This window comes from Brevundimonas sp. NPDC007368, from assembly GCF_042869015.1.
Classification (GTDB): Bacteria; Pseudomonadota; Alphaproteobacteria; order Caulobacterales; family Caulobacteraceae; genus Brevundimonas.
On record NZ_JBIAFA010000001.1, the window covers coordinates 503,403 to 612,926 of the forward strand.

Annotated in this window: 109 protein-coding genes, 2 pseudogenes and 1 riboswitch (2 of these 112 running past the window's edge); of the genes and pseudogenes, 46 read left to right on the forward strand and 65 right to left on the reverse strand. The window is 66.7% G+C overall.

What is annotated here, in order from left to right; genetic code table 11:
• Positions 1–400: the end of a YmdB family metallophosphoesterase gene (locus tag ACFYLW_RS02505; RefSeq protein ID WP_390182708.1), read on the forward strand. Its footprint begins 425 nt before the window's first position; 400 of the gene's 825 nt are visible here — the last part of the coding sequence; the start codon falls outside the window, past its left edge; the stop codon is at positions 398–400.
• Positions 401–565: 165 nt separating this feature from the next.
• Here the strand turns inward: ACFYLW_RS02505 and ACFYLW_RS02510 are convergent, their stop codons facing one another.
• From ACFYLW_RS02510 to ACFYLW_RS02520, 3 genes are read right to left on the reverse strand one after another with little or no spacing between them, the layout of a single operon-like run.
• A complete protein-coding gene (locus ACFYLW_RS02510; protein ID WP_390182709.1) occupies positions 566–916 on the reverse strand; it encodes an indole-3-glycerol-phosphate synthase in 351 nt (116 codons plus the stop codon).
• Positions 916–3,126, reverse strand: coding sequence for a phosphoribosylformylglycinamidine synthase subunit PurL (gene purL, locus ACFYLW_RS02515; RefSeq protein ID WP_390182710.1), 2,211 nt, complete (start codon positions 3,124–3,126; stop codon positions 916–918). The genes ACFYLW_RS02510 and purL overlap by 1 nt, the downstream gene beginning before the upstream one ends.
• Positions 3,127–3,172: 46 nt before the next feature.
• Positions 3,173–3,970, reverse strand: coding sequence for a hypothetical protein (locus ACFYLW_RS02520; protein WP_390182711.1), 798 nt, complete (start codon positions 3,968–3,970; stop codon positions 3,173–3,175).
• A 116-nt stretch (positions 3,971–4,086) separates the two neighbouring features.
• Between ACFYLW_RS02520 and ACFYLW_RS02525 the strand changes: the two genes are divergently transcribed.
• Positions 4,087–4,371: a hypothetical protein gene (locus ACFYLW_RS02525; RefSeq protein WP_292084102.1), complete on the forward strand. Its 285-nt coding sequence runs from the start codon at positions 4,087–4,089 to the stop codon at positions 4,369–4,371.
• Between the two features lie 5 nt (positions 4,372–4,376).
• Here ACFYLW_RS02525 and purQ read toward each other — a convergent pair whose 3' ends face one another.
• From purQ to ACFYLW_RS02545, 4 genes are all read right to left on the reverse strand, one after another.
• On the reverse strand, positions 4,377–5,039 hold the full coding sequence (gene purQ, locus ACFYLW_RS02530) for a phosphoribosylformylglycinamidine synthase subunit PurQ (RefSeq protein WP_292084100.1): 663 nt from the start codon (positions 5,037–5,039) through the stop codon (positions 4,377–4,379).
• 46 nt (positions 5,040–5,085) lie between these two features.
• The gene (locus ACFYLW_RS02535; protein ID WP_313101857.1) at positions 5,086–6,318 is read right to left on the reverse strand and encodes an MFS transporter; all 1,233 of its coding nucleotides are present in this window, start codon (positions 6,316–6,318) and stop codon (positions 5,086–5,088) included.
• Between the two features lie 109 nt (positions 6,319–6,427).
• Entirely contained in the window at positions 6,428–6,853 is a 426-nt protein-coding gene (locus ACFYLW_RS02540) for a hypothetical protein (RefSeq protein ID WP_313101858.1), read from the reverse strand.
• The gene (locus tag ACFYLW_RS02545; protein WP_390182712.1) at positions 6,850–7,335 is read right to left on the reverse strand and encodes a YbhB/YbcL family Raf kinase inhibitor-like protein; all 486 of its coding nucleotides are present in this window, start codon (positions 7,333–7,335) and stop codon (positions 6,850–6,852) included. Before ACFYLW_RS02545 ends, ACFYLW_RS02540 begins: the two co-directional genes overlap by 4 nt.
• 116 nt (positions 7,336–7,451) lie before the next feature.
• On the opposite strand from ACFYLW_RS02545, the gene ACFYLW_RS02550 reads away from it, so the two are divergent.
• Entirely contained in the window at positions 7,452–8,621 is a 1,170-nt protein-coding gene (locus tag ACFYLW_RS02550; protein ID WP_390182713.1) for a class I SAM-dependent methyltransferase, read from the forward strand.
• Positions 8,622–8,675: 54 nt separating this feature from the next.
• Here the strand turns inward: ACFYLW_RS02550 and purS are convergent, their stop codons facing one another.
• Both purS and purC read right to left on the reverse strand, forming a co-directional pair.
• Positions 8,676–8,915, reverse strand: coding sequence for a phosphoribosylformylglycinamidine synthase subunit PurS (gene purS, locus ACFYLW_RS02555; RefSeq protein WP_390182714.1), 240 nt, complete (start codon positions 8,913–8,915; stop codon positions 8,676–8,678).
• Positions 8,915–9,673 carry a phosphoribosylaminoimidazolesuccinocarboxamide synthase gene (gene purC, locus ACFYLW_RS02560; protein WP_138140995.1) on the reverse strand — a complete coding sequence of 253 codons (759 nt, stop codon included), beginning with the start codon at positions 9,671–9,673 and terminating at the stop codon, positions 8,915–8,917. The genes purS and purC overlap by 1 nt, the downstream gene beginning before the upstream one ends.
• A 262-nt stretch (positions 9,674–9,935) precedes the next feature.
• Between purC and ACFYLW_RS02565 the strand changes: the two genes are divergently transcribed.
• Positions 9,936–10,259, forward strand: coding sequence for a DUF1476 domain-containing protein (locus tag ACFYLW_RS02565; RefSeq protein ID WP_292084091.1), 324 nt, complete (start codon positions 9,936–9,938; stop codon positions 10,257–10,259).
• A 72-nt stretch (positions 10,260–10,331) separates the two neighbouring features.
• On the opposite strand, the gene ACFYLW_RS02570 is transcribed toward ACFYLW_RS02565, so the two are convergent.
• From ACFYLW_RS02570 to ACFYLW_RS02615, 10 genes are all read right to left on the reverse strand, one after another.
• Complete coding sequence (locus ACFYLW_RS02570; RefSeq protein ID WP_292084090.1) at positions 10,332–10,964, reverse strand: fasciclin domain-containing protein; 633 nt, start codon at positions 10,962–10,964, stop codon at positions 10,332–10,334.
• 124 nt (positions 10,965–11,088) lie between these two features.
• Positions 11,089–11,928, reverse strand: a complete 840-nt coding sequence (gene purU / locus ACFYLW_RS02575) for a formyltetrahydrofolate deformylase (protein WP_292084089.1) — start codon at positions 11,926–11,928, stop codon at positions 11,089–11,091.
• Between the two features lie 12 nt (positions 11,929–11,940).
• Positions 11,941–12,456: a DNA-deoxyinosine glycosylase gene (locus tag ACFYLW_RS02580; protein WP_292084088.1), complete on the reverse strand. Its 516-nt coding sequence runs from the start codon at positions 12,454–12,456 to the stop codon at positions 11,941–11,943.
• On the reverse strand, positions 12,443–13,177 hold the full coding sequence (locus ACFYLW_RS02585) for a 2OG-Fe(II) oxygenase family protein (RefSeq protein ID WP_390182715.1): 735 nt from the start codon (positions 13,175–13,177) through the stop codon (positions 12,443–12,445). The genes ACFYLW_RS02580 and ACFYLW_RS02585 overlap by 14 nt, the downstream gene beginning before the upstream one ends.
• Positions 13,177–14,478, reverse strand: a complete 1,302-nt coding sequence (gene purB, locus ACFYLW_RS02590; RefSeq protein WP_390182716.1) for an adenylosuccinate lyase — start codon at positions 14,476–14,478, stop codon at positions 13,177–13,179. Before purB ends, ACFYLW_RS02585 begins: the two co-directional genes overlap by 1 nt.
• Before the next feature lie 183 nt (positions 14,479–14,661).
• Positions 14,662–16,731 carry a glycine--tRNA ligase subunit beta gene (gene glyS, locus ACFYLW_RS02595; protein WP_390182717.1) on the reverse strand — a complete coding sequence of 690 codons (2,070 nt, stop codon included), beginning with the start codon at positions 16,729–16,731 and terminating at the stop codon, positions 14,662–14,664.
• 153 nt (positions 16,732–16,884) lie between these two features.
• Entirely contained in the window at positions 16,885–17,772 is an 888-nt protein-coding gene (locus tag ACFYLW_RS02600) for a glycine--tRNA ligase subunit alpha (RefSeq protein WP_390182718.1), read from the reverse strand.
• 61 nt (positions 17,773–17,833) lie between these two features.
• A complete protein-coding gene (locus ACFYLW_RS02605) occupies positions 17,834–18,706 on the reverse strand; it encodes a 4-(cytidine 5'-diphospho)-2-C-methyl-D-erythritol kinase (RefSeq protein WP_390182719.1) in 873 nt (290 codons plus the stop codon).
• Between the two features lie 4 nt (positions 18,707–18,710).
• Positions 18,711–20,564: a tetratricopeptide repeat protein gene (locus ACFYLW_RS02610; RefSeq protein ID WP_390182720.1), complete on the reverse strand. Its 1,854-nt coding sequence runs from the start codon at positions 20,562–20,564 to the stop codon at positions 18,711–18,713.
• 55 nt (positions 20,565–20,619) lie between these two features.
• Entirely contained in the window at positions 20,620–22,269 is a 1,650-nt protein-coding gene (locus tag ACFYLW_RS02615; protein ID WP_390182871.1) for an electron transfer flavoprotein-ubiquinone oxidoreductase, read from the reverse strand.
• Positions 22,270–22,460: 191 nt separating this feature from the next.
• Here ACFYLW_RS02615 and ACFYLW_RS02620 point away from each other — a divergent pair, with 191 nt between their 5' ends.
• A complete protein-coding gene (locus tag ACFYLW_RS02620; protein WP_390182721.1) occupies positions 22,461–23,273 on the forward strand; it encodes a uracil-DNA glycosylase family protein in 813 nt (270 codons plus the stop codon).
• Between the two features lie 94 nt (positions 23,274–23,367).
• Positions 23,368–25,074, forward strand: coding sequence for a lytic transglycosylase domain-containing protein (locus tag ACFYLW_RS02625; protein ID WP_390182723.1), 1,707 nt, complete (start codon positions 23,368–23,370; stop codon positions 25,072–25,074).
• 256 nt (positions 25,075–25,330) lie between these two features.
• On the opposite strand, the gene ACFYLW_RS02630 is transcribed toward ACFYLW_RS02625, so the two are convergent.
• The 5 genes from ACFYLW_RS02630 to ACFYLW_RS02650 form a co-directional block, all read right to left on the reverse strand.
• On the reverse strand, positions 25,331–25,987 hold the full coding sequence (locus ACFYLW_RS02630) for a glutathione S-transferase family protein (RefSeq protein ID WP_390182724.1): 657 nt from the start codon (positions 25,985–25,987) through the stop codon (positions 25,331–25,333).
• 43 nt (positions 25,988–26,030) lie between these two features.
• On the reverse strand, positions 26,031–26,351 hold the full coding sequence (locus ACFYLW_RS02635) for a DMT family transporter (RefSeq protein WP_390182725.1): 321 nt from the start codon (positions 26,349–26,351) through the stop codon (positions 26,031–26,033).
• Positions 26,352–26,496: 145 nt separating this feature from the next.
• Positions 26,497–27,414: an alpha/beta hydrolase gene (locus ACFYLW_RS02640; protein WP_390182726.1), complete on the reverse strand. Its 918-nt coding sequence runs from the start codon at positions 27,412–27,414 to the stop codon at positions 26,497–26,499.
• Between the two features lie 28 nt (positions 27,415–27,442).
• The gene (locus ACFYLW_RS02645; protein WP_390182727.1) at positions 27,443–28,117 is read right to left on the reverse strand and encodes an SdpI family protein; all 675 of its coding nucleotides are present in this window, start codon (positions 28,115–28,117) and stop codon (positions 27,443–27,445) included.
• Positions 28,117–28,404, reverse strand: a complete 288-nt coding sequence (locus ACFYLW_RS02650) for a metalloregulator ArsR/SmtB family transcription factor (protein ID WP_292084075.1) — start codon at positions 28,402–28,404, stop codon at positions 28,117–28,119. The genes ACFYLW_RS02645 and ACFYLW_RS02650 overlap by 1 nt, the downstream gene beginning before the upstream one ends.
• Positions 28,405–28,523: 119 nt before the next feature.
• Between ACFYLW_RS02650 and ACFYLW_RS02655 the strand changes: the two genes are divergently transcribed.
• Positions 28,524–29,282, forward strand: coding sequence for a 3-oxoacyl-ACP reductase (locus ACFYLW_RS02655; protein ID WP_390182729.1), 759 nt, complete (start codon positions 28,524–28,526; stop codon positions 29,280–29,282).
• Between the two features lie 579 nt (positions 29,283–29,861).
• A complete protein-coding gene (locus ACFYLW_RS02660; RefSeq protein ID WP_292084073.1) occupies positions 29,862–30,245 on the forward strand; it encodes a hypothetical protein in 384 nt (127 codons plus the stop codon).
• A gap of 691 nt (positions 30,246–30,936) precedes the next feature.
• Here ACFYLW_RS02660 and ACFYLW_RS02665 read toward each other — a convergent pair.
• Positions 30,937–31,395: a hypothetical protein gene (locus ACFYLW_RS02665; protein WP_292084072.1), complete on the reverse strand. Its 459-nt coding sequence runs from the start codon at positions 31,393–31,395 to the stop codon at positions 30,937–30,939.
• Positions 31,396–32,033: 638 nt separating this feature from the next.
• Between ACFYLW_RS02665 and ACFYLW_RS02670 the strand changes: the two genes are divergently transcribed.
• Positions 32,034–32,495, forward strand: a complete 462-nt coding sequence (locus ACFYLW_RS02670) for a hypothetical protein (RefSeq protein ID WP_292084071.1) — start codon at positions 32,034–32,036, stop codon at positions 32,493–32,495.
• A gap of 558 nt (positions 32,496–33,053) precedes the next feature.
• Here ACFYLW_RS02670 and ACFYLW_RS02675 read toward each other — a convergent pair.
• On the reverse strand, positions 33,054–33,446 hold the full coding sequence (locus tag ACFYLW_RS02675) for a response regulator (RefSeq protein WP_292084070.1): 393 nt from the start codon (positions 33,444–33,446) through the stop codon (positions 33,054–33,056).
• Positions 33,447–33,485: 39 nt separating this feature from the next.
• On the opposite strand from ACFYLW_RS02675, the gene ACFYLW_RS02680 reads away from it, so the two are divergent.
• The 3 genes from ACFYLW_RS02680 to ACFYLW_RS02690 are packed head-to-tail and all read left to right on the forward strand — an operon-like array spanning position 33,486 to position 36,630.
• Positions 33,486–35,969 carry a CHASE3 domain-containing protein gene (locus ACFYLW_RS02680; RefSeq protein ID WP_390182730.1) on the forward strand — a complete coding sequence of 828 codons (2,484 nt, stop codon included), beginning with the start codon at positions 33,486–33,488 and terminating at the stop codon, positions 35,967–35,969.
• Positions 35,966–36,349, forward strand: coding sequence for a response regulator (locus tag ACFYLW_RS02685; protein ID WP_390182731.1), 384 nt, complete (start codon positions 35,966–35,968; stop codon positions 36,347–36,349). The genes ACFYLW_RS02680 and ACFYLW_RS02685 overlap by 4 nt, the downstream gene beginning before the upstream one ends.
• Positions 36,346–36,630, forward strand: coding sequence for an Hpt domain-containing protein (locus ACFYLW_RS02690; protein ID WP_390182732.1), 285 nt, complete (start codon positions 36,346–36,348; stop codon positions 36,628–36,630). The genes ACFYLW_RS02685 and ACFYLW_RS02690 overlap by 4 nt, the downstream gene beginning before the upstream one ends.
• On the opposite strand, the gene ACFYLW_RS02695 is transcribed toward ACFYLW_RS02690, so the two are convergent.
• The 5 genes from ACFYLW_RS02695 to ACFYLW_RS02715 all read right to left on the reverse strand — a co-directional run bounded on the left by ACFYLW_RS02695 (position 36,614) and on the right by ACFYLW_RS02715 (position 41,340).
• Positions 36,614–38,038 carry a glycosyltransferase family 2 protein gene (locus ACFYLW_RS02695; RefSeq protein ID WP_390182733.1) on the reverse strand — a complete coding sequence of 475 codons (1,425 nt, stop codon included), beginning with the start codon at positions 38,036–38,038 and terminating at the stop codon, positions 36,614–36,616. The two genes, ACFYLW_RS02690 and ACFYLW_RS02695, sit on opposite strands and share 17 nt — an antisense overlap.
• On the reverse strand, positions 38,035–39,033 hold the full coding sequence (locus ACFYLW_RS02700) for a HEAT repeat domain-containing protein (protein WP_390182734.1): 999 nt from the start codon (positions 39,031–39,033) through the stop codon (positions 38,035–38,037). Before ACFYLW_RS02700 ends, ACFYLW_RS02695 begins: the two co-directional genes overlap by 4 nt.
• A 59-nt stretch (positions 39,034–39,092) precedes the next feature.
• Positions 39,093–40,154 (reverse strand): YaiO family outer membrane beta-barrel protein, encoded by a 1,062-nt coding sequence (locus ACFYLW_RS02705; RefSeq protein WP_390182735.1) that lies wholly within the window; start codon positions 40,152–40,154, stop codon positions 39,093–39,095.
• Positions 40,129–40,536, reverse strand: a complete 408-nt coding sequence (locus tag ACFYLW_RS02710) for a PleD family two-component system response regulator (RefSeq protein WP_292084061.1) — start codon at positions 40,534–40,536, stop codon at positions 40,129–40,131. The genes ACFYLW_RS02705 and ACFYLW_RS02710 overlap by 26 nt, the downstream gene beginning before the upstream one ends.
• Before the next feature lie 351 nt (positions 40,537–40,887).
• Positions 40,888–41,340 carry a PA2169 family four-helix-bundle protein gene (locus tag ACFYLW_RS02715; RefSeq protein WP_390182736.1) on the reverse strand — a complete coding sequence of 151 codons (453 nt, stop codon included), beginning with the start codon at positions 41,338–41,340 and terminating at the stop codon, positions 40,888–40,890.
• A 323-nt stretch (positions 41,341–41,663) separates the two neighbouring features.
• Here ACFYLW_RS02715 and ACFYLW_RS02720 point away from each other — a divergent pair, with 323 nt between their 5' ends.
• Entirely contained in the window at positions 41,664–43,253 is a 1,590-nt protein-coding gene (locus tag ACFYLW_RS02720; RefSeq protein ID WP_390182872.1) for a sensor histidine kinase, read from the forward strand.
• Positions 43,254–43,533: 280 nt separating this feature from the next.
• Here the strand turns inward: ACFYLW_RS02720 and ACFYLW_RS02725 are convergent, their stop codons facing one another.
• Positions 43,534–43,746 (reverse strand): hypothetical protein, encoded by a 213-nt coding sequence (locus ACFYLW_RS02725; RefSeq protein ID WP_292084059.1) that lies wholly within the window; start codon positions 43,744–43,746, stop codon positions 43,534–43,536.
• 249 nt (positions 43,747–43,995) lie between these two features.
• Here ACFYLW_RS02725 and ACFYLW_RS02730 point away from each other — a divergent pair, with 249 nt between their 5' ends.
• The gene (locus tag ACFYLW_RS02730; RefSeq protein WP_390182737.1) at positions 43,996–45,225 is read left to right on the forward strand and encodes an MFS transporter; all 1,230 of its coding nucleotides are present in this window, start codon (positions 43,996–43,998) and stop codon (positions 45,223–45,225) included.
• A 163-nt stretch (positions 45,226–45,388) separates the two neighbouring features.
• On the opposite strand, the gene ACFYLW_RS02735 is transcribed toward ACFYLW_RS02730, so the two are convergent.
• The 5 genes from ACFYLW_RS02735 to ACFYLW_RS02755 all read right to left on the reverse strand — a co-directional run bounded on the left by ACFYLW_RS02735 (position 45,389) and on the right by ACFYLW_RS02755 (position 47,876).
• A complete protein-coding gene (locus ACFYLW_RS02735) occupies positions 45,389–45,871 on the reverse strand; it encodes a hypothetical protein (RefSeq protein WP_313412973.1) in 483 nt (160 codons plus the stop codon).
• A gap of 332 nt (positions 45,872–46,203) precedes the next feature.
• A complete protein-coding gene (locus ACFYLW_RS02740; protein WP_292084056.1) occupies positions 46,204–46,422 on the reverse strand; it encodes a hypothetical protein in 219 nt (72 codons plus the stop codon).
• Between the two features lie 424 nt (positions 46,423–46,846).
• Complete coding sequence (locus ACFYLW_RS02745; protein ID WP_292084055.1) at positions 46,847–47,110, reverse strand: hypothetical protein; 264 nt, start codon at positions 47,108–47,110, stop codon at positions 46,847–46,849.
• Positions 47,111–47,310: 200 nt separating this feature from the next.
• Positions 47,311–47,511 (reverse strand): hypothetical protein, encoded by a 201-nt coding sequence (locus ACFYLW_RS02750; protein ID WP_292084053.1) that lies wholly within the window; start codon positions 47,509–47,511, stop codon positions 47,311–47,313.
• 188 nt (positions 47,512–47,699) lie between these two features.
• On the reverse strand, positions 47,700–47,876 hold the full coding sequence (locus ACFYLW_RS02755) for a DUF1328 domain-containing protein (RefSeq protein WP_292084051.1): 177 nt from the start codon (positions 47,874–47,876) through the stop codon (positions 47,700–47,702).
• 284 nt (positions 47,877–48,160) lie between these two features.
• On the opposite strand from ACFYLW_RS02755, the gene ACFYLW_RS02760 reads away from it, so the two are divergent.
• From ACFYLW_RS02760 to ACFYLW_RS02770, 3 genes are all read left to right on the forward strand, one after another.
• Positions 48,161–49,543 carry a recombinase family protein gene (locus tag ACFYLW_RS02760; RefSeq protein WP_390182738.1) on the forward strand — a complete coding sequence of 461 codons (1,383 nt, stop codon included), beginning with the start codon at positions 48,161–48,163 and terminating at the stop codon, positions 49,541–49,543.
• Positions 49,544–49,566: 23 nt separating this feature from the next.
• The gene (locus ACFYLW_RS02765) at positions 49,567–50,982 is read left to right on the forward strand and encodes a recombinase family protein (RefSeq protein WP_390182739.1); all 1,416 of its coding nucleotides are present in this window, start codon (positions 49,567–49,569) and stop codon (positions 50,980–50,982) included.
• 508 nt (positions 50,983–51,490) lie between these two features.
• Entirely contained in the window at positions 51,491–53,590 is a 2,100-nt protein-coding gene (locus ACFYLW_RS02770; protein ID WP_390182740.1) for a ParB N-terminal domain-containing protein, read from the forward strand.
• A 192-nt stretch (positions 53,591–53,782) separates the two neighbouring features.
• On the opposite strand, the gene ACFYLW_RS02775 is transcribed toward ACFYLW_RS02770, so the two are convergent.
• The 3 genes from ACFYLW_RS02775 to ACFYLW_RS02785 form a co-directional block, all read right to left on the reverse strand.
• Positions 53,783–54,067 (reverse strand): hypothetical protein, encoded by a 285-nt coding sequence (locus tag ACFYLW_RS02775; protein ID WP_292084047.1) that lies wholly within the window; start codon positions 54,065–54,067, stop codon positions 53,783–53,785.
• Between the two features lie 740 nt (positions 54,068–54,807).
• The gene (locus ACFYLW_RS02780) at positions 54,808–55,197 is read right to left on the reverse strand and encodes a hypothetical protein (RefSeq protein ID WP_390182741.1); all 390 of its coding nucleotides are present in this window, start codon (positions 55,195–55,197) and stop codon (positions 54,808–54,810) included.
• The gene (locus ACFYLW_RS02785) at positions 55,194–58,439 is read right to left on the reverse strand and encodes an error-prone DNA polymerase (protein WP_390182742.1); all 3,246 of its coding nucleotides are present in this window, start codon (positions 58,437–58,439) and stop codon (positions 55,194–55,196) included. The genes ACFYLW_RS02780 and ACFYLW_RS02785 overlap by 4 nt, the downstream gene beginning before the upstream one ends.
• A 104-nt stretch (positions 58,440–58,543) precedes the next feature.
• Between ACFYLW_RS02785 and xth the strand changes: the two genes are divergently transcribed.
• Positions 58,544–59,344 carry an exodeoxyribonuclease III gene (gene xth / locus ACFYLW_RS02790; protein WP_390182743.1) on the forward strand — a complete coding sequence of 267 codons (801 nt, stop codon included), beginning with the start codon at positions 58,544–58,546 and terminating at the stop codon, positions 59,342–59,344.
• Between the two features lie 48 nt (positions 59,345–59,392).
• The gene (locus ACFYLW_RS02795) at positions 59,393–59,869 is read left to right on the forward strand and encodes a DUF3833 family protein (RefSeq protein WP_292084042.1); all 477 of its coding nucleotides are present in this window, start codon (positions 59,393–59,395) and stop codon (positions 59,867–59,869) included.
• Positions 59,870–59,874: 5 nt separating this feature from the next.
• Here ACFYLW_RS02795 and ACFYLW_RS02800 read toward each other — a convergent pair whose 3' ends face one another.
• Both ACFYLW_RS02800 and ACFYLW_RS02805 read right to left on the reverse strand, forming a co-directional pair.
• The gene (locus ACFYLW_RS02800; protein WP_292084041.1) at positions 59,875–61,395 is read right to left on the reverse strand and encodes a DNA polymerase Y family protein; all 1,521 of its coding nucleotides are present in this window, start codon (positions 61,393–61,395) and stop codon (positions 59,875–59,877) included.
• On the reverse strand, positions 61,310–62,068 hold the full coding sequence (locus ACFYLW_RS02805) for an ImuA family protein (RefSeq protein WP_390182744.1): 759 nt from the start codon (positions 62,066–62,068) through the stop codon (positions 61,310–61,312). The genes ACFYLW_RS02800 and ACFYLW_RS02805 overlap by 86 nt, the downstream gene beginning before the upstream one ends.
• A gap of 195 nt (positions 62,069–62,263) precedes the next feature.
• Between ACFYLW_RS02805 and ACFYLW_RS02810 the strand changes: the two genes are divergently transcribed.
• The 11 genes and pseudogenes from ACFYLW_RS02810 to ACFYLW_RS02860 all read left to right on the forward strand — a co-directional run bounded on the left by ACFYLW_RS02810 (position 62,264) and on the right by ACFYLW_RS02860 (position 70,811).
• Positions 62,264–62,827, forward strand: a complete 564-nt coding sequence (locus ACFYLW_RS02810) for an SOS response-associated peptidase (protein WP_292084039.1) — start codon at positions 62,264–62,266, stop codon at positions 62,825–62,827.
• Between the two features lie 43 nt (positions 62,828–62,870).
• Complete coding sequence (locus ACFYLW_RS02815) at positions 62,871–63,143, forward strand: hypothetical protein (protein WP_292084038.1); 273 nt, start codon at positions 62,871–62,873, stop codon at positions 63,141–63,143.
• 694 nt (positions 63,144–63,837) lie between these two features.
• Positions 63,838–64,134, forward strand: coding sequence for a DUF736 domain-containing protein (locus tag ACFYLW_RS02820; RefSeq protein WP_390182745.1), 297 nt, complete (start codon positions 63,838–63,840; stop codon positions 64,132–64,134).
• Positions 64,135–64,198: 64 nt separating this feature from the next.
• On the forward strand, positions 64,199–65,080 hold the full coding sequence (locus ACFYLW_RS02825) for an ArdC family protein (RefSeq protein WP_390182746.1): 882 nt from the start codon (positions 64,199–64,201) through the stop codon (positions 65,078–65,080).
• 136 nt (positions 65,081–65,216) lie between these two features.
• Complete coding sequence (locus ACFYLW_RS02830; protein ID WP_390182747.1) at positions 65,217–65,480, forward strand: helix-turn-helix transcriptional regulator; 264 nt, start codon at positions 65,217–65,219, stop codon at positions 65,478–65,480.
• Complete coding sequence (locus ACFYLW_RS02835) at positions 65,477–66,031, forward strand: DUF2840 domain-containing protein (protein ID WP_390182748.1); 555 nt, start codon at positions 65,477–65,479, stop codon at positions 66,029–66,031. The genes ACFYLW_RS02830 and ACFYLW_RS02835 overlap by 4 nt, the downstream gene beginning before the upstream one ends.
• Complete coding sequence (locus ACFYLW_RS02840; RefSeq protein WP_390182749.1) at positions 66,028–66,540, forward strand: S26 family signal peptidase; 513 nt, start codon at positions 66,028–66,030, stop codon at positions 66,538–66,540. The genes ACFYLW_RS02835 and ACFYLW_RS02840 overlap by 4 nt, the downstream gene beginning before the upstream one ends.
• The gene (locus tag ACFYLW_RS02845; protein WP_390182750.1) at positions 66,537–67,223 is read left to right on the forward strand and encodes a lytic transglycosylase domain-containing protein; all 687 of its coding nucleotides are present in this window, start codon (positions 66,537–66,539) and stop codon (positions 67,221–67,223) included. Before ACFYLW_RS02840 ends, ACFYLW_RS02845 begins: the two co-directional genes overlap by 4 nt.
• Positions 67,224–67,404: 181 nt before the next feature.
• Complete coding sequence (locus ACFYLW_RS02850; RefSeq protein ID WP_390182751.1) at positions 67,405–69,114, forward strand: DUF3363 domain-containing protein; 1,710 nt, start codon at positions 67,405–67,407, stop codon at positions 69,112–69,114.
• A 38-nt stretch (positions 69,115–69,152) separates the two neighbouring features.
• Positions 69,153–69,923, forward strand: a pseudogene (locus ACFYLW_RS02855) (type IV secretory system conjugative DNA transfer family protein); the annotation flags it as partial.
• Positions 69,924–70,376: 453 nt separating this feature from the next.
• The gene (locus ACFYLW_RS02860) at positions 70,377–70,811 is read left to right on the forward strand and encodes a hypothetical protein (RefSeq protein ID WP_390182752.1); all 435 of its coding nucleotides are present in this window, start codon (positions 70,377–70,379) and stop codon (positions 70,809–70,811) included.
• A 60-nt stretch (positions 70,812–70,871) separates the two neighbouring features.
• On the opposite strand, the gene mnhG is transcribed toward ACFYLW_RS02860, so the two are convergent.
• From mnhG to ACFYLW_RS02910, 10 genes and pseudogenes are all read right to left on the reverse strand, one after another.
• Positions 70,872–71,210: a monovalent cation/H(+) antiporter subunit G gene (mnhG, locus tag ACFYLW_RS02865; RefSeq protein WP_292084027.1), complete on the reverse strand. Its 339-nt coding sequence runs from the start codon at positions 71,208–71,210 to the stop codon at positions 70,872–70,874.
• A complete protein-coding gene (locus tag ACFYLW_RS02870; protein WP_390182753.1) occupies positions 71,207–71,491 on the reverse strand; it encodes a K+/H+ antiporter subunit F in 285 nt (94 codons plus the stop codon). The genes mnhG and ACFYLW_RS02870 overlap by 4 nt, the downstream gene beginning before the upstream one ends.
• The gene (locus tag ACFYLW_RS02875) at positions 71,488–71,979 is read right to left on the reverse strand and encodes a Na+/H+ antiporter subunit E (protein WP_292084025.1); all 492 of its coding nucleotides are present in this window, start codon (positions 71,977–71,979) and stop codon (positions 71,488–71,490) included. The genes ACFYLW_RS02870 and ACFYLW_RS02875 overlap by 4 nt, the downstream gene beginning before the upstream one ends.
• Positions 71,976–73,571, reverse strand: coding sequence for a monovalent cation/H+ antiporter subunit D (locus tag ACFYLW_RS02880; protein WP_390182755.1), 1,596 nt, complete (start codon positions 73,569–73,571; stop codon positions 71,976–71,978). Before ACFYLW_RS02880 ends, ACFYLW_RS02875 begins: the two co-directional genes overlap by 4 nt.
• Positions 73,568–73,912 (reverse strand): Na+/H+ antiporter subunit C, encoded by a 345-nt coding sequence (locus ACFYLW_RS02885; protein ID WP_292084023.1) that lies wholly within the window; start codon positions 73,910–73,912, stop codon positions 73,568–73,570. The genes ACFYLW_RS02880 and ACFYLW_RS02885 overlap by 4 nt, the downstream gene beginning before the upstream one ends.
• Positions 73,912–76,827 carry a monovalent cation/H+ antiporter subunit A gene (locus ACFYLW_RS02890; protein WP_390182756.1) on the reverse strand — a complete coding sequence of 972 codons (2,916 nt, stop codon included), beginning with the start codon at positions 76,825–76,827 and terminating at the stop codon, positions 73,912–73,914. Before ACFYLW_RS02890 ends, ACFYLW_RS02885 begins: the two co-directional genes overlap by 1 nt.
• A gap of 259 nt (positions 76,828–77,086) precedes the next feature.
• Positions 77,087–77,353: a hypothetical protein gene (locus ACFYLW_RS02895; RefSeq protein WP_292084021.1), complete on the reverse strand. Its 267-nt coding sequence runs from the start codon at positions 77,351–77,353 to the stop codon at positions 77,087–77,089.
• Between the two features lie 24 nt (positions 77,354–77,377).
• The gene (locus ACFYLW_RS02900) at positions 77,378–78,286 is read right to left on the reverse strand and encodes an FAD-binding oxidoreductase (protein WP_390182757.1); all 909 of its coding nucleotides are present in this window, start codon (positions 78,284–78,286) and stop codon (positions 77,378–77,380) included.
• Between the two features lie 49 nt (positions 78,287–78,335).
• Positions 78,336–78,584 (reverse strand): annotated as a pseudogene (locus ACFYLW_RS02905) (nitric oxide dioxygenase); the annotation flags it as partial.
• A gap of 163 nt (positions 78,585–78,747) precedes the next feature.
• Positions 78,748–79,437: an alternative oxidase gene (locus ACFYLW_RS02910; protein WP_313472115.1), complete on the reverse strand. Its 690-nt coding sequence runs from the start codon at positions 79,435–79,437 to the stop codon at positions 78,748–78,750.
• Between the two features lie 160 nt (positions 79,438–79,597).
• Between ACFYLW_RS02910 and ACFYLW_RS02915 the strand changes: the two genes are divergently transcribed.
• Both ACFYLW_RS02915 and fixJ read left to right on the forward strand, forming a co-directional pair.
• A complete protein-coding gene (locus ACFYLW_RS02915) occupies positions 79,598–81,052 on the forward strand; it encodes a PAS domain S-box protein (RefSeq protein WP_390182758.1) in 1,455 nt (484 codons plus the stop codon).
• Positions 81,053–81,066: 14 nt separating this feature from the next.
• The gene (gene fixJ / locus ACFYLW_RS02920; RefSeq protein WP_390182759.1) at positions 81,067–81,654 is read left to right on the forward strand and encodes a response regulator FixJ; all 588 of its coding nucleotides are present in this window, start codon (positions 81,067–81,069) and stop codon (positions 81,652–81,654) included.
• A gap of 152 nt (positions 81,655–81,806) precedes the next feature.
• Here the strand turns inward: fixJ and ACFYLW_RS02925 are convergent, their stop codons facing one another.
• From ACFYLW_RS02925 to ACFYLW_RS02950, 6 genes are all read right to left on the reverse strand, one after another.
• A complete protein-coding gene (locus ACFYLW_RS02925; protein ID WP_390182760.1) occupies positions 81,807–82,718 on the reverse strand; it encodes a SulP family inorganic anion transporter in 912 nt (303 codons plus the stop codon).
• A gap of 16 nt (positions 82,719–82,734) precedes the next feature.
• Positions 82,735–84,588, reverse strand: a complete 1,854-nt coding sequence (gene ligD / locus ACFYLW_RS02930) for a DNA ligase D (RefSeq protein WP_292084015.1) — start codon at positions 84,586–84,588, stop codon at positions 82,735–82,737.
• 176 nt (positions 84,589–84,764) lie between these two features.
• On the reverse strand, positions 84,765–85,319 hold the full coding sequence (locus ACFYLW_RS02935) for a DUF488 family protein (protein ID WP_292084014.1): 555 nt from the start codon (positions 85,317–85,319) through the stop codon (positions 84,765–84,767).
• Positions 85,316–85,537: a DUF2945 domain-containing protein gene (locus ACFYLW_RS02940; RefSeq protein ID WP_292084013.1), complete on the reverse strand. Its 222-nt coding sequence runs from the start codon at positions 85,535–85,537 to the stop codon at positions 85,316–85,318. The genes ACFYLW_RS02935 and ACFYLW_RS02940 overlap by 4 nt, the downstream gene beginning before the upstream one ends.
• Before the next feature lie 207 nt (positions 85,538–85,744).
• Positions 85,745–86,215 carry a GNAT family N-acetyltransferase gene (locus tag ACFYLW_RS02945; protein ID WP_390182761.1) on the reverse strand — a complete coding sequence of 157 codons (471 nt, stop codon included), beginning with the start codon at positions 86,213–86,215 and terminating at the stop codon, positions 85,745–85,747.
• Between the two features lie 74 nt (positions 86,216–86,289).
• Positions 86,290–87,351 carry a site-specific integrase gene (locus tag ACFYLW_RS02950; RefSeq protein WP_390182762.1) on the reverse strand — a complete coding sequence of 354 codons (1,062 nt, stop codon included), beginning with the start codon at positions 87,349–87,351 and terminating at the stop codon, positions 86,290–86,292.
• A 112-nt stretch (positions 87,352–87,463) separates the two neighbouring features.
• Here ACFYLW_RS02950 and dusA point away from each other — a divergent pair, with 112 nt between their 5' ends.
• From dusA to ACFYLW_RS02965, 3 genes are all read left to right on the forward strand, one after another.
• Positions 87,464–88,489 carry a tRNA dihydrouridine(20/20a) synthase DusA gene (dusA, locus tag ACFYLW_RS02955; protein WP_390182763.1) on the forward strand — a complete coding sequence of 342 codons (1,026 nt, stop codon included), beginning with the start codon at positions 87,464–87,466 and terminating at the stop codon, positions 88,487–88,489.
• A gap of 48 nt (positions 88,490–88,537) precedes the next feature.
• Positions 88,538–89,362: a sulfite exporter TauE/SafE family protein gene (locus ACFYLW_RS02960; RefSeq protein ID WP_390182764.1), complete on the forward strand. Its 825-nt coding sequence runs from the start codon at positions 88,538–88,540 to the stop codon at positions 89,360–89,362.
• A 105-nt stretch (positions 89,363–89,467) separates the two neighbouring features.
• Entirely contained in the window at positions 89,468–91,288 is a 1,821-nt protein-coding gene (locus ACFYLW_RS02965) for a methyl-accepting chemotaxis protein (protein WP_390182765.1), read from the forward strand.
• A 60-nt stretch (positions 91,289–91,348) separates the two neighbouring features.
• Here the strand turns inward: ACFYLW_RS02965 and metB are convergent, their stop codons facing one another.
• Both metB and ACFYLW_RS02975 read right to left on the reverse strand, forming a co-directional pair.
• On the reverse strand, positions 91,349–92,530 hold the full coding sequence (metB, locus tag ACFYLW_RS02970; RefSeq protein ID WP_390182767.1) for a cystathionine gamma-synthase: 1,182 nt from the start codon (positions 92,528–92,530) through the stop codon (positions 91,349–91,351).
• Positions 92,527–93,594: a homoserine O-succinyltransferase gene (locus ACFYLW_RS02975; RefSeq protein ID WP_390182768.1), complete on the reverse strand. Its 1,068-nt coding sequence runs from the start codon at positions 93,592–93,594 to the stop codon at positions 92,527–92,529. The genes metB and ACFYLW_RS02975 overlap by 4 nt, the downstream gene beginning before the upstream one ends.
• 80 nt (positions 93,595–93,674) lie before the next feature.
• Positions 93,675–93,798, reverse strand: a riboswitch (SAM riboswitch).
• A 436-nt stretch (positions 93,799–94,234) separates the two neighbouring features.
• Between ACFYLW_RS02975 and ACFYLW_RS02980 the strand changes: the two genes are divergently transcribed.
• Positions 94,235–95,968 carry a Gfo/Idh/MocA family oxidoreductase gene (locus tag ACFYLW_RS02980; RefSeq protein WP_390182769.1) on the forward strand — a complete coding sequence of 578 codons (1,734 nt, stop codon included), beginning with the start codon at positions 94,235–94,237 and terminating at the stop codon, positions 95,966–95,968.
• 2 nt (positions 95,969–95,970) lie between these two features.
• Positions 95,971–96,933 (forward strand): homoserine kinase, encoded by a 963-nt coding sequence (locus tag ACFYLW_RS02985; RefSeq protein ID WP_390182771.1) that lies wholly within the window; start codon positions 95,971–95,973, stop codon positions 96,931–96,933.
• An 8-nt stretch (positions 96,934–96,941) separates the two neighbouring features.
• Here the strand turns inward: ACFYLW_RS02985 and ACFYLW_RS02990 are convergent, their stop codons facing one another.
• Complete coding sequence (locus tag ACFYLW_RS02990) at positions 96,942–98,225, reverse strand: hypothetical protein (protein ID WP_390182772.1); 1,284 nt, start codon at positions 98,223–98,225, stop codon at positions 96,942–96,944.
• 169 nt (positions 98,226–98,394) lie between these two features.
• On the opposite strand from ACFYLW_RS02990, the gene ACFYLW_RS02995 reads away from it, so the two are divergent.
• Positions 98,395–99,336, forward strand: a complete 942-nt coding sequence (locus ACFYLW_RS02995) for a DUF5996 family protein (protein ID WP_390182773.1) — start codon at positions 98,395–98,397, stop codon at positions 99,334–99,336.
• Positions 99,337–99,339: 3 nt separating this feature from the next.
• On the opposite strand, the gene thrC is transcribed toward ACFYLW_RS02995, so the two are convergent.
• Positions 99,340–100,728 carry a threonine synthase gene (gene thrC / locus ACFYLW_RS03000; protein WP_390182775.1) on the reverse strand — a complete coding sequence of 463 codons (1,389 nt, stop codon included), beginning with the start codon at positions 100,726–100,728 and terminating at the stop codon, positions 99,340–99,342.
• A gap of 154 nt (positions 100,729–100,882) precedes the next feature.
• Between thrC and ACFYLW_RS03005 the strand changes: the two genes are divergently transcribed.
• Complete coding sequence (locus ACFYLW_RS03005) at positions 100,883–101,827, forward strand: aspartyl protease family protein (RefSeq protein ID WP_390182777.1); 945 nt, start codon at positions 100,883–100,885, stop codon at positions 101,825–101,827.
• Positions 101,828–101,831: 4 nt separating this feature from the next.
• On the opposite strand, the gene ACFYLW_RS03010 is transcribed toward ACFYLW_RS03005, so the two are convergent.
• The 3 genes from ACFYLW_RS03010 to ACFYLW_RS03020 form a co-directional block, all read right to left on the reverse strand.
• Complete coding sequence (locus tag ACFYLW_RS03010; protein ID WP_390182778.1) at positions 101,832–102,683, reverse strand: neutral zinc metallopeptidase; 852 nt, start codon at positions 102,681–102,683, stop codon at positions 101,832–101,834.
• A gap of 82 nt (positions 102,684–102,765) precedes the next feature.
• A complete protein-coding gene (locus ACFYLW_RS03015; protein ID WP_390182779.1) occupies positions 102,766–103,155 on the reverse strand; it encodes a hypothetical protein in 390 nt (129 codons plus the stop codon).
• Positions 103,156–103,198: 43 nt separating this feature from the next.
• Positions 103,199–103,552 (reverse strand): HesB/IscA family protein, encoded by a 354-nt coding sequence (locus ACFYLW_RS03020; protein ID WP_390182873.1) that lies wholly within the window; start codon positions 103,550–103,552, stop codon positions 103,199–103,201.
• A gap of 103 nt (positions 103,553–103,655) precedes the next feature.
• On the opposite strand from ACFYLW_RS03020, the gene ACFYLW_RS03025 reads away from it, so the two are divergent.
• The 7 genes from ACFYLW_RS03025 to ACFYLW_RS03055 form a co-directional block, all read left to right on the forward strand.
• Positions 103,656–104,843 (forward strand): deoxyguanosinetriphosphate triphosphohydrolase, encoded by a 1,188-nt coding sequence (locus ACFYLW_RS03025; RefSeq protein WP_390182780.1) that lies wholly within the window; start codon positions 103,656–103,658, stop codon positions 104,841–104,843.
• Positions 104,844–104,922: 79 nt separating this feature from the next.
• Entirely contained in the window at positions 104,923–105,723 is an 801-nt protein-coding gene (locus tag ACFYLW_RS03030) for an SPOR domain-containing protein (RefSeq protein ID WP_390182781.1), read from the forward strand.
• A 10-nt stretch (positions 105,724–105,733) separates the two neighbouring features.
• Entirely contained in the window at positions 105,734–106,783 is a 1,050-nt protein-coding gene (nagZ, locus tag ACFYLW_RS03035) for a beta-N-acetylhexosaminidase (RefSeq protein ID WP_390182782.1), read from the forward strand.
• 4 nt (positions 106,784–106,787) lie between these two features.
• Positions 106,788–107,615 (forward strand): ScpA family protein, encoded by an 828-nt coding sequence (locus tag ACFYLW_RS03040; RefSeq protein ID WP_292084261.1) that lies wholly within the window; start codon positions 106,788–106,790, stop codon positions 107,613–107,615.
• 147 nt (positions 107,616–107,762) lie between these two features.
• Positions 107,763–108,431, forward strand: coding sequence for an SMC-Scp complex subunit ScpB (scpB, locus tag ACFYLW_RS03045; RefSeq protein WP_390182783.1), 669 nt, complete (start codon positions 107,763–107,765; stop codon positions 108,429–108,431).
• Positions 108,432–108,640: 209 nt separating this feature from the next.
• Positions 108,641–108,973, forward strand: coding sequence for an AtpZ/AtpI family protein (locus ACFYLW_RS03050; RefSeq protein WP_390182784.1), 333 nt, complete (start codon positions 108,641–108,643; stop codon positions 108,971–108,973).
• A gap of 15 nt (positions 108,974–108,988) precedes the next feature.
• On the forward strand, positions 108,989–109,524 hold the 5' portion of the coding sequence (locus ACFYLW_RS03055) for a F0F1 ATP synthase subunit A (protein ID WP_292083989.1). It continues 250 nt past the right edge of the window; only the first 536 of its 786 coding nucleotides appear in the window; the start codon lies at positions 108,989–108,991; its stop codon lies off the right edge, out of view.

Below are 109,524 nucleotides of genomic sequence, written 5' to 3' on the forward strand. Positions count from 1 at the left end.
GCTGGGCGTCGTCGCCGACGCCGTCATCGTCGACATGCACGCCGAGGCCACCAGCGAGAAGATGGGCATGGGCCACTTCTGCGACGGCCGCGCCAGTCTGGTGGTCGGCACCCACACCCATGTCCCGACCGCCGACGCGCAGATCCTGCCCCACGGTACGGCCTATCAAACCGATGCGGGCGGCTGCTGCGACTACGACTCCGTCATCGGCAACGACAAGGAAGAGCCGCTGCGCCGCTTCACCACGCGACTGTCCGGCGGGCGCTATGTCCCCGCCAGCGGCCCGGCCACCATCTGCGGCGTCTTCGTCGAGACCGACGACTGCACGGGTCTGGCCAAGCGGGTCGAAGCCATCCGCGTCGGCGGGCGGTTGAGCCAAGCCATTCCGCAGGTCGATTAAGCGCAGCCTAAGCTTTAATCACCGCTCATCCCCGCGGAGGCGGGGACCCAGTGCTTTGACTACGGGCAGGCGTGTAGTGGCAAGGCGTGGTTCAGCCGTCGCATCTGAGGCTCTCACTGGGTCCCCGCCTCCGCGGGGATGAGCGGGTGAAGGGCCCGTTTTCGATTAGTTTGAACGCGCTTCCAACGCCCGCAATCGGCTTTCCTCGGCCTTGAGGTCGCCGGTCAGTTGGGCCTTAAGCGCCGGGTCAGTGGTCGTGGCCAGCAGGGCGCGGGTGTCCTCGACGGCCTGACGCCGTGAAGCGATCAGGCGCGAGAGTTCATCGCCCTCGGCGGGCGCAACCGCGGCCCGCTTGGCCGCCGCAGCCTGTTCTTCCTCGGTGGTCTTCAGCGCGGCGGCTTGCCGGGCGGCGGCCGCGTCGCGCAGGGCGTGCTGGACCGGGTCGCCGCCCTCGAAGTCGCAGGCGGTCAGCAGGGCCGCGCTGGCGATCAGGAGAGCGACGGCGCGAGCGCGCATCAGCCCTCGATCCAGTTCGGCATCCAGCCTTCGTGGATTTCGCGCAGGTGGGCGACGGGGATGCGGTAGAGCTCGCCCTTCGGACCCGAGGAGGCGAAGTCCGCGCCCTTGGCGACGCCGACGACCGAGGCGTGCAGGCCAGCTTCCTGAGCCTTGGCGATCAGGGCCTCGGCGTCCGAGACGGCGACCAGATAACGGGCCTGGTCCTCGCCGAACAGGAAGCCGTGGGCATGGGCGGCGCTGGAGGCGTTCAGCTCGATGCCGACGTCAGACGCCAGGGCCAGGTCGGCGGCGGCGCCGACCAGACCGCCGTCCGACAGGTCGTGAACGACCGTCAGCTCGCCCGTTTCGATCAGGCCGCGCACGAAGTCGCCGGTCTTGCGTTCCAGCTTCAGGTCCACCGGCGGCGGGGCGCCGTCCTCGCGGCCCAGAACCTCGCGCAGATAGATGGAGGAACCCAGTTCGCCGTGCGTCTGGCCGATCAGGACCAGCACATCGCCCTCGACCACGCCGCCGAAGCCGGTGACCACGTCGTAGTTGGTCAGCAGGCCGACCGCGCCGACCGTAGGGGTCGGCGGAATGGCGACGCCGTTGGTCTCGTTGTACAGGCTGACGTTGCCCGACACGACGGGGAAGTCCAGCTCGCGGCAGGCCTCGGCCATGCCGTCGGTGGCGCGCACGATCTGGCCCATGATCTCGGGGCGCTGCGGGTTGCCGAAGTTGAGGTTGTCGGTGATGGCGATGGGACGCGAGCCCACGGCGGTCAGGTTGCGCCAGGCCTCGGCCACGGCCTGCTTGCCGCCTTCATAGGGGTCGGCCTGGACATAGCGCGGAGTGCAGTCGCTGGTGACGGCCAGACCCTTGTCCGTGCCGTGGACGCGGACCACGCCGGCGTCGGCGCCGGTCGAGGAGTCCTGCAGGGTGTCAGCCATGACGTGACGGTCGTACTGTTCCCAGATCCAGCGCTTGGACGCCATGTCGGGGCAGGCGATGACCTTGATGACCGCGTCGTTCCAGCTTTCCGGGGCCGGCACTTCCGCCGGGTCGAGGCGGGGCTGCAGTTCGGGCTGGACCCAGGGACGGTCATAGAGGGGAGCGTCGTCGAACAGCGGGGCCAGCGGCACGTCGCAGACGACCTCGCCGTGATGCTTCAGCACCAGATGGCCCGTGTTGGTGGTCTTGCCGATGATGGCGAAGTCCAGACCCCACTTCTGGAAGATGCGATAGCCGACCTCCTCGAAGCCGGGCTTCAGAACCGCCAGCATCCGTTCCTGGCTTTCCGACAGCATCATCTCATAGGCGGTCATGCCCTCTTCGCGCTGAGGCACCTTGTCGAGGTCCAGCTCGACGCCGACGCCGCCCTTGCCCGCCATCTCGACCGATGAAGAGGTCAGACCGGCCGCGCCCATGTCCTGAATGGCGGCGACCGCGCCCGAGGCCATCAGCTCCAGCGTGGCCTCGATCAGCAGCTTCTCGGCGAAGGGGTCGCCGACCTGGACGGTGGGGCGCTTGGCCTCCGACTCGTCGTCGAACTCGGTCGAGGACATGGTCGCGCCGTGGATGCCGTCGCGGCCCGTCTTGGAGCCGAAGTAAACCACGTCATGGCCGGCTTCCGGCGCGGCCGAGTAGTAGATCTCATCGGCGCGGGCGATGCCGACGCACATGGCGTTGACCAGGATGTTGCCGTTGTATCCCTTGTGGAAGTTGGTCTCGCCGGCGACCGTCGGCACGCCGACGCAGTTGCCGTAGCCGCCGATGCCCGCGACCACGCCCTTGACCAGACGCTTGGACTTCTCGTGCGAGGGATCGCCGAAACGCAGGGCGTTCAGCAGGGCCACCGGGCGGGCGCCCATGGTGAAGACGTCGCGCATGATGCCGCCCACGCCCGTCGCCGCGCCCTGATAGGGCTCGATGTAGGAGGGGTGGTTGTGGCTCTCCATCTTGAAGATGCAGGCGTCGCCGTCGTCGATGTCGATGACCCCGGCGTTCTCGCCCGGGCCGCAGATGACGCGCGGTCCCGTGACCGGGAACTTCATCAGCTGCTTCTTGGAGGATTTGTAGGAGCAGTGCTCGGACCACATGACCGAGAAGACCCCCAGCTCGACCTGGTTGGGCTCGCGGCCCAGCCGGTCCAGCAGGACCTCATACTCGTTCGGAGCCAGACCGTATTCAGCGGCCAATTCTGCGGTGGTCTTTTGCGGAGCGCTCATGGGCGGGGCTTCTAGCCGGGTCTGAGCCTCCTGTCAGCCCGTCCCTTCAGTGAGGCCTCTCAACACCGCGTTTCAGGCCGAAGACCAGGATGACCGCCGCGATCACCAGCAGGAAGGCGGCGCCCAGGGCGGTGAAGCCCAAGATCGGGTTGCGCTCCTGCTCCGCCACGAAGGCCCCGACCAGACCCCAGACGATGGGAAGAGAGTAGGCCATGGTGCGCAGGTAGAGGGTGACCTCAATCGCCACCAGAACCGTCACCACGATCGCCGCCATGGCCCAAGCGGTGGGCGAGGCGAAGGCGGGCAGGGCGTCGAATGCTGTCGCCGTGGTGATCAGGTTCAGCGGAGCGGCGATGGTCAGCCATCCCGCCAGCGCCGCCAGCGGCCAGATCAGGAACCAGCGGTCTCGGTCCATGAAGCCCGTGGTGCGAATGGTCTTGGCTGTCGCCAGCAGGGGGACCAGCAGCGCCAGCAGGGAGGCGAAGATGATGACCACGCTGGCCGCCTTAAGGTTCAAGGCCGCGACCACGATCCACAGACCTATGCCGAACATCGCCACCGCCGAGGGCCAGCCCATGCGGTTGATCAGCAGGCTCTCGCCCGTCTGCGGCAAGGCTTGACGTCCGGCGTAGGTCAGCAGGCCCAGATAGAGCAGGCCCCAGATGGAAAAGGCGTAGCCCGCCACCTGCAGGGTCTGGTTCCCGTCCGCCGCGAACTCGGCCTGCGACAGGCCGAAGCGCCCCAGATTCTGAACCACGGGAACCACCACGGCGAAGACGGCGGCGGCCAGCACCGCCAGACGGCGGGTCCGTTGTCGTGGTGTGGGGCGTTCGATGGCGGACATGCGGGCGTCTCCGGCTCAGCTTCGCCGTATGTACGCGTCAGCGGCGCGATTGGTTCACCGGAACCGTGAAGGCGGAACGTCGCTTAGCTCAGGAAAGGCTCAACAAGGAGACCGCCATGGCCGACCCTGACGACCTGCCGGAGGACCCGGCCCTCGACACCGACGAGGTGGAGACCAATCGCGCCCTGGAGCAGGGACTGGGCGTCGGCGCCCGCGAACTGGCCGCTATCGGCGAGTCGGGCGCGGCGGGCACGCTGGAGCGCCGGCTGGACGAAGACGGCGAACCGATCGAGCCCGAGATCGAGGTCGACGAACTGGGCCGCAGCGCCAGCGTGCTGGACCGCAAGAAGCCGCTTCAGGATGACGACAAGGAGCAGCTGGACAAGGAGTCCGACGCCTAGACCGTTCAGGCGGCCGCGTAGATGCTCTGGAACAGGACGGCGCCGTCGGCTGAGCCCAGCTCGGCTTCAAAGGCGCGGTCGGGGTGGGGCATCATGCCCAGCACATTGCCGCGTTCGTTCTGGATGCCGGCGATGTCGGCGACCGAGCCGTTGGGGTTGTCGACATAGCGGAACACCACCTGGCCCTCGCCCTCGAGACGCGCCAGGGTCTCGGCGTCGGCGAAGTAGTTCCCGTCGCCGTTGCCCTGGGTCATGACGACTTCGCGCTGGCCCTGATAGCCCGAGGTGAAGCGGGTCTGGCCGTTGGCGACCGTCAGGCTGATCGGCTTGCAGACATATTTCAGACCGGCGTTTCGCAGTAGGGCGCCCGGCAGCATCCCGGCTTCGCACAGGACCTGGAAGCCGTTGCAGATGCCGACCACGGTGACGCCGTCGTCGGCGGCCTTCTTGACAGCCTGCATGATCGGGGCCTGGGCCGCCATCGCGCCGCAGCGCAGATAGTCGCCGTAGGAGAAGCCGCCCGGCAGGACGATCAGATCGAGGCCTTTCGGCAGCTCGGTCTCGGCGTGCCAGACCATTTGGACCTGTTCGCCAGTGGAACGTTCGACGGCGACCTTGCAGTCGCGGTCGCAGTTGGAACCCGGGAAGACGATGACGGCTGCGCTCATGGCCGGGCCTCCTAGCACCCTTCGCGACGAATGTCAGGCGTCGCTTTTAGGCGACCTTGCGTCCGGTCAGCCAGGCGACGACCCAGACCGCGAAACCGCCCAGCGACAGGGCCACGCCGACCCAGCCGGTCGAGGTCCAGCCCCAGCCCGCGGCCACGGCCATGCCGCCCAGCAGGGGGCCGATGGCGTTGGCGGTGTTGAAGGCCGAGTGGTTCAGGGCGGCAGCCAGGGTCTGGGCGTCGCCGGCCACGTCCATCAGGCGGGTCTGCAGAATGGAGCCCAGCCCGCCGCCGCCGCCGATCAGGAAGACCACGATCAGCATGGCCCCCAGGTGGGGGGCTGCGAAGGGATAGAGGGCCAGCGCCGCCGCGCTCCACAGCAGCAGTCCGCCCGCCGCCTTCATGCCGTAACGGTCGGCGGCCCAGGCCCCCAGCAGGTTGCCGCTCATCATGCCCAGACCGAACATGGCGAAGACCCAGGGCAGGACCTCGGGCCCCACGCCGGTCACGGCGGTCAGGGTCGAGGCCAGATAGGCGTAGACCGCGAACATGCCGCCAAAGCCGATGGCCCCGACACCCAGGGTCAGCCAGACCTGCCCGCGCTTCAGGGCGCCCAGCTCGCGCAGGGGGCTGGCGTCGGCGTGGGCCGGATCGCGCGGCGCGAACAGGGCGACCAGGGCCATGGTGACGACGGCCAGAACGCTGACGATGGCGAAGGTCCAGCGCCAGCCGAAACTGTGGCTAACGGCAGTGGCGACCGGTACGCCAATGACGGTGGCGACGGTCAGGCCCAGCAAGATGGTGGACACCGCGCGGGTGCGCAGCCTCAGCGGCACCAGCGAGGCCGCGACCAGGGCCGCCACGCCGAAATAGGCGCCGTGGGGAATGCCGCTGAGGAAGCGGAAGGCCAGCATCCACTCATAGGTGGGGGCGATGGCGCTCAACGCATTGCCGACCGCGAACAGGGCCATGAAGCCGATCAGCAGCAGCCAGCGCGGCAGACGCGCGCCCAGCACGGCCAGGATGGGCGCCCCGACCACGACGCCGGCGGCGTAGGCGCTGATGACGTGCCCAGCGGTGGGCTCATCGACGCCCAGACCCGCCGCGAAGTCAGGCAGGACGCTCATGGCCGCGAACTCGGTCACCCCGATGGCGAAGCCGCCCATGGCGAGGGCCAGCAGGACCAGCGCCACCTTGCCGGGGGCGGCCACCGTCTCCATCGCGGGCGACGGCGCGCAGGCGCGATCGTCGATACAGGAGGCGGTGTCGGTGGGGGCCATGGATTATCGCAATGCAACAAACTTACGCTGCGTCGCAAAATAGGGGCCGCCGCCGGAGGCGCAACCTTGGCGGGGAGATCAGGTCATCACGCTTTGTTTGCGCTGCGGCTCAGGCCGCGGTCAGCTCTGCGCGGACCTTGGGGTGCGACACCGACAGGCCCAGGGTCTGGGCGGCGTACAGCTCCAGCAGCAACCGGTCGTGACCCTCGGGCACGGCCAGCCAGCGCGCCTTGATCGGTTTGCGGCGACCGGGTCGAGGCGGGGGCTCGCTGACGCTGATCCGGGCGGCACCGTGGCTGGGCTTGTGCACCTGGGCGGCCAGCGCCAGGCGCAGCGACGGCGCCAGCATCTGTTCCTCCAGATGGGGCGGGCTGCCCACATGGATCGGCTCGTCCTCCTGATAGAAGACGTAGACCGCCCCCGACGCCGGCAGCCGCGCTCGCGTCAGGGCCTTGAGCGGTTGGGCCATCAGGCGGCGGTACAGTTCGGGAACCGCCGCCAGCCTCTGGTCATGGTCGAGCGCCGCCGCCGTCACTCGCCGGTGTTCTCGTAGGTGGCGGTGATCGAGGCCTTGGCGAGGGTGTGGAAGTGCAGGTTGAAGCCGAAGACGGCGCCCGAGTTGTCGGCGCTCACCGGCAGATGGTCCACGTCCACGGCGAAGACGGTGAAGATATAGCGGTGCGGGCCGTGGCCTGGGGGCGGGGCGGCGCCGCCGAAACCGGCCTCGCCATAGTCGGTGCGCCCCTGAACCGCGCCCCTGGGCAGGTTCGCGCCGCCGACGGCGCCTGCGCCCGCCGCCAGTTCGGCGACATCGGCGGGGATGTTGGCCACGGTCCAGTGCCAGAAGCCCGAGCCGGTCGGCGCGTCGGGATCATAACAGGTGACGGCGAAGCTTTTCGTGCCTTCCGGCGCGCCGGACCAGGACAGATGGGGCGAGGTGTCGCCCAGGGCCTTCACCTGGGCGTCGGGCAGGACGCCGCCGTCGCGGATATCGGCGGAGGTAAGGGTGAAGGTCAACGGCGGCGCTCCCTTGTATCTGGTTCGTCAACGGAACGGTCGGGCTTCCACACCGTTGCGCTGCGACAGTCTGTTCCTAGCCAAGCTTGATCCAGGTTCAAAGCGCGGAGCGCCGGATGCTGCAAGCCCTTCTTGATCAGACCTTCCTGACGCGGTCCGTACGGGTGCGTCTGCCGGACGGGCGCGAGCTTACGGCGGGGCCGGGAACGCCCGAACTGACGGCCGAGATCGCGGATACGAAAACCGCCCTGGCCATCGCCGCCAATCCGGAACTGGCCTTGGGCGAGGCCTTCATGGACGGAACCTTCCGGGTCGAGGGCGGCGACATCTACGACTTCCTGCAACTGACGACTTCGCAACTGGCGATCCGCCCGCGCACGGGGAAGCTGACCCTGCTGCAACGCATCCGGCGCGGCGCGGAACAGGCCAATGACCGGCTGCACGCGCGTAGCAATGTCCACCACCACTACGACCTGACGGTCGACTTCTATCGGCTGTTTCTGGACGAGGACCTGCAATATTCCTGCGCCTTCTTCGAGACGCCGCAGGCCTCGCTGGAACAGGCTCAGGTCGCCAAGAAGCGGCGGCTGATCGACAAGCTGCTGCTGACGCCGGGGCAGAGCGCGCTGGACATCGGTTGCGGCTGGGGCGGCCTGGGCCTGTCGATGGCCGAACGCGGGGCGCGGGTCACCGGCGTCACCTTGTCGACCGAACAGCACCGCACGGCCAATGAGCGGGCGGCGGCGCGCGGCCTGGCCGATCGGGCGGAGTTCCGACTGCAGGACTATCGCGACCTGCAACAGACCTTCGACCGCATCATCTCGGTCGGCATGTTCGAACACGTCGGGGCGCCGAACTATCAGGAATATTTCGACGGCGTGGCGCGCCTGCTGGCGGACGACGGGGTGGCGGTCATCCATTCCATCGGCCGCAAGACCCCGCCCAGCCGCACCCAGCCCTTCATCCGCAAATACATCTTCCCCGGCGGCTATATCCCTGCCCTGTCCGAGGTCCTGCCCGCCATCGAACGGGCGGGCCTGTGGGTCACGGACATGGAGGTGCTGCGCCTGCACTACGCCGAGACGCTGAAGGCATGGCGGACGCGCTTTCTGGCCCGGCGCGACGAGGCGTTGACGATGTACGACGAGCGCTTTTGCCGGATGTGGGAATTCTATCTGGCCGCCAGCGAGGTCGCCTTCCGCGAACTGGGCCACATGGTCTTCCAGCTGCAGTTGGCGAAGCATCAGGCCGCCGTGCCGTTGAGCCGGGACTATCTGTGCGATTGATATGAAAAAGGCCGCTCTTTCGAGCGGCCTTGATCGTTCGAACCATATTCGCCGTCAGGCGACTTCGATCCGGTAGCTTTCGATGACCGTATTGGCCAGCAGGGTGTCGCACATGCGTTTTACCTCGGCTTCCTTGTCGGAGACGCTGTCCTCGAGGTCGAACTCGATCAGCTTGCCGACGCGGGCGTTGGCGACGCCGGCCCAGCCCAGACCCTGCAGGGCGCCTTCAACGGCCTTGCCCTGAACGTCCAGGACGCCGGGCTTCAGGAAGACGTGAACTTTCACCTTGGCCATTAGTGCAGTCCTCCTTGGATCACGGTCGGCATGTCCTTCATGATGCCGAGGCGGCGGGCCACCTCGGTGTAGCTTTCGATCACGTCGCCCATGTCGCGACGGAAGCGGTCCTTGTCCAGTTTCTCGCCGGTGGTCGAGTCCCACAGACGGCAGCTGTCCGGGCTGATCTCGTCGGCCAGGATGACGCGGGCGAAGTCGTTTTCCCACACGCGGCCGAACTCGATCTTGAAGTCGACCAGGGTGATGCCGACCGCGCCGAACATGCCGCACAGGTAGTCGTTGACGCGGACCGTCATCGCCAGGATGTCGTCGAGTTCCTGGGTCGTGGCCCAGTTGAAGGCGGTGATATGCTCTTCCGTCACCATCGGGTCGTTCAGCTCATCCTTCTTGTAGTAGAATTCGATGATCGAACGGGGCAGGGGCGTGCCCTCTTCCTGACCCAGGCGCGTGGCCAGCGAACCGGCGACGACGTTGCGGCAGACGACTTCCAGCGGAATGATCTCGACTTCGCGGATCAGCTGCTCGCGCAGGTTCAGGCGCTTGATGAAGTGGTTGGTCACGCCGATCGAGTTCAGGCGCGACATGATGAATTCGCTGATGCGATTGTTGATGACGCCCTTGCCTTCCAGGGTCGCCTTCTTCTGCGCGTTGAAGGCGGTCGCGTCGTCCTTGAAATACTGGATCAGCGTGCCCGGCTCGGGACCCTCGTACAGGATCTTGGCCTTGCCCTCATAGAGCTTCTTGCGCTTGGTGTTCATCACTCGGGTCCCGGACGGGGAGGAAACGGACGGCCTCAAAACGAAAAGCGCGCGGCCCTGCGATTGTGGGCGGCGCGATCCTGAATCGACGGCGGCTATATAAGACCGCACGCCCTTTAGCCGAACGGGGCCTGTGACACAAATATCCTCCTGTAACCCAGCGTCAGTACCGCGACCGCGAGTCCGGTTGCGTTCGCGCGCGAGGGGGCTATAGACGGCGTTGCGGACCCTAATTCCGTCCGCCACTGGAGTGACTACGCGCATGACGACCTTCGACGATCGGGAAAAGGGCTACGAGTCCAAATACGCCCTCGATCAGGAACAAGAGTTCAAGGCCATCGCGCGTCGTAACAAGATGCTGGGCCTGTGGGCGGCCGAGAAGATGGAACTGTCGGCCGACAGCGCCGAGCAATACGCCGCCGCCGTGGTTCGTGCCGACTTCGAGCAGCCGGGCGAGGAAGACGTCTTCCGCAAGATCGCCGGCGACTTCAAGGCTTCGGGCCTGACGGTGTCCGAGGGCGAATTGCGCTCCAAGATGGACGAACTGGCCTCGATCGCCCGCGAACAGATTCGCGCCGGCGAGTAAGCTCAGGTCCTCCGACCGAAATCAGAAGGGCCGCTGCCGGCGACGGCAGCGGCCCTTCTTCATTCAAGGTCGTTACTTCGGCATCAGCACCGTGTCGATGACGTGGACCACGCCGTTCGACTGGCCGACGTCGGCCTGGGTGATGGTCGAGGTTCCGCCCTTGGCGTCGGTGATGGTCCACTTGCCGCCGCCGGCGTCCTTGACGGTCAGCTTCTCGCCCTGGACCGTGGTCAGGGTGGCGGTTCCGCCGCCCTTCTGGGCCTCGGCGGCGATGTCGGCGGCGGTCAGTCGACCGGGCACGACGTGATAGGTCAGGATCTTGGTCAGGGCGGCCTTTTGGGCCGGTTGCATCAGGCCTTCACGCGTGGCCGCCGGGATCTTTTCAAAAGCGGCGTTGTCCGGGGCGAAAACGGTGAAGGGCCCGGCCCCTTGCAGGGTCGTGGCCAGTCCGGCGGCCTGCACCGCGGCGACCAGGGTGGTCAGGTTCGGCGCCTTGGAGGCGTTGGCGACGATGTTGTCGGCGGGGTTCATGGCCACGCCGCCGACCATGGGCTCGGTCGCCATGGGGGTCATGGCGGCGGGCTCGGCGGGCATGGCGTCGGCCGGGGCCTTCTCGACCTTGGTGTCGTTGTTGCCGCAGGCGGCCAGCGCCAGCAGAGCGGCGACGGATACGGTGGCGAGGGTGGCGGTTCGGGTGATTTTCATGGCGTCTCTCCATCGACGTCCGCTCGGTTTGGGGCGCGGCGTCGGGGAGAACTACGGTCGAGGGCCGCAAAAGGATGCGGCCTTCTTCAAATTATCCGGCGCGACCTGTGATCGCCACGCGCCCTCAGTCGGCGAAAACGATCGTCTTTCCGTCGTGCATCAGGACACGGTCGTGCAGGTGATGGGAGACGGCGCGGGCCAGGACGCGGCGCTCGATATCGCGGCCCTTGCGGATCAGATCGGCGGGGGCGTCGCGGTGGCTGATGCGCTCCACGTCCTGCTCGATGATGGGGCCTTCGTCGAGGTCGGCGGTGACGTAGTGGGCCGTGGCGCCGATCACCTTCACGCCGCGCGCATGGGCCTGATGATAGGGCTTGGCCCCCTTGAACCCCGGCAGGAAGGAATGGTGGATGTTGATGCAGCGCCCCGCCAGCCGTCCGGCCAGGTCGTCTGACAACACCTGCATGTAGCGGGCCAGCACCACCAGCTCCGTCCCGGTTTCTTCGATCAGGGCCAGCAGGCGCGCCTCCTGCGCCGCCTTGTCGCCGCTCATCGGCAGGTGGTGGAAGGGCAGGTCGCCCAAATCGACGTGGCCGATCATGTCGCGCGGATGGTTGGAGACCACGGCCGTCACTTGCATCGGCAGTTCGTCGATGCGCCAGCGGTACAGCAGGTCGGCCAGGCAGTGATCGAACCGCGAGGTCAGGATCATCACCTTGCGCGGCTCGGGCCCGCGCAGGGTCCAGTCCATCTCGAACCGCTGGGCCAACGGCGCGAAGCCGTCTCGAAGAGCGGCCTCGGCGTCTCCTTCGGCCGGCTCGAACACCACCCGCATGAAGAAGTAGCCGCTCAGGGCGTCGCCGAACTGCTGGGCGTCCGAGATGTTGGCGTCCCGCTCCAGCAGGAAGGCGGAGACGGCCGCCACGATGCCGTGGCGGTCGGGGCAGGACAGGGTCAGGATCATCGGGCGGTCGACTTAATCGGGAAGGAAGTCGCCCAGTATGGCCCAGCTTTCCGCCTTTGCCGACAAGGATATTGCGTGCGCCGGACTGGACGACGGCAGGTCGATCAGAGTGACGCCGTGCAGATCGCCCAGGATACGCCGGCCCAGCTTCGCCGCCAGCCCGCCGTTGAAGGCGACGGCCTTCAGCTTCGGCAAGGCTGCGACGAGCGCCGGAAGGTCGGCATGGAGGGGCAGCCGAATGGCGGCGTCGAGGCTGCCGATCCTCTCCGCCTCGGCGACCGTGTCCCAAAGACCGACGCCGCGCGCCAGAAGCGTGATCAGCCGCTCCTCGTAGGCTTGCTGATGCAGGTCAGGCTGATCGAGCAGGCCTCCCATCAGTCGCCAGAAGGCGTTCCTGGGATGGGCGTAATATTGGCCCGCCGCCAGCGAGGCTTCACCGGGCAGGCTGCCCAGGATCAAGATCCGGGTGTCGGCGTTCGCGACGGGATCGAAGGCCCGCTTTCGTTCGCGATCGTCAGCCGCCTGCATTTCTCAGCCAGCCGACGACGGACAGGCGCGGGGCCTGGGCATAGACCGCGACCGGGGCGACCGAGTGATACTGCGGCACCGAGAACAGGGTCAGGGTGTTCCAGCGCGGCGCATATCCGCGGGTCACGTCTCCGGCGTCGTCGTGGAACAGCAACTGCCCGCCCCAGTCCGGCCGCCAGCGCCGGGTCAGGCCCAGGGTGTAGGCGATCAAACGGTCGCTCTTTTCCGAGCCGATGTCGTTGTGCAGCCCGATGAAGTCGCCGGGGCGATACTGCGTCAGCTGGCCGTCCGCCTTGACGATGTCGGTTCGCCCGCTGATCGCGGCCCCCAGACGCACGAACTCGTCATTCAGGAACTCGGTCAGGCGGTGGATCGGGTGGCCGGGATCCCGGCCCGCGAGATAGGCCGAGATGAGGGGGTAGGCGAGGTAGAGGAAGCCATAGCCTTCGCCGGCGCGCGCCGTCATGGCGTGCAGTCGGCGGCGGACGTCCGCTTCGTCACCGGACTGGATCTGCTTCAGGTCCACAACCGCCGGGCGGCCGTCCTCACCCTGAAAGGCGAGGTCCCAGTCGATGCGCGTCTCCGCCAGATTGGCCAGGTATTCAGCGACATCCGGTTCGAAGATGTCGCCGATCTGGACCAGCCCGTCCCGCCGAAAGGTCTCCGCCGCCTGGCGAAGGTCTATCGCGGGGTTGATGCGAAGGCGCGGCTCGCTGCTCATCAGCCCTCGCCGAACACCCGCTTGAAGACCACGTCGACGTTCTTGGTGTGATAGCCGAGGTCGAACAGGGCCTCGAGCTGGTCGTGGGGCAGGGTGACGCGGGCGTCGGCCTTGAGGAAGTCGATGAAGCGGCCTTCGCCGCGCCAGACCTTCATGGCGTTCTCCTGAACCGCCGCATAGGCGTCCTCGCGCGAGACGCCTTCCTGGGTCAGGGCCAGCATGACCCGTTGCGAGAAGACCAGGCCGCCCAGGCGGTCGAGGTTCTTCTGCATGTTCTCGGGATAGATGTTCAGACGTTCGATCACGCCCGCCAGACGGTGCAGGGCGAAGTCCAGATGGATGGTGGCGTCCGGGCCGATGCCGCGCTCGACCGAGGAGTGGCTGATGTCCCGCTCGTGCCACAGGGCGACGTTCTCCATCGCCGGGGTCACGGCCGAGCGGACCAGACGGGCCAGGCCGGTCAGGTTCTCGGTCAGGATCGGGTTGCGCTTGTGCGGCATGGCCGACGAGCCCTTCTGGCCCTTGTCGAAGAACTCCTCGGCTTCGAGGACTTCGGTGCGCTGCAGGTGGCGGATCTCGACGGCCAGACGCTCGACCGAGGAGGCGACCACGCCGAGGGCGGCGAAGTAGGCGGCGTGACGGTCGCGCGGGATGACCTGGGTCGAGACGGGCTCGACGGCCAAACCCATCTGATCGGCGACGTATTGTTCAACGGCCGGATCGACGTTGGCGAAGGTGCCGACGGCGCCCGAGATGGCGCAGGTGGCGATCTCTTCGCGGGCCGTGATCAGGCGGCGTTTGGCGCGCTGGAACTCGGCGTGATAGCCGGCCAGCTTCAGGCCGAAGGTCACCGGCTCGGCGTGGATGCCGTGCGAGCGGCCCACGGTCGGGGTGTATTTGTGCTCCTTGGCGCGGACTTCCAGCGCGGCCAGGACGCGGTCGACGCCGCCCAGCAGCAGGTCGGTCGAGCGCGCCAGTTGCACCGCGAAGCAGGTGTCCAGCACGTCGGAGGAGGTCATGCCCTGGTGCAGGAAGCGGGCTTCGTCGCCGACGATTTCCGCGACGTGCGTCAGGAAGGCGATGACGTCGTGCTTGGTCGTGCGTTCGATCTCGTCGATGCGGTCGGCGTCGAAGGTGGCGTCCTTGCCATTGGCCCAGATGGCCTCGGCCGATTCCTTCGGGATCACGCCCAGCTCAGCCATCTTGGTGGCGGCGTGGGCCTCGATCTCGAACCAGATCTTGTACTTGGTCTCTTGCGACCAGATGGCGACGGCTTCGGGGCGGGTATAGCGCGTGATCATGGACGCGTCGTGTCGGTCCAGAGGGGCGGGGAGTCAAGGTTTGCGACGCGCGTCATCGCTTAAAGATCGCGCCTACCCCGCCGAGGCGGTCCCGAAGCGGGCGGATGAAGGGGCTGCAGGCATCAAAAAGGGCTGCGTGACGTCGTGCCCCGCAGCCCTTCGTGAACAGTGGATCCGAGCGCCTTAGCCCGCGATCTGGCCGAAGTCGGCCACGCGGCCCATGACGTCGCGGACCTGACCCAGCAGCTTCAGGCGGTTTTCACGCTCCTCGGCCACGTTGGAGTTGACCATGACGGCGGTGAAGAAGGCGTCGACCGGGCCGCGCAGGGCGGCGAGCGCCGTCATGGCGGCGGCGAAGTCTTCGGTCTCCAGGGCGGCGTCCACGGCGGTCGCGGCGGCGGCTGCGGCGAAGGCCAGCGCGGTTTCTTCCGCCGGCTGGTTGGTCAGGCCGGTGGCGACGGCGCCCTGCGGCAGCGGCCCCTTCTTCTCCTCGGCCTTGAGGATGTTGGACGCGCGCTTGTAGCCGGCCAGCAGGTTGGCCCCGTCGTCCGTGGCGAGGAAGGCGGCCAGCGCCTCCACCCGACGCACGATCCGCACCAGATCGTCATCGCCCAGAGCGAAGACGGCCGCCACGAGGTCGTGACGCTGGCCTTGATCGCGCAACAGGACGGTCAGGCGGTCGGCGAAGAAGGCGCTGAGTTCAGTTTCGACCGCGAGCTTATCGACAGCACGCTGAACATTGCCCTTCTCCAAGGCCGCCATGGCCGCCGAGAAGGCGTCGCCGCGAAGGCCGATGCGGGCGTCATTTTCCAGCACCAACCGGATCACGCCCAGCGCCGCGCGGCGCAGGGCGTAGGGGTCGCGTGAGCCGGTGGGCTTTTCGTCGATGGCGAAGAAGCCGACCAGGGTGTCCAGTTTCTCGGCGATGGCGACGGCGACCGTGACCGGGGCGGTCGGGACGCTGTCGCCCGGCCCTTGCGGCTTGTAGTGGTCGCGCACGGCGTCAGCGACGGCGTCGGGGTAGCCGGCCAGACGGGCGTAGTAGCCGCCCATGATCCCCTGCAGTTCCGGGAACTCGCTGACCATGCCGCTGGCCAGATCAGCCTTGGACAGGCGCGCGGCCTGTTCGGCCTGATCCGCGTCGGCGCCGACCAGGGGGGCGATCTCGCGCGCCAGAGCGGCGATGCGGTCAACGCGTTCCGACAGCGTGCCCAGCTTGGCGTGGAAGGTCACGCCCTTCAGCTTGTCGTTCCAGGCGTCGAAGCCGACCTTCTGGTCCTCGTCCCAGAAGAAGCGGGCGTCGTTCAGGCGGGCCGACAGGACGCGGCTGTTGCCGGCGGCCAGAGCCTTGCCGCCGTCCGTCGCCTCGACGTTGGCGACGACGAGGAAGTTCGGCGCGAGGCCATCCTTCGACGGATCGCGCACGGCGAAATACTTCTGGTGCACCTTCATCGACAGGCGGACCACTTCGGGCGGCAGGGACAGGAACTGCGGGTCCATGTCGCCCAGGATCGGCGTCGGCCATTCGGCCAGACCGGCGACCTCGTCCAGCAGGCCGTCGTCATCGACCAGAGCCAGACCGCGCGCGGCGCAGGCGGCCTTGGCGGCTTCGAGGATGCGCAGCTTGCGGTCGGCCACGTCGATCAGGACGAAGTCGCGTTCCAGCTTGGCGCGGTAGTCGGCGAAGTCCTTGACCGCGAACGGCTTGCCGCTGCCGAGGAAGCGGTGCCCCTCGGTCACGTCGCCCGATTGGATGCCGTCGATCTCGAACGGCACCACCGCCCCGTCGAACAGGGCGACGATGCGCTTGATCGGGCGCACCCAGCGCAGGCTTCCCGCGCCCCAGCGCATCGACTTGGGCCAGGGGAAGCTGCGGACGATCTGATCCACCGCCTCGGCGAAGACCTCGGTCGTCGGACGGCCCTTGCTGCTGATCTCGGCGAACCAGATCCCGTCGCGCTCGACCAGTTGGTCCTGGGTCAGGCCGGTCTTGCGCAGGAAGCCTTCCAGCGCCTGAGCGGGGGCCGAGGTCTTGGGTCCCTTGACCTCTTCGTTGCGGTCGGGCGTGGCGGCGGGCAGGCCGTCGATCACCAGGGTCAGGCGGCGCGGACCGGCGAAAACGTTCAGCGCCTCCCAGCTCAGGCCGGCGGCCTTCAGACGCTCGGAGACCATGCGTTCCAGGTCGCGCGCGGCGCCCTGCTGCATGCGGGCGGGGATTTCTTCTGAGAAGATTTCGAGGAGAAGCTGGGGCATTCGATTAAATTCCGTCATCCTCGGACAAGTCGCGGAGCGATGCCGATCCGGGGACCCAGACGGCGGAGTTCAAAGCGGAAAGGGCCGTGCGGAGCGCCGGCGCCTGGGTTCCGGGTTCGGCTGCGCCGCCCCGGAATGACGGCAGGGAGAGGCTCACGACGTCGCCTTCTCATGCTCGACTTGAGCGAGAGCGCAGGCTTTGCACAGGTCGCGGATGCGGCCGATGTAGCTCTGGCGTTCGGCGACGGCGATGGCGCCGCGGGCGTCCATCAGGTTGAACAGGTGCGAGGCCTTCAGCACCTGATCATAGGCGGGCAGGACCAGGGGCTGGCCCTGCGGTCCCTTCAGCGTCAGGAAGTGGGCGGCCTCGCGCTCCATGTCCTCGAAGCGGCGCTTTAGAGCGGCGACGTCATAGCCGTGGAAGTTGGCTTCGGACTGCTGACGCTCGTTCTCGAGGAAGACCTCGCCGTAGGTCAGGCCTTCCTTGTTGAACTTCAGATCATAGACGTTGTCGACGCCCTGAACATACATGGCCAGACGCTCCAGCCCGTAGGTCAGCTCGCCCGAGACCACGTCGACCTCGATGCCGCCGACGCCCTGGAAATAGGTGAACTGGGTCACTTCCATGCCGTCGCACCAGACCTCCCAGCCCAGACCCCAGGCGCCGACGGTCGGGTTCTCCCAGTCGTCCTCGACGAAGCGGATGTCGTGCAGCTTGGGGTCGATGCCGATGGCGGCCAGCGAGCCGAGATACAGTTCCTGCAGGTTCTCCGGGTTCGGTTTCAGAATGACCTGATACTGATAATAGTGCTGCAGCCGATTGGGGTTCTCGCCATAGCGGCCGTCGCCCGGACGGCGCGAGGGCTGGACATAGGCGGCCTTCCACGGCTTGGGGCCGAGCGCGCGCAGCACCGTGGCCGGGTGCAGGGTGCCGGCGCCGACCTCGATGTCGTAGGGCTGCAGAATGGCGCAGCCCTGGTCGCCCCAGTATTTGTGCAGGGTCAGGATCAGGTCCTGGAAGGATAGGGGTTCGGTCGTCACGACGGCTCGTTTTCGCAGCGCAAAATTTGAGCGCGGACCCTAGGGCGCGCGAGCCGGAAACTCAACCGGACGCGGGATTTCCCAACAGGCAGGATCGCACCCACCAGCCGGGGCGTTGCAGCGCCAGCGCCGCGCCCCCGGCCGCCGCCGCATCGTCGAACAGGCCAAAGACCGTCGCGCCCGAGCCGGACATCCGCGTCAGGCGGCAGTCCGGCGCGGCGCGCATGGCGCTCAAAGCCTCGGCTATGCCGGGGGTCACGCGCAGGGCAGGGGCTTCCAGATCGTTGCGCTGGCCCTTCAGCCAGTCGGTCACGGCGGCGGGCGACCAGTCGCCGGGTGCGTCCGGGCAGTCGGCGCCGCCTGCGGGCGCATCGTCATAGGCGCGGTAGACCGCCCCGGTCGGGGACGGCAGGCCGGGGTTCAGCAGGACCGCGTGCAGCAGCGGCAGGCGCGGCTCGTCGCGCAAGTCGTCGCCCCGGCCCGTCGCCCAGGCCGGACGGGCGCGCAGGCACATGGGGCCGTCCGCCCCGACCACGCCCGCGACGGTCTCCAGCGCCGCCTCGTCCAGATTCAGGTTCAGAAGTTGCGCCGTCAGCCGGATGGCGGTCCCCGCGTCGGCCGAGCCGCCGCCCAGACCCGCTGCAATGGGCAACTTCTTTTCCAGGCTTACAGCCACCGGCGGCGCACCGATCCCGGCGGCCTCGCCCAGCGCGCGCAAGCCACGCAAAATCAGGTTGTCGCCTTCGCCCGCCAACGCCGCGCCGAACGGGCCGGTCACGCTCAGGGACAGGGCCTCGGCCCGCGCGACCGTCACCACGTCGCCGACATCGGCGAAGGCCATCAGACTGGCCAGGGGGTGATAGCCGTCAGCCGCCACCGGCCCGACGTGCAGGAACAGATTGATCTTGGCCGGAGCCAGGCCGCTGAGGATCACGCCGTCAGCTCTCGGCGCCCAGGCCCGCGCCCTTGTCGCCGGTGGGATCCTGACCCAGCTTGTCGCGCAGCTTGGCCTCGACCTCGGCCTTGCGCTCGGGTTCCACCTCCAGCGTCAGCACGCGGTTCCACTGGAAGCCCGCCTCGCGCTGGCGACCCACGGCCCAGTAGGCGTCGCCCAGGTGGTCGTTGATCTCGGCGTTGGCGGGCTCCTTGGCCACGGCCTGTTCCAGGGTTTCGACCGCGACCTTGAACTGCCCCCGACGATATTGCGCCCAGCCGAGCGAGTCCTGGATGTTGCCGTCCGACGGATCGGCGGCGAAGGCGCGGGCGATCATTTCGGCCCCTTGCTCCACCCGGGTTCCGCCATCGACCCACAGGTAGCCGAGGTAGTTCAGCACGGTCGGGTTGTTGGGCTGCTTCTGCAAGGCGGCCCACAGCTCGGCCTCAGCCTCCGGCTTGCGGTTCAGCGCCTCATAGGCGGCGCCCCGCAGGAAGTTGACCTCGAAACCCTGCTGCGCCGTGTTCAGAAGAGGGCCGTTCAGCACTGTCAGGGCTTCTTCAAAGCGCTTCATCTGGACCAGTTGGCCCGCCAGCAGGTAGGCGACCGCGGCATCCGCCGGGCGGGCGGCGACGGCGCGATTCAACTCCGCCAGCGCCGCATCGGACTGGCCGTCCTTTTCAAAGCTGAGCGCGCTCTGCACCCGCGCGGCGGCGAAGATTTCAGGATCACGCTCACTGACCTGGGCAAGGGCGACGCGGGCTGCGGGCTCCAGTTCGGCCTGTTGCAGGGTCTGACCGATCATGAAGCGCGTCGGGTCGTCGGGCGACAGGTTCAGGGCCAGGCGCAGATAGACGGCGCCGAACTCCAGGGCGCGCTGGGCGATGGCCTGATCCGCCGCCGTCTTCAGCGCCAGGGCGGCGCCCTGACGATAGGTCAGCAGGGCCGGGGCTCGGCCCTTGGCCGTCACGCGGGCCCGGGCCTGACGCGTGGCCCGGTCGCTGGCCCCGCCGGCGATGGCGGCGTCGTATTGAGCCAGGGCCTCGTCGCGCTTGCCGCGCCGCTCCAGGAACTCGCCATAGGGCAGACGGAACAGGGACGAAGCGACGGCGTGGCTGGTCAGGTCGCGCCATTCAGTGTCGGCCTGGTCGTACTGGCGACGAATCTCCAGCAGCCGGGCGCGGTTGCCGCGCGCCACCAGGATGCTGACCGGATCCCAGCTCGTCGGCGGCGCGGCTAGGGCCCGGTCCCAGTCGCCTGCGGCGGCGGCGATCCAGGCCTGGACATAGAATCCGGCGCGATCATGCGGCGAACCGATCGGTGCGGCCTTGAAGACGGCGTCGGCGCCACGAACCTCGCCTGCCACGAAGGCCTGAACGCCCGAGACCAGTCGTCCGGCCTCGACGATGACGGGGGAAACCCCTTCGCCGTTGGGGGAGATCCGCCCCGCCACATCGAGGTCGCCGGCGAGCAGCGCAGCGGTGAAGGCCTGTTCGCGCACGCGCGGCTGTTCGGGGGTCAGGGCCTCGACCCGGGCCAGGTAGTCGGCGCCGGCCGCGCTCTCGCCGCTGACCAGGGCGTTGCGACCGGCCAGATAGAGGCCATAGGCGCTGTGCTGTTCCGCATCTGTGGGAACCGGCGCCCAGACCGCCGGAATCGGGACGATCTCGGGCGCTTCGTCGGCGGGCGTCGTGGCGTCGGGCGTCTCGGCGGGCTCGGCGTCAGGCTCCGGCTGGGCGGGCGCGTCCTGAGCGGGCGGCGTCTGCGGGGCGTCCTGAGCCAGAGACGGCGCGGCCAGACCCAGCGCGATCAGCGAGGCGGCGGCGAACAGGGCGGATCGGCGGAAAGCAAAGCGCATCGGCGGACCCTTCACGCTTTCCCTTCCGCCCGCAAGAGGCTGAAACCTCGGGACCTTACATGTTCGGGTAGTTGGGGCCGCCGCCGCCTTCCGGCGTGGTCCAGACGATGTTCTGCGACGGGTCCTTGATGTCGCAGGTTTTGCAGTGGACGCAGTTCTGGGCGTTGATCTGGAAGCGCGGGTTCTGGCCCTGCTCGTCGGTCAGCACCTCATAGACGCCCGCCGGGCAGTAGAGCCGGGCGGGTTCGCCGTACCTGGGCAGGTTGACGTTGATCGGCACGCTGGGGTCCAGCAGCTTCAGGTGAGCCGGCTGATCCTCGGCGTGGTTGGTGTTCGAGATGAAGACAGACGACAGCTTGTCGAACGACAGCTTGCCGTCCGGCTTGGGATAGGTGATCGGCTTGAAGTCCTTGGCCAGGCCGGTCGAGGCCGCGTCCGTCTTGGTGTGCTTCATCGTGCCGAAGAAGGAGAAGCCGCCCGTCAGGTGGTTGACCCACATGTCGAACATGCTGACCGCGCCGCCCATCATGGTGCCCAGCTTGGACAGCATGGGCTTGGCGTTACGGACGACCTTCAGCTCCTTGTAGACCCAGGACGCCTTGTAGGCTTCCTCATAGGCGTCCAGCACGTCGCCCTCGCGGCCCGCGATCACGGCCTCATAGGCGGCGTCGGCGGCCAGCATGCCGGTCTTCATGGCGTTGTGGCTGCCCTTGATGCGCGGCACGTTCACGAAGCCCGCCGAGCAGCCGATCAGGGCGCCGCCGGGGAAGGCCAGCTTGGGCACCGACTGGAAGCCGCCCTCGGTGATGGCGCGGGCGCCGTAGGAGATGCGGGTTCCGCCCTCCAGATGCTCGGCGATGGCCGGGTGGTGCTTGAACTGCTGGAACTCATCGAAGGGCGATAGGAACGGGTTCTGATAGTTCAGGTGCACCACGAAGCCGACCGACACGTAGCGGTCGCCGAAGTGATAGAGGAAGGAGCCGCCGCCCGTCTTGTCGTCCAGCGGCCAGCCGGTCGTGTGCTGGACCAGACCGGGCTGGTGCTTCTCGGCCGGAATCTGCCACAGCTCCTTCAGGCCGATGCCGAACTTCTGCGGGTCCGAGTTCGCGGTCAGGTTGTGGCGGGCCATGATGGTCTTGGCCAGCGAGCCGCGCACGCCCTCGGCGATGAAGACATATTTGCCGTGCAGTTCCAGACCGGGCTGGAAGTCGCCGGTCGGCTTGCCCTCGCGGTCAATGCCGAAGACGCCGGCGACGACGCCCTTCACCCGGCCGGACGGCTCATCCCAGACGACATGACTGGCGGCCATGCCGGGATAGACCTCGACGCCCAGGGCCTCGGCCTGTTCGCCCAGCCAGCGCGCCACATTGCCCAGCGAAGCGATGTAGCAGCCGTGATTGTGCATGAAGGGCGGCATGGCGAACATCGGCAGCGAGGCCTGGCCCTGCGGACCGAGCACCAGGAACTTGTCCTTGGTCACCGGGGTCTCCAGCGGCGCGCCGCGCTCCTTCCAGTCGGGGAAGAGCTCGTTCAGGGCCTTGGGGTCGATCACGGCGCCCGACAGGATATGGCCGCCGATCTCGGCGGATTTCTCCAGAACGGCGACGGAAATCTCTTTCCCGTCCTTTTCGGCGCGCTGCTTCAGGCGGATGGCGGCGGACAGGCCGGCGGGGCCGCCGCCGACGATGACGACGTCATATTCCATGACCTCGCGCTCGACGCCTTCAAGCGCCTCGGCAGGCGGCAGCTTGTCGATGACGGCTTCCTGCCAGGCGTCAGTCGCGCCGCCTTCGATCGCTTGCTCAGCCATCTTCCCCTGAATCCTCGTTATCGTCGTGGTTATCTGCCTTATCATGAGGTGACGCAGCGGCGGTCAAGGCCTATCCCTGTCGAGGAATGACGCTCCAGCCCCTTGAGACCGCCGCAACCGAAGCCCTGCTCGCCTTCTGGCGCGATGCGGGGGTGGACGCCTGCTACCTGAACGAGCCGGTCGACCGCACGGTCTTCGTCGCCCCGCCCGCGCCGCAGGTGATGCAGAAGGCCGCCGCCACGGTCACGGCGCTGCATGGGGGAATGTCAGGAGCCGACGCCTTGGCCGAGGCCCGCCGTGTCGCCGCCGCCGCCATGACGATGGAGGCGCTGGCCGACGCGGTCGCCGCCTTTCAGGGTTGCCCCCTGCGGGCCATGGGCGCCAAGCAGGCCGTGTTCGCACGCGGCAATCCCAAGGGCTCGATCCTGCTGATCGGCGAGGCGCCCGGCGAAACCGAGGACCTGCGCGGCGAGCCCTTCGTCGGACAGGCTGGACAACTGCTGGACCGGATGCTGGCGGCGGCGGGTCTGGCCGATCAGGTCCTCATGACCAACACCGTCTTCTGGAAGCCGCCCGGCAACCGCCCGCCCTCGCCGCAGGAGCAGGCCGCCTGCGCCCCCTTCCTGGAACGCGCCTTCGCCCTGATGCAGCCCAAGGCGGTGCTGCTGGTCGGCGCGGCGGCGGCGAAATCGGTGCTGAACACCGAGGAAGGCCTGATGAAAATTCGCGGCCAGTGGCGCGAGTGGCGGCTGGACGACGGGGCGGCTGCGGCCCCCGCCATGACCACCCTGCACCCTGCCTTCTTGCTGCGTCAGCCCCAGGCCAAGCGGGTCGCCTGGGCTGACATCCTGTCACTGGCGGCGCGTCTGGATACGGCCCAGGTTGAGCCGAACGCCTGACTAGGGCATGGTTGGCGGCTGACGACCAGTCCACAGAGCGCTGACAATCCCGACGTCGAGAAGGGAGCCGCGCCGACGAAGGGGGCCGCCGCGTATGTACCTTTTCCGCCGCGCGGTCCTCGCGCCCTTGTTCGCTGCTGCACTCTGCGCCACGGTTGCGCCCGCCGCCCTGGCGGCAACCGAGACGGCTGAAAGCGGCGCCGATGACGGCGGAACGGTCTATGTCGCGAACGACTCTGACAGAACCCCCACGGCCCTGAGCAGTTCCGATCGACTTAGCTACACGACCGCCTTCGACGCCCTGCGCCGCGGCGATCTGGAGCTGGCCCGCGCCTCAGCCCGTCAGGCCCAGGACCGCATCCTGTTGGGTCAAGTCGAGTTCGAACGCTTGTTCCACCCCACCCACGTCGCCACCTATGACGAACTGGCGGCCTGGCTGGAGACCTATTCCGACCTGCCGATGGCGCAGCGAGTCTATACCCTGGCCATGCGCCGCATCCCCGACGGCGCCCCCGAGCCGAAGCGTCCCGGCAATCTGCTGGAGCGCACCTGGGCCAGCGTCACCGGTTCCGGCGACGGCGGCGTCACCGATCCGGCCAAGGCCGCGCGCGTGGCCCTGAACAACGACGATCTGGCGGGGGCCTATCGCACCGGCGCCGAGATCGGCGACTGGTGGAGCGCAGGGCTCGCCGCCTGGCGGATGAACGAGTTTTCCGACGCCTTCCGCGCCTTCGAGCGCGTGGCACAGGACCCGACCGAGGACCCCTGGGTCCGCGCCGGCGCCGCCTTCTGGAGCGCCCGCGCCGCCGGTCGTTCAGGCCGTCAGGATCGGGTGGTGGAGAACCTGCGCCTGGCCGCGCGCTGGCCCGCCACCTTCTACGGCCAGGTCGCCCTGCGCCAGTTGGGCGAAGAACCCGTCATCGAGAACCTGGGGCCGCGCGCCTATGAGGCGACGTTACAGCGCGCCAGCTTCACGCCCGAACCAACCGGGGTCGATGCGCGCGAACTGAACGCCTTCATCCGCTCGGACGAAACCGCCCGGCGCACCGTGGCTCTTTATGAAGTCGGTCGGCGCAATGACGCCGAGGAAGCCGCCCGCACCGGTATGCGCTCGGCGAGCGACGATGGCGCACGGCGCCTGTGGGCAGGCCTCTATCGCACCGTGGCCCCGAACCGGGCCGCCCAGGCTGACGCGGCCCGCATCGACGCCACCCGCTATCCGATGCCCGACCTCCAACCCGAGGGCGGCTTCACCATCGAGAAGGCGCTGGTCTATGCGATCGCGCGCAAGGAAACAGACTTCAACGCCAACGCCCGCTCGGGAGCCGGCGCCTATGGCATGATGCAGGTCATGCCCGCGACCGCCGCCTATATGACCGGGGATCAGGGCTATGTCCGCAGCCCCGAACGGCTCTATGTCCCGGCCACCAATCTGAAGCTGGGTCAGGACTATGTGAACCGCCTGTTCCAGATCGAGTCCTTCCAGGGCGATATCCTGAAAGCCGTCGCTTCCTATAACGCCGGTCCTGGGCCGATGCTGGCGGCGATCCGCAAGCTGGGGCCAGACGCTGATCCCCTGCTGCTGATCGAGACCATCGACGTGCCACAGGCCCGCGAATACGTGGAGAAGGTCGTGGCGGCCTACTGGATCTATCAGCGGATGCTGGGCGCGCCGTTGAACACCCTGGACGCCGTGGCGTCAGGCGCCAAGGCCGTGCCGATCCGTCTGGACTATGTGGCTCCGCCGCCGGTCGCGCCCCTGCAGGTGGCCGAGGCCGCCCCGGTCGCCGGAACGCGCTAGACAGCAAAACCGGTTCTGGCTGATGCGGTCAGTCAGAGCCCTGATCTTTTGCGCCAGTTTAAAGCCCCGTTCAGACGACGCTCGACAGCAGCATGGCCCAGACGAAGGCGAAGGCCAGAGCCGCCAGGAAGTAACCGCGGGCGACCTTGGCCCAGTTGGTGTTGCGACTGATCGTCCGCATTGCCTGTCCCCCACGGCCCGACGCCGCGAGGACAGAATGTAACATGACTCGTTAATCGCCGGTTTTCGGCTAGGCTTAAGCCGCGTTAGCCAGGGCGTCCTCGCCCCAGGCGACGAAATCCGGCTGAGCCAGCAGGGCGTCGACATAGGCGCGCGCTACGCCGTCCACGTCGCCGTGCGCGGCGAGGTCGATCTGGAAATGACGGAAGCGCGCCGCCACCGGGGTGAAGAAGGCGTCGGCGATCGACCATTCTCCATAGAGATAGGGACCGCCTGCGCCGAAGCGGGCGCGCGCCTCGCGGAAGATCTGCACCAGACGGCGGATGTCGGCGGCCACCGCCTCGCTCGTCGGAGCCGGGCTGCGGTCAGGGCCGACCATGGAGTGATCCGGGGCCATGCCGCATTCGGTGCGCAGCGCCATGAACCCCGAATGCATTTCACAGACCACCGACCGCGCCTGCCAGCGCGCATGGGCGTCGGCGGGCCACAGCCCGGCCTCGGGATAGCGCTCGGCGCACCAGACCGAGATGGCGAGGCTGTCCCATACGGTCTCGCCGTCGACCTTGAGCACCGGCACCCGCCCGGCGGGCGAATGAAGCGCGATCTGTTCGGCGGTGTCGGGCTGGTTCAAGCGGACGACCGTCTCGGTGAAGTTCGCGCCGCAGCGCTTGAGCACCAGCCAGGGCCGCAACGACCAGGTGGAATAGAGCTTGTCGCCGATCACCAGTTCCATGGTCGTCGCTCCCTCGAGGCTATCGTCTATCAATGGCTGCCCATCAATGGCTGGACGAGAGCTTCAGCACAACCAGGCCCGAGACGATCAGCAGAACCCCGCCGATCCGCATCGGCGTCAGGGCCTCGCCCAGCACCATGACGCCGACGATGAAGGCACCGACCGCGCCGATGCCGGTCCAGATGGCGTAGGCCGTGCCCAGCGGCAGGGTTTTCATCGCCATCGACAACAGGCCGAAGCTCAGGATCATGAAGGCGATCATGCCTAGGGTCGGCCAAGGCTTGCTGAAGCCGTCCGAGGCCTTCATCAGAAAGGCCCAGACGACTTCGAGGACGCCGGCGAGAAGAAGGAAAATCCAGGCCATGACGCTACTCCCTTGCATGGCGAGCCGGGTCGTCCCGGCGGTCATGCCCAAAAAGGGAGAGGTCGTCCTCTGAGGCTCCTATTTGGGACAAGGCGGGCCGAAGTCAAGGTCGAGCCCGCCTGGCGCGCCAGGAGAGGGGGGCGGCCTACTTCAGGATGAAGTCCGCCACCGTCTCGACCACGCCGGGGGCCAGCGGCAGGGCCGGGTCCATGTAGGTGGCGATATTGGCGGTGCGCTCGGCTGGCGCGATCTTCAGCACATGGTTCACGCCGTCCCAGATCGTCAGCGCGGCGCGCGGCTGGGCGGCCTTGATCGCCTCGGCGTCGGCGACGCTGACCTGAATGTCGGTCGCGCCCTGACCGATGAAGATGGGACCGTCGTAGGCAGCGGCCAGTTGGGCTGGGTCCAGAGCCAGCCATGAGATCATGTAGGGCTGGACCGAGGGGCGGAACATGGCGGCCAGTTCGGCGGGCGGGTCGGCGACCGTGCGTCCGGCTTCCAGCTCGGACAGGGCGTCATAGGCCTGGATCTTCAGCGGCTCGGGCAGGGCGGCCAGCTGTTCACGCAGCACGGTGGCGGCCGGCCTACCGGCGCCGGACAGCAGCACCAGGCCGCAGATCTTGTCGCTATGGTCGGCGACGGCGGCCAGGGCGACCAGCGCGCCCTCGCTATGGCCGATCAGCCAGGCGCAGGGCTGGCCCGTCTTCGCCGCCGCTTCGGACGCCCAGGCGCGGGCGTCGTCGACGTATGTGTTGAAACGCAGGTCGGCTTCCGAGGTCGCGGCCGCCGCGCTGCCGGCGATGCCGCGCTTGTCGATGCGCAGGGTGGCGACGCCCCGCTCGGCCAGGCCTCCGGCCAGCAGACGATAGGTCGAGGCGCGGATGCCGAATTGACCGCTGTTTCCGTCCCGGTCGGTGGGGCCGGAGCCGGGCAGGATGACGGCGGCGGCGCGCGTCTGGCCTTCAGGCGTCAGCAGGGTTCCGTGCAGGGCGGCGGGGGTCGAGGCCAGTTCGACCGGAGTCGCAACCGGCGAGAGCAGCAGGGCGGCGGCGAGGGTCAGCATGCTTGTCTCCGTCTTGTGGGGTGAGAAGTCAGAAAGGCTGGCGCTCAGGGTCGGCGCGCCAGACGCGCCAGCTTTCGAACACGGACCAGAGGGCGGCGATCAGGACGCCGACGATCAGGGCGATCATTCCGGCGGGTTGGATGACGAAGGGACTGGCGATCAGGCCGATCGCGCCCAGCCAGAACATCAGCCGACCGGCCAGCCGGTTGGAACGGTCCCAGGCCAGTCGTGACTGGTAGGCCCAGGGCGTCTTGACCCCGATGAAGGGATTGGGGCTGACCCGGCCAAGGATCGCGCCTGTGGCTAGCAGGATGAAGGCGGTAAAGGCCATGGCGACGCCCGGAGGGCTCACCCCGGTCGCGGCGGCGGGGCCGAGGCTGGCCCAGGCGACGAAGACAGCGACCGCCCCCATGATGAGGATCGACAGCCATTGCCCGCGTTGGAGCCCCTTGCGGCGGACCGGGTCGGCGACGGAGGCGGCCTGACGACCAGTCATCCAGGCGACCAGCAAATTCAGCAAGGCCAGTCCCGCCAGAACAGCCGCGAGCTCGTAGCGGCTGCCGTAACGATTGGCCTGCCCGGCGGCGTCGAAATGCACCGGGATCGGGGTTTCGGGGCCATAGACCGCGATCCATGCCGACCCGGTCAGGATCAGGAGCGAGACGATGGCGGCGACTGTGTCGGCCAGGGTGAGGTTTTTCATCACGGTTCTTGCTCCTCCTCGTCCGTTTTGCCCGTTCCGCTCAGATCCATCAGGAAGGCCAGGGCCTCCTCGACGGCCGAGATCTCCAGCCGATAGCGGATCGACTGGCCTTCGCGCTCGGTGCTGACCAGTTCGGCCTCCTTGAGCGCGTTCAGATGCCCGGTGACCGTCGGCCAGCTCATGTCGAAGGCGGCGGCGATCTCGCCCGAGGACAACGGTCCCACCCGCAGCATGGCGATGATGCGACGGCGCACAGGATGGGACAGGGCTTTGAACAGACTGTTCATAGGGAAAAGACTAATTAGGAATATTGCTAAATGCAACCCGCGTTCGCTGAGGTGCGGCTGGCCTTCGGCGGGCGCCCGGCCTATGGCTGAGGTCGTTTCTCTTGCTGCGAGTCGTTCTCATGGAAATCCGCGATCAGATCGTTCTCATCACCGGCGGGGCGCGCGGCGTGGGCGCGGCGGCGGCGCGGGCCTTTGTGGGCCAGGGCGCACGGGTGGTGATCAACTGGCGCGCCAGCGGCGAACAGGCGCAGGCTCTGGCGACTGAGCTGGGGGAGCGCGCCATCGCCATCCAGGCCGACGTGACCGACCACGCGGCGGTCGAGGCCATGGTGGCTCAGGCCCAGGCGAATTTCGGCGGCGCGATCAGCACCGTGGTCAACAACGCCCTGGACTACAGCTTCAACGGCGACGCGCGGGCGCAGATGGCGGACATTGCGTGGGAAGACATGGCCAGCCAGTTCTCGACCGTGATCCGCGGCGCGCTGAACGTCATCCAGGCCACGGCGCCGGGCATGAGCGCGCAGAAGTTCGGCCGGGTGGTCAACATCGGCACCAACCTGTTCCAGAATCCTGTGGTGCCCTACCACGACTACACCGCCGCCAAGGCGGCTCTGCTCAGCCTGACGCGGACGGCGGCGGGGGACCTCGGCCCGTCGGGAATCACGGTCAACATGGTCTCGGGCGGCCTGCTGCGGACCACGGACGCCAGTGCGGCGACGCCGGACGCGGTGTTCGACCTGATCGCGGGGATGACGCCGCTGCGCTCGGTGACCACGCCGCAGGAGTTCGCCGACGCGGTCCTCTTCTTCGCCTCGCCGTGGAGCCGGGCGGTGACGGGGCAGAACCTGGTGGTCGACGGCGGTCTGGTCCGCGACTAGGCGACTTGGCCGCACGTCGGTCGCGTTTTGGGCCGGTTCGCCCTATAGGAGCGGCCAACGCCCGAAAGCCTGCGCTCTCTGAGGTCATGACGCCACATCCGCCGCACAGACTGTCCGTCGCCCCGATGATGGACCGGACAGAAAGCCTATTTTTTTCAAACGGTTAAAGGTATGGCGTGTGCGAAATTTGCACACGGAGTTCTACTTTTATTTTCTTTTCGTTCTCGCTAGCAGGCACGAGTTTCCACGTCAGAACCGTCGGCAGTTAGAAGGTCGCGCACTCCATCCGCGAGAAGTTGCAATGGCTTTCGCCTGCCCTCGCTACTTGTCACGCTCGCCCTGCCACGAAAAAGGTCACTACAGTGCGTAGCGTCTTGGTCGCTGCCGAACCCGGGCATCTTCAGCCTGTTGAGATAGGAGTTCGAATCCATAGGGGCGCACCGCCGCCGTCACTACGAAAGGGCGCGATGGTGTTCGCCCCAGGCGCCGGTCTCACGCCCTTAAGCGGACCTTCCGAGAGTCTGCGAGGGGTGGGAAGCGGACATTGGCTGACAGCCGCCCGGCGACTAGGCTCGCGCTATGAAACAGCTATCCGCGCTCGAAATAGCCGCCGCTGTCGTTCTGGCGAAGCAAGTCAGCCCCGATGGGGGCCATGCTCTCATCGAGCAGTTGAAGACGGCTGAGGTTTCTGGCCGTGAATTCACAGGTTTCGGTTTTTACACTGAGTTCAGCGTGGACAGGGCGTTGCCGCCCGCCGTGGTCACCGTCAGCCCGGGGGGATGGGTTCGCTCTGAAGTGGGGCCGGATGCCTACCCCCTAGAATTCATGCTCTACGTCAAAGACGGCTACGCGGAGATGATCGAAGCCTACAGCTATTTCGACGGCTACGGTGACATCGACCTTTTGACCGCATCATTTACCGCGCCCAACGCCTTCGATCCTCCGGCAATCGAGGCCAGCTAAGGGTCGATTGCGGGCCTAGGCGTCAGCGCCGAAAGCAGACGTTGGCGCCCGGGCCGGAAAACGGACGCTCCCGACGTCAGCTAAGGGTGGGAAGCGGTCATTACGGTGCTAGGCTATGGCGCGAAAAATCTGACGGGCGCAGGCGTGGCTTCAAGCGCATCCCACATCGCCTTCACGGTGTCGCGCTTCCCGGTTTTGCAGTGCTCGCGCGCTAGCTGGATCGCACTAAGCTCCTCGGGCCAGAGACTTCGGCCCAGACGTCGTTCCTGGAAAGCGATGAACTTACTCGGGCGCATAGGTGACCGTAGGCCTCTTTCCGCCGATCTCCTAACCCCATCACCCCAGCATCATCCAAGTCCCGTAAGCGGACGCTCGGAATGCCTGGGAGGGGTGGCAAGCGGACCTTGGTCGAACCGCCACCAGCCTAGCGGTTATACAGGTGGTCCGAATAGACCAAGGAGGCAGCTGCGAGCGTGAATAGCGCTACAAGCAGCCATCGGGCTTGTTGATTTAGATCGTCGGGACCGCCCATGATTAAGCCTCTCAGCTGTTGCGCGCTGGTAAACGCATTCGCATCAATGTCCGTCATGGGTCGAGATTCGACTTTGGCATCTGGCCCGAAACCGGAACCTTGGCCGAACAGCCTGGCAGTGCAAGTGCCCAACTTCCCCTAGGGGTGGTTAGTGGACGTTCAGCGACCGATGGAGTGGCCAGTGCCTGCGAGGTGTATCAGTGAAAGCATCATCACCACCCCGAAGGAAGCGTACGCCAGAAATTGGAGGATGGGCGCTTCGCGCGCCAGCAGCATCACCGCGATGACTTCGATGAAAAGAACCGCCCGGATTGTCAGTAGAAGCGGCGATCCCGCACGGCTCCCGAAGATGCCCCATTGAGGGTCCAGGACGGGGGTGAGGCGAAACTGAAACCCATGGTCGCCCATCATCTCTTGGTTCGCCGCCTTGATGCCCCTGTGGCACCTCGGATCAAAGAGCATCCGCAGAAAGAGAAGAAGGGCGACCGCAGTCGCCAATAGGGCAAGCGGATTGGCAAGCGTCGCCCGTGCCGGTTCGTATGCGGCGCCTATGACCACAACCGCACCGCCGAGCGCAGCGATTAGTAGGGAAAGCCAATAAATCCAGCGTGAGGACATGCATCGAACTGAGCATCGACCGGCAGTGTCCGCAATGGGGCGAGACGCAACTTCGGGCTGCGGCCGAAAATCGGACCTTCACGCTGCCCAGCCGAACAGGGCTGAATAGTTCTCAGGATCGTCCACGGCGGCGCACCGCCGCCGTTCCTACGAAAGGCCGCGATGGTGTTCGCCTCAAACGCCGGTCTCATGCCCCTAAGCGGACCTTCCGCAAGTCTGGGAGAGGTGGAAAGCGGACGTCTCGCATGCAAATCTGGAGCCATGTGGACAACTCAACGCACACCAGAAGAAGTGGCTCGGTGCCTACGAGACTTCATCGACGGCACTGGCGGCGAGTGGGATTGGGACGACTTCGCAAGCGTCACGATCAAGGATCAGGCTCTCGAAAGCATCCGCCAGCGGGCTACTCGAACTGAGCCATTGAAGGCTGACATTAAGCAGCTTCGGAAGCTATTGGCAGAAGCTGAAGCGCTGTGCGCTACGCCTACTAATGTCCGCTGAGGGTCGAGATGCGACTTTGGCATCTGGCCCGAAACCGGACCTTGGCCGAACAACCCGGCAGTGCAAGTGCCCCACTTCCCCTAGGGGTGGTTAGCGGACACTTGCCGTAACGTTGGGGCGGTTGTTACGTTCATGACATGTGGGTCCGCCTAACCATCTGTGTCGCGGCTCTGCTCGTCAGCGGATGTGACCCGATCTACGGCGTCGAGAGCCGAGCCACCCTCTCCGGTCCCGTTGATGCCCGGTGCATCAATGCAGCCTTGGCGAGCGTCGTCGGTGCGGGCCGTGTGGCGTGTGAGCGTAGCGAGAGCCGATCGACGGAAATCTATCCGAAACAGCGTGAGGTCCTCACTGTCATGCACGTATGGAGCTACGGCGAGGGCGGCAGCGACATTTTGCAGATCAATCAGACACCGGACGGATGGGATTATCGAAATGCACGCAGCCGCATGGGTTCGGCAGTGACAGACGAAGAAATAGCCCGCTTCCAGCCGTTGATGCTGGCGGTGATCCGCAACAGGTCGCTTTGCGAAGTAGACATTCCCATGCGGGGGCTGGCATATCTTGAGCGGGTGGTGCAGCCGCAGCCGCTGATCTGATCTTCTGGTCGCGCAGACCGGATCTTCTGCTGATTGATTACGCCGTTGGCGTAGCCCTTCTCCTCGGCTGAGTCGTCGTACTCTACGCAGTTTCTATGACAATGATGGATAGTCGCCTCAGCGTGGGCGGCTTCATTAAGTTCATCATCACATCAGTAGTGATGATGCTGCCTACCGCTCTCGCATTGGGCCTGTTGTGGCTCTCGGCGCTTTACAAGAGCGGGGCGGGCATAGCCTCTTCAGCAGTGTTTTTTAATCGTCTCGCTTGTTTTCATCATGCTGCTCCCAGGATGGCCGGTGATGCAGGCAAAATCGACCAAATTGATCGGGCCATTGGTTGCTCTCGGAGCGACCCGCGGGATCCGATGGTCCCTTGTCATCGCTGGCTTCCTGACTGGTGGGGTCAATCGGGCTCTTCCAGCGATATCATCTGCGACTGAGGTCTGGTCAGCGCTGACCTTGGCGGTATTGGGCGGCGGGATCGCCGTGCTCTCTGCAATGATAGCGACCAGCATTGCGGTCACTTCCGCCAAGCTGATGCTGGCCGAGAGTTAAGTGTCAGCAGTCGACGCCTATGGCCGAGGTTTGCTTGCTGCCCCGGTCGCACAGCGCATCCGCAAGAGCCTCCGCGGTGAATGGCTTGGTGAGGACGGCGTGAGCGCCGAGGCCGGAAGCCATCTGCAGAATGGGACCGGGGCCTAGCCGCCCCCCGCCGGTCATAGCGACGACCCGCATTGTCTCCCTGAGATGACGGGTATCCATAATAAAGTTCAGCCCGTCCCGGTCGGGCATCAAAATGTCCAGCAGAACGGCGTCGGGCGACCATTGTCGCACGATGTCCAACCCTTCATCGACAGTTTCGGCGGTCATGACCTGGTAATCCATACGCTCCAGCATGTCCTCCAGATGACGCAACAAAAGGGGATCGTCCTCGATGACGCAGACTTTCACGGCGGAGCTCCTGATTGATCGTCCGTGTCTGTCTAGCCGATGACGATCACGGTTCGTCAACCAGGGCGGCGTCGCTTTCGCTTTGCCCTGGGCCTTGCTTCGGTGTTCTTCGCCGTGACTCTGATCGTCATTGGGGTGGAGCTTCGGCGTGAATTCGCCGGGGCCGCAGCCTTACGTGCGGCCGTAGACCGGTCCTACGATACTCGATTGCAGATCCAGTCCGTCTTCTCTCTGCTCCAGGACGCCGAGACCGGACAGCGCGGCTACATCATCACCGGCGATAATCGGTTTCTGGAACCCTATGATCTGGCTCTGACGCGGATCAGCGCGCAGATGGACGCCCTCGGCGTCCTGTTCAACGCCGACGAGGCGCAGACCGCTCACCACCAACGCCTGTCACAGGAAGTGGCGCGTAAACGCCGGATCATGGAGCGCAGCGTCAATCTGCGCCAGGCAGGACAGGCCGGAGCCGCCGTGGCGTCGGTGTCGAGCGGCGAGGGCAAGGCGACAATGGACGAGATCCGCCAGGTGGTGGATCAGATGACGCAGCGCGAGGCCGAGCATCTGGCCGCCCTGTCCGCCAAGGCCGCAAAGCGGACCGCGCGCACGGAGCTTATGGTCCTGTTGTTGTTCCTGGGCCTGGTCGTCATCGCGGCGGCGACGGTGTTTATGGTCTGGAGATATCTGGCGACCCGAAGCCTTCTTCTGGAGCGGCTGCAGGCCGCCGCCGCGCGACACAGCGCCACCCTGGACAGCGCCTTCGACGCCATCGTCACCCTGAACCCGAGCGGCAGCATCGAGACCATGAACCCGGCTGCAGAGCGCATGTTCGGCTGGCGCGCGGAGGAAATCGGTCGGCGGGACGTCGGAATCCTGATCAACCTGGCGGAAAACGGCGAGGGCGCGTTCCTGGATCGGCTCGGCGCCAGTCAGGGGGCTTGGGAGGACGGCCTTCTACGCGAGCTGACCGGGAAACGTCGGACGGGGGAGAGCTTCCCCGCCGACGTGGCCCTCGGCGCGATGGACTTGCCCGCCGGCCGCCATGTCGTGGCCGTGATCCGGGACATCACCGAACGCCGCCGGGTGGCCGAGATGAAGGATGCCTTCGTCTCGACGGTCAGCCATGAGCTGCGCACGCCCCTGACCTCCATCGCCGGCTCGCTCGGCTTGCTGGCCGGCGGCGCCGCCGGCGACCTGCCCGAGAGAGCCGCCCGCCTCATCGGCATCGCCCATTCAAACAGCCAGCGGCTGGTCCGGCTGATCAACGACATCCTCGACGTCGAGAAGCTTGACGCCGGCAAGCTGGTCCTAACCATGTCGCCGCTCGATCTCCGAGACATCGCGGCACGGGCGATCGACGGCGTCAGGGGTTACGTCCATCAGTTGGGCGTGAATCTGCGTCTTGAGGACGGCGCTTCCGCGCCGGTGCGCGGCGACGCCGACCGGCTGATCCAGGTGGTGACCAATCTGCTGTCCAATGCCGCCAAGTTCTCTCCGGTCGGCGGCGAGGTGACGGTCACCGTCAATCCGGAAACCCGGATCGCCCGGCTTAGCGTCGCCGACCACGGCCCCGGCATTTCGGAGGAATTCCGCTCGCGCATCTTCGGCAAGTTCGCCCAGGCGGATTCGACCGACACGCGCGCCAAGGGGGGCACGGGTCTGGGTCTGGCCATCGCGCGGGACATCGCCGAACGCCATGGCGGACGGCTGTGGTTTGAATCCGCCGAGGGCGAAGGCGCCACCTTCCATCTCGACCTGCCGCTGGACCTGCCGGACGCAGATCAGGGCGAGGGGCCGGGACGTTTGCTCATCTGCGAGGACGACCCCGATTCCGCACGGGTTCTGGTCGAGATGCTGTCCCTTGAAGGCTATCAGGCCGACGTGGCCGTCACCGCCCGGGACGCCCTGGCGATGGCGCGCAAGGGGGTCCATGCGGCGGCGCTTGTCGATCTGCAGTTGCCGGATGCCGACGGCGTCAGCCTGATCCGCGCGCTGAAGGCCGGCGGCGATACGCGCGCCATGCCGGTGATCGTCGTCTCGGCGGACGCGGCCCGAGGCCAGGCGCGCGGACGCTCGCTGGAGGTGGCGGACTGGATGGAGAAGCCGGTGGATCAGGCCCGCTTGCGCCTTGCCGTGCAATCTCTTGTCCGGTCAGACGCAAAGCCGCTGGTCCTGCATGTGGACGATGACCGGGACATCCTGGAGGTGACGCGCCATGGGCTTGAGACGGTGGAAGTCGTCGGCGCGGAGAGCCTGGCCGATGCGCGCGCCGCACTGGCTCGCCGACGGCCCGACCTGGTGATCCTGGACCTTGGCCTTCCGGACGGAAACGGCCTCGACCTTCTGCCGGAACTGACGGACGAGGAGGGGCGCACCATCCCGGTCGTCATCTATTCCGCGCAGGACCTGGATCGCCAGGCCGCGCCGGCGGTTCAGGCCGTGCTTACCAAGTCCCGCATGTCCCTGACCCAGCTGGCGCGCACTGTGCGCCGCCTGACACGTCGCGCCGGAGGCCAAAAATGACAGCCCTGAACATACTGCACGTCGACGACGAGGACGACATCCGTGAGGTCGCAGCCTACGCGCTCGCTCTCGATCCCGCCATCGTCCTGACCTCGGTCGCCTCGGGCCAGGCGGCGCTCGCCGCGCTGGACGAGGGACTTCGGCCTGACGTCGTCCTGCTCGACGTGATGATGCCGAACCTGGATGGAGCCGGGACCCTTGCGAGGATTCGCGAACGGCCGGCTCTTCGAAATACGCCCGTAATTTTCATGACGGCGCGAGCGCGATCCGGAGAAATCGATCAGTATCGCGCCTTGGGCGCGCTGGACGTCGTCATCAAGCCTTTCGATCCCATGACCCTTGCCGCAGACGTCCGGGCCATCCTTGCGGCTGGCCAATGAACGACCTGTTGGCTAGCCTCAGGGCGCGGTTTCTGGACCGCTGCGTAGGCGATCTCGCACGCATCGAAAAGCTGCGCGAGCGCGACGCCCTGAATACGGAGGAAATGCAGGCTCTGGTGCATAGGCTCGCGGGCGCCGCCGGCACTTTCGGCTTTCCTGCAATCAGCGACGCGGCGGCCGACTGTGACGACGCCTTGGCTCAAGGACAGGCGCCCGATCGCTCTAAAGTCGAGCGACTGACGGCCGCCCTCGAGGAGGCCTTGGCTAGGCGGGCGGACTGAAACCCTTACGCGTCATTGCGCCCCACGACTGGCTTCGACGCAGGTATTGCCACAAGCCGCGCAGCCGCCACAGGTTGTTGAGTTGTCGATAGCCGAAGTTTTCCAGCACCGCCGCAGCGGTCAGCAACAGGAGGTGGCGCGCGCGTGGAAAGCGCCTGAGCTCTGACTCCTCCAACGCCAGCGCTCCCACGGAAATCACGACTCCGAAGGTGAACGTGATGGCCAGGAAGGCCAGCAGATAGTCCAGAGATAGCAGTCCCAGCGCCCAGAAGGCCGGGATGAGGAGATAGCCCAGCAGCTCCACCACCGGTCCCAGGATATCCACGAGGAAGATGTAGCCGAAGCCGACGGGACCGAGGCGGCCATAGCGAGGGCGGAACATCACGTCCCAGTGGCGTTCGAAGGTCTCAAGAGCCCCGCGATGCCAGCGCGCCCTTTGGCGCCCCAGGACCCGGATGTCTTCCGGAGCCTCGGTCCAGCATACAGGCTCAGGAACGAAACCTATGCGATACGGTCGGTCTTGATCGCGCATGAGGCGGTGAAGCTTGACGACCAACTCCATGTCTTCGCCGACCGTCCCCCGGGTGTAGCCGCCGGCTTCGATCACGCGTGCTCGCCGGAAGAGGCCAAAGGCGCCCGAAATGATCGTGAGCGTGTTGATCCGGCTCCAGGCAAGCCGGGCCATGAGGAAGGCGCGCAGATATTCGACGGTCTGCAGCAGCGCGAGCAGATTGCGTGGAGGGCGGACTTCCAGCACCTGGCCGTCTCTGATGAGGCAGCCGTTGGCGATACGCACGGTGCCTCCGACCGCCACGGTGCGCTCAGGTTCTTCGACAAAGGGCTGGACTGCGCGCAGCAAGGCGTCGGGCTCCAGCAAGGAGTCGGCGTCCATCGAGCAGAAGATCGGAGCCCGGGATATGTTGATGCCGGCGTTGAGCGCGTCGGCTTTGCCGCCGTTCTCCTTGTCCACGACGATCAGGCGCGGCTGGTGCGCGGCCGTGTAGACGCCTCTTATCGGTTGATGATCCAGGGCCTGCTCATAATGACGATGCGCAGGATTCAATTCGTAGGCGTCGATCAGCACCTGCAAGGTGGCGTCCCTGGACCCGTCATTGATGACGATCACCTCGAAACTGGGGTAACGCAGGGACAGCAGCGACCTGACGCTTTGAACAATCGTGAGCGCCTCGTTGTAGGCCGGAGCCAGCAGGGCGATAGGCGGCGAAGCCTCGGCGTAGCGACGCCACAGGGCGCCGGATTCCGGGATCGCCGGCCGGGCGGCGAGCGCGCCGGCCGCCAGCAGCAACTGGATCAGGTAGACGAGATTCTGGGCGAGACCCATGCCGATCACGAACATGGCGATCGACCGGGCGAATCCCACCAGGATGAGGGCTATCTCCTGGGTCACGCCGCAGCCTTCATCAGCCCGCGCTCGGCCAGCGCGAGAGAAGCGGCGCGACGCACCACGTCATGCTCATCTTCGATCGCCGTGCGCAGGATGGCGACCCCCGGATCGCCGAGGATGGCCAGCGCCTCGCCAGCGCGGAAACGAACCCACCAGGCCGGGTCTCCCAGCGCCTGTCGCAGCCGCGGCGCGGCATGGACCAGCCTGATCCGACCGACAGCCTCGCAGGCGGCGGAGCGAACCTGCCAGGCCGCGTCGGTCAGCGCCGCCGTCACGGCCGCCTCACCAGCCGGATGAGCGAGAAGCCCAAGGGCGCGCACCGAGGCGATACGCAGTTCCAAGTCCGCGTCGGTCGCGGTTCGCACCAGAGGCTCCACGGCACGATAGTCTCCTGACGCGCCTAAAGCGTCTGCCAACATCGCGCGGGTGGCGGAAGGAGCGAGAGGAAGAATAAAGACGTCCAGAGCCTCCGTCGGCGTCGCTTTAGCGGCACGTCTGATGACGGGTTCGTACAGCAGGGAGTCCTGGAGGCCGCGTCTGGCTATGTCCGTCAGCATGTCCTGCAACGGCGGAGCGGCGTCCATGTCCAGAAGAGCGGTGAGGACCGCTACGCGAAAGTCCCCTTCGCGTGATCGGGCCAGGGCCGACCGCAAGGCGTCTACGGTCGCCACATCTGGAAAGGCGGCCAGCGCCTCAGCCGCCGCTATTCGGCCGGCCTTGCTCCCCCTGTCGAGTCGGAGGCGCAGACGGTCGGGAAGCCCCAACCGAGCGAGGCTTTCGATCAGGCGATCCCGCTGCGCGCCACGTACAAGCCCCAACACCTCCACCAGAGCTTCGGCCATCAGACGGGCTCGCATCTGATAGGGCTTCAGTTGTGGTTCCGCCCCGACGTCGCCGTTCAGGATCGCCAGGAACAACCTGCGGATCTGGGCCTCATCCCCAGCCCGTTTGCTGTCGAACCGTTCCCGCAGAAGGCGGGCGAGAATCAGACCCGTCATCCAGACCAGGGCCGCTGCGATGAGCATCAGCGAACTCCACCACAATGCGGTTAGAAAGCTCACCAGAATCGCCAGCCCAGACCGAGGGTGATCGCCTTTCGATCATAACGACCCCGATCTTCTTCCAGGCCGCCCACCCGCAAGCTGATCTGGTCTGTCAGACCGATCTCGACGCCGGCGCTGAGGGCGCGCACGTCTGTCGTCAGACCTTCACTGCTTTCGGGAGCGTCAGCGTAGTCCGCCCGGAAACGCAGACGGTCGGTCGGGGTCCAGTTGACACTGACGGCGTAGCCGGCGCGGTGCTGGTCGGTCTCGTCCCAGACGTTGATCCAGCGCGCGGCCAGCCGCACCCGTCCTTGTGAGAGGTCGGCGACCAGCCCGGGCTGCAGACTGCTCACGTCCCCGCTTGCGAAGCGCGCGGCGGAGGCGTCCAGCGTTCCGTTGATGCTCGGCAGAAGATGGACTTCCGCCCCGACGCGCGCCGAGACTGTCGGACGGTAGTCCGCCTCCACGGCGCCGCCTAGCGCGCCGTAAGCTTCGCCCCAGGGGAAGAGACGGTCCAGCCGTCCCTCGACGAACAGGTCCCGTTTGTCGAACCGTTCCGTCCATTCGCCTACGCCCGTGATCGTCGAGCGTTCATCCATGGCATGGGCGGCGGCGACACGCACTTCGTTCCAGTCGGACAATCCCGCGCCAAGGCGGCTCCTTGAGCCGTCCAGATCAAAGCGCCAAGCGGGTTGCGGCCGCAGGGCGCGGGCCAGGGCTTTCAGATCAGCCCGTTCAGGCGCCGCAAGGAGCGCCTTATCGGTTTCCATTCTAGCGCGCCTGGCGTCGCCGCGCCTGCGCGCGACGAGCGCCAGCCCGAGGCGGGCGTCCACATAATGCGGGGCCCGGACCAGGACGGCCTGGAAGTCCGCCTCGGCCTCGTCCAGCCGGTCAAGCGCCAGGAGGGAGAGGCCGCGATTCAAAAGGGCGTCCGTATCCTCGGGCCTAATCCGAAGAACCGTATCCAGCTTGGCAAGCGCCGCCTCGCTGCGTCCCGCGCGTCGGTCGCGGACGGCCTCCTCATAAAGTACGGTCGGATCCGGGCGGACCTCAGCCGGAACGTCTTGAACGAGCATCGTCGCGCTCCATGCTCGAGTCCGCGATGATCCGGCTGATGCGCTGGACGAGTTCTTCGGGAATGAAGGGTTTGGCCAGATAGTCGGCGGCGCCCAGCTGAAGGCCGCCTACGATGTCTTTTTCGTGTTTTAGCGCTGTCAGCATAATCACAGGGACAGCCCGCGTGGTTTCGTCGCTTTTCAGGCGACGCAACACCTCGAAACCGTCCATGACCGGCATCATGGCGTCCAGAACGATAAGGTCCGGTTTGTGAACCTGGGCGAGGTCCAGAACCTCCCCGCCGTGCTCGGCCGCGATGACCTGATGCTCAGCCGCCGCAAGCTTGTGTTGCAGCAAAGCTCGCAACAACGGGTCGTCGTCCGCGATCAGAATCCGGGCCATATTCTTACTCCACTACCCTGCGCCCTTCACCCTATGGGAGGAGAGTATGAACCAAGCCCTAGCAAGCGACCGCTCTGGTCCGGGTCTTGGCGGCCATCGAACTTGACGGCGAGCGCGGCGGCCTGAAGGCGCGGCGCCGAACAGATGCGGGGTGAAGGCGTGTTCGACGCCCCCAGATGCATGACGCCGCGCCGTCGCTTTCGTCTCTTATCGATCGCCAACAGGCGTCGAGCGGGACGTGCGAGGGCGCCATTAACAGCGTCAGGCCTTCGGCTTCTGCCGAAGGCCTTCAGCCTTGAGCGCCCACGGCGGGCTTCAGACCTGCACGCCTTCGCTGTGCGACAGGGGATCCTAACCTTGGCGATGCTTCAGGCTGCTGATCACGTCATGGTCGGCCTTGATGGCCGCATAGGCCGCGGCAATGCGTTGTCGCAAGGCGTCGGGAAGAACCGCCTCCTCTGCAGCTTTTTCAAAACGCGCCTTGATGACGTCTTCTCCGCGTTCGACCTCGTCGATCACGCCGCTGTCATCACGCCCCATGAGTTCGCCTCTCAGTTCGGCGAACTTGTTATGGACGCGGCCGAGCAGCGACTGGTCGTCTTCCGGTTCACCCCCCAGGTTACGCACTTCGGATTGGAGTTGACGGCTCAGCTCTTCGCGTCTGTCCGCACGATCCTTGAACATGGTCTTGAGTTCGGGATTGCTCGCGCCGTCTGCGGCGTGTCGATAACCATGAACACTGTCCAGGGTCGTTTCGATCAGATCATTCAAGGTTTTGACGGCTTGTCCATTGTCGACGTGCATTGAGGCGATGTCCTTTGCGTAACGGCCAGATAGAACCTTTCATGTTGCGTCATGTTCCGTGATTTCTTCTGGAGGGGCGCCTGGAATGCGGTCTGGCGAGGAAACGACCGGCAAGGTTCGCATTGCTCGTGGGCGGAGGTCCGTTCCGCCTTGGCCCAGCTTGGCGGGGGACGCCGGACTCGCTGCGCGAGCGGACCGAACAGGCAGCTCGCATCTTCGTGCACTCATGGTCACAAGGAACTTAAGGTAAAGCCTGTGGTTCTCTCTGTCGGGTTGGCGAAGGGGCAGTCGTGCGAAGGCGCTTGACGATATTGGTGTTGAGCGTGGCCGTCCCCGCGGCTGCGGCCCTCGGTCTCCTGGTCGGCCTCAATGTGCTCGAGGCGCGTCGCGCTCATGAACGCGCGCTTCTGGCGACGGCTCGATCAGTATCGACCGCCATAGATATGGATGTGGTGCGAAAGCTTGACGCCGTCGACGCGATCACGAGTTCGGACGCCTTGGCCGCCGGGGACTGGAGGCGCCTAGGAGAACGGACGAGTCGGCTCGGGTTGGGGGAGGGCATAGAGCTGTCCGTGGTCGATCCGGGAGCGGCCCACGCCCTCCATATGCCGGTCGGCGAGACGCCGGCCGAGCAAGCGGTCCCGATGACGATCCGCCCGGAATATGAAATCCGGTTCGGGGCGCAAGGACGGGCCAGAGTGTCCGATCTGCATGGGGCTTTCCGATCCGAGGCTCCTGGCATTGCGATCGGGTCCGCCCAGCAAGCCCCGGAGACCAAACCGGCGGTTGTCCTGATCGTCCCTCCAACCCGGTTTCTGGACGTGATCACTCGCCAACCGGTTTCAGAATCCGCCCTGGTCACCCTCGTCGACGCCCGGCGCCGCGTGATTGCACGGTCTCGAGACCACGCCGTTCATCTGGGGGCGTCCGCCACGCCGGCGATGATCGCTGCAATGGCGGCCGCGCCGGAAGGCGTGGTGGCCAGTCGTTCGTTGGACGGCGATCCGACTGTCGTGGCCTACACCCGATCAGAGCTGTCCGGTTGGACAACCATGGTCGTGGTGCCGCGCTGGTCGTTGGAAGCGCCCATCTGGACCAACGTCCTGGGAGTCGGCGCGGTGTTTCTCCTTCTCGGCGGGTTGAGCCTGGTGGCGGTGCATAACCAGTCCAACGCCATTTCGCGTGAGCTGGAAGCTCTGGAAAAGGACGCGGCTGCGCTGGGAGGCGGAGGGATCGTACCGCCTCGCCAAGGGCGCATAGCGACCATGGCCAAGGTTCAGAAGGCGCTCAGCTGCGCCTCGGTCGAATTGAGCCGACGTGACGAAAGACAAACCCTCCTGATCAACGAGCTCAATCATCGGGTCAAGAACACCTTGGCGACCGTCCAGGCGCTTGCGGCGCAGACCTTTAGAGGGGCGGAGCACGAAGCTTGCCGCAAGTTCGAGCGAAGGCTCTCCGCCCTGGGTCGGGCTCATGATCTGCTGACGCAGGCGGCCTGGACGGAAGTCGAGATGCAGGATGTTTTCGCGCGTTGCGGGGAAAACCATGAGGGACGAATTCGCGCCCGCGGCCCTTCCGTCATGTTGCGGCCCGAGGCGGCGCTGGCCCTTTACATGTGCGCCCACGAGCTCACCACCAACAGCCTCAAGTACGGCGCGCTGGGCTCGGAAACCGGCAGCGTAGAGATCGGGTGGTCGCGTGAGGAGGATGGGGTCGTCCAGCTTGTCTGGCGCGAACGCGGAGGGCCTGTCGTGAGCCCGCCTACGCGCGAAGGGTTCGGCACGAAGCTGATGGACAGATTGGCGCGGCATGAACTGAACGGCAGGCTGGAAAGGGAATACCGACCGGCTGGCCTGGTGGCGCGTGGACGATTCCGCCTGTCCTCGGACAGCCGGTTTCGTTCCGACCTCTGACCGCCAGGACTTCGGCGCGCGCAGCGACGCTCATCTTCCTAAGCTATGTTGAGGACGCCTGGCCCTTTACGTGATCATGAAGACCGATCCCTCCCCGGGTCTTGCGTCGAATGTATTGCAGCGACGTTTGATGATCTGTTGATGGAGAGGCGATCAAGTGGCTACGGCGATCATTCTTCGCTGCCGACGCAAGCAGCCCGGCTGTGGCCTTCGCATCTGGTACGAGTACGCGCCGATCGTCGACGGCAGCGCTAGGAGGCGGCCCAATCACATGATGGCGTCAGCGGATAGCGCCGCAGATCTGGCTCGACGTTCCGGGTTCAGCGTCGACGGCGATGTCATGGATGTTCAGGTCTGAGCTGGGGCGCTGATGGAACGCTTGCGACGCGGTCTGCTGATCTTCGTGGTTCTGGCGACCACATTCTTCATTGGCGTGAGCATCAGCGTTCTCATCTGGAGCTTGCAGGCGATCTGATGAGGCGGCCCAGGCCATAGCTTGACTGTTTTGGCCGTTCGACCGACGGCGCGATGCAGGAGCGAAGGTTCGTGTCATTCTGTGGTGAGGATGAGGCTGAACGTCGCGAGAATCTGGAGCGATCCGGCGGCCCACAAAATTCCAGGCAGGCGCGCGGCGTTGGCCTCACCTTCTGATCCGTCTGTTCTCCGGCACGCGGGAGATCGAATTGCTATAGGTGCGCGGAAGAGCCGCGCGCCGCGTCGGCCCGCAGTATCGAGTGCGCCCATGACCATTCCGACAGATCTGACAGACGCCCAGCCAGCCCCCAATATGGCGACCTCGCCGCGGTTTCTGATCGGGATCGTCGGCGCCGTGGCCTTCGCCCACCTCCTCAACGACCTCATTCAAGCGGTCCTGCCGGCCATCTATCCGATGCTGAAGACGAAGTTCGCCCTGAGCTTCACCCAGATCGGCCTTGTCGCCCTGGTCTATCAATTCACGGCTTCGCTGCTTCAACCGTGGATCGGCTTCTACACGGACAAGCATCCCAAGCCCTATCTGCTGCCCTGCGGGATGTTCGCCACCCTGATCGGGATCGGCTTGCTGGCGACCGCCGGCGGCTTCACCATGCTCCTGGTCGCCTCGGCGGTGATCGGGGTGGGGTCCGCCACCTTCCACCCGGAAGCCTCGCGTGTCGCCCGTCTCGCCTCTGGCGGACGGTTCGGCACAGCGCAATCGACCTTCCAGGTCGGCGGCAACACCGGGTCCGCCATCGGGCCTCTGGCGGCCTCGCTGATTATCCTGCCCCTGGGCCTCACCGCCGTGGGGTGGCTGGCGGTCGCTGCGGTGACGGCGATCTGGGTGCTCTTTGGCGTCACGCGCTGGCGTATCCGCAACCCTCACGCCATGGTCGCGGCCAAGACCCTGAGCGAAGGCCCCCAGCTAAGCCGGGGCCGGATCATCGGCGCCCTGGCGGCTATCGCCGTGCTGATGTTCGCCAAATTCATCTACATCGGCGCCTTCACCAACTACTTCACCTTCTACCTGATCGAGCGTTTCGCCCTCTCGGTTCAGGATTCCCAGTTCCACCTGTTCGCCTTCCTGGCGGCCGTGGCGGCGGGGACCTTCGCCGGCGGCCCGATCGGCGACCGGATCGGCCGCAAGGCCGTGATCTGGCTGTCCTTCCTCGGCGCGGCGCCCTTCGCCCTGCTGTTGCCCTACGTGGATCTGGGGTGGACGACCGTCCTCTCGATCGCCATCGGCTTCGTCATGTCCTCCGCCTTCGCGGCCCTGGTCGTCTATGCGCAGGAACTCGTGCCGGGCCGTGTGGGCCTGGTGTCGGGCCTGATGTTCGGCCTCATGTTCGGCATCGGCGGGATCGGCGCGGCGGGCCTCGGCCTGCTCGCGGACGCCAACGGCATCGTCTGGGTCTACAAGCTGTGCGCCGTACTGCCGCTTCTGGGCCTGGTCACCGCCCTGCTTCCTGACGTGAAGACGTCGGGGGCGGTGGGTTAGGCCTGGCCCGTCGTTCTCAGAGACGGACGGGCGGGAACTGGAAGTCATAGGTCCAGGGGGACGCGTCTTTCCCTCTATCGTGTCCGATGCCGTGCGCCCCGCGCTTCCACCCATGGCGTTCAGGGCCCCCTGCGCCTCGGCGCAGCGAGGACGGCCTCGCTTGTTAAGGGCGGTCGCCGGGCTGGGGCGTGGTGGTCGTGACGACGGCCGTGCTGCTGGACGGGGGCGTCACCACCGTCTGACGCTCGACGACGACCGGCTCGGAAGCCCGCGCTTCGGCTGCGCGCGCCTCAGCCTGGGCGCGGATCGCTTCAGCGCGAGCCGTCGCGCTTTGGGCCTGTGCGATCGCCACGCTGTCCCGAGTGCTGCTGAGCTGGTTCTGAGCCAGAGCGGCCTCTGCCGTTTGCCTCGCATTGTCCGCCGCTGCTTCTGCCTGGATGACGCGCAATTCGGCGTCAGTGGGCGCAGTTGCTGGACGCGTCAGGAAATAGATAAGGCCGAAGACGACTGCGGCGAGAAGAATGCCGACAACCCACCACAGAGCTATATTGGTTTCACGTTCGACGATGATGGTCTCCGGCGCGCGGCGGATCGTGCTGCCGATAGGCGCGATCACATTCGGGTCGTCACGTTTGAAATCGTCCACGGCTTTCCTCCTGATTGCTGCGATCAAATGGCGCCGCGGGACCTATGGTTCCGCTTGTTTTCCAAAACTCCCAACGACCGGCCTCTGTCCTGAGAGCATCCCGGTCCGCACGCCGTCTCATGGTCGGGCCAGTGTCCGCGATTTTTTGTGAGAAAACTCGCCCAGCCTGTGATGAGTTCGCTTCCGAACTCTGGAACCTCAGGCGTTCACGAGCCGTTCGAGCCAGACAGCGCCGGCTGTTCGAGCGGCCTGCCGGCGATAAGCGCCGCTCGTCCCCTATCGAGTTGAACCCATCCTTCCCCCTCGCCCTGATCGGCGAGGGGCTTTTTTTGTCAGTTCGCGCCAGTCAAAATCCATGAGGACCTGGCCCTTAGGGAGACGGCGACTTCCCGGGCAAAGGCCCGGTGGGCCTCATTCTCGTCGAGTATCACCCGACCGGACCTGTTCCGACCGCTGGTCACCCGGTAGCAGGTCTGTTTCCGTTGGCCGTCAGCCATGCGTTTGACACGCGTCAGCTTCACACCGGCCTGGGCGCGGATCAGCTTCTTCATAGGAACCTCCTCTCCCTGGAGTCAGGCCAGGGCGGCGGCTTTGGTTCCCGCCCTGGCGGACGAGCAATCCTGACATCAATCGGGCCTGAAGGGCGCGTGGCGAGCGCCAAGGGAAGACATCTGGACGGTTGCGGCGCTTCGCAAGGGAACAAGCCTTCCATCCTGCGGTTACCCCTTCGCACTTCCCCAGAGGAATGCAGGTCGGTCCGGCGTCGTGCTCAGCCAAACCCCGTACGCACCGGACCGACTAATTCTTCTTCCCTCGCTCATTGTCCGACCAAAGTTTGGATCACAGCCATTCTTGAAAGCGGCTGGGGCGCAGCTCCCGCGCCGGTCCGTCGTGCGGTGAAGGCCGAAGCGGTTTTTGTGCAACCGCCTCGGCCTTGACCGGAAAAGACCGGTCCTTTCGGATTAGGCTCGGCGTTCAGGACGGACTCTGCTGGCCCTTGCCGCGCTGTTGTTCCTGAAGATCGCCTTCCGGCACGGCGCCGGCCGGTATCTTCGTCAGGTTTCCGTTTTCGTCCGAAAGACAGTCGGCGGCCCTCTTGTAGCCGCTCTGATCCAGGGTGGTTTCGCGAGCCGCCTGTTTCTGAAGGCTGTCTTCACCTTGGCCGAGGCCGCTGTCGTCGGCTTTCCCGGGCTGGGGACGGGTCGGGTCGCGGTCGGGATCAGGCCTGGATTCAGTCACCTTCCATCTCCTCAGTCCGGGTTTGCAATGGGCGGGGTCATGGGCGATCGACGATCCTCATCGGGGTCTTCGCCCTCCGCCTTGGACGTCTCCCGCCGCGCCTGAGATTGAAGGCTGTCGTGATCCTGAGGGTCGTCGTTCGGACCGGCGTCGGCCGGCGCGCTTTCATTGGGTCGGGTATCGGTCACAACGGCGCTCCTTCAGCTTCCAGAGCCAAAGCCGTCAGGGCCGCCAGCGCCGGCGGCGCCTTCGCCGCCCGATGCGGGCGCCGGGTCGTCCTTGCCCGGCTGGCGCTGGGCCTGATCGCGGAGATGCTCGCGCTGTTGCGGGTTTTCATCCGGCTGGGGCGTATTGGTTTCCGGATCCTGTTCGCGGTCCGCGTTGGGTTGGACGTCGGTCATGTCGTTATTCCTTCTGGGTTGCAGGAAGGGAAGCGGCTGCGGAAACGGGCGTTCCTGCACTGGCGTTTCACGATAAGTTTGGACGTGGCCGGGAACCCGGCGAGGCGGAGGTCTGCGCGGCTGCGCGGCGGACAAGAAAAAGGCCCCGGCGACGACCGGGGCCTCTTCGGCGGCGTGACTGAAGCGCGTCAGAGTCGCGGACCGCGCCCGCGCAGGCCGCCGACGACCAGGGAGACCACGAACAGGATGACGGCGATGACGGCGATGAACTTGGCGATCTCGAACGACATGCCGGAGATGCCGCCGAAGCCGAGCACGGCCGCGACCAGGGCGATGATGAAGAAGATGATGGCCCAACGAAGCATGGAACGGTCCTCCGGAGTCTGTTGATGGAGGTCAAGCTCGACACCTCCCTGCCGATCATTCGACGTGCGACCAACGCGCCCTGGATTTGACTGTTCCATCCTGGCGGATGCGCCGGCCCGCCGCGCAAGCCTGCGCAAATGCGACGCGGGCTTGACGCATGGCCGCGGGCAGGGACCTATGGGTCCCCATCGCGGCGAGCTCCATGCGTCACGGAATTCGTCTACGAGCGAGGAGGACCGACCCTCATGGCCGTCCCCTGTCCTCGGAGGATGGAGTGGCTCCAATGGAGAAGCGCCCGGCCCCGGAGTACTCGGCCCATGTAGACGACTGGGTGGTGCGGCGGATTCGACCCGCAAGGATTGAGGAGAGCCCGAAGTCGATTGATCGGCGGGCGGCCGCCTATCTCAGGGTCTCGACGCTGCGACAGCCTACGTCTCTGGCGCTCCAGCGGCGGGAGCTCCAAGGCTACGCCCGGAGCGAGGGCTTCGACATCGTCGCGGTGTACGAAGATGTCGGGAAGAGCGGCATGACCTTGGAGAAACGGTCAGGCTTGAGCCGTCTTCTCTTCGACGTGGTCACGAAAAGGGCGAACTATGCCCACGTTCTGGTCCTCGACATCAGCCGATGGGGCCGCTTTCAGGACCCTGACGAGGCGGCGCACTACGAGTTCGTCTGCCGAAGTCACGGCGTCTCTGTAACCTACTGTCGCGACCTGGTGGGGGTCGGCCCTCCGGCCCAACTCGCCAAGCAGGTCAGGCGCGTGATGGCGGCGGACTATGTCCGGCAGATTTCGGACAGGACGCGCAGAGGAAAGCGGGGGGCTGCGGAGGCGGGCCGCGCGCCGGGCGCGTGGCCCCGGTACCTTGTGGACCGGCAGATTATCGAAGCTGACGGGACGTGCGGACCTGTTCTGAGGTGCGGCGGCTTTCGCTCTCATCCGCTTCAGTCCTTGCGCCTGGTTCCCGCGACCGGGGAGCGGTCCCAGACTGTACGGCGCATTTTCCAGATGTTCGTCGAAGGCGGCAGGTCGATGGCGGATATCGCATCGATCCTGTCGGAAGAAGGGATCTTCTGGACGGACGGATCGCGTTGGACGCGTCGCCGGGTCGCCAGAATCCTTCGCGACCCGCTGTCGAAGGGACTGCAACACTATGGCCGTTCCCGAACCGTACTGGGCGTCCGCGGACCGGAGTTGGACAGCGGCCGTTGGGGAGAAATCCAGGTCTTCGAGGGGATCGTGTCGGAGGAGATGTTCGAGGCGGCGCAGGCGCGATTTAGAGCGCTCGACGGCCGATATGCCCATACCCGGGAGGAACTGGTTTCCGGGCTGAAAGCGCTCCTTGACAAGGAAGGAAGACTTACCGCCGCCCTGATCGACGCCTGCCCCGAAATTCCAAGTGCGAGACGCTACATGTCGCGTTTCGGCACCCTTGCGGAGGCGGAACGATTGGCCGGCTACGTCAAGCCGCGGGTTTCGCGGGGCGCGGCGCCGGATGGAAAGCCCCTTTCGCGGGCCGCCATCCTCGAGGGGCTGCGTCGACTGCATCAAGACAGGGGGAGGGTGAATGTCTCCCTGATACAGGCGGATCGTCGTCTTCCATCAATCGGTTTGATCCGAAAGACCTTCGGCACGGTTACGGCCGCCTATCGCGCGGCAGGCCTGTGATGGAGGAAGATCCGTCTTGCGGCATGGATGATCTTCCGGCCAGGCTGAGACGCCATTTCGGGCGGGACGCCGACGGCGCGGTCGTCCTGTCTCCAGATACGTCCCGGCCTGAGCGAAAACCGGCCCTCGCTGCGCAATACCTGCGTATGTCCACAGACCATCAGCGCTACTCCCTGGGAAATCAGCGCGCCTTCATCGCGGGCTTCGCGGAAAGCCGTGGGATCGAGATCGTCCGCACCTATGAGGATGCAGGAAGAAGCGGCGTGACCGTCGACAAACGCCCCGGCCTCCAGCGCCTCCTGTCGGAGGTTCTGTCAGGGAAGGCTCCCTTCTCGACCATTCTCGTTTTCGACGTCAGTCGTTGGGGCCGGTTTCAGGACGCCGACGAGGCGGCGCACTATGAGTTCCTGTGCCGAGAGGCCGGCCTCTCCGTCATCTACTGCGCGGAGCTCTTCGCTGACGACAGCTTTGGCTCGGTCTTCAAGCAACTCAAACGGGTCATGGCTGGAGAGTACAGTCGGGACCTGTCTGCCAAGGTTCGCGCCGGGCGCCGGGCGAAGGCGGCTCGAGGCCGCGCCCTGGGCGGCGGCGCCGTATACGGCTTTCGGCGCCAGGTGGTGAACGCGGACGGGAGCGCGGGACCCATCCTTCAGGAGGGACAATGGAAGTCGCGGCCCGACCAGGAGGTCCGCTACATCTGGGGGCCGCCGGAAGAACTCGCAGTCATACAGCGAATTTTTGAGTGGTTCGTGCATGAGGCCCGCAGTCAGGCGGGGATCGCGAGACTTCTCACACAGCAGGGCGTCCTATGGCGTGACGGAACCCCCTGGAACGGTGATCGCGTACAGAAGATACTCAGACGGGAACTGGTTGTCGGCTTCCAGGCCTACGGGAAGTCCAGGGTTGAGCTGGGAAAGCGCACGATTGCTGTCGATCGCTCGCAATGGACCTACGTCCGGGTTCTTGAACCCATTGTGGATGTGGACACCTTTGTCGCGGCCCAGGAGCGGATGGGCGCGCTGAAGCGAGGTCACGGCAAGACTGAAGAAGAGATGGTCCGCGAACTGGCTTGTCTTCTGGCGCGTCAGCGACCCACGCTTGAGGCGATAGCCAAGGCTGAGAACATGGCCTCGCCCACGGTCTACCGCAGCCGCTTCGGCTCCATGAAAGCAGCCTATGAGCGCGTCGGCTTTCGCTACACGGGGTATCGTCGCGGGCTGAACCCGGACGGGACGCCGCTTGATCGCGACCAGACCATCGAGGCCTTGCGCGCTCTCCACAAGCAGCACGGGCGGATCTCTCTCAAGCTGATCAAGGCGTCGCCGGGGATTCCAGGCGATAACCGGATAAGGACGATATTCGGGTCCATCGCCGAAGCCTATGAAGCGGCAGGTCTCCCCGTGGGGCCTCGTGTAGGACGCCGTCGCGCCCCCAAGTGAGCGATGGGAAGGCGATCCGCACAGGGCGAGGCTTGACGGGTGAGATCTCCTCGCCGCATCCTCCTTTATGCAGCCCGAGGTGTGCGGCGAGCCTTCCCGTCGATGACGGCGCAACAGGGATCGACCTGCCCTGCAGCCATGTTTCGCCAGGCGGGTCGCGCCTCGTCTTCGGGAAATTCCATGACCTGAGGCGACCGTCCTCCGCGTCGGCCCGGTTGGACAGGGCGACTGCGGAACCGACGGAACGCCCGCCCGAAGAGGCGAAGGGCGCTAAGGGCTCCGCCCTCGCGCGGGCCAGGGTGAAGCGGCTGCGCCGCCGGATCGGCCGGTCTCCCCAGCCTTCCGCGCGGCCAGCGTCGCCAGGGATGTCACACCTGTGAGCTTGTGCAGGCCGGGTGATCCCCCTCCGCCCGATCCGCCCTGGCCCTTGCTACCCCGGTCTCGCCGACGGGCAGGGTTTCAGGCGCGCCTTTCGCGTGCCTGCAACCCTTGCCCAGAGGAGGCAGACATGACTGCTCATTCCATCCAGACGCTCGCCATGGCGGCGACTGACGTCGCCGCCCCGGACCTGCGCGATCCGGCGGTTCAGGAACCGGCGCACGGCGCGGAGATCGTGGTTCCGCTGAACCGGTTGAAGGCCTCGCCGAGGAACGCCCGGAAGGTGAAGCATTCCGAAGCGGCGATTGAGGCGCTGGCGGCGTCGATCAGGGCCAAGGGGGTGTTGCAGCCGCCCGTGGTCGAGATCGAACGCTCGGCGAACGGCGCCGGGACAGGAAACTATCTCGTGACCATCGGGGAGGGGCGGCGGCAGGCTCTGCGGCTTCTGTCCAGGAGAAAGGCGATCAAGCGCACCCATCCGGTCAGGGTGACGGTCGATACCGACAATGACGCCCACGAGATCAGCCTCGATGAAAACATCACGCGCGAAGCCATGCACCCGGCCGATCAGTTCGAAGCCTTCCGCAAGCTGGCGGAAGACAGGGGTTACGGCCCGGAGGAGATCGGCGCGCGTTTCGGGGTCTCCGCTCAGGTGGTGCGACAGCGCCTGCGGCTGGGCGCGGCGGCGCCGGAACTGATGGACGCCTATCGCGAGGGAAGGATCACCCTCGACATTCTCACCGCCTTCTGCGTCAGCGAGGATCAGGACCGCCAGCGTCAGGTGATGGCGCAGATGGGACCCTATCCCTCCATCTACGCCATTCGTCGCGCCATGACCGAGGCCAAGGTCCGCGCCGACGACCGGCGCGTCGGTTTCGTGGGGCTCGAGGCCTATGAGGCCGAAGGCGGCGCTGTGCTGCGCGACCTCTTCACCGAAGACGGAGGCGGCTGGCTGGAAGACCCGGTCCTGCTGGATCGGCTGGTCGGCGAGAAGCTGACGGCGCTCGTCGAGGACGCTCGCCAGCGCGAAGGCTGGAAATGGGGCGGGGTCTGCGCCGAGTTTTCGGAAGCGGCGGGCTTGGGGCGGGTCTATCCGGCGGCGGTCGTCCGGTCCGAGACGGAGGTCGCGGAGATGGCGGCGCTGTCGGAGGAGTATGACCGGCTCATCTCGCAGGCCGATGCGGTGGAGCTTCTGCCGCCCGAGACGGACGCCCGACTGGAGGTCATCGACAGGGCCTTGCAGGCCTATGGTCCCGACTACGATTATACGCCCGAGGCCAGGGCGCGGTCCGGGATCATGGTCATGCTCGGCCATGACGGTCTCGCCCGCTTCGAGCGCGGTCTGGTTCGGGCCGAGGACGCTGCTTCGGCGCCGCCTCCGCCGTGGGAAGAAGAGGCCGGGAAAGACGAGACCGGCGACGCCCGCGACGATCCCGAGGACGACCGCCCGGGTTCCAGAAACGATGGGGTGGAACGGGACCCGGAACGGGCGCCCCTTTCCGATCGCCTGCTCATGGACCTGACGGCCCACAAGACCATGGGTCTCAGGGATGCGGTTCAGGCCGATGTCGCCGCCGCCCTGGCGACGGTGGTTCACGCCATGGCCTTGCAGGTCTTCTATCCCGGTTACGGCGACTTCACGCCCCTGCAGTTGCGCCTGTCCGTCGGAGGGCTGGAGCGCTATGCGCCGGGGGTGGGCGACGGTCCGGCGGGGCGGCGCGTGGCCGACCGTCTCGAGGCTTGGGGCGCGCGGCTGCCGGAGAGGGCCGCTGAGCTCTGGGCCGTGATGGCGCCGATGAACCGCTCCGAGCTTCTCGACCTTCTCGCCTGCTGTGCGGGCGCCGGTCTCCACGCGGTGCGCGATCCGCATGATCGTCGACCCGGCGCATGGGCTCAGGCCGAGACGCTGGCGACGGCGGTCGGATTGGACATGACGGCGACATGGTCGGCCACCGCCGCCAGTTATTTCTCCCGCGTCAGCAAGTCACGGGTGGTGGAAGCCGTTTCGGAGGCGGCAGGTGCGGAAGAGGCCGGGCGTATCCTCGGCCTCAAGAAGGCCGACATGGCCGACGCCGCCGAACGACTGGTGGAAGGACGCGGCTGGTTGCCCGTCGTCCTGCGCGCTTCCCCGCCCGCCGTCCTTTCGGAAGCAAAGGAGCCGGCCCCGGTCGATACCCGTACCTCGGATTTCGAGGAAAGGCAGGGCGGCTGCGCCTTTGCAGCGGAATAGGCGAAGACGGGAAATGGCCGCGCGTCGGATGGGCGCGCGGCCGACCGCCGGAGGCGAGCAACTGCGCCCGATGGCCGCCGGGACCGCGAGTTCACGCCGCGAGATGTTTCGCTCGCAAAAGCGCGGCCTTGCCCCGCCATCGAAACAGCCGCGCCAGGACCGAAAGCCGGTCCGGGGTGACGGGGCGGCGGATTAGTTCGCCGCCGGGACCGCCGACTGAGCCGCCTCGCCGACGTTCTCCGCAGCGGCGCCAACGCTCTCGGCAGCGCCCGCGATAGCGTTGGATTCAACCCTCTCGCTCTGGCTCATATTGAGCAGGAAGTAGGCGATGACGCCGACCACCAGCAGGCCGAGAATGAGAGCGACGACCGCGCCCATGCCGCCGCTCCTTCTTTCCGAGACGACGGTCGGGCCGTCGGTCGTCGTGGTCCGTTCGACGGAGCCGTCCGGGTGTTGAACAGTGCGTTCGGTAGGCATGCTTCTGTCTCCTCCGTGAACCTGTTCAAGCGGAGCAAGACCTGACGAGTTCCTTAAAGCCAAGCCGCCGAGGATCATGAAGGGCGCTCCGACGTCAGGTGAAAGCCGACGGGACATGCCTGGCGGCGGTGGACGGTCGCGGCGTCGCTCCTCGACGAGGCGCCCGCCCGGCCCTCGCTCGGGCTGATTGGAGAGGGACATATCGAAAGTCCGTCTCGGCCGACCGCCGCGCCGGGTGTGTCGGGAACCGAACACTGGGGGTGGGGTTAGTTCAACACCCTGTGAATCCAACCCCTGTTCGGAGGCGCCCGTGCCGAGGGATACGGCCAACCCGCTGCTTGAAAAGATCGATGCCTTCCTGACAGAGGCCCTTGGCGGAGCGCGACCCAGGCGCGCGCGCGGCTGTTGGGCAAGGCCGTCTACTGGAACGAGATCCTGGCCAAGGCTGAAGGGCGACCCTGCCGCAGTCGTCCCTGAGCGCGCCCGCTTCAAGCGGTCGCCGGAGCCCGCCCGCCGCCACGCGTGCTTGCCGGTTCGGAGACGGGACGCCTTCATCCGGGTCCGCGGTCTTGTCGCGACGTCCCTGGTCAGGCCTGAGAACGCCTTGCCGAGAAGGGACCTCGTCTGCGTCCATGCAGGTTGAGCCGTCGGCTAGACGAGACGTCCTGACGCCTTGTCTTTGCGATCCACGCGCGGCCGCGGCGCCCCGATGTTCGACCGCATTGCGATGGCTCCCCCCGTCAGGCGGCCTGATCAAGATCGCACGGGAGGGCCAGACCATCCCGGGGAAAGCCGAGCGCCGGATTGCTGAGCACCTTGATGAAGCGCTCGCCTTGGTAAAGACAGATGGTGTCAAAGCCGATCCAGAGGGCTTCGACCACATCCAGGGCCTTGATCGCAGAAGCATCGTCTGCGGCGTCCAGGACGCAAATCTCCCGCGCCGGGACCCCGGGCATGTTAACGATGCAGAAGTATGAATTCACGCCACTTTCCTCGAACTGGCGCATCAAACGAGACAGGGGCTCCGCGGTTCCGCCCGATTCTTCTGATCTCTCGTGTTTCGGTGCGCGGGGCGTCGGATAGGGGCGGACCTTCTCCTTTGATCGTCCCGCATCGATCATCTCGGTCACCTTGACCGCGACTTCACCTTGACGGCGTCCAGGGACAGGTCGGGAATATAGATGTCCCGGGCCCTGGGCCTGCGCGCATCCGGGGCGCCGCTGCGGCGGACTTCGTCGCCGCGTCCATGGGGCAGGGGGAAGGCGTCGCCGTGATCGCCGACCGAGGCCAGGAGGCCGGCGCCGTCGTAAAGCCTCGTGGCGACGATGTGGACCACCTCTCCCTCCTTCTGCACCTTGCCGTCGACGATCAGCAGGCTGGAGCCGAGGACGATCCGCCTCTGTTCTTCATAGAGACGGGGCCAGATCACCAGGTTGGCGACGCCGGTCTCGTCCTCGATGGTGATGAACATCACCCCCTTGGCGCTGCCCGGCTTCTGACGGACCAGGACCAGGCCTGCGACGCGGGTCAGACGCCGGTCTCGCATGGCCGTGCCGTCCGCGCAGGTCATGACGTGACGCCTCTCCAGCGCGTGGCGCAGGAAGGTCAGCGGGTGGTCACGCAAGGTCAGGCCGATATGGTTGTAATCCTCCACGACATCCCGGCCGGGCGTCATGGCGCGAAGCGAAGGGGGCGGCTCGGGGACCTCGGGTCGATGGGTCTGGTCTCTTTCATCGGCGGCGGCGAACAGGGGCAAGGGGTTGTCGCGCAGGGCCTTCAGCGCCCACAGGGCCTCGCGGCGCTCCAGGGCGAGCGACGGCCGAAAGGCGTCGGCCTCGGCCAGTTTCACCAGGCTCGAGACCGGGACGCCGGCGCGACGCCATATATCGTCAGGCGAGGTGAAGGCGCGATCCTCCCGTGCGGCGACGAGCCGGGCGGCCTCGCCATTGGAGAGGCCTCGGACCATCCGCAGGCCGAGCCGGACGGCGAAGCCCTCGCGGGTCGGCTCCAGGCTGCAATCCCAGCGGCTGGCGTTGACGCAGACCGGTCGGACCTCCACACCGTGCTCGCGCGCGTCGCGGACGATCTGGGCCGGGGCGTAGAAGCCCATCGGCTGTGCGTTGAGCAGGGCGGCGCAGAAGACGTCCGGGTGGTGGCATTTGAGCCAGGAGGAGGCGTAGGCGATCAGGGCGAAGGAGGCCGCATGGCTCTCCGGGAAGCCATAGGAGCCGAAGCCCTCCAGCTGGCTGAAGGTCCTGTCGGCGAAGTCGGGGGCGTAGCCGCGCTCGACCATGCCCCTGATCAGCTTGTCCTTGAAATGGCTGACCCCGCCGGTGAACTTGAAGGTGGCCATGGCGCGCCGCAGCTGGTCAGCCTCCGAGGCGGTGAAGCCGGCGCATTCTATGGCGACCCGCATGGCCTGTTCCTGAAACAGGGGAACGCCCAGGGTCTTGCCCAGAACCTTCTCGAGCTCCGGCCTGGGATAGACGACGGGCTCCCGACCCTCCCTGCGGCGCAGATAGGGATGGACCATGTCGCCCTGGATGGGACCGGGGCGGACGATGGCCACCTCGATGACCAGGTCATAGAAGGTGCGCGGCTTGATGCGGGGCAGCATGGCCATCTGGGCCCGGCTCTCGATCTGGAAGACCCCCAGGGTGTCCGCCTTGCGGATCATGGCGTAGGTGCGGGGGTCCTCGGCCGGGATGGACGCCAGATCGAGATGGACGCCCTTGTGCTCGGCCAGGAGGTCGAAGCCGCGCTTCATGCAGCTGAGCATGCCCAGAGCCAGGACATCGACCTTCATGAACTTCAGGGCGTCGATGTCGTCCTTGTCCCATTCGATCACCTGGCGATCCTTCATCGCCGCCGGTTCGATGGGAACCAGGTCGTCCAGGCGGTCATGGGTGAGGACGAAGCCTCCCGGGTGCTGGCTCAGGTGACGGGGGAAGCCGATCAGCTGTCGCGACAGGTCGAGGGCGAGGCGCAGCCGACGGTCCTGAAGGTTGAGGTTGAGTTCCTCCGCGTGCCGATCCTCGACGCCGTCGCTTGAATAGCTCCAGACCTGGGAGGACAGGGACCTGATCAGGTCTTCGCTCAGGCCGAGGGCCTTGCCCACGTCGCGCAGGGCGCCGCGCGAGCGGTAGCGGATCACGGTCGAGCACAGGGCGGCGTGGTTGCGGCCATAGGTCTCGAAGATCCACTGCATGACGATCTCGCGCCGCTCGTGCTCGAAATCGACATCGATGTCCGGCGGCTCCTTGCGCTCCTGACTGATGAAACGCTCGAACAGCAGGTCGCTGCGCTCCGGGTCGATGGAGGTGACGCCCAGGACAAAGCAGACGGCGGAGTTGGCGGCCGATCCCCGGCCCTGACACAGGATCTCACGGCTGCGCGCGAAGCGGACAATGGAATGAACCGTCAGGAAGTAGGGCGCATAACCCAGGTCGGCGATCAGTCGGAGCTCATGCTCCAGGAGCTTGCGGACCTTGTCCGGCAGGCCTTCGGGGTAGCGGCCCGCGGCCCCCTGCCAGGTCAGACGCTCCAGGGCCTGTTGCGGCGTCAAACCGGGCAGCCCGGCCTCATGCGGATACTGATAGGCCAGTTCGTCCAAGGAGAAACGGCAGCGATCGGCGATCTCGAGGCTTCTGGCCAGGGCTTCGGGGTGGCGATGAAACAGGCGGTGCATCTCCCGGGCCGGTTTCAGATGCCGGTCCGCAGATCGCTCTCGGCGGAACCCGAGGCTGTCGATTGTGCAGCCTTCCCGAATGCAGGTGAGCACGTCCTGGAGGATGCGCCGGTCCGGATGATGAAACAGGACGTCATTGGTGACGACCGTCTTCACCCCTGCGCCCTCCGCCATCATTGACAGCTCATGCAGCCGCATCTGGTCCCGGGGACGGCGTTGCAGGGTCAGGGCGAGATGGGCCTCCGCCGCGAAGACGGCCCGCAGCCGCTCAAGTCGGCGCCGCGTGACGTCGTCCGCGTGGTCGGAGACCAGGATGGCGATCAGGCCCTCGGCATAGGCCTCCAGGTCCTCCCAGCCCAGAAGGCACCGGGCCTTGCCCCCGCGCCGCTTCCCCAGCGACAGCAGGCGGCAGAGGCGGGCATAGGCCGGCCGATCCATGGGATAGACGAGGATGGCGCTTCCGTCGGTCAGCTCCAGTCGGCAGCCGACGATGAGCCGGACTCCCGCAGCCTTGGCGGCCTCGTGGGCGCGGACCATGCCGGCCAGGCTGTTGCGGTCAGTGACGGCCAGGGCCTCGATGCCGCAGACCGCCGCCTGATGGAACAGCTCCTCACAGGCGCTGGCGCCGCGAAGAAAGGAGAAGTGCGAGGCGCACTGGAGCTCGACGTAGCGGTGGTCGGTCATGCCCGATCGCGCCGAGCCGGAGGAAGGCGGACGGTTCTCGCTGCTGCGCGGGGAGGAGCGAGTCGCGTTGCAACATCCGCCGGCCGGGGGCGTTGGCCACAGGCATGCGGATCGCGACCTATAATGTGAACGGCTTCCGGGGACGGCTCGAGGTCCTGCTGCGCTGGCTCGCCCTGCGCCAGCCGGACATTGTCTGTCTGCAGGAGCTCAAGGCTCCGCAGGAGGCCTTTCCGATCGCCGCCCTGGAGGAGGTGGGCTATGGCGCCGTCTGGCAGGGACAGAAGAGCTGGAACGGCGTGGCCATCCTCTCGCGGGGCGACACCCCGGTCGAGACCCGACGCGGCCTGGCCGGAGAGGCCGACGACCTGCAGAGCCGCTATATCGAGGCGGCGGTGAAGGGGGTGATCGTGGGCTGCCTCTACCTGCCTAACGGCAATCCCGCGCCCGGTCCCAGATTCGACTACAAGCTGCGCTGGTTTGAACGACTTGCAGCGCGGGCGGAGGCCTTGATGGACAGCGGCGCGCCCGTGGTTCTGGCCGGCGATTATAACGTCATGCCGACCGATCTGGACGTCTACGCCCCCGAACGTTGGCGCGACGACGCCCTGTTCAGGATCGAGGTGCGCGAGGCCTATGCCCGCCTGCTGGATCAGGGCTGGTGCGACGCCTTGCGCGCCCTGCATCCGGATGAGGTCGTCTACACCTTCTGGGACTATCTGCGAAACCGGTTCGCCCGCAACAGCGGCCTGCGTATCGACCACCTCCTGCTGAGCCCGGCGCTCCAGCCTCGTCTGCGCCGCGCCGAGGTTGATCGGGAGGTGCGCGGCTGGGAGAAGACGAGCGATCATGCGCCCGTTTGGATCGAGGTCGCCGACGAGACTGTCCGGCCCAGGGCGAAACCCTGACGCTGCTGCGGGGTTGGTCGGGAGGCCTTCTTCTTGCGGAACCCCCATATGAACATTTCCGACTTCACGGGCACGACCCCCGAATACCGCCCCGAGACCTTTCTCAGCGCCCGCCTCGAGGGCTGGGGCGTGCTGGAGCGCATGACCGGCGGTCTGCAGCAGCGCTTCACCGTGGCGGCGCGCGGACACTTCGATGGAAGCGAACTGGTCTTCACCGAGACCTGGACCTTCTATGACGGTCATGTCGATACGCTGAACTGGTGCATCCGGCCGCTCGGCGATGGTCGCTATAGCGGGCGCGAGGATCGCGTCGACGGCGAAGCCGAAGGCGACCAGGCCGGCTGCGCCTTTCATTGGCGCTACAGTCGCGACGTGCCTCAGAAGGACGGGACCTCGACCAGACTGAATTTCGACGACTGGTTCTATCGCATCGACGAAACCGCGGTGATGGTGAAAGGCGTCGCGGGCCGCATGGGCCTGCCGTTCGCCACCGCCCATGTCCTCTATCGTCGCCTGGAGGGCTGAAGGATTCATCCGAACTTCCCGTGGATGAACCAGGTCTGGGGACCGGTCCGGGCGTCCTCGCCGTCGCCCGCGCGGAACAGCCAGAACCGGTCGCCTCCGTCGTCCTCCACCTGGAAATAGTCGCGCACGGCCCACATCTCGGCGTCGCTGCGGCCCCATTCCCCATGGATGCGTTCGGGACCGTCCGCACGGCGGATGCGGCGGCGGACGCCGCGCCAGGTGAACCAGGCCGGGGGATTGTCCGGGAGCAGGGCCAGGGTCTCGACCGGTTCAGGGGTGGGGAACAACCGGATCGGGCGAGGCCAGTCCGTGCGCCAACTGGACGCCTCTGTCCCGCCGAGCGGCGCGGCGCGGCGCACCGAGCGCTCGGGGACGTCGCTCTCGACCGACGCCACGCTGTAGAGGCGGCGGGCGCCGACGCGGTTGGCCAGGACATCGACCAGACCCGCCACGTCAGGGTTCTCGCTGTCGCTCAGGCCGGTTGAGCCGGGTCGCCAGTCCAGCGGCAGGGTGATGGAAGCCGCGAGCGTCATGCGCTCGATGCCGAATCCTGGGTTTATGGTCTCTATCTTGTCTCGCAGCAGGCGTGACAGCCGATCCCGGTCACGCACCGGGCGGGCCAGCCCCACCCGCACCGCCTCGACGCGATGGTCGACCCTGTGGCACAGCCAGTCGAGCCGGCGGGCGCCCAGACCGCACCGCTCGAGTTGGAGACAGAGATCCTCGACCATCAGGCCGACTTGATGTGAGAGGGTTTCGGCCGCCCCGATGGGCTCGGCGAAGCGGCGCTCGGCGCGCGGCTGCTCCGCTTCGATCACGGGGATGATCGGCTCGAAGACCCGGCCCAGGGCCTGGTCGAGCCTTAGCCCGGCCTCGGGTCCGAACCGCAGGGTCAAGGGGCCGCGGGGCTGCCGTTCCAGATCCAGAACGGTCTCGAAGCCCATGCGGCGCAGTCCATCGACCAGGTCCGGATCCAGACGCAGGCAGGCCAGGGGCAGGGGGCCGAGCCTTCGACCGACCTGGCCTTCGGCCACGACGGCGGGTCCGGAGGAATAGCGGGCGACCGCCCAGGCCGCCCCGTAGGCGGGGGCGATCACGCCCCGGGCCTGTACGCCTGCCGCCGCCAGTCGCGCCTCCATGTCGGCGATGAGCTCGGCCTCCCCGCCCTTGAGATGGGCCGCCCCCGTGGCGTCGATCGCCAGACCGTCGGGGCCGTCCGCGGCGCAGACCGGGGCGTAGAGGCGAAGCGCCCAACAGGCGAGGCGTTCAAGGGCTGCGGCGTCGCCCAGGGGATCGGCTGCGAAGGACGAAAGTCCGGGCGCGAGCGCGTGAGCCTGGGTCGCCGCCATGCCGGGCCGCAGGCCCAGGGCTCGCGCGATAGGGTTGCAGGCGGTGAGAAGGCGTCGGCGCCGATCCCGTCCGATCAGAACGATCGGCGCCTCAGGCGGCGGCGCGGCCTCGCCCAGCCGCCGGCGCAACCGATCGATGGGCCAGTTCGGCAGGTAGAGAGAGACGACCCTTTTCATCACAGGCTTCCAGAGAGAAATCGGCGCAGCCGCCTGACCGGCAGCGGAGCAGTTCCACGAGCCAGCGCGGCCGACCGACGCCGGGCGCAGGCAGGGGCGAGGAGGGTTGGGGCGTGATCCGCCAGCGGGTCGCAGCCGCCGTAGGCTGGCCGAAATCCGCCGCTTCGGCGGCCCGTCGCCATCGACGAACGGCCAGGCCCGTCACCCCCGAAATCTCGGCGGCCAGTTGCAGACGCCGCGATGCGGTCATTGACAGCCTGGCCGTCTCGGCGACCACGGCGGCGAGCCCCCCGTGGCGCAGTCCTTCCTCGAAACAGGCCAGCAGACTCGTCTCGTCCGCGGCCTCAAGACAGATCAGACGCCCCGGGTCGAGGCCGGCTTGTTGAAGGGCCGGGGCGAAGAGGTCGGCCCGGGTGACGCACCACAGGACCGGACCTGACAGGCGGGCCGCGATTCCCGCAGCGAAAAGGGCCGCGGCCGCGCCGTCGACCGCCCCGTCTCCGCCCCCGGCCACCTCGTGAAGGGCCCCCAGGATCAGCCCGCCCTGGGGCAGGGCGGCGTCGAGAGGGGCGACCCCGAAAGGCAGGACGCCGGCGGATCGGCGATCCCCGGTTTCCAGATTCTGGATACGGGCGCGCAGTTCGGCGAGCTCGGCTGCAGGCCGGATTGACATGAGGGCCTCCTTTCCGAGGTCTGAAGTTCCTGTTTTGTTCTGGTTCTCAATTCGGTCCGGAGTCAACGGTCCCTTGCGGCGCCGCTTTGCGAATCCCTGTGAATCCTTTGCGGCTCTCCCGCGCCGCCGGGCGGAACAGGGCGTCAAACCGGGTCAGAGGAAGCCGAACGGGGTTTGGGGCGTTGGAACGGGACCATGTGCAACAACTATCGCCTGCATGTTCCCGTCAACCAGTTGGCGGCGCCCTTCAGCGATAGCGGCCGGACGCTCGCCATGCCCGAGGGTTCGCCGAACCTTGAGCCGAAAGACTACCGGATCGGCGATCGCGCGCCCGTCGTCCTCGCCGGGGAGGGCGGCCTTCGGCTGGTGACGACGCCCTGGGCCTGGAAGGGGCCGACCGGAAAGCCGGTCTTCAACTTCCGGTCCGAGGGCCGGTCCTTCGCCGGATCGACCCGCTGCCTCATCCCCGCCGACGGCTTCTACGAATTCACCGAGCCGAAGGTGGCGGGCAAGAAGACCAGGTGGTGTTTCACCCTGATCGACCAGCCCTGGTTCTGGATCGCCGGGGTAATGAAAGACGGCGCCTTCGCCATGCTGACGACAGAGCCCGGCCCGGACGTGGCCCATTATCACGACCGTCAGATCGTCGTCCTGCCGCCAGGGGCCGGCTTGCCCTGGCTCGACCTTTCCGCGCCGGACGAACGGATCCTCAGACCAGGTCCCGCGGGCTCGCTCTTCGTCGAGCGGGTTTATCCATAGGAGCAAGGCTTGGCGGCGACCCGACTCAGATTAACCGCTGCACATGACCCCTGATCAGCTGACCGCCGCCCTCGACGCCATGCAGCAGGCCGCCGGGGACGACGCCCAACGGATGCCTGGATTGATCGCCGTGAACAGCGCGGAATGGTGCGACAGCCTCCATGCGGTTGAGCACGTCGCCAGGACCCTGGACGAAGGCATTCGGCATCGAGGGATCAAGATCGTGGTCTCATCCCTGTTCGAAACCAAGGTCCTGACCCGCGCCGAAGCCGCTGATCGCGGCGAGCCCTATTTTGGCCTCACCTCCGCGGACTGAGGCTCGACGACCGGCCAGGCCTGGCCGGGTCCCGCGGTCAGGCCGGTTCAAGAGCGATCAGGTCATCGCCGCGGACCTGCACGCAGACTGGCTGCGCCTTTGAAGGATGGAGTGAAGGGATGCGGCGGCGAGGCGGCGTCGCCATGCGCTGGACGGCTCCGCAGTTCAGCCGTCGCTCAGTCCTTCTCGCTTCTGCAGCCATAGCCGGGAGCGAAGAGGACCGCCGCAAATTCGATGGGTCCTGACGTTGCCGAGGGCGCCCGCGTCAGGCTCGGCGGGCCGCCATTCCGAGCTTTCACCTAGCGGCGCCCGCATCTGAAGTCCGGCAGGATTGGACGTCGATTCTCAAAACGGCCAGGTCGGAGCCTTGCTTCCGAGGGGCAGGGAAAGACCGAAACCTGCTGGGCGCCTGGCCAGGTGCTTCCGTCCAGCGGCCGGTCTTCCGTCCTTCGCGCCATCCGGCGCGGCCTCTCCGTGAGGCGGATCTGACCGGGACCGGTCGGCTGGCGCAACCGTCAGGACGACTTTCTTCCCCGGCCTGCGGCCTTCCTCGCGAAGCAAGAAAGACGGTCCCTCCGGTCCTCCGCTGCGCTGCGGGGTCTCGCTGCGCTCGCCCTGCGCGCCTTCCGGCCCCGGCCTCCCGATCGCCATCGAGGCCGCGACAGGCGTGGCCCGAAGCAAAGGAGAGACTGACATGGCCGCTATCGGATCCTTCATCGCCCAGGGCGACGGCTACACCGGTTCGATCAAGACCCTGACGCTCAACGTGAAATCGGCAGCCTTCAGGCCGAATGAGAAGAGCGACGACAAGGCCCCGGATTATCGGATCTTCGCGGGGACGACGGAGTTCGGCGCGGCCTGGAAAAAGACCAGCCAGCAGAACCGCGAATACCTCTCGGTCAAGCTGGACGATCCGAGCTTCCCGGCCCCGATCTACGCCTCCCTGGTCGAGAGCGACGAGGGGCACAGCCTCATCTGGTCGCGCAACTGAGAAACCGGCGGCGGCGCCAGGGGCGCCGCCGCCATCCCTTCAGACCCTTTTCGAGGAGGCCGCCATGTCGCGCCCCGCCGCTTCCGTTCGCCCCGATCCCCATGCCGAAATCACCGCTCTCATTCTCGCCGATCTCGAAGCCGGCGTCCGACCCTGGAGCCGTCCATGGACGACCCAGGGCGCAGTCTCCCGTCCCTTGCGTCACGACGCAGAGCCCTATCACGGGGTCAACGTCCTGACCCTCTGGGTCCGGGCCGCCCGCTGCGGCTACGCCCGTCCTGTCTGGATGACCTTTCGTCAGGCCCTCGCCCTCGGCGGTGCGGTGCGAAAGGGCGAAAAAGGCGTCCCCGTCGTCTACGCCGCGCCGGCGGCGGGCGATGACAGGGATGATCAGCCGGAGGCGCGGCGCTCTGGCCGTTTCCTCAAGCGGTACATCGTCTTCAACCTGGACCAGATCGAGGGGCTCGGTGATCGATATCCCCCGCCGGACCGTCCCAACGCCGCGGACCGGATTCACCATGCGGAACGCTATTTCGCCGCGAGCGGCGCCGATATCCGGGAGGGCGGCGACACAGCCTGCTACCGTCCGGACGCTGATGCCGTTCACATGCCGGCCTTCGAGGCCTTCCGGGATCGGGAAGCCTACTACGCCGTCCTGGCCCACGAACTGGTTCATTGGACGGGTCATTCCTCCCGTCTGGACCGTGATCTCAAGCTCGGTCGCTTTGGCGAGGAGGCCTATGCCCGCGAGGAACTGGTGGCCGAACTCGGCGCCGCCTTCGTCTGCGCGGACCTCGGCCTGACCCTCGAACCCCGGCCCGACCACGCCGCCTACATCGCCTCCTGGCTGCGGGTCCTGCGCAATGACACCCGCTTTATCGTCGCCGCCGCCGCCCATGCGGAACGCGCCGCGAGGTTCCTGGCTGAAAGGCAGCCGCCGCCCTGATGCGAACGGGCGTGATGACGCGCGGGCATCGCCTGATGCCCGCGCGCCGACTGCCGCAAACGCCGGATTGCCGAAATCCTTGGCCTGTCCCGCCGCCGATATTCGACGGCGTTCCAGCCCTGCAAGGATTGCCGTCATGCACGACGCCCAGACCCCGATGCCGCCGCGCTACCTCCGCACCGCCGAAGCGGCGCGGCATCTCGGCCTGTCCGGACGAACGCTCGAGAAACACCGCTGCTACGGCACCGGTCCTCTCTATCGGAAGATCGGCGGACGGGTCGTCTATGCCGTCGGCGACCTTCAGGCCTGGGCGGATCGCGGCGTCAAATCCTCCACCACGGACCCGGGCCACGACCGAATCTCCCCTGCGCGCCGCTCGCATGGGGGCTCGGGGCTATGACCGGCCGGGATGAGGAGGGCCCTCCGCCGCCCTATCTGGCCTATCACCGCGAACCTGTGGTGATGGCGGGCGCGTCGTCCCATTCCGCCGACCTCCTGACCTGGGTCGAACTCGTCTTCGACCCGGGACGTGCAGAACGCTGGATTCGTTTCGGTCAGGCGGTCGACCAGCGCATCGTCTCGCGCCGGAACCGTTTCGTCGCCTTCCCCCCCGGCGCCGTCTTCGCCTATGTCCGCTGGACCGCCGACGCCTGTGGCGCCGTCGTGTCGCGCCTCGACATTCTCCAGGCGGCCGATCCGACCCGCGACCGGGTCGCTATCCCCGGCGTGGTTCCGGGCGCGGTCAGCCTGCTTCGATTGAACGGCTGGCCGCGGGTTCGCCGAGCCCTCGATCTGATTGACGCCGTAGAGGCCGGCGGCTTCGAACCGGGCGAGGTCGCGCCCGACTACTGGCGCCACGTCCACGCCCGGATGACGGTCAGCCTGCCGCCTCTGGCCTATACGGCAGAGCGTCACCGGGTCTTTCGTCTACGCCAGCAGGTCTCGTCATGAGGCCGGTCGCGCTGGCATGGGCCGGGCTGGCGCTTGTCCTTCTCGCGCTCGGCCCGATTGCCGCCCGCACGCCGCGCCTGATCTGGAACGTTTCCGGAAGCCTTCCGGTCGGCCTCTACCGGCTGGAGCCGACACGCGCGGTCGCCGCAGGCGACCTTGTCGCCTACCGCCCCAAGCCGGAATGGTCGCGGGCCTTCGCCGCGCGCGGCTATCTGCCGGACGGCGTCCCGCTCCTGAAACCGATCGCGGCGACCGCGCCTTCCGTGGTCTGTCGCGAGGGACTTCTGATCACCATCGACGGCGCTGCGGCCGCCATGGCGCTGGAAAAGGACCGCGCCGGACGCCCGCTGCCGCGCTGGAGGGGATGCAGAGTCCTCGCTCCCCAGGCCGTCTTCCTGCTCGCGCCTGATGTTCCGGACGCGCTGGACAGCCGGTATTTCGGTCCGGTCGACCGGAGGGATCTGATCGGCCGCATCGCGCCGATCCGCACCAGGGAGGATCGCCGATGAGCGCCCGGTCCTTGTCTGGCAGGGGCGTAGTGCGCGCGGCGGCGGTGGGCCTGGCCCTGGCGACGACTGGTTTTCCGGGCGTCCCGATAGCCTTCCCGGCGGTTCCGGAGCCGCGCCGGCAAGCCCCTGCCGGACGCGCGGTCGATGACCTGATCATCCAGGCGGCGAGCCGTTTCGGACTGCCTCCACACTGGATCCGGGCGGTCATGAAGCAGGAGAGCGGCTTCAATCCGCGCGCCACATCGCGCGCGGGGGCCATGGGTCTGATGCAGATCATGCCCGCCACCTATGAGGAGCTGCGGCGATGGCACGGCCTCGGGGCGGACCCTTACGATCCTCGCGACAACATCATGGCCGGCGCCGCCTATCTGCGCGAACTGCACGACCGGTTCGGCCTGCAGGGCATGTTGCCCGCCTACAACGCCGGGCCGCGGCGTTACCTCGAGCATCGGGACAAGGGTCGCCCACTGCCTCTGGAAACCCGCGACTATGTCGCCCGAATAGGGTTCCTGGACAGGATGGCGGCGTCGCCCGCCGCGCCTCGGATCATGGATGTCCCCGCAGCGGATCCGCACCAGGCGCCGCTCTTCCCGGACATGCCTCAGTCTTCCGGTCATGAAGGGGCCGGGCTCTTCCCCGTGTCGGCGCCCGCCGCCGGCTCAGATCCGGTTTTGCCGCGATGAGGCTCCCTGGAAAGGTGAAAAAGGGAGGGCGAGATAAAAGCCGCAAGGCGCGGCGAGGGTGGGGGAGGGTTTTTGCCTTTTGTATCAAGGTCTTGAATCAAGGTCTGTTAAGGCTTCGAGCCTTGCCCGACTGGCCATGTCACGGGAAGGACGCATGTTTTTGCGCCTTTTGCCTGCCGTCATGACCCGAGACGACGACTTCCAGGTGCGGCCCGGACGCATCCGCGGGGCGTCAGGATCGCGGATCGATACGGCGCTGCGCCAGGTTCTGGTCGCCGTCGCCCGCGCCGGCGGTCGCCCGCGCGGACCGCGCGTAGGCAAGGGAGGCGGTTCAGGCGGAAGCACCTTTGGGCGGGGGCGCGCGGCCGTGGTTCGCAGCCTCCACGCAGGGACGTCCCGGAGGCGGGTGGTCGTCAAGGCGCGGGTGGCGCGGCGAAGCTCAGGAGGGCTCGCCGCGCACATCGGCTATCTCCAGCGCGACGGCGTGACTCGGGACGGCGAAGCGGGGCGGCTCTTCGGCGCCGAAGGCGACATGATCGACGCCTCTGCCTTTGCGGAGCGGTCAAAGGACGATCGTCATCATTTTCGCTTCATCGTCTCGCCGGAGGACGCGGCCGAACTCGCCGACCTTCGCGCCTATGCCCGCGATCTCATGGCCGAGGTTCAGCGGGATCTCAGCGCGCCGCTCGACTGGGTCGCGGTCGATCACTGGAACACCGTCCATCCCCATATCCATATCGTGCTGCGCGGAAGGCTGGATGACGGCTCCGACCTGGTCATCAGCCGAGACTATATCAGCCGGGGCTTTCGCGCGCGCGCCGAGGCCCTGGCGGAGCTTGAACTGGGGCCGCCGAGTCCGCGTGAACGCGTCGTCGCGCTGATGCGGGACGCCGAGGCCCAGGGCTGGACCCGCCTCGATCGCGCGCTCGAGCGCCTGGCCGACGGCGAAGGCGGTGTAGACCTGATCCCGGCGAAGTCGCTCGGCGATCCGGTCGGCGTCCGGGCCCTGGTTCATCGGCTCAGGACGCTCGAAGGGTTCGGCCTGGCGGTCCCGGCAAGCCCGGGCCGATGGCGGCTGGAGAAGGGGATCGGGGAGCGGCTGCGCGCGATCGCCCGCGAGACTGAAACGGCCGCTCGTCTGGCGGCGGCGTTGGAGGCGCGCGCGCTCGTTCGGGCTCCGGAACAGTGGGCGACCTCGGCCCTGTCCGACGTCGTCGTCGGACGGGTTCTTGCGCGCGGCCGGGACGACGAACTGCGCGGCACGGGTTTCGCCGTCATCGACGGCTTGGACGGTCGGGTTCATCACATCACCTTGGCGGACGCCGGCGCGCCCGATCCCAGGGTCGACGCCATCGTGCGCGCCAGCCCGCCGTCGCGCGGCGCCCATCCGATGACGGTGACGCTGTCCGACCTGGACCTGACCGGCCAGATCACCGCCAGGGGCGCGACATGGCTGGACAGGCGAGCGCTGGATCCCAACCCCTTGCCCGAGGCCGGCGGCTTCGCGGACGAAGTCGCCGCCGCCCGCGAAGCGCGCATTGATCATCTGGTCGCCGATGGGCTGGCCGAACGGCGCGGGGCCGGCGTGCGCTTCGCGCCCGGCCTGCTGGAAATCCTGAAGGCGCGGGAGATGGCTCTCGTCTCGGAACGGGTTCGGAATGAGACCGGCCTGGTCTTCCGTCCGACAGCCGAGGGGGATGAGGTTTCGGGCGTCTACCGCAAACGCGTGGACCTGGCCTCGGGACGGTTCGCCATGATCGACGACGGGGCGGGCTTCACCCTCGTGCCCTGGCGGCCTCCGCTCGAGCGAAATCTCGGCCGATCGGTCACCGGATTTGCGGGCGGCCGAGGCGAAATCCAATGGCGCCCGCCGCGCACCCTGGGCCGCTAGGCCTGGACCCCAAGACCTCAACCTCGGAAGGAGGGAGCATGTCCGCTGGAAAGATCCTCTGGGGCCAGATCAGCCTGGTCCTCGGTCTCATCCTCGCCGGCGTCTGGGGGGCGACCCAGTGGACGGCCTGGCGCCTGGCCTATCAGCCGGCGCTCGGCGCGCCCTGGTTCGAGCTCATGGGGCATTCGATCTACGCCCCGCCGAGCCTCTTCTTCTGGTGGTTCATCTATGAGGCCTATGCGCCGCGGCTCTTCCTGGAGGGCGGGGCGATCGCGGCGGGTTCTGCGCTCGTCGCCATCGGGGTCTCGATCGCCATGGCGGTCTGGCGTTCGCGAGAGGCGGCGTCGGCGACGACCTACGGCACCGCGCGATGGGGCGACGTCCGGGACGCCCGCGCCGCCGGCTTGATGGGTGATGACGGCGTGCTGCTGGGCGAGATGGACGGCCGGTATCTGCGCCACCACGGACCCGAGCATGTGCTGTGCTTCGCGCCGACCCGCTCGGGCAAGGGGGTCGGTCTGGTGGTGCCGACCCTCCTGACCTGGGGCGGCTCGGCCCTCGTCCATGACATCAAGGGCGAGAACTGGTCCCTGACCGCGGGATGGCGCGCTCGCTTCGGGCCGGTCCTGATGTTCAATCCGACCGATGCGGGGAGCGCCGCCTACAACCCCCTGATGGAGGTGCGGCCGGGACCGCTCGAGGTGCGCGACGTCCAGAACATCGCCGACATTCTCGTCGACCCCGAAGGCGCGCTCGAACGTCGGAACCACTCGGAGAAGACAAGCCATGCTCTCTTGGTCGGGGGGGTCGGTGGGATTGCTGTCGTCGCGGGCGATGTCCTCCATAAGCTTTTGCAAGAGCTTCCGAGTTTCGCCGAGATCCGGAAGTTCAGCTAGGTTGAACTGCTGTCGCGCGCCCGCTTCTTCGCGAGGTAGCTCGATAATGACCTGGCCTTGCCATCCGGCCACTCCGGCCTCCCGAATGCGTTCGTTGGCCCTCCGGAACACCGCGCGATCGAATAACGCCAGGTGACGATCGAAGGCACCTAGCATTTCGTACAGCCGCTTCTGGGGAGCAAGCACGAAGGTCTCGCTGTCTCGCGTCACCACATAGTGCCTTGGATCTGCGAGGTCACCACAGCGCGCCTCGCCCATAAGGCGGGCGACTAGGTCGATCAAATCCCGATAATCGTCTTCGGTCATCATCCGCCGCCCTCATGGCCTTGTCCCGAGTGTCTAGTAACGCAACCCAAGATTTACGCTATGGCCAAGCTGGCGGGTAGCGGGATGTCCGTTATCCGCATCAAGCTGAACGTCTGCTTTTGGCGCTTGTCTGACGTCAGGGTGCCTGCTCAAACGCGAGCAAGCAGGCACCGCCCCAGGCTGATAATGCTGTCTGCCGCATCAAACGACGGGGTGATTAGTCGTGCCTATTTAGAGAAGATCGCTGGTCTTTGGGGATGGTGCGAGATTCAGATCAGCCCCATCCTGGGGATGATCTCTCAAGCCGTCTTCGTCCAGTTCATCGAGTTCAGCAGCTTCAACGAAAATGATGGTCTCGCCTGGACGAAGGTGGCTCTGAACGGCGTCTCGTGCGTCATCGGCGCTGAGGGCTTCTGTCCGGATCAGCCGCGAGGAGCCGTCCTCCGCGCCGAGGGTCACTTCAAAAACCGCCGCCATGATGACTCCGTATCTTAGTGGTCTTGATCTGCAACGCTTCTAAGATGGCCGGCGTTGCGCTCGTGACGATCTGTCGCCCTATTCCGGCGGTGCAGCCTTGTCGCCCTCGACGCGGTCGCGATAGACGGCGGCGCGGGCCAGCAGGATCAGGGTCACGGGCGTCGTGACGGTCAGGAAGACCCCGATGAGCAGGTCGCGGAGCGCAAGCCGCCCCTCGGTCAGTGACCAGAAGGCGACCGAGGCCACGACGATCAGCGCCATGCCCAGGGTGGCTCCCAGAGTGGGCGCATGAACCCGCTCATAGAAGCGTTTCAGAACCACAAGGCCGACGGAGCCGATCAGCGCCAGCAGGCTGCCGAAAACCGTGACGGCGACGATGGTCCAGGCCGCCCACAGCGGTAGGTCGGAAGGGGTCATTCGATCACCTCGCCACGCATCAGGAACTTGGCCAGGGCGACGGTGGCGGTGAAGCCCAGCATGCCGATGATCAGGGCCGCCTCGAAGTAGAGGCTGACCCCGCTGCGCATTCCCTGAACCAGGATCAGCAGCATGGCGTTCAGATAGAGGGTGTCGAGACCCAGGACGCGGTCCTGCGCGCGCGGCCCGCGCATCATGCGCAAGGCGGCCAGCAGCATGGCCAGCAAAAGCATGGCCTGGGCCGCGCCCAACCCCCAATAGAGAACGGCGGAGGCGGTCATGGGAAGATCTCCAACAGCAGGCGCTCATAACGACCCTTGATCAGGTCGATCCAGTCTTGCTCCTCGACCAGGTCGAGGACGTGCAGCAGCAGGCGCCCCGACGGCCGGTCATATTGGACCCACAGGGTGCCGGGCGTGCTGGTCACGATGATGGCGAGCACCGCCAGGCCGTAACGGTTGCGCAGGTCCAGCGGCACATGGATGAAGCCGGAAACACGCTGACGTCTGCGCCGCCCCATGATGATGATGGCCACGGCGTAGTTGGAGCGCACGACATCGACGGCGACATAGCCGGCCAACCGCAGGATGGCGCCCGGCGAGCGGACTCCGGATCGGTCGGGCTCCAGCCGTCGCATGACCTGGGGTATGGCCAGGGCGGCGATCAGGGCGACAAGGACGTCGCCCGCCGAAATGGGCCCGCTCAGCACAAGCCAGCTGGCAAACAGCCCCAGGGCCAACAGGGGGTGGGGCAGGAGGGCGCGGATCATGCGGCGTCTCCCAACACGGCGCTGATATAGGCCTTGGGCGAAGCCAGCCATTCGCCGGTCTTCTCGGCATAGGTCAGTCCGGCGGCGGCCCCGGCGCTCAGCCACAGACAGCACAGGACCAGGCCGCCGATGGCCAGGAACTCGGGACTGCGGACCTTCGGCGCCACGGCGTCCTCGCGCCAGAAGCCCGCAACGCCGAACCGCGTCAGGGCGATCAGGGCGGCGAAACTGGATAGGGTCAGCACCCCGACCAGGGCCCAGCTGGCGGGCGACAGGGCGCCGTCGCCGGACAAGAGGGCGACGAAGATGCCCAGCTTGCCCGCGAAACCGGCAAGGGGCGGCAGGCTGACGGTCACCAGGGCGGCTAGGATGAAGGCCCCGCCGAGGAAGGCGGTCGAGGCCGGCAGGACACGCCCGACCTCTTGCACGTCGTCGGCGGCGAAGGGGTCGTCATATTCGTCATCGAAGACCGCATCCTGGGGCGACGCCGCCACGTCCTCGCCGCGCGCAAGAATCTCGGCGATCAGGAACAGGGTCCCAGCCGCCAGGGTGGAGGCCGCCATGTAGAAGAGCGCGCCGCCGACCGCGTCGGGCACAGCCGTCCCCGCTATGGTCAGGACCGTGCCGGAGGAGACCATGACGGCATAACCAGCCGCCCCTTCAAGGCGTCGCGCCGCCACCATGCCGGCGGCGCCGAAGACGACCGTGGCCGCGCCCGCCACCAGAAGCCAGATATTGCCGAACCCGGCCGAGGCGCCGGCGTCGGCGCCGAACAGCAGGGCGGCCAGGCGCAGGATGACATAGACCCCGACCTTGCTGAGGATGGCAAAGACCGCTGCGACCGGGGCGCTGGCGGCGGCATAGGCTCCCGGGAGCCAGAAGCCGAGCGGCCAGGCCGCCGCCTTGACCAGGAAGGCCACGCCCAGGATGGCGCAGCCGATATGGAACAGGGCGCGGTCATGGTCCGGGATGGCGGCGACCTTGCTGGCGATGTCCGCCATGTTGAGCGCACCGGTCACGCCGTAGATCAGGCTGACCCCGATCAGGAAGAACAGCGACGCCGTCAGGTTGATGGCGACATAGCCCAGTCCGGCCCGCACCCGCTTTTCGCCCGACCCATGCAGCAGAAGGCCGTAGGAGGCGGCCAGCATGACCTCGAAGAAGACGAACAGGTTGAACAGGTCCCCTGTCAGAACGGCTCCGTTCACCCCCATGACCAGCAGCAGGTACAGGGCGTGGAAGCGCGGTCCGGCCCGGTCCCAGCGGGCGTAGGAGAACAGCAAGCCGCCGGCCGCCAGCGTGGCTGTCAGCGCCAGCATCAGGGTCGAAAGCCGATCCGCCACCAGGGTGATGCCGAAGGGAGCGGCCCAGGCGCCGAGGTTGTAGATGCGGGCCGTGTCGTCGCCCGCGGGACCGCCGACGGCTGCTTCGTGCAGCAGGGCATAGGCCACGCCGACCAGAGCGACCAGGCACAGCAGGCTGATCAAGGCCTTCAACCCATAGCGTTGCTCCTTGAGCAGCAGCATGGCCGCCGCCGCGATCAGCGGCAGGACGACGGGCGCGACGATGAGGTGGTCCTGCCAGTCGGTCATTCGCCCGGCTCCCGTCCGTCGATGTGATCGCTTCCGGTGATGCCCCGGCTGGTCAGCAGCACCACCAGGAACAGGGCGGTCAGGGCGAAGCTGATGACGATGGCGGTCAGGACCAGGGCCTGGGGTACGGGGTCGGCATAGGCGGCGGGATCAACCGGCCCTTCGCCCTTCAGCACAGGCGGCGCGCCCGCGCGCAGGCGACCCATGGCGAAGATGAACAGATTGACCGCATAGCCGAGCAGGGACAGGCCGATGATGACCTGGAAGGTGCGCGGGCGCAGCAGCAGCCAGACGCCGGCGGCGGTCAGCACGCCTATGCCGAGAGCGAGGACCAGTTCCATCAGACGCTCTCCTCATCAGTGGTCGCGGGCGAGACGGCGCGCGGTTTGCGGAGGGACTGGTGAGCGATGGCGACCAGCATAAGGACCGTCGCCCCCACCACCAGCAGGGCCACGCCTGCGTCGAACACGACCGCGGACGCCAGCGGCGTCTTGCCGATCAGCGGCAGGTCGACATAGGTGAACCAGGAGGTCAGCAGCGGATAGCCGAACAGCCAGGACGCGACCCCCGACAGGGCCGCGATCAGCAGCCCCCCGCCGATCCAGACCAGGGGCCGAATCTCCAGCCGTTCCTCAACCCAGCGGGCGCCCGAGGCCATGTATTGCAGGATGAAGGCGATCGACAGCGCCACCCCCGCCGCGAAGCCGCCGCCGGGCAGGTCATGCCCGCGCAGGAAGAGATGCAGCGCCAGCAGGATGATGAAGGGGAAGAGCCAGCGCATCACCACGCGCGGGATCAGCATGGTCTCGGATAAGGTGTCCCCCAGCTCGCGATCCTCGCGGCGATCATCGCTGTGGTCCTGGTGCTGCTTCTGCTCGGTATGGCCGAGACTGTCCGACGCCGGACGGAAACGCCGCAGCAGGGCCCAGATCGTCAGTCCGACGATGCCCAGGACCGTGATCTCACCCAGGGTGTCGAAGGCTCGGAAGTCCACCAGCAGCACGTTCACCACATTGCGCCCGCCGCCTTCGGAATAGGCGTGATCCAGGAAGTAGCGAGCCAGCGGCGACGCCGACGGCCGGGTCATGACGGCGAAGGCGACCAGGGCCACGCCGGCGCCGGCGATGATCGCGATGGCGAGATCCGTCACACGCCGCCAGCGGGCCTTGGCTTCCTGTTTGGGCGAAGCGAGGTCGGGTAGGCGTTTGGGCAGCCAGCGCAGGCCGAGCAACAGCAGGACGGTAGTGACGATCTCGACCAGCATCTGGGTCGTGGCCAGGTCGGGGGCCGAGAACCAGACGAAGGTCAGGCAACTGACCAGGCCGGCCCCTCCGACCAGGACCACGGCGGCCAGACGGTGATACTTGGCCTGCCAGGCGGCGGCGATCGCGCAGGCGCCGCCGATGATCCACAACAGGGTGAAGCCCAGGCCGGGACGATGAACCGTCAGCCCGGCCTCATCAAAGCCGAGGCCCGCCATGCCGCTGGCCAGCGCCGCCGCCAGCATACAGGTCAGGATGATGGCCCGCAGGCGCGCCTGCTGTCGTGTGGCGCCGAGGCGACGCACGATCCACTCGGCGCCGCCCTTGAAGGCGCGCATGACCCGGTCATAGGCGCGGGCGCCGTTGAAACGTCCGACCACCCAGGGGCGCTCGCTGGCGTTGATGCGCGGACCCAGCAGCCTGTAGGCCACGACGCCGCCGATCAAGGCGATGGCGCTCATCACCAGCGGCAGGTTGAAGCCGTGCCAGACCGCCAGACTGTAATAGGGGACGTTTTCCCCCAGCACGGAACGGACGGCGACGGCCAGAACCGGGCCGATGGTGATGGCCGGAAGAACGCCGACAATGATGCACAGGCCGACCAGAACCTCGATCGGGAAGCGCATCCAGCGCGGCGGCTCATGCGGGGTCTCGGGCAGATCAACGGGCGGCGGGCCAAAGAAGGTCTGGTGAATGAAGCGCACCGAGTAGAGCACGCTCAGAAGGCTGGCGACTGTGGCCAGAACCGGCAGGGCCAAGTTCAGGTGGCGCCCGCCGGTATGGGCGATCGCCTCGGCCAGGAACATCTCCTTGGACAGAAAGCCGTTCAGCAGGGGCACCCCGGCCATCGCGGCGGCGGCCACGATGGCCAGGGCCGCCGTGACCGGCATGGACCGTCTGAGACCGCTGAGCTTGCGCATGTCGCGCGTGCCGGTCTCGTGGTCGATGACCCCTGCGGCCATGAACAGGGAGGCCTTGAAAGTGGCGTGGTTGACCGTGTGGAAGATGGCCGCCACGGCCGCCAGCGGACTGCCCAGCCCCAGCAACAGGGTGATCAGCCCGAGATGGCTTATGGTGGAATAGGCCAGCAGGCCCTTGAGGTCGTTCTGGAAGACGGCGTTCCAGGCCCCGAACAACAGGGTCGCAATCCCCGCAGTGCTGACGATGACATACCAGGCGTCGGTTCCCGCCAGCACCGGCCACAGGCGGATCATCAGAAAGACGCCCGCCTTCACCATGGTCGCCGAATGCAGATAGGCGCTGACCGGGGTCGGAGCGGCCATGGCGCGGGGCAGCCAGAAGTGGAACGGGAATTGCGCGCTCTTGGTCAGGGCGCCCGCCAGGATCAGAAGCAGGGCGGTCAGATACCAGGGGCTGTTCTTGATGATCTCGCCCGACGCCAGCACCGCGTCCAGATCGAAACTGCCGACGATGCGGCCCAGCACAACGACCCCGGCCAGCAGGCACAAGCCGCCCGCCGCCGTAACGGTCAGCGCCATCCGCGCCCCGTCGCGGGCCGACGCGCTATGGTGCCAATAGCCGATCAGCAGGAAGGAAAAGAGGCTGGTTAGCTCCCAGAAGACGGCCAACTGGATCAGGTCGCCGGCCATGACCATGCCGGTCATCGCGCCCATGAAGGCCAGCAGGAAGGCGAAGAAGCGCGGGACCGGATCGTCGGCCGACATGTAGTAGCGGGCGTAGAGCACCACGAGGGCGCCGATGCCCTGCACCATGATTGCGAACAGCCATGCCAGACCATCCATCCGCAGGGTGAAGTGGACGCCGAACGTGGGCATCCAGGGCGTGGACCAGCGCACAGACTCTCCGCTGGCGACGGCGGGGAAAAGGGCCACCAGGCAGAGCAGGCCCGCCAGAGACGTCAGCCAGGCCAGTGCTGCTGCGGCGTTCCGGGCGCGTGACGGCAGAAAGATCGCCATCATTGCCGCCACAAAGGGCGCCCCGAACGGAATGAGCAGCAGCAGGGTATGGGGCATGCGTGACGGAGTTCCTGTTGCGGGGCGTTGCTAGCCTAGAGAACGGACCGCATTAGAACTATAGGCTGATCTGCGGCGATCTGACCCGCAAATATCGTGAATTCACAGGTCGCTAGCGCGCCTTCATTCATGACTTATCTATAGAGTCCGAGGTGGTGCGACTCTCAGACTGTTTTTCATGCGGCTGCCAAGAGTCCTCATTTTGGGCCGCGCGCCAATGATGGCTCAAGGCGCATCCGGAACTCAATCGAATGTGCTTTTAGGCGAAACCTGCCTTCCGATTCAGAAAGATCACGCAACCGATCAGTGCGAGCAGCGGGCTGAGGCCGATCAACACCAGAAAGGCGGCTCGCCGGCCGATCACGCCGCTGACCATCGTGCCGACGGGAATGCGGATCGAAAGAGCCAGTGGCGTGCCGACAATGGCCACGGCGATGGCGCGGCCCTTGAGGTGTTTGGGCGCCTGCTCCGATTCATGGCGCCGGTGATCGGACGACTGACACGCCGGATCGAGGACGTCTGACATCGGCAGACCATGAGAGGGCGGCCCTCAGGCCGCCAGGGCTTCGTCGGCAGGGCCGAAGAACTCATAGTGGATGCGATCGGCGGGCACCCCGATGGCGACCAGCTCGGAGACCAGAGCCCGCAAGAAGGGGCGGGGGCCGCACAGGTAATAGTCGGCCTCGTTCACCGGGGTCTCCGAGGCCAGCCAGGCGCCTGAGATCCGACCCGTCCGTTCGTGAGCGGCCAGGTTCGCAGCCTCCGGTACGCTTTCGTAGAAGACAGTGTTGCGGCTGGCGGGAATGGCTGCGGCGAGCCGGCGAACATGATCGCCCATGGCGTGGGAGGCGACATCGCGCGCGCCGTGAACATAGTGAACCCCGGCTTGCGGTTGTCGGGCCGCCAGCGTCTCCAGCATCGAAACCATGGGGGTCAGGCCGACGCCGCCAGACAGGAGCACGATGGGTCGTTGCGGATCCTCCGGCAAGAAGAAGTCGCCCGCCGGCGCGCCGACCTTGAGAATTTTGCCGGGCCGGGCGTGTTCGTGGAGCCAGGTCGAGGCGAGACCATGCGGCTCCCGCTTCACTGAGATCCTATAGGTCTCCCCGTTCGGCGCGGAGGAGATCGAATAGTTGCGCTTGATCGGCGAGTGCCCGGGCAGGTCAAGCCAGAAGGTGAGGTACTGCCCAGGCTTGTGAGCCAGCACCGGTCCGCGATCGACCGGCCGCAGGATGATGGAGGTGATGACCGAACTCTCGGGTTGGACTTCCGCCACCTCGAAGGCGCGCCAGCCGTTCCATCCGCCTTCGGCGGCGGCGAGGTTCTCGTAGAGGGCCGCCTCGCGTGTGATGAGGATGTTCGCGAGGAACCAGTAGGCCTCGCCCCAGGCAGCGAGAACGTCTTCGGTCGCAGCCTCGCCCAGGACATGGCCGATGGCGCCAAGCGGCGCTTGCGACATGAGGGTAATGGTCCGGCATGATCTGCAGCCCGACGTGTTTCTGCGCAATGCGTTCAACTGCGGCCGTCAGCGCGCCGAGATTGTCGATATTGGCGGCATAGGCGAGGATGGCGCCTGTGAGCGCCCGGGGCTGGGAGCCAGTATCGCCATGGTGGGATTGATTGAAGAGATCGCGGATTTCCGGATTTTGGAACATCCGGGCGTACATCTCCCGGACAATGTCCAGGCCATGGGCCTCAAGGGCTGGAACTGTGGCTTTGACGATCGTGACCGTCCGCTCGCTGAGGGCTTGCGACATCAGTAGGTGTCCTCGGTAAACTGGAAACTGGAAAACGCGGTCGTTCAGGCCGCAGGATTGTCGGCGGCGTGCCCAAGCCGGGTCAGGTCGGCAGGACACGCGCGGCGCTTCATAGATGTCCGCGCATGTGAGGGGGCAGACGGCTCGACGGAGAGGCGAGGCTTCAGGCCGCAGTCTTCCAGGTCGGCTCCAGAGCAGCGTGAGGCGGGCAGGGCGCCACGGCCTGGACGGGCAATCCCCCGAGCTCGTTGGCGTAGCCGTGGTTGACGTCCCGGTGGTGGGCCTCGTCCGCGCGAACGACGAGGACGACGTCGCGCAGGGTCGCAGTGTCAGGAAGGTTCCAGTAGCGTTTGGCGATCTCTGGGGCCGGTACATTGGGCGAGCGCCCTTCGTCGATTTCGGCGAGGTAGTGGGTGTAGCTGATCACCGCTTCTTCCTCGAAATAGCCGACCACCCGGTGGGCAGTCTTGTTGGATACGAGATAGAGACCAAAGAAGAAAAGGTAGAAGACCCACTGGACCGAGACGATGACGAACCGCTCGAACAGCGTCGGCTTCGAGATCTCGATAAAGGTCATCAGGTGCATGCGTTCATTTTCGGCCTCGTCCATCAGGGTCTTGATCCAGCCCCGGTCGTCGCACATCCGACGCAGACAGCTCAGATGGTTGATGGTGGCGCCGACCATGCCGGGCACGGCCGCGACCGTTTCCAGCACGACAGCGCGATGTCCGTATCGCTTGGCGAAGAAGGTATCGGCGCAGAAGCGCAGCAGCTTGGTGAAGCCGAAGGCGACGCGGTCCGACAGTCCCTTGGGCTGGTGGTGGACGGAGAGATCGACGAGTGGGGCGCTCATGGCCTTGGTCCTTGAAACCGGGGTGTCCCGGGCCGGTTCGTCCGGCGAAAGAGGATGAGGCCGATGTAGAAGGGGCGGCCTGAACGCGGTATCCGGGTCTTGACCCTAGGGGAAATTCCGGAGGCGCGGCCCATTGGTGAACAAGGATAGAAAGCGGACGATGCGCGTCTTTCATTCGTCTTCTCCCCTTGTGAGGCCGTCTTCGCCTTGGCTCGCGGTCGCCACGGTTCTCATACTGATCCTCATGGGCGCGTGGGCGCGAGCAAGTCTGCCGTCCCTCTTCGACGTCCGGTTGTCCTTTCTGGTCTTTGTGCCTGCCGTGGTGGCGGGCTCAGCCTTGGGCGGCGTCTGGCCCGGCGCCTTGGCCGCCAGCTTGGGCGTCGCGACGGGACTGCTTCTGGGGGACGGTCAGCCGCATCTTGCGGAAGCCGTGCTCTTCCTCGTCGTCGCGGGCGCCGTGACCTGGGGAGGCGAGTGGTTCCAACGGGTTCTGAAGGAGCTTTCCTCGCGCGAGACCCATCTACGGTTGATTCTGGATACCGTGCCTGACGCTATGATCCTTATCGACGAGAAGGGGGCCATGCGAGCCTTCAGCCCCACTGCAGAACGGCTGTTCGGCTGGACTGCGGCTGAAGCCATCGGGCAGAATGTCAGCCTGTTGATGCCCGCCCCTCATCGCGAAGCGCACGATAGCTATCTTGAACGCTATTACCGGACCGGAGAGCGCCGGATCGTCGGCGTAGGGCGCGTCGTGGTCGGGCGTCGCAAGGACGGGTCCGACTTTCCTCTGGAACTCGCCGTCGGGGAGATGCGGACCAAGGAGGGACGTTTCTTCACCGGGTTTGTGCGGGATCTGACGGAACGCCAACAGGCTGAGGCCAGGATGCAGGAGCTTCAGGCAGACCTGATCCGGGTCTCGCGTCTGACGGCGCTGGGCGAAATGGCGTCAGCGCTCGCTCATGAGCTGAACCAGCCGCTGACCGCCATCACCAACTATCTGAAGGGCGCGGGGCGACTGCTTCGAGCGGAGAATGCGCCGGCCGATCGCATTTCCGACGCCGTGGACCGGGCGGCTGACCAGGCGCTGCGCGCCGGCGTGATCATCCGGCGCCTGCGAGAGTTCGTCGCCCGGGGAGAGACTGAAAGGCGGATCGAGAACCTGCATTCGCTCATCGAGGAGGCCAGCGCACTGGCGCTGGTCGGGGCGCGCGAGCACGGCGTTCAGGTGCGGTTCGCCCTCGATCCGTCCGCTGACCTCGTCATCGCCGACAGGGTTCAAATCCAGCAGGTACTGCTCAATCTGATCCGAAACGCTATGGACGCCATGCAGGACGGCGGGACACGAGACCTGGCCATATCCACCTCGGCGCTGGATGAGGATCATGTTCAGGTCACGGTTTCCGACACGGGGGCGGGGATTGATCCCGATGTGGCCGCCCAGTTGTTCGAGCCCTTCATTACGACGAAGCGGACCGGCATGGGGGTTGGGCTTTCGATATCGCGGACCATAATGGAAGCCCATGGCGGGCGCCTGTGGTTCGAGGCCAACGCCGCTGGAGGCGCGGATTTTCACTTCACGCTTCATCGCGCCCGACTTGAGGAAGAGCTCGCATGACAAACGCTCCGATCATGCACATCATCGACGACGACGCCGCTGTGAGGGATTCGATCGCCTTCCTCCTGAGTACAGCCGGACTATGCGTGCACACCCACGAGTCCGCCGTCGCCTTTCTCGCCGTGAAAAACCGACAGCCCGGGTGCATTATCACGGATGTCCGCATGCCTGACATGACCGGGATAGAGCTAGCGCGCCGATTACAGGCGGACGGTTCCGGGGAACCTGTAATCGTCATCACTGGCCATGCCGACATGCCTCTGGCCGTGGAGGCGTTGCGCGCAGGCGTGGTGGATTTCATTGAAAAGCCGTTCGACGACGAGGTCCTGCTGGCCTCGATCCAGCGTGCGGCGGATCGAGCGGGCGAGACGGCGTCGGCCGAAGCCGAGAAGCGGATGCTGGCGGCGCGTCTCGACGCCCTGTCAGGACGGGAACGCGACGTGCTCGCAGGATTGGTTCAGGGCCACGCCAACAAGGTCATCGCTTATGATCTCAAGATCAGCGCGCGGACCGTGGAAGTCTATCGCGCCAACCTCATGGCCAAGATGCAGGCCGGAAGCCTGTCCGAACTCGTCCGGATGTACCTCACGGTTCATCCCTGACCGGATGCCAAACTAAAGCGGCTTCAACGCTGTTGATGGGTTTTTGGATATCTCTAGCGCGGGCAGGACGGGGCCAAGGCTGAATGTCTCCTCTGGGGCAAGTGGTCCTGAGGTCGCCGACGGGCCGGACGTCCTTTCATGACGCGTTCTAGTCAGTGAGCAATGCCGACAGGCAGGTGCGCTTTGTCGTGCTTGCCGACACGCTGGATCAGCGACTGCGCAGCCTCGTTCATGCCGATGAGACGCACCTCCGCGCCCTGACGGCGATAGCGGAACACCACCTTGTCCACGGCGACGACGGCCGTGAGGTCCCACAGATGCACGTCGCTCATGTCGATCTCGACGCGAGTCGGCTGGCCATGATGCTCGAACGAGGCGGCGAAGACGTCGGCCGAGCCGAAGAACAACTGGCCGCTGACGTGATAGCGCAGCACGCCGGGCTCTGGCGTCTCGATTTCCTGCACGACGATGGTCTTGCCCAGCTTCCGCATGAAGAAGATAGCCGACAGGATCACGCCCAGCACCACGCCCTTGGACAGGTCATGCGTGACGACCACCGTGATCGTGGTGGCCAGCATGACGATGGAGGACTGGACAGGGGTTGAACGCAGGGTCAGCACTGATTTCCAGTCGAAGGTTCCGACCGAGACCATGATCATCACCGCCACCAGCGCGGCCATCGGAATGCGCGCCACCCAGTCCTGAAGCACTAGGATCAGGAACAGCAGGAACAGGCCCGCCCACAGGGTCGACAAGCGCCCGCGCGCGCCGGAGGTCACATTGATGATCGATTGGCCGATCATGGCGCAGCCCGCCATGCCGCCGAACAGGGAGCCGATGAGGACCTGGACGAGGTGAAGGCTGACATCGGCCCGGACGTCTTCACCATTTAGGGCGATGTCGCGAGGCTCGCCGACCTGGTTCGAGCCCGCGTGAGCCCATGCTATTTTCGGTCGGGAGTAGGTTCTGTTCTCAAATGGCGCGTGGGGCTGGAAACGCCCGTCGCGGCGAGCGACGAAACGGCCTTCGACGGGATCATCGACGCCAATGCGAAAAGCGCTCACGCTGTCAGTCCGATGCTCACAAATCCGGCAGCGCCTGATCAGCCCGCCCCCATGAAGAAAGGGCTTTCGATCCCGCGCGTTTGAGGAGCTCAAGCTGATCGCCGACATGAAACAGCGCAGGGCTCGCGATTGTCTCCATTTCCTTCCAAGTGACCGGCGCCGCTACGGGCGCGCCCTCCCTTGAGCGCACGCTGTAAGGCATGACGGCCGTAGCGCCGCGCTGATTGCGGAGATAATCGACAAAGATGCGACCCTTGCGTTGGGCCTTCGGCAGAGCGGCCGTGAACTTGGCCGGCTCTGCCTGAGCGACCGCAATAGCCAGACGCCGGGCGAAATCTTTCACTTCAGGCCATTCGGCCTCGGGGGTCAGCGGCGCGATGACGTGAACGCCCTTGCCCCCGGTGACCATTGGAAATGTCTCCAGTCCGATAGTCGCGAGTATATCGCGAAATCGAAAAGCGGCGGAACGCACGGCCTCGAAATCGAGCCCGACGTCCGGGTCGAGATCGAAGACCAGGCGGTCGGCCTTTTCGACGTCTTCGATCCGTGCGCCCCAGCCGTGGAACTCTATGGTTCCCATCTGGACACAAGTCATCAGACCTTCCGGCGTATCTATATAGAGGTAGGGTTCAGTCTCGCCGTCCTTCTCCTCGATCGCCACATGGCGCACGGCCTCGCCGAAGCTTCCGGCGTCGTGCTTCTGGAAGAAGCACTTTTTCGATCGGCCCTGGGGACATCGCACGAGGCTGATCGGACGAGATGCGACCCAGGGCAGCATGATAGGCGCAACGGCGGCGTAGTAGTCCGCCAGCTGACCCTTGGTGATCTGACACTCCGGAAAGAGGATCCGTTGAGCGTTGCTGATTGGCACGGTCTCACCAGCCGGCGCCGGTGTCTCCAACGCTGGCTTCTCGACAACGACCGCCTCGGGCCTCTTGTCATCCCGCAGGCCGAGATAGCTCGGGTGGCGCAACGTGCCTTCGTTGGTCATTTCAGTGAAAGCGATTTCCGCCACCAGCCGGGGGCGGAGCCAATGGGCGTCCCGAACCTCGGCGCGGGGGGCCTTGACGGTGGGACTGTCCTGTTCGAGCGGTCTCATGACCTCCAGGAGCCGCTGCAACTCCATCGTATCGAAGCCTGTGCCGACCTTGCCTGCATAACGGAGGGCGCCATTCTCGTTTACGGCGAGGATCAAGGAGCGGAAGGCGCGCGACTTGTCTGAAGGAAGCCATCCCGCCACGACAAACTCCTGACGCTGGATACACTTGGTTTTCACCCAAGCCGCCGAGCGTGCGCCGACGTACCGGCTGTCGGCCAGCTTCGACACCACCCCCTCAAGGCCGTTTGCGCAAAAGCTGTTCAACAACTTTTCGCCATTGCCTCGAATATGATCGGAGTAGCGGAGCCGTCCCGGCCTCTTTGGAAGCAGGCCTCGCAGGATAGCCTTGCGCTCAAGCAGCGGGCGAGACGTCAGATCTTCGCCATTCAGCGCGAGAAGATCGAAAGCGACATAGGCGATCCTGCCTGGCTCGCCCTTCAGAGCGCCTTGCAACGTCTGGAAGCTGGAGCGCCCTTCGGCGTCGAACACGACAGCCTCGCCGTCGAGCACCGCGGAGTCCACCTTCAGGGACGCAGCGGCGTCGACGATCCCCGAAAACTTCTCCGACCAGTCAAGTCCGGAGCGCGTAAAGGCTCGAGCGCGACTTCCGCCGACGACGACCTCCAGCCGGTAGCCATCGTACTTCATCTCATGCAGCCAGCGATTTCCTCCTGGCACGGCGTCGACGAGCGTGGCGAGCTGCACGGGACGAAAAGCGGGCAGGGCGGTCGTGGTTTTCGGTCTGGACCGCACGGAGCGTTCCGCGGTCATGGCTTGTGCCCGCCTCGGGCGGGTCTGGTTTCCTGGCTGCCCGTCTGATCAGGGATGTTCGCAAACGAATGGAATGGGCGTCTAGGCGATCTCGCAGCGATCAAGTTGCGTCTAGGCATGGAAGGTCCTTTCCATGACGCAACGCACCTCCCGAAGGAATGGCGCCAACGGCCTTGCTATGGACGCTGTTCGTGGTGCGCAGAAGCCGGATAGCTGACCGTCCCGTCGGGATGAAGGATAGCACCTGCCGTCAATCGAGCCTTCTCCAGCCTGCCGTGTCCCATGATGTGAATGACGGTCTCGCCCCGAGCGAGAAGATTGTCGGCGATGAGCCGTCGATGACACCGCCACCAGACCGCTTCAGAGCACATGATCGCACTAGGCTGGCGCCGCCCCGTTTCGATCAACAGCTCTAACCCGGCGCGGAACGGGGCGGAGAGAGCGTAATCGGCGTAGTTGTGGAAGCTCTTGTTCTCCCAGTAGCCATTTATGCCGTCGGCCACATCTCCGATCCGACCCCGTCTTCCTCCGAGTTTGACATTGTGGTCGTAGGATATCTGGCGCTCCGCCAGTCTGTGGGGAAGCGTTTCCTGGTTGAACTGAGGGTTGGCTCTGGACCTCGGAATCTTCCGGACATCTACGACCTGCAGAACCTGTGTTCCCTGCAACAGGGCGACGAATTCCTCTAGGCTGCGGTTCGAGTGCCCGATTGTGTAGAACGGCAGCGTCATTCTCGACGTCGCACATAATCCAGCGCGGTCCCCTTGTGAGCGGCGATGTGATCAGTCCTGTCGCTCCTGATCTCATATTGAGGTTCTGCTCTGGAAGCGCGGTGAGTGTGACCCTTGTATTCGAAGTCGCGTGTATGAACTCGAGTGATCCGGCCAGTTACTCGCCCTGCCTCGGAATTCCAGATCACATGATCTCCGACATCGAACGTCTTGGGCATTTTGATCTCCGTCAGGAGACAATCTGACCTGGTCGATTTCGTTCCGGCACATGAGGGAACGTCGGAGCGCCGGCGGCGTGAGCCATCATGCTGATGAGCAAAACGGTTTTGATCGCGCCGTGTCGAACCAGGCGACACGATCGCGGGAAGCCTCCATCAGGTTTTTTCCAACCTTCGGATGACGGCGGTCGGGGCGACTGAGCGATGCTAAAGAAAGCGGATCATGCGATAGTTGCGGAAGATCTGGCCGCGGAGTTCAACGTCCTGTTCCTGGACCACCTCGAATCCGCTGCGTTCAAAGAACGGCTTTGCCGTGATGCTCGCGTCCGTACATAAAGACGACAGCTTTTGTTCGCGAGCCTTGAGCAGGATGTGGTCCATCAGGCTCTTGGCGACGCCTCGGCCCTGATGTTGGCAATGGACGAAAAGCATATCGATATGGCCTGTCGGTCCGAGGTCGCTGAAACCTGCAATTCGATTCATGTGTTCGGCGATGAACGTCGGCTTACGCTCAAGACGTTCGGACCACTGGACCAGGTTAACCGCTACCGGCGCCCAGGCCTCGATTTGAGCCGGGCTGTAGTCACGATTGGCGACCTTTCTGACCGAGCCATTGAACAGCTCGACGACAGCGGTCAAATCAGCCGGATCATACGGACGAATTCGGATCGAGTTCATGCGACTGCATTTGGCATGGTGAGGGTTTCCAGCCAAGCTTTACGCCGCCCCAGCTTCCGTGACCGGCGTGCCGCTCATGCCGCCAGACCCGCTGCAATGAGATGAAGGGATTCCGGACGAAGGTGCGTATACCGTCGGAGCATCTTCCAGTCTTTGTGGCCGGTAACAAGCGCGACCTGGTGGATCTGGAAGCCCGCCTCGAACAGGCGACTTGTCCCTTCATGGCGAAGGTCGTGAAAATGGAGATCGATGATGCAGAGCGCTTTGCAGGCTCTCGTGAACGCGGTGCCGGCTGACCGGTGATTGAAAGGGAAGATGCGGGCGTCCGCATTTGTCTGCGAGGAACGCCGCTCTTCAATGAGCGCCACGGGGTCAAAGCCGCTGACTGAAAGAAGTGGAATACGCTGGTCGTTGCCCGATTTCTCGCGAGGGTCCTTGCGATCGCGGATGGTCAGCATCTTGGTCCGCGCTGCATAGTCGTCCCAGACGACCTTGAAAATCTCTTCTTGGCGCATCGCCGTCGCGACTGCGAAGCGAATGACGGCGCCCATGGGAATGGTTTGACGAGGCTTGTCCTCGAAGTGGCGGATCAAGCGCTCCAGTTCTTCATCGCTGGGGCGGCGATCTCGCTCGACGCCCTTGCCAATCAAGCCAAGGCGCTTGAGGGCGAGGCGGGCCATATCAATAGCCTCAACCGAGACAGTCAGGCCGTGAACCGCTGCGGCATGGGAGAGGATGAGCTTGATCGCGCCGATGTCGATGCTCAGCGTCATGGGGCCGGCGCCTTCGGTGGCGCGTCTCCGACCGAAGTCGATGAACAGTTGTCGATCCAGTTGGGCGATCTTCTTCCCGCCCAAGCGCGTCTTCAGCATCTTGAGCGTCGCCGCTTTCGATCGCCTGGGCGCCTTCCCGACGGACTTCATGTCGTGGATGTGCAGGTCGATGAGCTCGCCAAATGTGCGCAGCTTGGCCGAACGAGACGGAGTGGGAACTTCTCCGCGATCGATCCGTCCCTCGGCTTCGGTCGCCCACCGCCGGGCGTCATCGCGTTTGAGGAAGGTCTCGCTTATATAGCGACCCTTCCGTCTTACCTGGACCCGCCACGTTCCTGACGGGAGTTTCGAGTAGGTCGCCATTTCGTGTGCGCTCTGTGTGCACTGAGGTGTCGAAAACCCGGAAAAAACGTCGCATCACGTCGCAAATTCGAGTGCACACGCCGCCTTCCAACTTTTTGATCTTACTGAAAAAATGCCGATAAATCAAGCTCATAGGCTGTCCGTGGCACCCATGATGGACTGGACCGACCGTAACTGCCGGGCGTTTCACCGCGCCCTGAGCAGCCGGGCGCTGCTCTATACCGAGATGGTCACGGCGCCGGCGGTGATCCACGGCGACCGCGAGCGGCTGCTGGGCTTTGACGCGGTCGAACATCCGGTGGCGCTGCAACTGGGCGGCTCCGACCCGGCGCAGCTGGCCGAGGCGGCGAAGATCGGCGAGGCCTATGGCTATGACGAGATCAATCTGAACGTCGGCTGCCCCTCGGACCGGGTCCAGTCGGGCAAGTTCGGCGCCTGCCTGATGCGCGAGCCCGAACTGGTGGCCGACTGCATGGCGGCGATCAAGGGCGCGGTCAGTGTTCCCGCCACCGTCAAATGCCGCATCGGCGTTGATGATCAGGACCCCTTGGTCAGCCTGTTCGCCACGGTGGACGCCTCGGCGGCGGCGGGCGTCACCAGCTTTGTCGTCCATGCGCGTAAGGCTTGGCTGAAAGGCCTGTCGCCCAAGGAAAATCGCGACGTGCCGCCGCTAGACTATGATCTGGTGCGGCGTCTGAAGCGCGAGCGGCCGGATCTGATTATCTGCATCAACGGCGGGATCGGCGATCTGGACCAGGCCGAGGCGCATCTGGATGACACCGACGGCGTGCAGCTGGACGGCGTCATGTTGGGCCGCGCCGCCTATCACGAGCCGGCCCTGCTGGGGCAGGTGGATCGGCGCATCTTCGGCATGGATGTCGAGGACGTCGATCCCTTCGCCGCCATCGAACGCTATCGCCCCTACATGGCCGGGCGGCTGGCCGAGGGGGCGCATCTGGCCAGCATGGCGCGGCATATGCTGGGCCTGATGCACGGCCGGGCCGGAGCGCGGGCCTTCCGCCGCATCCTGACCGTCGAGGGCGTCAAGGCCGGGGCTGGGCTGGAGGTTGTGGACCGCGCGGTCGAGGCCGTGCGTGAGGCCGAGGCGCGGCTGGGCGAGAACGAAGAAGCGGCCTGATCCCCTTTCCGGGATGACGCTGGCGAACGGCAAGGCTATGCCCAAGCCATGAGCGCTCTGCCCCTGTCCGAACTTCTGATGATGGCCGCCGCCCTGGTCGCGGCGGGGGCGGTGGCCGGGGTGATCGGCGGTCTGTTCGGGGTCGGGGGCGGGACGGTGCTGGTGCCGGCGCTCTTCTATGCCTTTTCGGTGCTGGGTGTAGGCGGGCAGAGCAATCTGCATGTCGCCATCGGCACCTCGCTGTTGACCATCGTGGCGACGTCCTTGCGGTCCCTGGCGACCCACCGGGCGCATGGGGCGGTGGACGAGCAGGTGTTGAAGACCTGGACGCCGTGGGTGGCGATCGGCGGCCTGGTCGGAGCGGCCGTCGCGGGCTTTACCTCGATGGAGGGACTGGCCGTCGTCTATGGCGTCTGCCTGCTGCTGATCGCCATGCAGATGGGGTTGCTGCCCGAGCATATGACCCTGCGCAAGGACCTGCCGACCGGCTGGGGACGACGCGGCGTGGGGACGGGCATTGGCCTGCTGTCGGCCATGATGGGCGTCGGCGGCGGCAGTTTCGGCGGCATGACCATGACCCTGTGCGGGCGGCCCATTCATCAGGCGGTGGCCACCGCCAGCGGCTTCGGTCTGGCCATCGGGGCGACGGCGGCGCTTGGGTTCGCGGTCTTCGGCTGGGACGCGCCGGGACGGCCGCCGCTGTCTCTGGGCTACGTCAACGTGCCGGCGGCGGTGATCATGGGGCTGCTGACCGCCTTGACCGCCCCCTATGGCGCGCGATTGGCGCACCGGCTCAACCGTAAGGTGCTGAGGAGGGCCTTTGCGGTCTACCTGCTGCTGACCGCCCTGTCGGTGGTGTGGAAGGCGCTTTGAGAAACGCCCATTTCGCCTACGTAGATTTCCGGGGTCAGACGATAAGGCTTTGGCGAACAGCGCGCGGTTAGGGAGAGGCTGTAGTCTTCCCCCCGAGCGTAGAAAATGCTGCAGAACCTGTCCGTACCCAAGAAGCTGATACTGTCCTTCGCCGCCGTCATCGCGGCCTGCGGGACGGCGACCATGGTGGTCCTCTGGGCCGTGACGGTGCTGCAGCGCGCCGACGCCGCCAACGCCGCCTCCGCCGACATGTTCAAGGCCTCGGACCTGGTGCTGGCCGCCGCGGTCGAGCAGCAGAACGCCATGCGCGCCTATGTTGCGACGCGCGACGCCGACTTCATTCCCAAATACGAGGAGCCGGGCAAGGTTCTGGTGTCGCGGCTGGCCGACCTGGCCGCCGCCGACGTCGACGCCGCCTATGGCCAGGAGCAGGCGGCGCTGAAGGGGGCGGTCGACGCCTTCCACCAGAGCGCCGACGGCCTGATCGCGCTGGCCCGCGACCCCGCCACCCAGCCGCAGGCCGTGGCTGGTCTGGAAGCCGGCGCCCGCTTGTCGGATATCCGCGCCGCCATCACCTCGATTCAGGACAAGGAGGCGGTGGTCGCCGCCGAAAACGCCGAGGCCAAGGCTGTCGCTTACAAGGGGGCATACTGGAGCTTCGCCATCGGCGGGGTCGTGGCCCTGGTCGTCGCCCTGGGGGCCATCGCCTGGCTGATCGGGGCGCTGAGCCGCCCGGTCGAGGCCATGACGCGCGCCATGGTCCGTCTGGCGGGCGGGGATCTGAACGTCGCCATTCCCGCGATTGGCCGTCGCGACGAGATCGGCCACATGGCCGACGCCGTCCTGACCTTCAAACAGAACGCCGAGGAGAAGGTGCGTCTGGAGGCCGAGGCCGAGGTGCAGCGCGCCGCCGCCGAACAGGCCCGCATCGCCCAGGCCGAACGCGACGCCGAGGCCGCCCGCCAGCAGGCCCAGGTCGTGGACGGCATCGCCGCGGGTCTGGACCGCCTGTCCAGCGGCCAGTTGGCCTTCCGTCTGAACACCGCCTTCGCGCCCGAATACGAAAAGCTGCGCGCCGACTTCAACGGGGCCATGGCCAAGCTGCAGGAGACGATGCGCGTCATCGTCGACCGCTCCAGCGCCATCGGCGCCAGCGCCCATGAGATCAGCCAGGCCTCCGACGACCTGTCGCGCCGCACTGAGCAGCAGGCCGCTTCGCTAGAAGAAACCGCCGCCGCTCTGGAGCAGATCACCGCCACCGTGGCCCGTTCCGCCGAGGGTGCGGTCGAGGCCGGCGGCGTCGTCGACGGCGCGCGTCACGAAGCGCTCGAAGGTCAGGCCGTCGTTGGTCGGGCCATCGTCGCCATGGGCGAGATCGAGCAGTCCTCGAACGAGATCGGCAACATCATCGGCGTGATCGACGAGATCGCCTTCCAGACCAACCTGCTGGCCCTAAACGCCGGCGTCGAGGCGGCGCGTGCGGGCGAGGCCGGTCGCGGCTTCGCCGTGGTCGCTTCGGAAGTGCGGGCTCTGGCCCAGCGCTCGGCCGAGGCGGCGAAAGAGATCAAGACCCTGATCTCGGCCTCCAGCCGTCAGGTCGGCGAGGGCGTGGCCCTGGTCGGCGACACCGGCCATGCGCTGGAACGGATCGCCGAACAGATCACCCGCCTGACCGCCATCGCCCGCGAAATCTCGGCCTCGTCGCAGGAGCAGTCCAGCGGCCTGCAGCAGGTCAATATCGCCGTGGCCCAGATGGATCAGGTGACGCAGCAGAATGCGGCCATGGTCGAGGAATCGACCGCCGCCAGCCATTCGCTGGCGCAGGATGCACGCGAGCTGGACCGGATGATGGGGCAGTTCTCGCTGGAAGAGGCGGCGATGGATGCGCGCGGTCAGCAGCGGATGCTGGCGCGGGCGGTGGCCTGAGGCCTGTAGCGCGAGTGAAAATGAGGGCCTCTCCGGCGCACCGGAGAGGCCCTTTTCGCATCAGGCCGCCTGCTGCAGCACCAGGGCGTCGAGGGCCTGAACCAGGTCGGCCAGGATGTCGTCCTGATGCTCCAGCCCGACCGACAGGCGGATCAGCCCGTCGGTAATGCCGGCGGTGACGCGAGCGTCCGGCGTCATGGCGGCGTGGGTCATGGTGGCCGGGTGGGCGATCAGGCTTTCGACCCCGCCCAGCGACTCCGCCAGGGTGAAGATGTCGAGGGCTTCGATCAGACCGCGCACGGCGTCGGTTCCGCCGTTCAGTTCGAAGCTGAGCATGGCGCCGGGGCCGGACTGCTGGCGCGCGGCCAGGGCATGGCCGGGGTGGGATTTCAGACCCGGATAGTGGACGGCCTTGACCGCCGGGTGCTGTTCCAGGGCGGCGGCGACCAGGCCGGCGGTGGCCTGCTGGCGCTCGATGCGGGTGAACAGGGTGCGTAAGCCCCGCAGGGTCTGATAGGCGTCGAACGGCGAGCCGGTGACGCCCAGACAGTTGGCCCACCAGGCCAGTTGCTCATGATCCGCCGGGTCTGCTGCGATCACGGCGCCGCCGACCACGTCGGAGTGGCCGTTGATGTATTTGGTGGTCGAGTGGACGACGATGTCGGCGCCCAGCTCCAGCGGGCGTTGCAGGGCGGGCGACAGGAAGGTGTTGTCGGCCACGACCTTGGCGCCGACGGCATGGGCGCGACGACAGACGTCGGCCACGTCCACGACGCGCAGCAACGGATTGGACGGGGTCTCGATCAGCACCAACTTCGCCCCGTCGGCGAGGGCGGCGTCCAGCGCTTCGCCGTCGTTCTGATCGACGAAGGCGACGCGGAAGTGGCCTTTCTTCGCGCGGGCGCACAACAGGCGGTGGGTGCCGCCGTAGCAGTCGTGCGGCGCGATCAGCAGCTCGCCGGGGTTGAGAAGGCTCAGCGGCAGGTCGACCGCGGCCATGCCGGTGGCGGTGACGACGGCGCCGGCTCCGCCTTCCAGCTCGGCCAGGGTCTCGGCCAGAACGTCGCGGGTCGGGTTGCCCGAGCGCGAGTAGTCGTATTTCCGCTTTTGGTCGAAGCCGGCGAAGGAATAGTTGGACGACAGATACAGCGGCGGCATGACCGCGCCGTGGGCCGTATCCTTGTCGACGCCCGAGCGGGCGGCGATGGTGCGGGGATCGGCGGGACGGGCGGCGCGGCTCATTGGTCGATGTCCTTCAGTACGGAAGTCAGGATGTCGGCGACCAGGGCGTCTTCCTTCAGGAAGGCGTCGTGGCCGTACAGGGAGGGGTGCTGTTCGAAGCGCCAGAGATTGGGCAGGCGCGCGGCCAGTTCCCTCATATCGTCGATGGGGCACAGGCGATCGGTGGTGAAGCCGATCAGGGTGACGGGGGCGGTGATGGCCTCCGGCTCGACCCGGTGGCGGTCGATGGAATCCGACAGGCTGAGCCAGCGCGAGGGCGTGGTGCGGTCGCGGTAGGCTCGGCCGCGCGCCGTCAGATAGTCGCAGACGGGATAGGCCTGCCCCGCATGGCTGGGGGCCTCGGAATCGAAGCGCTCGCCGAACTCGTCGGGGGTGCGATAGGTGGTCATGGCCAGCTCGCGGGCCAGACCGACCGCCTGATCCACGCGGCCGGTCTCTAGGCCCAGTTGCAGGATGCGACGCTGGATGCCGCGCCAGGCGGTGGCCAGGGGGTGAGGGCGGTGGGCGGCGGACACCACCACCAGCTGCTCGGCCCAGTCGGGGAAGAGCTCGCCAAAGGCCAGGGCGATCATGCCGCCGTAGGAACAGCCGATGAAGGCCGCGACCTTGTCGACGCCGAGGTGGTCCAGCAGCAGGGCCAGCAGCCGCGCCTGATCTTGGGTAGTGATGGTCAGCGGGGTCTTGGCGTCCTTGACGCCGTCGCCGAATTCCGGCGCGAAATCAAAGGCCAGGACGCGGAAGCGGGTCAGGTCGATAGGGGCGCGAACGCCCACGGCGCCCGACCACCAGCCCAGGCCCTTGGTCTCGGTGCGATGGACGTAGCGGTCGGCCGAGATGCCGCCGGCCACGACGATCAGGGGGGCGCCGGCCTTGCCGTGCAGGCGGCCGACCACCTGCTTCTGGTTCAGGGTTCCGCCGAAATCGAGCGGGAAGCCGTCGGGGATGGGGACGAAGACGTCATGGGCCCCGTCGCGCGACAGCAGCTCGGACGGACGGCGTGCGGACGCAGGCCGACAGGCGGGCTCTTCAAAAGGGGCGACGGGGTCGATCAGGGCCAGGGTCATGGGTCTCGGTCACTCAGCAAAACGGCTCGCCAAGGAACCCATGCAGTGACAGACCGTGGAGCTTCGCCTCGTCGATGCTCCACCCATCTCTCGCGGTTTTCAGGTCGCCCCGAAAACCCCGCAGGAGTTGGCACCGTTTCGGGCGGAACCCGATGGTTGCCCCGGCGTCAAAGGGCCTAATCCCTCAGCCGGTCTTGATGAGTGACTTTACGTTGCGGTTGCGAAGGGCGCCGGTCAAGCGAAAAAATTCACCCCAATTTGGCTTGGTGCGGGATGAGGGCGGTGAAAACGCGCTTTTTGCGCTCGTTCGGGAAAAAATTGTTCTTTCGGGGCTTGACGCGACGCGGGGTCGTGCACCACCCTTTGGCTCAGGATTTTCAATCGGACGCCGCCTGTGCTTGACCGCCTCGCCAGCATGATGACGACCCTGATCGCCGCTTCGGCGACGGGCCTTGTCGCGTCCACGATTACCACCGGTACCACCACCACCATGCCCTTGCGGGCGGGGACCGGATGATGCGCGCCGACTAGGCGAAAAACGCAAAAACCGAACACCCCGCCCGGACCCCCGGGCGGGTTTTTTTATGGCCCGAGCCCACCCCAGACCTCCTCCCCAGACCCCGCCTTCAGGATCACCCCGATGCCCGCTTCCGCCCTCGCTCTCGTCGCCGATCAACAGAAACCCCAGCCCGTCCCCAAGGCCGAGGTCGTGGTGCTGAAGTTCGGCTCGTCCGTCCTGCGCAACGCCGCCGAAGCCCCCGCCGTGGCCTCGGAAATCTATGGCCACGTCCGCGCCGGGCGGAAGGTGGTGGCGGTGGTTTCGGCCCTGTCGGGCCACACCGACCGGCTGCTGGCCGACGCCCGCGCCCTGGGTCTGGATCACGAGAACGAGCTTCTGCCCGCCTATGTGGTGCTGGGCGAGGAGAAGGCGGCGGCCCTGGTCGCCATCGCCTGCGACCGGGTGGGACTGGACGCGGTGGGTCTGTCGGTACGGGAGCTGGGCATCGTGGTCGAGGGGCCGGCGCAGCACGCCCGCCCGGTCAGCCTGAAGGGCGAGCGTCTGCAACAGGCCCTGGCCGAACATGAGGTGGTGGTGGTCCCCGGCTTCGGCGGGGTGCGCGCGAACGGGCGCGTGGCCCTGCTGGGACGTGGCGGATCGGACCTGACGGCGGTGGTCCTGGCCGCCGAGCTTGGTCTGGACCGGGTGCGTCTGGTGAAGGATGTGGACGGCCTCTACGACCGCGATCCGGCCTGTGAAACGGGCACGCCGCTGCGCTATCGCCGCGCCAGCTGGGAGACGGCGCGCCAGCTGGGCGGCGCCCTGGTCCAGCATGACGCCATCGATCTGGGGATGCAGCACGGGGTGGAGATCGAGGTGGCGGCTCTGGGCCGCGCCGAGGGCACGGTGGTTGGCGAGCGCGGGGCCCCTCCCGGCCCGGTCCAGCCGGAGGCGCCGCTGCGCGTGGCTCTGGCCGGCTGCGGCGTGGTCGGCGGCGGTCTGCTGAACCGTCTGCTGCCGGACAAACGCTATGAGGTGGTGGGCGTTCTGGTTCGTAATCCGGGCAAGAAGCGCGATGTGGCGGCGCCCGCCGATCTGTTCACCAACGACGTCGAGGCCCTGCTGGCCAAGAAGCCCGATCTGGTGCTGGAGGCCCTGTCCGAGGGCGAGGCCGGGCACGCCCTGATCCGCCGCGCGCTGGAGGCTGGCTGCGACGTGGTCAGCGCCAACAAGCAGGCCGTGGCCCGCGACCCGGCGGGCTTGCAGGCCCTGGCCGCCGCCAATGGCTGTCGCGTCGCCTGGTCGGCCTCGGTCGGCGGCGGGGCGCCGATGATCGAGACCCTGCGCGCCGCCCGCGCCGCCGGTCCGGTCGCCGGGTTCGAGGCCGTGCTGAACGGCACGGTCAACTTCATGCTGCAACGTCTGGGCGAGGGCGCGGCCTTCGCCGACGCCCTGTCGGACGCCCGCGTGGCGGGCTTCGCCGAGGAAGATCCGTCCTCGGATCTGGAGGGCCACGACGCCGCCGCCAAGGTCAAGCTGCTGTCGTTCGAGGCCTTCGGCCGCGCCCCCGCCGACCTGCCGCGCGACGAGCTGTCGGCCGAGACGCCGCTGGGCGACCGTCCGGTGCGCCAGATCGGCGCCTGCCATGATCGCGACGGGCATCTGGACGCCTCGGTCCGTCTTGACGGCGACCTGAAAGACGCGCTCTTCCAGTCGCTGAACGGAGAGAGAAACGCCTTGAAAGTCTATGGCCAGGACGGTCGCGTCTGGACGTGCAAGGGCCGCGGCGCCGGGCGCTGGGCCACGACCGAGAGCGTGCTGGCCGATGTGGCCGACGTGGTGCGCGCCCGTCGCGCGGCGGCGGAGCTGGTCTAGATATGGCTGTCTTCACGCCCGTCACGCCGGATCAGGCCGCTGACTATCTCATGCGTTACCCCCTGGGCGATCTGGTCGCGCTGATGCCGATCGCCGAGGGGGTCGAGAACACCAACTACAAGATGGAGACGACGTCCGGCGCCTATGTCCTAACCCTGTTCGAGGGGCGGACGGACGCGGCGTCGCTGCCGTTCTGCCTGGGCCTGACGCGGCATCTGTCGGCGCGCGGGTTTCCGACGCCGTCGCCGGTGGCGGACCGACAGGGCGAGCTGATCGGCCATCTGAACGGCCGCGCCTCCGCCATTTTGAACTGGGCGCCCGGCGCCTGGAAGCGCCAGCCCTCGGACAAGGAGCAATATCGCGCAGGGCAAGTGCTGGCCCTGCTGCACCTCGACGCCGCCGACTATGCGGTCGAGCGCCAGAACCCGGTCGGACCCGAGGCCTGGGCGGCGCTGGCCGCGCGCTGCGACGGCCCCGCCAAGGGCGTGGACCGCAAGATGCTGGATCAGATCAAGGCCCTGCTGCCGCGTCTGGCCGAGCCGTGGAGCGATCCCGCCCTGCCGCGCGGGCCGATCCACGCCGACTACTTTCCGGACAACGTCCTGTTCGCCGTCAACGAGCACGGCCAATGCGACGTCGGCGGGGTGATCGACTTCTATTTCGGCTGCACCGACGTCCTGGCCTATGATCTGGCCATCGCGCTCAGCGCCTGGGGCTTCGACGCTGAGGGCCGCCCCATGCACTCGGCCCTGCGCGCCTTCCAGAAGGGCTATGAATCGGTGCGTCCCCTGACGCCCGCCGAGGCGGAGGCCCTGCCGGGGCTGGGCGCGGCGGCGGCGGTGCGCTTCACCCTGACCCGCCTGCACGACCGCCTGTTCCACGACCCCGCCAACCTGGTCACCCCCAAGGACCCGGCCCCCTTCTTCCGGCGGCTGGACTACTGGAAGGCGGCGGAGGTGGTTTAGGGGGCTTGTCAGCGATTGAGCGCCGCCACTAGGAATCGGCCGAGTCTTGTCCAATAGGTTCTCAGTTCAGTCTCCATTGGCGCAAAATCCGGTGAGTGGATGTAGCGCTGCATGCTCGCAACGGAGATCAACTGATCATTTTGTCGAATCCGTTCTAGTTCATCGAAGTAGGCTCGGTCGATCAACTGACGATTAAGTAGGTCGGTAGAGACTGCGCCAACTTTCCGGGCCAGATTGTCGGGCGGGTTCAGTCCATGCTCATGGATGTAGCTCTCGACCGCCAACTCCATGAGAATCCTCATTAGGGCCGAAGTGGCGTTGGGATGGTCTCTGAGCGTGACCGATTGCAACTCTTCCCATATCGCTCGCACGCGCTGTTGTGCGGCAACCCATTGAATGTGGGGTGCGTCGCCGGGGATGAAAGTCGCCGCTAGCCGTGGAGGAGGTGGATTGCGCCTCGGCTGTCTAACTGCTCCTCCGGCGGCGGCGGGTTCTGGCAGGCGTTCATCTTCCACCGGCAGGACGCCCTCGCCCTGCAAGCGGTTGAGGTAAGAACGTTTTCCTTCGTTGTTCCACAGGTCGCCAAGGGTGACGATCTGATTGGACAGGTCGCTAGCAATCCTATGGAGAGCGTCAGTGACTGCGCCGTCTTCATGAGTTAGGCGAAACCGTCGCCCTGCCGTGCTGATGCCGGCGCGATTGCGAAATTCTTCGGAGGATAGAAGTCGAGTCAGAGTTGACCAAGGGATGTTGCCTTCCGGAAGGCGGTTCGCTTGATCTAGCAGGCGCTCGATCTCGGCTGCGACATTGATGCCACCGCCTTGCCCCGTGCGCTCAACAAAATTCAGCTTGGCGCGATCATTCCATCCGAGTTGTCCCACTCCCTTCTGCGACCCTGTGTGTCGGCGGAAAAGGATGTTGTCGATGAGGTTTCGGTCTTGCTCAACTTGGCACGTCAAATGATCGGGAAGGCGTTCGAGCGCCTGCTCATGTAGTTCAGCGAAGTGCGCTCTCAATTCAGCGGTTGGTGCGCGTTGAGGGTTGAGGAGCAACTTCACGCAAGTCACTCTCCGGTTGCCGTCGAAAACGACGTAGGTGCCATCCACGGGCATTACCAGAGGAGGTTCATATACCGCGCCGACAGCGGCAATATCCGCCGCCAGAGTGCGCATTTGACCGTCATGAAGGCGGAATAGCTCAGCAATGGCGAGGTCTTCGTTGAGCACCTCTCCGTGGCGGTCGTTTGCCTGATTTACTCTCAGGTCGAGGACTTCCAGATTTTCGTAAGTCATATGCTTCCCCACTGATCGCTCAACGAACAAGATTATGCACACGTAAGCTTGGCCGGGGAGACCTAAACGAGAGGGGCAACCTCAGCGCTGCTCCCGGAAGTCGGCTCGGCCTCATGCAACGATCTCGCCGCGAGGGCCTTTGAGGCAGGGGGCAGCGAGGAGGCTGAGAATGGCGGCGCGCGCGGACGCATGGCCCGAACTGTCGGCGGCGCGGCTGTGGCCGACGATGGAGACGTTGCAGCTGTGGGCGCAGATCGTCGGCAAGACGCGGCTGTCGCAGACGCCCTGGCTGAACCACGGCTGGCACGTGACGCTGCGGGTTTCGGCGCGGGGGCTGACGACCGGCCTGATGCCGCACGGCGCGGTCGGGTTTTCGATGGAGTTCGACCTTGTCGCCGGGGCCCTGATCATCCGAGTCAGCGACGGGGGCGAGCGCCGGATCGTGCTGAAATCCGGGACGGTGGCCGACTTTTACGCCGAGGTTCAGGAGGCCCTGACCGCCCTGGGCGTGGCCTGCCACATCGACCTGACGCCGGATGAAATGGCAGAGGCGACGCCCTTTCCGCTGGATGAGCGGTTTCGACACTATGATCCCGAGGTCGCGCGTGACTACTGGCGGGCGTTGGTGCAGGTCGACCGGGTCTTCAACCTGTTCCGCACCGGGTTTCTGGGCAAGTGCAGCCCGGTTCACCTGTTCTGGGGTGCCTTCGATTTGGCGGTGACGCGGTTCTCGGGACGGCCCGCGCCCCTGCATCCGGGCGGGGTGCCGAACCTGCCCGACGCAGTCACGCGCGAGGCCTATTCGCACGAGGTGGCCAGCGCGGGCTTCTGGCCCGGCGATCCGGGGCGCGAGCCGGCCTTCTACGCCTATGCCTATCCCGCGCCGGCGGGGTTCGAGGCGGCGGCGGTGGCACCGCCCGCGCACTGGGACGCCGGGCTGGGCGAGTTCGTCCTGCCCTATGCGGCGGTCAGGGCCGCAGACGACCCCGACGCCGCCGTCTGCGCCTTTCTGGAATCCACCTACGAGGCCGCCGCCGATCTGGCGGCCTGGGACCGGGAGGCGCTGGAATGTCCGCGCGGCACGCCGCGCCATCCGCGTCTGGTGGGGTAGTCCTTAGTTCGCGAAACCCTTCACCGCCGCCAGGGCGGCTTCGGCGGTGTTGTCGATGATGGTCAGGCGCTCGGCCTGGTCGCCCAGGGCGCGGATGACGGGGGCGGGTTCCGGCTCGAAGCCCAGGACGTCCGAGACGAAGGCGCCGAACTTGGACGGGTGGGCGGTCGACAGGGCGACGACCGGGCCGTCAGCGCGGTCCAGCTGACGCGCGGCGGCCAGGGCCACGGCGGTGTGCGGGCAGACGACGCGGCCCCAGGCGGCGTGGGCGTGGGCGATCTCGGCCTTGGTCGTCGCCTCGTCGATGGAGACGGCGGAGACCTCGGCCTTCAGTGCGGCCAGCAGGTCAGGCGATAGGGTGACGGACCCGTCGCGGGCGAAGGTCTCGAACACCGCGCGGGTGGCCTCGGCGTCGCGGCCCGAGGCTTCATAGACCAGGCGTTCGAAGTTGGAGGGGGCCTGCACATCCATCGACACGCTGCCGCTCTCGACGGCGGGGCGTCGGGCATAGACGCCCTGGTTTATGGCGCGGGCCAGGGCGTCGTTCTGGTTGACGGCGGCGGCGAAGCCCTTGACCGGCAAGCCCATCTTCTTGGCGGCGATGCCGGCGAAGGCGTCGCCGAAATTGCCGGTGGGGACGACGAAGGTCGCCGCCTGACCCAGCTGGGCCGTGGCCGAGACATAGTAGGGAATCTGGCCCGCCAGACGGCCCCAGTTGATCGAGTTGACCGACGACAGGCGGCGGCCTTCGCGCAGGCTCTCCTCGGCCAGAAGGCCTTTCACCAGACGCTGGCAGTCGTCGAAGTCGCCGCGCACGGCCAGGTTCAGGACGTTGTCGGCCTGGACCGTGGTCATCTGCTTGCGCTGCACCGGCGAGACGCGGTCCAGCGGGTGCAGCACCACCAGGTTGATGCGCTCGGCGCCGGCGAAGGCGCGCACGGCGGCGGCGCCGGTGTCCCCGCTGGTGGCGGTCAGCAGGGTCAGCTTCTGGCCGGTCGCGGCCAGGGCCTCGTCCGACAGGGCGGCGACCAACTGCATCGCCAGATCCTTGAAGGCGGCGGTCGGGCCGTGGAACAGCTCCAGCACGAACAGGCCCGGCTCCAGCTCGACCAGGGGCGTCACCGCCGGATGGTCGAAGCCGCGCGTCAGGCGGTCCAGGGCGCGGTCGAGCGCGCCGGCGGGCAGGGCGTCGCCGATGAAGGGCGAAATCGCTTCTTTCGCCATCTCCGCATAGGTCCGGCCGGGACGCGCAGCGTCGGCGGGCAGGGTCGGCCAGGCCTGCGGCATGTAGAGGCCGCCGTCGGGGGCGATGCCGCGCAGCAGGGCGTCGGCGAAACTGGTCGGGGCGGCGTCGCCGCGCGTCGAAAGATAGCGGTCAGGGGAGGCGGTCATGTCGGGTCGTTTCTAGCCGTCGTTCGGCGCTTCGTCATGATTATTTTGCGCTTGCGAAGGCGATTTCGCGATTTTGCGCAACAAGATGGCGATGCGGGGCGTGCGGCGCCGGCGGGGCTGGCGTCTCGCCGCTGTCCGGTCCATGTCAGGGACCATGAGACGCCGTTCCTTCCTGATCCGCGCGGGCGCCGCCGCGGCCGCCGTGGGCGGCGGCCTGTGGTTGAAGGATCATGTCATCTGGCGGCGGCCCCGCCTGACCTTCCCCGAGGGCGGGACCAGCGGCTGGTCGTCCTTCGTGGTCGCGGACGCCGCCACGCCGACGGTGCGGGTGCGGATCGCCGGACGCGAGGTCACCGCCCTGATCGACAGCGGCGCCCAGTATTCGGTGATCGACCGGGCCCTGGTCGAGGCCCTGGGCCTGACGACCTTCTTCGACATGCCGTTGGTGGCCTATGGCGTCGGCGGTCAGCCGCAGGTGGGGCGCGGCGTGACGCTGGACCTGAGCATCGGGTCGCTGGGCGTCGGCGCGCTGCGGGCGGCCATCCTCGATCTGGGGCCTATCGCCTCGGCGGAGGGGCTCGGCGCACCTTTGGTGCTGGGGCAGGATCTACTGGGCGAGGCGGTGCTGGGACTGGACATGAAGCGCCGTCGGGCACGGTTTGCCGATCCGGGCGGCCATGTCGTCTCGCCCGCTCTGCGTCAGGTTCCGGTCAGACGCAGCGGTACGGCGCTGACTGCCGAGGTCACGATTGAGAGCGCGGTTCTGCGGGCGGTGGTCGATACGGGCTTTTCGTCCCTGATCGCCCTCAGCCAGGGCGCGGCCGAGGCGGCGGGCCTGCTGGACGGTCGGCCCGAGACCGCCGGGTCCAGCATCGTTCTGGGCGGCGTGGCGCGGGCGCGGGTGATCGAGGCGCGGACCGTCACCTTCGGCGACGACCTGTGGCGCGGGGTCGCGACGCCGGTCTTCGCCGACTCGCCCTTGCCGAACTATCCCGACGCCCTGCTGGGCATGGCGGCGTTTGACGATCGCGACGTGAGCCTGGACCTGGGGCGAGGGCTTTTGCACGTCTCGCCCCAGATGGACTTGACGGTGGGCTAGGGCGTCACAGCCCCTTGAAGGTGTCGCAGGACGCCGGATCGCCGGTCTGATAGCCGCGTTGCAGCCACTCGACCCGCTGGGCCGAGGAGCCGTGGGTGAAGCTTTCGGGCGAGACGCGGCCGCCGCCACGACGTTGCAGCGCATCGTCGCCGATGGCCTGGGCGGTCTTCATGCCTTCCTCCAGATCGCCCGGCTCCAGCGCCACCTGACCGCCGGACACGGCGGCGGCGTTGCGGGCCCAGACCCCGGCGTAGCAGTCGGCCTGAAGCTCCAGCGCGACGGAATACTTGTTGCCCTCGGCCTGTGAGCGCGCGGCCTGCTGGGCGCGCTGCACCTGTTCGCTGGCGCCGGTCAGGGTCTGGACGTGGTGGCCGAATTCATGGGCGATGACATAGGCCTTGGCGAAGTCGGCGCCCGAGGCCCCGAGCTTGGTCTCCATCTCGCGCCAGAAGCCGAGATCCAGGTAAACCTTCTGGTCGGCCGGGCAGTAGAAGGGGCCCATGGCCGACTGGCCGAAGCCGCAGCCGGTCGAGGTGCCTTGTTCATAGAGGACGGTGGTCGGCGGGGTGTAGCCGCGCAGCTTGGTCTTCCAGACGTCGTTGATGTTGGAGCCGATGACCTCGACGAACTGGCCCGCTTGATCGTCGGGCGAGCCCATCTTGCCGGCCTGTTCGGACTGGCTGGCGCCGCCGAATTGGCTGGCGACCTGCTGGGTGGTGTTGGGATCGATGCCGAAGACGAAATAGCCGATGGCCGCCAGCACCAGAACCCCGATGCCGCCGCCGGCCACAGCGCCGCCGCCCATGCGGCGCCGGTCTTCGATGCCGCCGCCGCGCCGTCCGCCCTGCCAACGCATGATGTCGTCTCCGCCCTGAAATCCCGCCCCAAGCTAGGCGAAAACGCCGGGAGCGGGGAAGGGATGCAATTGTAACGAAGGCTCAGTGCGGGCGGCGGTCCAGCCAGGCGTCGATCTCGGTGACGCTGCGGGTCATTTCCTCGCGCCGGGCGGTCTGGGCCTCGCGGGCCTGCCGCGCTTCTTCGGGCGATCGGACATAGGCGGTCGGCGGGGGCATGGGCGGCGTCGGTTGGCGTGCGGCCTGAAGCTGCAGGATGGTCAGTTGCGTCTGCAACCGCTGCTGCTGGGCTAACGCCTCGCGCTCGGCGGCCTGGTTGCGCAGGCGGTCCATCTCGATCCGGTGCTGGTCGGCGATGGCCGAGCCAGGGTCGTAGCCGGGCGGCGGCGGACCGGGCCAGCCGGGCCAGGTCTGGGCGTTCGCGGCCAGAGGCGCGGCGGCCAGAAGCAGGGTCGTGAGGATCAGGCGGCGCATGGGCGAAACATGGGCGCCCGGTCGGCGTCCGCCAAGCGTGGCCCTAGATGGCGAAGCTGACCCCGCAGCCGCAACTGGACGAGGCGTTGGGGTTGCGCACCACGAACTGCGCCCCCGCCAGTTCGTCGACGAAGGCGATCTCGGAGCCCTTGAGGAAGGGGATGGAGACCGGGTCGATCACCGCCGCCTGACCGTCGCGGCGCACGACCAGATCATCGGCCTGGGGCGCGTCGACCAGTTCCAGCCGGTACTGGAAGCCCGAGCAGCCGCCGCCGTCGACCGCGACGCGCAGCATGACCGGCTTGCCCTCGACCTCGGCCAGCCTGGCCAGACGTTTCGCCGCGCTCTCGGCCAGGACGATGCCTTCCGGGGCGCGGGGGGAAACCGAAAGCGACAGGTCGCGGACTGATTCTGTGGATTGGACGGTGCTCACGGCTCTCTATATGAGGAGCTGACAGGCGTTCGCAAAGGCCTGTGTCGCAATAGAAGTGCTGTCCGCCTTGAGCCAGACCCGCGCGTCCTTCGCCGAAGACCCCGCCGCCAGCCGCGGCCGCCACGTCTTTGAGCCCGCCAGCCGCACCCGCACCCCCTTCGCCCGCGACCGTGACCGCATCATTCACGCCACAGCCTTTCGCCGCCTGAAGGAGAAGACCCAGGTCTTCGTGGCGCACGAGGGCGACCACTATCGCACCCGCCTGACCCACAGTCTGGAGGTGGCCCAGATCGCCCGGTCGCTGGCCCACGCCCTGCGGCTGGACGACGACCTGGCCGAGACCATCGCCCTGGCCCACGACCTGGGCCATCCGCCCTTCGCCCACGCGGGCGAGGACGAACTTCAGGCCCAGATGGCCGACTACGGCGGCTTTGACCACAACGTCCAGAGCTTCCGCGTCATCACCGAGCTGGAAGTCCGCTATCCAAAATTCCCCGGCCTGAACCTGAGTTGGGAGACGGTCGAGGGCGTCATCAAGCACAACGGCCCGGTGATGCATCACCTGGACGACCCGGCGTGGAAGACGGTGGCGGCCTATGCGCCGGGGGGGGCGGCCAACTGGGATCTGCGCCTCGACACCTTCGCCTCGCTGGAGGCCCAGTGCGCGGCCATCGCCGACGACATCGCCTACAACAACCACGACGTGGACGACGGGGTGCAGGCGGGGCTTTTCACCCTGGCCGATCTGGCCGAGGTGCCGCTGATCGGGCCCTGTCTGGCCGAGGTGCGCCGCGACTGGCCCGCCCTGGACGACCGCATGGTGCGTCTGGAGGCCGTGCGCCGCATGATCGGCATCATGGTCGACGACGTTCTGGCCGAGACCGAGCGGCGCCTCGCCGAGCATCGCATCGTCACCGTCGAGGACGTACGCCTGGCCCCGCAGATGATGGTGCAGTTCTCAGCCGGCATGATGGCCGACCTGGGCGTGCTGCGCCGTTTCCTGTTCGAGCGGATGTATCGCCACTATCGGGTCAACCGCACCCGCAGCCAGGCGCGCCGCGTCCTGTCGCAGCTGTTCCACCTGTTCATGGAGGAGCCCGAGGTCATGCCGCCCGAATGGTCGGCCCCGGCGATGTCGGAGGACCCGGTCAAGCGGGCACGGGCGGTGTGTGACTACATCGCCGGCATGACCGACCGCTACGCCATCGAGGTGCACGGCAAGCTGTTCAGCCTCGACCTGGCGCTTGATCTGTGATTCGAAAGCGGCCACGGGCGGGCTAGAATGATGCATCCCGGCGCCGATTCGCGCGGGGCCGATCCAGAAAGCGCGACCCATGTCCTACGACGACGATCACCGAGGCAACCCCAACGCCGGCCGCGAGCGGGGGGCCTATACGCCGCCCACCGACGACGACCTGCCGTTCGAGCGTCGCAGCTATGATCCCCGTCGCGCCCCGGCCTCCAAGTCGCCGCCGATCACCCTGATCATCAGCGCCATCGTCCTGCTGCTGCTGATCGTGGCCGTGGTGGTCTTCTATCGCTCGGGCGTGCGCTCATCGACCGACGCCCCGCCCGCCGTCGGCACGCCGGTCGAGAGCATGAAGGTCGAGGCGCCGCTGGACGCCCAGCCGATCGACCCGGAAGCCGGCGTGCGCGTCTATCGCGACGGCGGCGAAGCCGTCGGCGCCGCGCCGACCTTCACCCCCGAGCCGGAAGCGGTCGAGCCGCGCCCGGCGCCCCAGCCTCTGCCCGCCGCGCCCACGGCTCTGCCGCCCGCCGCCCCGGCAGTGGTCAAGCCGGCCGCCCCGGTCGCCGCCAAGCCCGTTCCCGCGACCCCGGCCCCCGCCGTCAAGGCTCCGGCGACGCCTGCGCCGGCCGCTCCGGCCGCCGCCGGTGGATCGTCGGGCGTGCAGATCGGCGCCTTCTCTTCGACCGCCATCGCCGACCGTGAGTACGCCGCCGTCGCCGCCCGCTTCGGCTCGTTCGCCTCGGGCGCTGAAAAGCGCGTGCAGGAAGTCACCGCCGCCAACGGCTCGACCGTCTATCGCACCACTTTCACCGGCATGAGCCGCGATCGCGCTGTGGCCTTCTGCAACGCGCTGAAGGCCGCTGGCCGCGACTGCATCGTCCGCTAAGGCCTGATTGATGACCTCCGCCGCCATCTACGGGTGTTCCGGCCACAGGCTGACGGCGGAGGAGCGCGCCTTCTTCGCCGAGGTCCGCCCCTGGGGCTTCATCCTGTTCCGCCGCAACGTGGACAGCCCGGCCCAGGTCAAGGCGCTGGTTGACGATCTGCGCGACAGCGTGGGCCGCGCCGACGCCCCCGTCCTGATCGATCAGGAAGGCGGCCGGGTGCAGCGTCTCGGCCCGCCGCACTGGCCCAAATATCCGCCCGGCTCGGCCTATCTGAAGGCCGTCAATGATCCGATGGCGGCGCGCGAACTGGTGCGTCTGGGCGCGCGGCTGATCGCCCACGACCTGCGCGAACTGGGCATCAACGTGGACTGCGTGCCGGTGCTGGACGTGCCGGTGCCGGGCGCCCACGACATCATCGGCGACCGCGCCTATGCCCATGACCCCGCCACCGTGACCCAGCTGGGTCGGGCGGCGGCGGAAGGTCTGCTGGCGGGCGGCGTCCTGCCCATCATCAAGCACATCCCCGGCCACGGCCGCGCCTTCGCCGACAGCCACCACGACCTGCCGGTGGTCGAGACGGATCTGGAAACGCTGGACGCCTGGGACTTCGCCCCGTTCAAGGCCCTGTCGGACATGCCGATGGCGATGACGGCCCACGTCGTCTTCACCGCCGTCGACGCCAAACGTCCGGCCACGACCTCGAAAAAGGGCATCCGCCTGATGCGCGAGCATCTGGGCTTCTCTGGCCTCATCATGTCCGACGATCTGTCGATGCAGGCCCTGTCGGGGACCCTGACCGAACGCGCCGAACAGTCGCTGAAGGCGGGCTGCGACGTCATCCTGCATTGCAACGGCGACCTCGCTGAAATGCGTCAGGTGGCCGAAGGGACCGGCAAGCTGAAGGGCGAGGCCAGGCGCCGCGCCGAGGCCTCGCTCAAGCGTATCGTCCACACGCCCGAACCTCTGGACGTCCCTGAGGCACGCGCCCGGCTGGAGGCGGCCCTGAGCGGGCGCTTCGACGCCGCCAAAGGCCCCGATGTCGGCGAGGCGCAAGCCTGACATGATGGATCAGGCGTTCCAGCCCAATCTGGACTTCGCCGCCGTCGATGATGCTGAAGCCGCCGAGGCCTTCGTCGTCGATCTGGAAGGCTATGAAGGACCGCTGCATGTCCTGCTGGCGCTGGCGCGCACGCAGAAGGTGGACCTGCTGAAGCTGTCCATCACCAAGCTGGCGGAACAGTATCTGGCCTTCGTTCACGAGGCGCGGCGGCGCAACTTCGCCATGGCGGCGGACTACCTCGTGATGGCGTCCTGGCTGGCCTATCTGAAGTCGCGTCTGCTGTTGCCCCGTAATGAGAAGGGCAAGGCCGAGGAGCCGCCGGCCGAGGAAATGGCCGCAGCCCTGGCGTTTCGCCTGCAAAAGCTGGAGGCCATGCGCCGCTCGGTTGAGGCCATCACCAGCCGCCCCCAGCTGAAGCGCGACGTCTTCACTCGCGGCGATCCCGAAGCCACCGTCATCATCCCGTCCGATCGCGTGGACGCCAGCCTCTATGAGCTGATGGCCGCCTATGTGGCCCAGCGTCGCCGCGAGGAGCGCCGCAACTATGCGCCCGGTCAGCGGGTCGAAGCCTTCCAGTTGGAGGCCGCGCGCGACTGGCTGCGTTCCATGATGCCGCGCCTGGCCGACTGGACGCCGCTCGATCAGGTGGCGCCCGCCCGCGAGGACGAAGACGGGGAGGGGCCCAGCCAGGCCAGCTATACCGCCTCCACCCTGTCGGCCAGTCTTGAGCTGGTGAAGGAGGGGGCCATGGACGTGCGCCAGGCCGAGGCCTTCGCCGACCTCTTCCTCAAACGCCGGGGCTTCGGCCAACCGCTGGAACTGACGCCGTGAGCCCCCACCATTCGCTCATCCCGGCGAAGGCCGGGACCCAGATGCAAGAACTCTCGTGCTCGTTTTTCGCAGACCCGTCCTGCAAGCCTTCACGCCCCATAATCTGGATCCCGGCCTTCGCCGGGATGAGCGGGATTGGGTGTGCTGATGTCTGACCTCAGCTTCAAACCCGACGACGCCGAGATCGAACGCCGGGTCGAGGCCCTGTTGTTCGCCGCGGCCGCCCCCCTGTCGGCGGCCGAGATCGCGCGCCGTTTGCCTGAAGGCGCCGACGCGGGCCGGGCCATCGCCGCCCTGCGCCAACGTTATCAGGGGCGCGGAGTCGAGCTGGAATGCGTGGCTGACCGCTGGCGCTTCCGCACCGCCGCCGACCTGGCCTTCCTGATGACCGAGGAGCGCGAGGAGCCGCGCCGCCTGTCCAAGGCCGCGCTCGAGACCCTGGCCATCATCGCCTATCACCAGCCCTGCACCCGCGCCGAGATCGAGAGCGTGCGCGGCGTCTCCCTGTCCAAGGGGACGCTGGACCTGTTGCTGGAGATGGACTTCGTGCGGCTGCGCGGGCGTCGGCGCACGCCGGGTCGGCCTGTCACCTACGCCACGACCGATCGCTTCCTGGAGCATTTCAGCCTGGCCAGTCTCTACGACCTGCCGGGCGTGCAGGAGATGAAGGCGGCGGGCCTGTTGGATCTGTCGATCCCCGTGGGCTTCGAAGTCCCGGATCCGACCCGCAGCGGCGACAGCGAGGGCGAGGATCTGCTGACGGCGCTGGACGAGGCGTCGCCCGAGTTCGCCCAGGATTTCGTCAGCGAGGACTGAGAGTCGCGCTACAGGCAGCGACGCATCGCCACGGCCGAGACGGAACCAGCAATAAATGTTGAATTTTCAGGTTCTTGGCAGTCGGTTTCCGCGTCTTGACCTTCCGCCCCTCGGTCTATAGGTTCCGCGCCGAATTCAGACCTTCTCGGCGTTCTCGCCGGGCGCTGGGCGAAGCAACCATGTCTCCTACGAAGGAATCGCGCGAAGAGGTGATCGCACGCCTCGCCAAGAGCGCATCCGAACTTGAGGCGCGGACGGCCAACGCCCGGTCGGCGGAAATCTCGGCGCATGCCGTGACGAGCCAGGCCTACAAGATCATCGCCGAATTGCTCGGCGGCGTGATCGTAGGGATTGCTATTGGATTCGGCGTCGACCGTGTGTTCGGCACGGCGCCTTGGGGTTTGATCGGCGGGGTCCTGTTGGGCTTCGCCTTGTCGTTGTGGATGGCGCGCCGGACGGCCAATCGGCTGATGGCGCAGGCTAAGGCGGCGGGGATACAGGCTGAGGCCATCCCCTTCGAGGAAGCCGGCGAGAAAGACTAAGGAGCGAAAGGCCCCATGGCCGATCCGATTCACCAGTTCCAGATCCAGAAGGTCGTGGACCTTCCTGACGTCACGCTGCCCGGCGTGGGCGTGGTTGATCTCGCCATCACCAATTCGCACATCGCCATGACCCTGGGTTTCATCCTGGTGGTCGGCTTCCTTGCCATGGTCACCTCTGGCGCCAAGGTCGTGCCGGGGCGCCTGCAGGCGGCGGGCGAGAGCCTGTTCGGCATGATCGACAACCTGACAGACTCGATCATCGGTCACGAGGGGCGCAAGTATTTCCCCTTCATCTTCACCCTGTTCACCCTGATCCTGATCATGAACATCCTCGGCATGTTCATGACCTTCACCGCCACCTCGCAATTGGCTGTGACGGTGACCTTCGCGGTCCTGACCTTCGGCCTGGTGGTCGTGGTCGGTTTCGCCAAGAACGGTCTGGGCTTCTTCAAGCTGTTCTGGCCCATGGGCGCGCCGCTGGCGCTGCGCCCTGTGGTCGGCCTGATCGAGTTCGTCTCCTTCCTGCTGCGTCCGGTCACCCTGGCCCTTCG

What these genes read in the sequence shown, in the direction of transcription:
- ACFYLW_RS02510 (WP_390182709.1), bottom strand. Translation starts at nt 916, where the DNA reads ATGCGCGCTCGCGCCGTCGCTCTCCTGATCGCCAGCGCGGCCCTGCTG.
- purL (WP_390182710.1), bottom strand. Translation starts at nt 3,126, where the DNA reads ATGAGCGCTCCGCAAAAGACCACCGCAGAATTGGCCGCTGAATACGGT.
- ACFYLW_RS02520 (WP_390182711.1), bottom strand. Translation starts at nt 3,970, where the DNA reads ATGTCCGCCATCGAACGCCCCACACCACGACAACGGACCCGCCGTCTG.
- ACFYLW_RS02525 (WP_292084102.1), top strand. Translation starts at nt 4,087, where the DNA reads ATGGCCGACCCTGACGACCTGCCGGAGGACCCGGCCCTCGACACCGAC.
- purQ (WP_292084100.1), bottom strand. Translation starts at nt 5,039, where the DNA reads ATGAGCGCAGCCGTCATCGTCTTCCCGGGTTCCAACTGCGACCGCGAC.
- ACFYLW_RS02535 (WP_313101857.1), bottom strand. Translation starts at nt 6,318, where the DNA reads ATGGCCCCCACCGACACCGCCTCCTGTATCGACGATCGCGCCTGCGCG.
- ACFYLW_RS02550 (WP_390182713.1), top strand. Translation starts at nt 7,452, where the DNA reads ATGCTGCAAGCCCTTCTTGATCAGACCTTCCTGACGCGGTCCGTACGG.
- purS (WP_390182714.1), bottom strand. Translation starts at nt 8,915, where the DNA reads ATGGCCAAGGTGAAAGTTCACGTCTTCCTGAAGCCCGGCGTCCTGGAC.
- purC (WP_138140995.1), bottom strand. Translation starts at nt 9,673, where the DNA reads ATGAACACCAAGCGCAAGAAGCTCTATGAGGGCAAGGCCAAGATCCTG.
- ACFYLW_RS02565 (WP_292084091.1), top strand. Translation starts at nt 9,936, where the DNA reads ATGACGACCTTCGACGATCGGGAAAAGGGCTACGAGTCCAAATACGCC.
- ACFYLW_RS02570 (WP_292084090.1), bottom strand. Translation starts at nt 10,964, where the DNA reads ATGAAAATCACCCGAACCGCCACCCTCGCCACCGTATCCGTCGCCGCT.
- purU (WP_292084089.1), bottom strand. Translation starts at nt 11,928, where the DNA reads ATGATCCTGACCCTGTCCTGCCCCGACCGCCACGGCATCGTGGCGGCC.
- ACFYLW_RS02580 (WP_292084088.1), bottom strand. Translation starts at nt 12,456, where the DNA reads ATGCAGGCGGCTGACGATCGCGAACGAAAGCGGGCCTTCGATCCCGTC.
- ACFYLW_RS02585 (WP_390182715.1), bottom strand. Translation starts at nt 13,177, where the DNA reads ATGAGCAGCGAGCCGCGCCTTCGCATCAACCCCGCGATAGACCTTCGC.
- purB (WP_390182716.1), bottom strand. Translation starts at nt 14,478, where the DNA reads ATGATCACGCGCTATACCCGCCCCGAAGCCGTCGCCATCTGGTCGCAA.
- glyS (WP_390182717.1), bottom strand. Translation starts at nt 16,731, where the DNA reads ATGCCCCAGCTTCTCCTCGAAATCTTCTCAGAAGAAATCCCCGCCCGC.
- ACFYLW_RS02610 (WP_390182720.1), bottom strand. Translation starts at nt 20,564, where the DNA reads ATGCGCTTTGCTTTCCGCCGATCCGCCCTGTTCGCCGCCGCCTCGCTG.
- ACFYLW_RS02615 (WP_390182871.1), bottom strand. Translation starts at nt 22,269, where the DNA reads ATGGAATATGACGTCGTCATCGTCGGCGGCGGCCCCGCCGGCCTGTCC.
- ACFYLW_RS02620 (WP_390182721.1), top strand. Translation starts at nt 22,461, where the DNA reads ATGACGCTCCAGCCCCTTGAGACCGCCGCAACCGAAGCCCTGCTCGCC.
- ACFYLW_RS02625 (WP_390182723.1), top strand. Translation starts at nt 23,368, where the DNA reads ATGTACCTTTTCCGCCGCGCGGTCCTCGCGCCCTTGTTCGCTGCTGCA.
- ACFYLW_RS02630 (WP_390182724.1), bottom strand. Translation starts at nt 25,987, where the DNA reads ATGGAACTGGTGATCGGCGACAAGCTCTATTCCACCTGGTCGTTGCGG.
- ACFYLW_RS02635 (WP_390182725.1), bottom strand. Translation starts at nt 26,351, where the DNA reads ATGGCCTGGATTTTCCTTCTTCTCGCCGGCGTCCTCGAAGTCGTCTGG.
- ACFYLW_RS02640 (WP_390182726.1), bottom strand. Translation starts at nt 27,414, where the DNA reads ATGCTGACCCTCGCCGCCGCCCTGCTGCTCTCGCCGGTTGCGACTCCG.
- ACFYLW_RS02645 (WP_390182727.1), bottom strand. Translation starts at nt 28,117, where the DNA reads ATGAAAAACCTCACCCTGGCCGACACAGTCGCCGCCATCGTCTCGCTC.
- ACFYLW_RS02650 (WP_292084075.1), bottom strand. Translation starts at nt 28,404, where the DNA reads ATGAACAGTCTGTTCAAAGCCCTGTCCCATCCTGTGCGCCGTCGCATC.
- ACFYLW_RS02655 (WP_390182729.1), top strand. Translation starts at nt 28,524, where the DNA reads ATGGAAATCCGCGATCAGATCGTTCTCATCACCGGCGGGGCGCGCGGC.
- ACFYLW_RS02660 (WP_292084073.1), top strand. Translation starts at nt 29,862, where the DNA reads ATGAAACAGCTATCCGCGCTCGAAATAGCCGCCGCTGTCGTTCTGGCG.
- ACFYLW_RS02665 (WP_292084072.1), bottom strand. Translation starts at nt 31,395, where the DNA reads ATGTCCTCACGCTGGATTTATTGGCTTTCCCTACTAATCGCTGCGCTC.
- ACFYLW_RS02670 (WP_292084071.1), top strand. Translation starts at nt 32,034, where the DNA reads ATGTGGGTCCGCCTAACCATCTGTGTCGCGGCTCTGCTCGTCAGCGGA.
- ACFYLW_RS02680 (WP_390182730.1), top strand. Translation starts at nt 33,486, where the DNA reads ATGACGATCACGGTTCGTCAACCAGGGCGGCGTCGCTTTCGCTTTGCC.
- ACFYLW_RS02685 (WP_390182731.1), top strand. Translation starts at nt 35,966, where the DNA reads ATGACAGCCCTGAACATACTGCACGTCGACGACGAGGACGACATCCGT.
- ACFYLW_RS02690 (WP_390182732.1), top strand. Translation starts at nt 36,346, where the DNA reads ATGAACGACCTGTTGGCTAGCCTCAGGGCGCGGTTTCTGGACCGCTGC.
- ACFYLW_RS02700 (WP_390182734.1), bottom strand. Translation starts at nt 39,033, where the DNA reads ATGACGGGTCTGATTCTCGCCCGCCTTCTGCGGGAACGGTTCGACAGC.
- ACFYLW_RS02705 (WP_390182735.1), bottom strand. Translation starts at nt 40,154, where the DNA reads ATGCTCGTTCAAGACGTTCCGGCTGAGGTCCGCCCGGATCCGACCGTA.
- ACFYLW_RS02710 (WP_292084061.1), bottom strand. Translation starts at nt 40,536, where the DNA reads ATGGCCCGGATTCTGATCGCGGACGACGACCCGTTGTTGCGAGCTTTG.
- ACFYLW_RS02715 (WP_390182736.1), bottom strand. Translation starts at nt 41,340, where the DNA reads ATGCACGTCGACAATGGACAAGCCGTCAAAACCTTGAATGATCTGATC.
- ACFYLW_RS02725 (WP_292084059.1), bottom strand. Translation starts at nt 43,746, where the DNA reads ATGGCCTGGGCCGCCTCATCAGATCGCCTGCAAGCTCCAGATGAGAAC.
- ACFYLW_RS02730 (WP_390182737.1), top strand. Translation starts at nt 43,996, where the DNA reads ATGACCATTCCGACAGATCTGACAGACGCCCAGCCAGCCCCCAATATG.
- ACFYLW_RS02740 (WP_292084056.1), bottom strand. Translation starts at nt 46,422, where the DNA reads ATGAAGAAGCTGATCCGCGCCCAGGCCGGTGTGAAGCTGACGCGTGTC.
- ACFYLW_RS02750 (WP_292084053.1), bottom strand. Translation starts at nt 47,511, where the DNA reads ATGACCGACGTCCAACCCAACGCGGACCGCGAACAGGATCCGGAAACC.
- ACFYLW_RS02755 (WP_292084051.1), bottom strand. Translation starts at nt 47,876, where the DNA reads ATGCTTCGTTGGGCCATCATCTTCTTCATCATCGCCCTGGTCGCGGCC.
- ACFYLW_RS02760 (WP_390182738.1), top strand. Translation starts at nt 48,161, where the DNA reads ATGGAGAAGCGCCCGGCCCCGGAGTACTCGGCCCATGTAGACGACTGG.
- ACFYLW_RS02765 (WP_390182739.1), top strand. Translation starts at nt 49,567, where the DNA reads ATGGATGATCTTCCGGCCAGGCTGAGACGCCATTTCGGGCGGGACGCC.
- ACFYLW_RS02770 (WP_390182740.1), top strand. Translation starts at nt 51,491, where the DNA reads ATGACTGCTCATTCCATCCAGACGCTCGCCATGGCGGCGACTGACGTC.
- ACFYLW_RS02775 (WP_292084047.1), bottom strand. Translation starts at nt 54,067, where the DNA reads ATGCCTACCGAACGCACTGTTCAACACCCGGACGGCTCCGTCGAACGG.
- ACFYLW_RS02785 (WP_390182742.1), bottom strand. Translation starts at nt 58,439, where the DNA reads ATGACCGACCACCGCTACGTCGAGCTCCAGTGCGCCTCGCACTTCTCC.
- xth (WP_390182743.1), top strand. Translation starts at nt 58,544, where the DNA reads ATGCGGATCGCGACCTATAATGTGAACGGCTTCCGGGGACGGCTCGAG.
- ACFYLW_RS02795 (WP_292084042.1), top strand. Translation starts at nt 59,393, where the DNA reads ATGAACATTTCCGACTTCACGGGCACGACCCCCGAATACCGCCCCGAG.
- ACFYLW_RS02800 (WP_292084041.1), bottom strand. Translation starts at nt 61,395, where the DNA reads ATGAAAAGGGTCGTCTCTCTCTACCTGCCGAACTGGCCCATCGATCGG.
- ACFYLW_RS02805 (WP_390182744.1), bottom strand. Translation starts at nt 62,068, where the DNA reads ATGTCAATCCGGCCTGCAGCCGAGCTCGCCGAACTGCGCGCCCGTATC.
- ACFYLW_RS02810 (WP_292084039.1), top strand. Translation starts at nt 62,264, where the DNA reads ATGTGCAACAACTATCGCCTGCATGTTCCCGTCAACCAGTTGGCGGCG.
- ACFYLW_RS02815 (WP_292084038.1), top strand. Translation starts at nt 62,871, where the DNA reads ATGACCCCTGATCAGCTGACCGCCGCCCTCGACGCCATGCAGCAGGCC.
- ACFYLW_RS02820 (WP_390182745.1), top strand. Translation starts at nt 63,838, where the DNA reads ATGGCCGCTATCGGATCCTTCATCGCCCAGGGCGACGGCTACACCGGT.
- ACFYLW_RS02825 (WP_390182746.1), top strand. Translation starts at nt 64,199, where the DNA reads ATGTCGCGCCCCGCCGCTTCCGTTCGCCCCGATCCCCATGCCGAAATC.
- ACFYLW_RS02830 (WP_390182747.1), top strand. Translation starts at nt 65,217, where the DNA reads ATGCACGACGCCCAGACCCCGATGCCGCCGCGCTACCTCCGCACCGCC.
- ACFYLW_RS02835 (WP_390182748.1), top strand. Translation starts at nt 65,477, where the DNA reads ATGACCGGCCGGGATGAGGAGGGCCCTCCGCCGCCCTATCTGGCCTAT.
- ACFYLW_RS02840 (WP_390182749.1), top strand. Translation starts at nt 66,028, where the DNA reads ATGAGGCCGGTCGCGCTGGCATGGGCCGGGCTGGCGCTTGTCCTTCTC.
- ACFYLW_RS02845 (WP_390182750.1), top strand. Translation starts at nt 66,537, where the DNA reads ATGAGCGCCCGGTCCTTGTCTGGCAGGGGCGTAGTGCGCGCGGCGGCG.
- ACFYLW_RS02850 (WP_390182751.1), top strand. Translation starts at nt 67,405, where the DNA reads ATGACCCGAGACGACGACTTCCAGGTGCGGCCCGGACGCATCCGCGGG.
- ACFYLW_RS02860 (WP_390182752.1), top strand. Translation starts at nt 70,377, where the DNA reads ATGGCCAAGCTGGCGGGTAGCGGGATGTCCGTTATCCGCATCAAGCTG.
- mnhG (WP_292084027.1), bottom strand. Translation starts at nt 71,210, where the DNA reads ATGACCCCTTCCGACCTACCGCTGTGGGCGGCCTGGACCATCGTCGCC.
- ACFYLW_RS02870 (WP_390182753.1), bottom strand. Translation starts at nt 71,491, where the DNA reads ATGACCGCCTCCGCCGTTCTCTATTGGGGGTTGGGCGCGGCCCAGGCC.
- ACFYLW_RS02875 (WP_292084025.1), bottom strand. Translation starts at nt 71,979, where the DNA reads ATGATCCGCGCCCTCCTGCCCCACCCCCTGTTGGCCCTGGGGCTGTTT.
- ACFYLW_RS02880 (WP_390182755.1), bottom strand. Translation starts at nt 73,571, where the DNA reads ATGACCGACTGGCAGGACCACCTCATCGTCGCGCCCGTCGTCCTGCCG.
- ACFYLW_RS02885 (WP_292084023.1), bottom strand. Translation starts at nt 73,912, where the DNA reads ATGGAACTGGTCCTCGCTCTCGGCATAGGCGTGCTGACCGCCGCCGGC.
- ACFYLW_RS02890 (WP_390182756.1), bottom strand. Translation starts at nt 76,827, where the DNA reads ATGCCCCATACCCTGCTGCTGCTCATTCCGTTCGGGGCGCCCTTTGTG.
- ACFYLW_RS02895 (WP_292084021.1), bottom strand. Translation starts at nt 77,353, where the DNA reads ATGTCAGACGTCCTCGATCCGGCGTGTCAGTCGTCCGATCACCGGCGC.
- ACFYLW_RS02900 (WP_390182757.1), bottom strand. Translation starts at nt 78,286, where the DNA reads ATGTCGCAAGCGCCGCTTGGCGCCATCGGCCATGTCCTGGGCGAGGCT.
- ACFYLW_RS02910 (WP_313472115.1), bottom strand. Translation starts at nt 79,437, where the DNA reads ATGAGCGCCCCACTCGTCGATCTCTCCGTCCACCACCAGCCCAAGGGA.
- ACFYLW_RS02915 (WP_390182758.1), top strand. Translation starts at nt 79,598, where the DNA reads ATGCGCGTCTTTCATTCGTCTTCTCCCCTTGTGAGGCCGTCTTCGCCT.
- fixJ (WP_390182759.1), top strand. Translation starts at nt 81,067, where the DNA reads ATGCACATCATCGACGACGACGCCGCTGTGAGGGATTCGATCGCCTTC.
- ligD (WP_292084015.1), bottom strand. Translation starts at nt 84,588, where the DNA reads ATGACCGCGGAACGCTCCGTGCGGTCCAGACCGAAAACCACGACCGCC.
- ACFYLW_RS02935 (WP_292084014.1), bottom strand. Translation starts at nt 85,319, where the DNA reads ATGACGCTGCCGTTCTACACAATCGGGCACTCGAACCGCAGCCTAGAG.
- ACFYLW_RS02940 (WP_292084013.1), bottom strand. Translation starts at nt 85,537, where the DNA reads ATGCCCAAGACGTTCGATGTCGGAGATCATGTGATCTGGAATTCCGAG.
- ACFYLW_RS02945 (WP_390182761.1), bottom strand. Translation starts at nt 86,215, where the DNA reads ATGAACTCGATCCGAATTCGTCCGTATGATCCGGCTGATTTGACCGCT.
- ACFYLW_RS02950 (WP_390182762.1), bottom strand. Translation starts at nt 87,351, where the DNA reads ATGGCGACCTACTCGAAACTCCCGTCAGGAACGTGGCGGGTCCAGGTA.
- dusA (WP_390182763.1), top strand. Translation starts at nt 87,464, where the DNA reads ATGCCGATAAATCAAGCTCATAGGCTGTCCGTGGCACCCATGATGGAC.
- ACFYLW_RS02960 (WP_390182764.1), top strand. Translation starts at nt 88,538, where the DNA reads ATGAGCGCTCTGCCCCTGTCCGAACTTCTGATGATGGCCGCCGCCCTG.
- ACFYLW_RS02965 (WP_390182765.1), top strand. Translation starts at nt 89,468, where the DNA reads ATGCTGCAGAACCTGTCCGTACCCAAGAAGCTGATACTGTCCTTCGCC.
- metB (WP_390182767.1), bottom strand. Translation starts at nt 92,530, where the DNA reads ATGAGCCGCGCCGCCCGTCCCGCCGATCCCCGCACCATCGCCGCCCGC.
- ACFYLW_RS02975 (WP_390182768.1), bottom strand. Translation starts at nt 93,594, where the DNA reads ATGACCCTGGCCCTGATCGACCCCGTCGCCCCTTTTGAAGAGCCCGCC.
- ACFYLW_RS02980 (WP_390182769.1), top strand. Translation starts at nt 94,235, where the DNA reads ATGCCCGCTTCCGCCCTCGCTCTCGTCGCCGATCAACAGAAACCCCAG.
- ACFYLW_RS02985 (WP_390182771.1), top strand. Translation starts at nt 95,971, where the DNA reads ATGGCTGTCTTCACGCCCGTCACGCCGGATCAGGCCGCTGACTATCTC.
- ACFYLW_RS02990 (WP_390182772.1), bottom strand. Translation starts at nt 98,225, where the DNA reads ATGACTTACGAAAATCTGGAAGTCCTCGACCTGAGAGTAAATCAGGCA.
- ACFYLW_RS02995 (WP_390182773.1), top strand. Translation starts at nt 98,395, where the DNA reads ATGGCGGCGCGCGCGGACGCATGGCCCGAACTGTCGGCGGCGCGGCTG.
- thrC (WP_390182775.1), bottom strand. Translation starts at nt 100,728, where the DNA reads ATGACCGCCTCCCCTGACCGCTATCTTTCGACGCGCGGCGACGCCGCC.
- ACFYLW_RS03005 (WP_390182777.1), top strand. Translation starts at nt 100,883, where the DNA reads ATGAGACGCCGTTCCTTCCTGATCCGCGCGGGCGCCGCCGCGGCCGCC.
- ACFYLW_RS03010 (WP_390182778.1), bottom strand. Translation starts at nt 102,683, where the DNA reads ATGCGTTGGCAGGGCGGACGGCGCGGCGGCGGCATCGAAGACCGGCGC.
- ACFYLW_RS03015 (WP_390182779.1), bottom strand. Translation starts at nt 103,155, where the DNA reads ATGCGCCGCCTGATCCTCACGACCCTGCTTCTGGCCGCCGCGCCTCTG.
- ACFYLW_RS03030 (WP_390182781.1), top strand. Translation starts at nt 104,923, where the DNA reads ATGTCCTACGACGACGATCACCGAGGCAACCCCAACGCCGGCCGCGAG.
- nagZ (WP_390182782.1), top strand. Translation starts at nt 105,734, where the DNA reads ATGACCTCCGCCGCCATCTACGGGTGTTCCGGCCACAGGCTGACGGCG.
- ACFYLW_RS03040 (WP_292084261.1), top strand. Translation starts at nt 106,788, where the DNA reads ATGGATCAGGCGTTCCAGCCCAATCTGGACTTCGCCGCCGTCGATGAT.
- scpB (WP_390182783.1), top strand. Translation starts at nt 107,763, where the DNA reads ATGTCTGACCTCAGCTTCAAACCCGACGACGCCGAGATCGAACGCCGG.